106 protein-coding genes and 1 pseudogene (2 of these 107 running past the window's edge) are annotated in these 114,605 nt (G+C 69.0%); 56 read left to right on the top strand and 51 right to left on the bottom strand.

What is annotated here, in order from left to right; all coding sequences use genetic code 11:
* Window positions 1-105, bottom strand: partial view of a cob(I)yrinic acid a,c-diamide adenosyltransferase gene (locus BI335_RS14870; RefSeq protein ID WP_094428529.1) — the 5' portion only. The gene continues 501 nt to the left of window position 1, outside the view; 105 of the gene's 606 nt are visible here — the first part of the coding sequence; the start codon lies at window positions 103-105; its stop codon lies beyond the left edge, outside the window.
* A gap of 59 nt (window positions 106-164) precedes the next feature.
* On the opposite strand from BI335_RS14870, the gene BI335_RS14865 reads away from it, so the two are divergent.
* Together BI335_RS14865 and BI335_RS14860 are read left to right on the top strand one after the other, a co-directional pair.
* Window positions 165-869, top strand: a complete 705-nt coding sequence (locus BI335_RS14865) for a peptidylprolyl isomerase (protein ID WP_229119613.1) — start codon at window positions 165-167, stop codon at window positions 867-869.
* A 58-nt stretch (window positions 870-927) separates the two neighbouring features.
* Window positions 928-1,158 carry a type II toxin-antitoxin system Phd/YefM family antitoxin gene (locus BI335_RS14860; protein WP_208109123.1) on the top strand — a complete coding sequence of 77 codons (231 nt, stop codon included), beginning with the start codon at window positions 928-930 and terminating at the stop codon, window positions 1,156-1,158.
* Window positions 1,159-1,251: 93 nt separating this feature from the next.
* On the opposite strand, the gene BI335_RS14855 is transcribed toward BI335_RS14860, so the two are convergent.
* From BI335_RS14855 to BI335_RS14830, 6 genes are all read right to left on the bottom strand, one after another.
* Window positions 1,252-1,911 carry a response regulator transcription factor gene (locus BI335_RS14855; protein WP_094431838.1) on the bottom strand — a complete coding sequence of 220 codons (660 nt, stop codon included), beginning with the start codon at window positions 1,909-1,911 and terminating at the stop codon, window positions 1,252-1,254.
* On the bottom strand, window positions 1,908-3,074 hold the full coding sequence (locus tag BI335_RS14850; protein WP_229119611.1) for a sensor histidine kinase: 1,167 nt from the start codon (window positions 3,072-3,074) through the stop codon (window positions 1,908-1,910). Before BI335_RS14850 ends, BI335_RS14855 begins: the two co-directional genes overlap by 4 nt.
* Window positions 3,075-3,133: 59 nt before the next feature.
* Window positions 3,134-3,952 (bottom strand): alpha/beta fold hydrolase, encoded by an 819-nt coding sequence (locus BI335_RS14845; RefSeq protein WP_094431835.1) that lies wholly within the window; start codon window positions 3,950-3,952, stop codon window positions 3,134-3,136.
* A gap of 30 nt (window positions 3,953-3,982) precedes the next feature.
* A complete protein-coding gene (locus BI335_RS14840; protein WP_094431833.1) occupies window positions 3,983-4,261 on the bottom strand; it encodes a hypothetical protein in 279 nt (92 codons plus the stop codon).
* A gap of 12 nt (window positions 4,262-4,273) precedes the next feature.
* Entirely contained in the window at window positions 4,274-5,500 is a 1,227-nt protein-coding gene (locus BI335_RS14835; RefSeq protein ID WP_229119610.1) for a 3-hydroxyacyl-CoA dehydrogenase, read from the bottom strand.
* A 100-nt stretch (window positions 5,501-5,600) separates the two neighbouring features.
* Entirely contained in the window at window positions 5,601-7,889 is a 2,289-nt protein-coding gene (locus BI335_RS14830) for an ATP-binding protein (protein WP_094431831.1), read from the bottom strand.
* A 247-nt stretch (window positions 7,890-8,136) separates the two neighbouring features.
* Here BI335_RS14830 and BI335_RS14825 point away from each other — a divergent pair, with 247 nt between their 5' ends.
* From BI335_RS14825 to nucS, 8 genes are all read left to right on the top strand, one after another.
* Window positions 8,137-8,571: a hypothetical protein gene (locus BI335_RS14825; protein WP_094364609.1), complete on the top strand. Its 435-nt coding sequence runs from the start codon at window positions 8,137-8,139 to the stop codon at window positions 8,569-8,571.
* Between the two features lie 34 nt (window positions 8,572-8,605).
* Window positions 8,606-9,631 (top strand): ferritin family protein, encoded by a 1,026-nt coding sequence (locus BI335_RS14820; RefSeq protein WP_094431828.1) that lies wholly within the window; start codon window positions 8,606-8,608, stop codon window positions 9,629-9,631.
* Between the two features lies 1 nt (window position 9,632).
* Window positions 9,633-9,956: an MmoB/DmpM family protein gene (locus BI335_RS14815; protein ID WP_094431826.1), complete on the top strand. Its 324-nt coding sequence runs from the start codon at window positions 9,633-9,635 to the stop codon at window positions 9,954-9,956.
* 2 nt (window positions 9,957-9,958) lie between these two features.
* Window positions 9,959-11,566, top strand: a complete 1,608-nt coding sequence (locus tag BI335_RS14810) for a YHS domain-containing protein (RefSeq protein WP_229119609.1) — start codon at window positions 9,959-9,961, stop codon at window positions 11,564-11,566.
* Between the two features lies 1 nt (window position 11,567).
* Entirely contained in the window at window positions 11,568-11,897 is a 330-nt protein-coding gene (locus BI335_RS14805) for a phenol hydroxylase subunit P4 (protein WP_094431824.1), read from the top strand.
* A 4-nt stretch (window positions 11,898-11,901) separates the two neighbouring features.
* Entirely contained in the window at window positions 11,902-12,984 is a 1,083-nt protein-coding gene (locus tag BI335_RS14800) for an NADH:ubiquinone reductase (Na(+)-transporting) subunit F (RefSeq protein ID WP_094431821.1), read from the top strand.
* A gap of 18 nt (window positions 12,985-13,002) precedes the next feature.
* The gene (locus tag BI335_RS14795) at window positions 13,003-13,635 is read left to right on the top strand and encodes an LON peptidase substrate-binding domain-containing protein (RefSeq protein WP_094431819.1); all 633 of its coding nucleotides are present in this window, start codon (window positions 13,003-13,005) and stop codon (window positions 13,633-13,635) included.
* A gap of 75 nt (window positions 13,636-13,710) precedes the next feature.
* Window positions 13,711-14,421 carry an endonuclease NucS gene (nucS, locus tag BI335_RS14790; RefSeq protein ID WP_094431817.1) on the top strand — a complete coding sequence of 237 codons (711 nt, stop codon included), beginning with the start codon at window positions 13,711-13,713 and terminating at the stop codon, window positions 14,419-14,421.
* 6 nt (window positions 14,422-14,427) lie between these two features.
* Here nucS and BI335_RS14785 read toward each other — a convergent pair whose 3' ends face one another.
* The 3 genes from BI335_RS14785 to mce all read right to left on the bottom strand — a co-directional run bounded on the left by BI335_RS14785 (window position 14,428) and on the right by mce (window position 17,520).
* Window positions 14,428-15,651, bottom strand: coding sequence for an AI-2E family transporter (locus BI335_RS14785; RefSeq protein ID WP_094431814.1), 1,224 nt, complete (start codon window positions 15,649-15,651; stop codon window positions 14,428-14,430).
* Window positions 15,648-16,976, bottom strand: a complete 1,329-nt coding sequence (locus BI335_RS14780) for a coiled-coil domain-containing protein (RefSeq protein ID WP_094431812.1) — start codon at window positions 16,974-16,976, stop codon at window positions 15,648-15,650. Before BI335_RS14780 ends, BI335_RS14785 begins: the two co-directional genes overlap by 4 nt.
* A 100-nt stretch (window positions 16,977-17,076) precedes the next feature.
* Window positions 17,077-17,520, bottom strand: coding sequence for a methylmalonyl-CoA epimerase (gene mce / locus BI335_RS14775; protein WP_094431810.1), 444 nt, complete (start codon window positions 17,518-17,520; stop codon window positions 17,077-17,079).
* A gap of 103 nt (window positions 17,521-17,623) precedes the next feature.
* On the opposite strand from mce, the gene BI335_RS14770 reads away from it, so the two are divergent.
* The 6 genes from BI335_RS14770 (at window position 17,624) to BI335_RS21565 (ending at window position 22,300) form a co-directional block, all read left to right on the top strand.
* Entirely contained in the window at window positions 17,624-18,835 is a 1,212-nt protein-coding gene (locus BI335_RS14770; RefSeq protein ID WP_172421918.1) for an acetyl-CoA C-acetyltransferase, read from the top strand.
* Window positions 18,832-19,806 carry a methylmalonyl Co-A mutase-associated GTPase MeaB gene (meaB, locus tag BI335_RS14765; protein ID WP_094355351.1) on the top strand — a complete coding sequence of 325 codons (975 nt, stop codon included), beginning with the start codon at window positions 18,832-18,834 and terminating at the stop codon, window positions 19,804-19,806. The genes BI335_RS14770 and meaB overlap by 4 nt, the downstream gene beginning before the upstream one ends.
* A 119-nt stretch (window positions 19,807-19,925) precedes the next feature.
* Window positions 19,926-20,081, top strand: a complete 156-nt coding sequence (locus BI335_RS21570; RefSeq protein WP_166646683.1) for a hypothetical protein — start codon at window positions 19,926-19,928, stop codon at window positions 20,079-20,081.
* A 7-nt stretch (window positions 20,082-20,088) separates the two neighbouring features.
* Window positions 20,089-20,625: a PH domain-containing protein gene (locus BI335_RS14760; protein ID WP_094400962.1), complete on the top strand. Its 537-nt coding sequence runs from the start codon at window positions 20,089-20,091 to the stop codon at window positions 20,623-20,625.
* Complete coding sequence (locus BI335_RS14755) at window positions 20,622-21,119, top strand: MarR family winged helix-turn-helix transcriptional regulator (RefSeq protein ID WP_229117768.1); 498 nt, start codon at window positions 20,622-20,624, stop codon at window positions 21,117-21,119. Before BI335_RS14760 ends, BI335_RS14755 begins: the two co-directional genes overlap by 4 nt.
* Window positions 21,120-21,136: 17 nt before the next feature.
* Entirely contained in the window at window positions 21,137-22,300 is a 1,164-nt protein-coding gene (locus tag BI335_RS21565) for a DUF6716 putative glycosyltransferase (protein ID WP_094431808.1), read from the top strand.
* On the opposite strand, the gene BI335_RS14745 is transcribed toward BI335_RS21565, so the two are convergent.
* The 5 genes from BI335_RS14745 to BI335_RS14725 form a co-directional block, all read right to left on the bottom strand.
* Window positions 22,289-23,521: an acylneuraminate cytidylyltransferase gene (locus BI335_RS14745; protein ID WP_094431806.1), complete on the bottom strand. Its 1,233-nt coding sequence runs from the start codon at window positions 23,519-23,521 to the stop codon at window positions 22,289-22,291. The two genes, BI335_RS21565 and BI335_RS14745, sit on opposite strands and share 12 nt — an antisense overlap.
* A gap of 294 nt (window positions 23,522-23,815) precedes the next feature.
* Window positions 23,816-25,444, bottom strand: a complete 1,629-nt coding sequence (locus BI335_RS14740; RefSeq protein WP_094431804.1) for a DUF222 domain-containing protein — start codon at window positions 25,442-25,444, stop codon at window positions 23,816-23,818.
* A gap of 237 nt (window positions 25,445-25,681) precedes the next feature.
* Window positions 25,682-26,812, bottom strand: a complete 1,131-nt coding sequence (locus BI335_RS22110; protein WP_208109120.1) for a hypothetical protein — start codon at window positions 26,810-26,812, stop codon at window positions 25,682-25,684.
* Between the two features lie 228 nt (window positions 26,813-27,040).
* A complete protein-coding gene (locus BI335_RS14730; RefSeq protein ID WP_094431801.1) occupies window positions 27,041-28,759 on the bottom strand; it encodes an AMP-binding protein in 1,719 nt (572 codons plus the stop codon).
* Window positions 28,760-28,801: 42 nt separating this feature from the next.
* Window positions 28,802-30,031 carry a phosphodiester glycosidase family protein gene (locus BI335_RS14725; protein WP_208109119.1) on the bottom strand — a complete coding sequence of 410 codons (1,230 nt, stop codon included), beginning with the start codon at window positions 30,029-30,031 and terminating at the stop codon, window positions 28,802-28,804.
* Between the two features lie 219 nt (window positions 30,032-30,250).
* Here BI335_RS14725 and BI335_RS14720 point away from each other — a divergent pair, with 219 nt between their 5' ends.
* Window positions 30,251-31,954, top strand: coding sequence for an acyl-CoA mutase large subunit family protein (locus BI335_RS14720; protein WP_094405199.1), 1,704 nt, complete (start codon window positions 30,251-30,253; stop codon window positions 31,952-31,954).
* A gap of 129 nt (window positions 31,955-32,083) precedes the next feature.
* On the opposite strand, the gene BI335_RS14715 is transcribed toward BI335_RS14720, so the two are convergent.
* The 11 genes from BI335_RS14715 to pgm form a co-directional block, all read right to left on the bottom strand.
* The gene (locus BI335_RS14715) at window positions 32,084-33,172 is read right to left on the bottom strand and encodes a YihY/virulence factor BrkB family protein (protein ID WP_094431799.1); all 1,089 of its coding nucleotides are present in this window, start codon (window positions 33,170-33,172) and stop codon (window positions 32,084-32,086) included.
* Between the two features lie 17 nt (window positions 33,173-33,189).
* Window positions 33,190-34,002 (bottom strand): HTD2 family dehydratase, encoded by an 813-nt coding sequence (locus BI335_RS14710; protein ID WP_094431797.1) that lies wholly within the window; start codon window positions 34,000-34,002, stop codon window positions 33,190-33,192.
* A complete protein-coding gene (locus BI335_RS14705; RefSeq protein ID WP_094431795.1) occupies window positions 33,999-34,859 on the bottom strand; it encodes an HpcH/HpaI aldolase/citrate lyase family protein in 861 nt (286 codons plus the stop codon). Before BI335_RS14705 ends, BI335_RS14710 begins: the two co-directional genes overlap by 4 nt.
* A complete protein-coding gene (locus BI335_RS14700) occupies window positions 34,856-36,022 on the bottom strand; it encodes an acyl-CoA dehydrogenase family protein (RefSeq protein WP_094355342.1) in 1,167 nt (388 codons plus the stop codon). The genes BI335_RS14705 and BI335_RS14700 overlap by 4 nt, the downstream gene beginning before the upstream one ends.
* Window positions 36,019-37,236, bottom strand: coding sequence for an MmgE/PrpD family protein (locus BI335_RS14695; protein WP_094431793.1), 1,218 nt, complete (start codon window positions 37,234-37,236; stop codon window positions 36,019-36,021). Before BI335_RS14695 ends, BI335_RS14700 begins: the two co-directional genes overlap by 4 nt.
* Window positions 37,233-38,411 carry a CaiB/BaiF CoA transferase family protein gene (locus BI335_RS14690; protein WP_229117765.1) on the bottom strand — a complete coding sequence of 393 codons (1,179 nt, stop codon included), beginning with the start codon at window positions 38,409-38,411 and terminating at the stop codon, window positions 37,233-37,235. Before BI335_RS14690 ends, BI335_RS14695 begins: the two co-directional genes overlap by 4 nt.
* Window positions 38,412-39,704, bottom strand: coding sequence for a TRAP transporter large permease (locus BI335_RS14685; RefSeq protein WP_094431790.1), 1,293 nt, complete (start codon window positions 39,702-39,704; stop codon window positions 38,412-38,414).
* Window positions 39,701-40,282, bottom strand: a complete 582-nt coding sequence (locus BI335_RS14680) for a TRAP transporter small permease (RefSeq protein ID WP_094355338.1) — start codon at window positions 40,280-40,282, stop codon at window positions 39,701-39,703. The genes BI335_RS14685 and BI335_RS14680 overlap by 4 nt, the downstream gene beginning before the upstream one ends.
* A 16-nt stretch (window positions 40,283-40,298) precedes the next feature.
* Window positions 40,299-41,330 (bottom strand): DctP family TRAP transporter solute-binding subunit, encoded by a 1,032-nt coding sequence (locus BI335_RS14675; RefSeq protein WP_094431788.1) that lies wholly within the window; start codon window positions 41,328-41,330, stop codon window positions 40,299-40,301.
* Window positions 41,331-41,370: 40 nt separating this feature from the next.
* Window positions 41,371-42,114 carry a GntR family transcriptional regulator gene (locus tag BI335_RS14670; RefSeq protein WP_094400980.1) on the bottom strand — a complete coding sequence of 248 codons (744 nt, stop codon included), beginning with the start codon at window positions 42,112-42,114 and terminating at the stop codon, window positions 41,371-41,373.
* Window positions 42,115-42,354: 240 nt separating this feature from the next.
* A complete protein-coding gene (pgm, locus tag BI335_RS14665) occupies window positions 42,355-43,986 on the bottom strand; it encodes a phosphoglucomutase (alpha-D-glucose-1,6-bisphosphate-dependent) (protein ID WP_094431786.1) in 1,632 nt (543 codons plus the stop codon).
* 42 nt (window positions 43,987-44,028) lie between these two features.
* Between pgm and BI335_RS14660 the strand changes: the two genes are divergently transcribed.
* Complete coding sequence (locus tag BI335_RS14660) at window positions 44,029-44,976, top strand: tetratricopeptide repeat protein (RefSeq protein ID WP_133625683.1); 948 nt, start codon at window positions 44,029-44,031, stop codon at window positions 44,974-44,976.
* 135 nt (window positions 44,977-45,111) lie between these two features.
* Here the strand turns inward: BI335_RS14660 and BI335_RS14655 are convergent, their stop codons facing one another.
* The 6 genes from BI335_RS14655 to BI335_RS14630 all read right to left on the bottom strand — a co-directional run bounded on the left by BI335_RS14655 (window position 45,112) and on the right by BI335_RS14630 (window position 54,521).
* Window positions 45,112-46,158 (bottom strand): M14 family zinc carboxypeptidase, encoded by a 1,047-nt coding sequence (locus BI335_RS14655; RefSeq protein WP_094400986.1) that lies wholly within the window; start codon window positions 46,156-46,158, stop codon window positions 45,112-45,114.
* Window positions 46,159-46,472: 314 nt separating this feature from the next.
* Window positions 46,473-47,231: an NUDIX hydrolase gene (locus BI335_RS14650; protein ID WP_229119608.1), complete on the bottom strand. Its 759-nt coding sequence runs from the start codon at window positions 47,229-47,231 to the stop codon at window positions 46,473-46,475.
* Between the two features lie 56 nt (window positions 47,232-47,287).
* A complete protein-coding gene (gene glgB / locus BI335_RS14645; RefSeq protein ID WP_094431781.1) occupies window positions 47,288-49,222 on the bottom strand; it encodes a 1,4-alpha-glucan branching protein GlgB in 1,935 nt (644 codons plus the stop codon).
* Window positions 49,219-50,631 carry a maltokinase N-terminal cap-like domain-containing protein gene (locus BI335_RS14640; RefSeq protein ID WP_094431778.1) on the bottom strand — a complete coding sequence of 471 codons (1,413 nt, stop codon included), beginning with the start codon at window positions 50,629-50,631 and terminating at the stop codon, window positions 49,219-49,221. Before BI335_RS14640 ends, glgB begins: the two co-directional genes overlap by 4 nt.
* A complete protein-coding gene (treS, locus tag BI335_RS14635; protein ID WP_094431965.1) occupies window positions 50,612-52,372 on the bottom strand; it encodes a maltose alpha-D-glucosyltransferase in 1,761 nt (586 codons plus the stop codon). The genes BI335_RS14640 and treS overlap by 20 nt, the downstream gene beginning before the upstream one ends.
* A 67-nt stretch (window positions 52,373-52,439) precedes the next feature.
* On the bottom strand, window positions 52,440-54,521 hold the full coding sequence (locus BI335_RS14630; RefSeq protein ID WP_324252402.1) for an alpha-1,4-glucan--maltose-1-phosphate maltosyltransferase: 2,082 nt from the start codon (window positions 54,519-54,521) through the stop codon (window positions 52,440-52,442).
* Between the two features lie 62 nt (window positions 54,522-54,583).
* On the opposite strand from BI335_RS14630, the gene glgP reads away from it, so the two are divergent.
* Window positions 54,584-57,178, top strand: a complete 2,595-nt coding sequence (gene glgP / locus BI335_RS14625; protein WP_094357204.1) for an alpha-glucan family phosphorylase — start codon at window positions 54,584-54,586, stop codon at window positions 57,176-57,178.
* Between the two features lie 8 nt (window positions 57,179-57,186).
* Window positions 57,187-60,198 (top strand): arabinosyltransferase domain-containing protein, encoded by a 3,012-nt coding sequence (locus tag BI335_RS14620; RefSeq protein ID WP_133625682.1) that lies wholly within the window; start codon window positions 57,187-57,189, stop codon window positions 60,196-60,198.
* Window positions 60,199-60,304: 106 nt separating this feature from the next.
* Here BI335_RS14620 and BI335_RS21180 read toward each other — a convergent pair whose 3' ends face one another.
* Window positions 60,305-60,574, bottom strand: coding sequence for a hypothetical protein (locus BI335_RS21180; protein ID WP_133625681.1), 270 nt, complete (start codon window positions 60,572-60,574; stop codon window positions 60,305-60,307).
* A gap of 176 nt (window positions 60,575-60,750) precedes the next feature.
* Here BI335_RS21180 and BI335_RS14615 point away from each other — a divergent pair, with 176 nt between their 5' ends.
* On the top strand, window positions 60,751-61,332 hold the full coding sequence (locus BI335_RS14615; protein WP_133625680.1) for a hypothetical protein: 582 nt from the start codon (window positions 60,751-60,753) through the stop codon (window positions 61,330-61,332).
* Window positions 61,333-61,625: 293 nt separating this feature from the next.
* Window positions 61,626-62,231 carry a hypothetical protein gene (locus tag BI335_RS14610; protein ID WP_094431771.1) on the top strand — a complete coding sequence of 202 codons (606 nt, stop codon included), beginning with the start codon at window positions 61,626-61,628 and terminating at the stop codon, window positions 62,229-62,231.
* A 52-nt stretch (window positions 62,232-62,283) separates the two neighbouring features.
* Here the strand turns inward: BI335_RS14610 and BI335_RS22495 are convergent, their stop codons facing one another.
* Window positions 62,284-62,613, bottom strand: a complete 330-nt coding sequence (locus BI335_RS22495) for a hypothetical protein (protein ID WP_133625679.1) — start codon at window positions 62,611-62,613, stop codon at window positions 62,284-62,286.
* Between the two features lie 78 nt (window positions 62,614-62,691).
* Between BI335_RS22495 and BI335_RS22490 the strand changes: the two are divergent.
* From BI335_RS22490 to BI335_RS14590, 3 genes and pseudogenes are all read left to right on the top strand, one after another.
* A pseudogene (locus BI335_RS22490) lies at window positions 62,692-62,883 on the top strand (hypothetical protein); the annotation flags it as partial.
* A gap of 127 nt (window positions 62,884-63,010) precedes the next feature.
* Window positions 63,011-63,724, top strand: coding sequence for an HNH endonuclease signature motif containing protein (locus BI335_RS14595; protein WP_166646681.1), 714 nt, complete (start codon window positions 63,011-63,013; stop codon window positions 63,722-63,724).
* 13 nt (window positions 63,725-63,737) lie between these two features.
* Entirely contained in the window at window positions 63,738-64,145 is a 408-nt protein-coding gene (locus tag BI335_RS14590; protein WP_094357194.1) for a RidA family protein, read from the top strand.
* 93 nt (window positions 64,146-64,238) lie between these two features.
* Here BI335_RS14590 and BI335_RS14585 read toward each other — a convergent pair whose 3' ends face one another.
* The 3 genes from BI335_RS14585 to glgX all read right to left on the bottom strand — a co-directional run bounded on the left by BI335_RS14585 (window position 64,239) and on the right by glgX (window position 67,662).
* Window positions 64,239-64,517, bottom strand: coding sequence for an antibiotic biosynthesis monooxygenase family protein (locus tag BI335_RS14585; protein ID WP_094401004.1), 279 nt, complete (start codon window positions 64,515-64,517; stop codon window positions 64,239-64,241).
* Between the two features lie 64 nt (window positions 64,518-64,581).
* Window positions 64,582-65,493 carry a MerR family DNA-binding transcriptional regulator gene (locus BI335_RS14580; protein ID WP_094431764.1) on the bottom strand — a complete coding sequence of 304 codons (912 nt, stop codon included), beginning with the start codon at window positions 65,491-65,493 and terminating at the stop codon, window positions 64,582-64,584.
* Window positions 65,494-65,553: 60 nt separating this feature from the next.
* Window positions 65,554-67,662 carry a glycogen debranching protein GlgX gene (gene glgX / locus BI335_RS14575; RefSeq protein WP_208109118.1) on the bottom strand — a complete coding sequence of 703 codons (2,109 nt, stop codon included), beginning with the start codon at window positions 67,660-67,662 and terminating at the stop codon, window positions 65,554-65,556.
* 133 nt (window positions 67,663-67,795) lie between these two features.
* Between glgX and BI335_RS14570 the strand changes: the two genes are divergently transcribed.
* The 10 genes from BI335_RS14570 to ligA all read left to right on the top strand — a co-directional run bounded on the left by BI335_RS14570 (window position 67,796) and on the right by ligA (window position 78,325).
* Window positions 67,796-68,614: an enoyl-CoA hydratase/isomerase family protein gene (locus BI335_RS14570; RefSeq protein ID WP_094431760.1), complete on the top strand. Its 819-nt coding sequence runs from the start codon at window positions 67,796-67,798 to the stop codon at window positions 68,612-68,614.
* A 101-nt stretch (window positions 68,615-68,715) separates the two neighbouring features.
* Window positions 68,716-69,507 (top strand): electron transfer flavoprotein subunit beta/FixA family protein, encoded by a 792-nt coding sequence (locus BI335_RS14565; RefSeq protein ID WP_094401012.1) that lies wholly within the window; start codon window positions 68,716-68,718, stop codon window positions 69,505-69,507.
* 17 nt (window positions 69,508-69,524) lie between these two features.
* Window positions 69,525-70,469, top strand: coding sequence for an electron transfer flavoprotein subunit alpha/FixB family protein (locus tag BI335_RS14560; protein ID WP_094431758.1), 945 nt, complete (start codon window positions 69,525-69,527; stop codon window positions 70,467-70,469).
* A 26-nt stretch (window positions 70,470-70,495) separates the two neighbouring features.
* Window positions 70,496-71,119: an MSMEG_1061 family FMN-dependent PPOX-type flavoprotein gene (locus BI335_RS14555; RefSeq protein ID WP_094431755.1), complete on the top strand. Its 624-nt coding sequence runs from the start codon at window positions 70,496-70,498 to the stop codon at window positions 71,117-71,119.
* A 67-nt stretch (window positions 71,120-71,186) separates the two neighbouring features.
* Window positions 71,187-72,128, top strand: a complete 942-nt coding sequence (locus BI335_RS14550) for an alpha/beta hydrolase (protein ID WP_094431753.1) — start codon at window positions 71,187-71,189, stop codon at window positions 72,126-72,128.
* On the top strand, window positions 72,125-72,835 hold the full coding sequence (locus BI335_RS14545; RefSeq protein WP_094431751.1) for a helix-turn-helix transcriptional regulator: 711 nt from the start codon (window positions 72,125-72,127) through the stop codon (window positions 72,833-72,835). Before BI335_RS14550 ends, BI335_RS14545 begins: the two co-directional genes overlap by 4 nt.
* Window positions 72,819-73,970 (top strand): cysteine desulfurase family protein, encoded by a 1,152-nt coding sequence (locus BI335_RS14540; protein WP_094431749.1) that lies wholly within the window; start codon window positions 72,819-72,821, stop codon window positions 73,968-73,970. The genes BI335_RS14545 and BI335_RS14540 overlap by 17 nt, the downstream gene beginning before the upstream one ends.
* A 49-nt stretch (window positions 73,971-74,019) precedes the next feature.
* Window positions 74,020-75,111 (top strand): tRNA 2-thiouridine(34) synthase MnmA, encoded by a 1,092-nt coding sequence (gene mnmA, locus BI335_RS14535; RefSeq protein ID WP_094431747.1) that lies wholly within the window; start codon window positions 74,020-74,022, stop codon window positions 75,109-75,111.
* Window positions 75,108-76,127, top strand: a complete 1,020-nt coding sequence (locus tag BI335_RS14530) for a uroporphyrinogen decarboxylase/cobalamine-independent methonine synthase family protein (protein WP_229119607.1) — start codon at window positions 75,108-75,110, stop codon at window positions 76,125-76,127. Before mnmA ends, BI335_RS14530 begins: the two co-directional genes overlap by 4 nt.
* A 35-nt stretch (window positions 76,128-76,162) precedes the next feature.
* A complete protein-coding gene (gene ligA / locus BI335_RS14525; protein ID WP_411266761.1) occupies window positions 76,163-78,325 on the top strand; it encodes an NAD-dependent DNA ligase LigA in 2,163 nt (720 codons plus the stop codon).
* 299 nt (window positions 78,326-78,624) lie between these two features.
* Here the strand turns inward: ligA and BI335_RS14520 are convergent, their stop codons facing one another.
* The gene (locus tag BI335_RS14520; protein WP_094431745.1) at window positions 78,625-79,809 is read right to left on the bottom strand and encodes a flavin reductase family protein; all 1,185 of its coding nucleotides are present in this window, start codon (window positions 79,807-79,809) and stop codon (window positions 78,625-78,627) included.
* Between the two features lie 248 nt (window positions 79,810-80,057).
* Between BI335_RS14520 and dctP the strand changes: the two genes are divergently transcribed.
* The 5 genes from dctP to BI335_RS14495 are packed head-to-tail and all read left to right on the top strand — an operon-like array spanning window position 80,058 to window position 85,071.
* Window positions 80,058-81,128, top strand: a complete 1,071-nt coding sequence (gene dctP / locus BI335_RS14515; protein WP_229119606.1) for a TRAP transporter substrate-binding protein DctP — start codon at window positions 80,058-80,060, stop codon at window positions 81,126-81,128.
* Complete coding sequence (locus BI335_RS14510) at window positions 81,118-81,687, top strand: TRAP transporter small permease (protein WP_172421915.1); 570 nt, start codon at window positions 81,118-81,120, stop codon at window positions 81,685-81,687. The genes dctP and BI335_RS14510 overlap by 11 nt, the downstream gene beginning before the upstream one ends.
* Before the next feature lie 3 nt (window positions 81,688-81,690).
* The gene (locus tag BI335_RS14505) at window positions 81,691-83,001 is read left to right on the top strand and encodes a TRAP transporter large permease (RefSeq protein WP_094431740.1); all 1,311 of its coding nucleotides are present in this window, start codon (window positions 81,691-81,693) and stop codon (window positions 82,999-83,001) included.
* 43 nt (window positions 83,002-83,044) lie between these two features.
* Complete coding sequence (locus BI335_RS14500) at window positions 83,045-84,115, top strand: NAD/NADP-dependent octopine/nopaline dehydrogenase family protein (RefSeq protein ID WP_094431738.1); 1,071 nt, start codon at window positions 83,045-83,047, stop codon at window positions 84,113-84,115.
* Window positions 84,112-85,071 carry a 3-hydroxyacyl-CoA dehydrogenase NAD-binding domain-containing protein gene (locus BI335_RS14495; RefSeq protein ID WP_094431736.1) on the top strand — a complete coding sequence of 320 codons (960 nt, stop codon included), beginning with the start codon at window positions 84,112-84,114 and terminating at the stop codon, window positions 85,069-85,071. Before BI335_RS14500 ends, BI335_RS14495 begins: the two co-directional genes overlap by 4 nt.
* Before the next feature lie 28 nt (window positions 85,072-85,099).
* Here BI335_RS14495 and BI335_RS14490 read toward each other — a convergent pair whose 3' ends face one another.
* The gene (locus tag BI335_RS14490) at window positions 85,100-86,530 is read right to left on the bottom strand and encodes an MFS transporter (RefSeq protein WP_229119605.1); all 1,431 of its coding nucleotides are present in this window, start codon (window positions 86,528-86,530) and stop codon (window positions 85,100-85,102) included.
* Between the two features lie 145 nt (window positions 86,531-86,675).
* Here BI335_RS14490 and BI335_RS14485 point away from each other — a divergent pair, with 145 nt between their 5' ends.
* Genes BI335_RS14485 through BI335_RS14475 form a run of 3 tightly spaced genes read left to right on the top strand, consistent with a single transcriptional unit; the run spans window position 86,676 to window position 88,895 of the window.
* Window positions 86,676-87,953: an amidase gene (locus BI335_RS14485; protein WP_229119604.1), complete on the top strand. Its 1,278-nt coding sequence runs from the start codon at window positions 86,676-86,678 to the stop codon at window positions 87,951-87,953.
* Between the two features lie 11 nt (window positions 87,954-87,964).
* Window positions 87,965-88,252, top strand: coding sequence for a hypothetical protein (locus BI335_RS14480; protein ID WP_229119603.1), 288 nt, complete (start codon window positions 87,965-87,967; stop codon window positions 88,250-88,252).
* Window positions 88,236-88,895, top strand: a complete 660-nt coding sequence (locus BI335_RS14475; RefSeq protein WP_229119602.1) for a response regulator transcription factor — start codon at window positions 88,236-88,238, stop codon at window positions 88,893-88,895. The genes BI335_RS14480 and BI335_RS14475 overlap by 17 nt, the downstream gene beginning before the upstream one ends.
* 9 nt (window positions 88,896-88,904) lie before the next feature.
* Here the strand turns inward: BI335_RS14475 and BI335_RS14470 are convergent, their stop codons facing one another.
* The 7 genes from BI335_RS14470 to BI335_RS14440 form a co-directional block, all read right to left on the bottom strand.
* The gene (locus BI335_RS14470) at window positions 88,905-89,849 is read right to left on the bottom strand and encodes a PDR/VanB family oxidoreductase (RefSeq protein ID WP_229119627.1); all 945 of its coding nucleotides are present in this window, start codon (window positions 89,847-89,849) and stop codon (window positions 88,905-88,907) included.
* A 73-nt stretch (window positions 89,850-89,922) separates the two neighbouring features.
* Window positions 89,923-90,666: an SDR family NAD(P)-dependent oxidoreductase gene (locus tag BI335_RS14465; RefSeq protein WP_094431724.1), complete on the bottom strand. Its 744-nt coding sequence runs from the start codon at window positions 90,664-90,666 to the stop codon at window positions 89,923-89,925.
* Complete coding sequence (locus tag BI335_RS14460; protein WP_094431957.1) at window positions 90,663-91,166, bottom strand: aromatic-ring-hydroxylating dioxygenase subunit beta; 504 nt, start codon at window positions 91,164-91,166, stop codon at window positions 90,663-90,665. The genes BI335_RS14465 and BI335_RS14460 overlap by 4 nt, the downstream gene beginning before the upstream one ends.
* 5 nt (window positions 91,167-91,171) lie before the next feature.
* Window positions 91,172-92,461, bottom strand: coding sequence for an aromatic ring-hydroxylating oxygenase subunit alpha (locus BI335_RS14455; RefSeq protein ID WP_094431722.1), 1,290 nt, complete (start codon window positions 92,459-92,461; stop codon window positions 91,172-91,174).
* Entirely contained in the window at window positions 92,458-92,991 is a 534-nt protein-coding gene (locus BI335_RS14450) for a nuclear transport factor 2 family protein (protein ID WP_094431720.1), read from the bottom strand. Before BI335_RS14450 ends, BI335_RS14455 begins: the two co-directional genes overlap by 4 nt.
* A gap of 5 nt (window positions 92,992-92,996) precedes the next feature.
* Entirely contained in the window at window positions 92,997-93,362 is a 366-nt protein-coding gene (locus BI335_RS14445) for a hypothetical protein (protein ID WP_094431718.1), read from the bottom strand.
* Window positions 93,363-93,401: 39 nt separating this feature from the next.
* Window positions 93,402-94,604, bottom strand: coding sequence for an acyl-CoA dehydrogenase family protein (locus BI335_RS14440; protein ID WP_094431716.1), 1,203 nt, complete (start codon window positions 94,602-94,604; stop codon window positions 93,402-93,404).
* A 207-nt stretch (window positions 94,605-94,811) separates the two neighbouring features.
* Between BI335_RS14440 and BI335_RS14435 the strand changes: the two genes are divergently transcribed.
* The 5 genes from BI335_RS14435 to BI335_RS14415 all read left to right on the top strand — a co-directional run bounded on the left by BI335_RS14435 (window position 94,812) and on the right by BI335_RS14415 (window position 102,431).
* The gene (locus tag BI335_RS14435) at window positions 94,812-96,311 is read left to right on the top strand and encodes a PAS domain S-box protein (protein ID WP_094431714.1); all 1,500 of its coding nucleotides are present in this window, start codon (window positions 94,812-94,814) and stop codon (window positions 96,309-96,311) included.
* 265 nt (window positions 96,312-96,576) lie between these two features.
* Window positions 96,577-98,391, top strand: a complete 1,815-nt coding sequence (locus BI335_RS14430) for a glycoside hydrolase family 3 protein (protein ID WP_094431711.1) — start codon at window positions 96,577-96,579, stop codon at window positions 98,389-98,391.
* Between the two features lie 31 nt (window positions 98,392-98,422).
* Window positions 98,423-99,724, top strand: a complete 1,302-nt coding sequence (locus tag BI335_RS14425) for an exo-beta-N-acetylmuramidase NamZ family protein (protein ID WP_094357166.1) — start codon at window positions 98,423-98,425, stop codon at window positions 99,722-99,724.
* Between the two features lie 11 nt (window positions 99,725-99,735).
* Window positions 99,736-101,466 (top strand): serine hydrolase domain-containing protein, encoded by a 1,731-nt coding sequence (locus BI335_RS14420; RefSeq protein ID WP_094428622.1) that lies wholly within the window; start codon window positions 99,736-99,738, stop codon window positions 101,464-101,466.
* A gap of 83 nt (window positions 101,467-101,549) precedes the next feature.
* Window positions 101,550-102,431 carry a MurR/RpiR family transcriptional regulator gene (locus BI335_RS14415; RefSeq protein ID WP_094431709.1) on the top strand — a complete coding sequence of 294 codons (882 nt, stop codon included), beginning with the start codon at window positions 101,550-101,552 and terminating at the stop codon, window positions 102,429-102,431.
* On the opposite strand, the gene BI335_RS21555 is transcribed toward BI335_RS14415, so the two are convergent.
* Window positions 102,413-102,784, bottom strand: a complete 372-nt coding sequence (locus BI335_RS21555) for an alpha/beta fold hydrolase (RefSeq protein WP_166646680.1) — start codon at window positions 102,782-102,784, stop codon at window positions 102,413-102,415. The genes BI335_RS14415 and BI335_RS21555 overlap by 19 nt on opposite strands.
* Here BI335_RS21555 and BI335_RS14410 point away from each other — a divergent pair.
* A complete protein-coding gene (locus tag BI335_RS14410) occupies window positions 102,773-103,090 on the top strand; it encodes a MerR family transcriptional regulator (protein ID WP_229119601.1) in 318 nt (105 codons plus the stop codon). The two genes, BI335_RS21555 and BI335_RS14410, sit on opposite strands and share 12 nt — an antisense overlap.
* Window positions 103,091-103,129: 39 nt before the next feature.
* Entirely contained in the window at window positions 103,130-103,537 is a 408-nt protein-coding gene (locus BI335_RS22100) for a hypothetical protein (RefSeq protein ID WP_229119600.1), read from the top strand.
* A 301-nt stretch (window positions 103,538-103,838) separates the two neighbouring features.
* Here the strand turns inward: BI335_RS22100 and BI335_RS14400 are convergent, their stop codons facing one another.
* Complete coding sequence (locus BI335_RS14400; protein WP_229117754.1) at window positions 103,839-104,456, bottom strand: ACT domain-containing protein; 618 nt, start codon at window positions 104,454-104,456, stop codon at window positions 103,839-103,841.
* A gap of 243 nt (window positions 104,457-104,699) precedes the next feature.
* Between BI335_RS14400 and gatC the strand changes: the two genes are divergently transcribed.
* The 4 genes from gatC to BI335_RS14380 are packed head-to-tail and all read left to right on the top strand — an operon-like array spanning window position 104,700 to window position 108,934.
* Window positions 104,700-104,996 (top strand): Asp-tRNA(Asn)/Glu-tRNA(Gln) amidotransferase subunit GatC, encoded by a 297-nt coding sequence (gatC, locus tag BI335_RS14395; protein WP_094431952.1) that lies wholly within the window; start codon window positions 104,700-104,702, stop codon window positions 104,994-104,996.
* Entirely contained in the window at window positions 104,993-106,528 is a 1,536-nt protein-coding gene (gatA, locus tag BI335_RS14390; protein ID WP_094431704.1) for an Asp-tRNA(Asn)/Glu-tRNA(Gln) amidotransferase subunit GatA, read from the top strand. The genes gatC and gatA overlap by 4 nt, the downstream gene beginning before the upstream one ends.
* Window positions 106,525-108,033 carry an Asp-tRNA(Asn)/Glu-tRNA(Gln) amidotransferase subunit GatB gene (gene gatB / locus BI335_RS14385; protein ID WP_094431702.1) on the top strand — a complete coding sequence of 503 codons (1,509 nt, stop codon included), beginning with the start codon at window positions 106,525-106,527 and terminating at the stop codon, window positions 108,031-108,033. Before gatA ends, gatB begins: the two co-directional genes overlap by 4 nt.
* 1 nt (window position 108,034) lies before the next feature.
* Complete coding sequence (locus BI335_RS14380; RefSeq protein WP_094431700.1) at window positions 108,035-108,934, top strand: hypothetical protein; 900 nt, start codon at window positions 108,035-108,037, stop codon at window positions 108,932-108,934.
* On the opposite strand, the gene BI335_RS14375 is transcribed toward BI335_RS14380, so the two are convergent.
* The 3 genes from BI335_RS14375 to BI335_RS14365 all read right to left on the bottom strand — a co-directional run bounded on the left by BI335_RS14375 (window position 108,913) and on the right by BI335_RS14365 (window position 113,099).
* Entirely contained in the window at window positions 108,913-110,940 is a 2,028-nt protein-coding gene (locus BI335_RS14375) for a DUF6807 family protein (protein WP_094431698.1), read from the bottom strand. The genes BI335_RS14380 and BI335_RS14375 overlap by 22 nt on opposite strands.
* A 4-nt stretch (window positions 110,941-110,944) precedes the next feature.
* Window positions 110,945-112,303, bottom strand: a complete 1,359-nt coding sequence (locus tag BI335_RS14370; protein ID WP_094401561.1) for an MFS transporter — start codon at window positions 112,301-112,303, stop codon at window positions 110,945-110,947.
* Window positions 112,304-112,442: 139 nt separating this feature from the next.
* Window positions 112,443-113,099 carry a TIGR03085 family metal-binding protein gene (locus BI335_RS14365; RefSeq protein WP_094357152.1) on the bottom strand — a complete coding sequence of 219 codons (657 nt, stop codon included), beginning with the start codon at window positions 113,097-113,099 and terminating at the stop codon, window positions 112,443-112,445.
* 71 nt (window positions 113,100-113,170) lie between these two features.
* Here BI335_RS14365 and hisI point away from each other — a divergent pair, with 71 nt between their 5' ends.
* Complete coding sequence (hisI, locus tag BI335_RS14360) at window positions 113,171-113,539, top strand: phosphoribosyl-AMP cyclohydrolase (protein ID WP_094431696.1); 369 nt, start codon at window positions 113,171-113,173, stop codon at window positions 113,537-113,539.
* A protein-coding gene (locus BI335_RS14355; RefSeq protein WP_229119598.1) for an anthranilate synthase component I crosses the window boundary here: on the top strand, window positions 113,536-114,605 show its 5' portion. Its footprint extends 478 nt past the window's final position; only the first 1,070 of its 1,548 coding nucleotides appear in the window; it begins with the start codon at window positions 113,536-113,538; its stop codon lies off the right edge, out of view. The genes hisI and BI335_RS14355 overlap by 4 nt, the downstream gene beginning before the upstream one ends.

Here is a 114,605-nt window from a genome sequence, read left to right as displayed (position 1 = left end):
GTACGCCTGCACGCGCAGGTCGGTCTTGCGGGCCACCGACATGTCGGAGAGCCGCGTTTCGCCCCCATCGCCGGTACGGGTGTAGATCCGATTCAGCACCACCATGCTGCGACTCTAGCGCGGCGGACGCGCTGGCGGCGTACCCCGCTGGCTATGCTGCCCGGGTGAGTCTTCCCCTGCGTGTCCTGGCCGCCTCGGCCGTCGTTCTGCTGCCGCTCGGTCTGGTCGGCTGTGCGCCGTCGACGCCCGGTGGCTCGGGCGGTTCGTCGACCGGTGCCGGGGCGAGTGCTGCCGCCTCGGCGGGGCCGGGTGGCTGCGTCTACCAGCCGGCGGGGGAGCCGGCCAAGCCCGTCGATCCGCCGTCGACCACCGATGTGCAGACCACCGGTGAGGCGGTGTGGACGCTGACCACCAATCAGGGTCCGATCACGATCACCATGGACCGCTCGCGGACGCCCTGCACGGTGCACTCCTTCGAGTCGCTGGCCAAGCAGAAGTACTTCGACAACACCCAGTGCCACCGGCTGGTCGATTCCGGCATCTTCGTGCTGCAGTGCGGTGACCCGACCGGTACCGGCCGCGGCGGTCCCGGTTATCAGTTCCCCGACGAGGTCTCCAGCAGCGACCGCTACCCGGCCGGCACCGTCGCGATGGCGAACGCCGGTCCGGACACCAACGGTTCCCAGTTCTTCCTGGTGTACGCGGATTCCCAGCTGCCGCCCGACTACACCGTCTTCGGCCGGATGGATCAGGAGTCGCTCGGTGTGGTCGCCCGGATCGCCGCCGAGGGCCAGGACGGCTCCAGCCAGGACGGTTCCGGCAAGCCCAACAACGAGGCGCGGATCATCTCGGTCGCCGAGAAGAGCTAGCGCAGGCGGGGAGGTAACGTGGGTACGTACCTACATTGGGGGAGCGGTGATTACGACCATGACCGCCGGCGAGTTCAATCGAGACGTGAGCGCGGCCAAGCGGAAGGCCGCTGACGGTCCGGTGGTGATCACCGATCGCGGCGAGCCCGCATTCGTACTGCTCTCGATCGAGGAGTACCGCCGGCTGGGCGAGTGGGGCGCGAATCTGGTGGAACGGTTGAGCATGGATAACGACCTGGACGTCGAGTTCGATCCGGTCGACCTGCGGTTGCGGGTGCCTGAGGTGTGACGTACCTGCTGGGCGCCACTGTCCTCAGCGAATTCCGCAGCGATCGATCCCTGGGCGGCGACCACCGACGGTTGAGCCTCGGCGACATCCGTCTCAGCGCAGGATCCGCCGCTCGCGGGCGACCCGGACCGCCTGGGTGCGGTTGTCCACCCCGAGCTTGTCGAAGATGTGCACCAGGTGGGTCTTCACGGTCGCCTCGGAGATGAACAGTTCGCGGGCGACCTCACGGTTGCTCTGCCCGGTGGCGATCGCGGTGAGGATCTCCAGCTCACGGGCGGTCAGCGTGAGGTCCGGTGCCGTGGCTCGGGCGGCGAGCCGGCGTTCCAGTTCGGGTGCCAGGGCGCGTTCGCCACGGGCGGCGGCCCAGGCGGCTGCCACGATGTCGCTCGCCGCGGCGTCCTTGAGCAGATAGCCGGCCGCGCCGGCGTCGGCGGCCGCGGCCAGATCGGCATCGGAGTCGTAGGTGGTCAGCACCAGCACCGCCGGATGCGGCTCGTGGGCGGTGATCCGGCCGATCGCGGTCACCCCGTCCAGGACCGGCATCTGCAGATCCATCAGCACCACGTCGACGGCCGGCGGCGCGGGCCCGAAGAGCAGGTCGAGGGCCTGCTGGCCGTCACCGGCTTCACCGACGACGAGCACCTCCGCCAGACCGGGTACGCCGCTGCGCGCGGCCGGGTCGGTACAGACCGCCCGCAGCCCCCGGCGTACCACCGGATGGTCGTCGACCAGCAGCAACCGCAGCGTGCTCATCGGGTCGACCCCGCCTCGGTATCGGACGGCAGCGGTACCCGGATGCCGATCACGGTGCCGGCGCCGGGTGCGGACTCGACCTCGACCCGGCCACCGAGCTGCTCGATCCGCGCGCGTACCCCCGGCAGGCCGAAGCTGGCCGCCGATCCGGCCCGCTCCGGATCGAAGCCCGCACCGTCGTCGAAGATGTCGAGGGTGACGGCATCGCTCAGGAATCCCAATGTCAGCACACAATGCGCGGCCTCGGCGTGCTGGCGCACATTGGCCACGCTCGCCTGCGCGGCGCGCAGCAGGCCGGTCGCGATCGGCGCCGGCAGGCGGACCGGTTCACCGCTCACCCGCAGCTCGTACCGCGTGTCGGAGGCCGCCTGCTGCCGCTCCACCAGCCGCCGGACCGCGCTCACCAGGTCGCCCTCGGCCAGATCCGGTGGGGTGAGTTCACGGACGAAGCGGCGGGCCTCGCCGAGGTTCTCGGCGGCCACCTGCTCGATCTCGGTGAGCAGGTCGGCGGCGCGCCCCCGGCCGCCGGCGGTGTCGGTGGCGAGTTCGCTGCGGGCGCTGCGGCCCAGCAGCACCAGCGAGCTGAGGCCCTGGGCGAGGGTGTCGTGGATCTCGCGGGCCAGCCGTTCCTGCTCGCCGAGCCGGCCGGCCTCGCGCTGGCTGCGGGCGAGTTCGGCGCGGGTGGCGCGCAGTTCGGCGAGCGCGGCGGCGCGGGCCGCGGACTCGGCGTACAGGGCCTCGTAGGCGAGCGCGGCGACCACCGAGAACGCCGCCCCGACGATCGGCCCGAGCACCATCGCCACCTTCAGCCGGCCGGCGTGCGCGGCCTGGGCGGCGATCACCAGGATCGTCATCACCACGATCGCGATCACCGCATGCCAACGCCGCAACAGGTGCAGGTGCAGGAAGAACAGCGGGAACGCCAGCCAGGCGAACTCGGCGGCGAAGACCATCAGCAGCACCCAGCAGGAGGTGACCGCGGCGAGCCACCAGCGCGCCGCCCGCTGGCTGGTGAACCGGTTCGGCACCGAACCCCAGGCGTACGCCAGCGCGAACAGCACCGCGGTCGCACAGCCGAGCGCGACCCGCCAGCCGTCGCCGCCGATCGGGTCGCTCGGGTCCGGGCCGCGGAGCAGGCGTACCACCCCGATCACCAGCAGCACGGCGACCGCGCCGTGCAGGGCCTAGGCGAGCAGCCGCAGGGTGCCGCTGCGCTGCTCGGTCACGGTTCGGCCACGAATGGCCGCAGGCTCGAGGGGAAGATCTTCGGTTGGTCGGCGTGTACCCAGTGCGCGGCGCTCTTGACGGTGACCAGCCGGGTCCGCGGGAAGAGTGCATGCATCGCCTCGGTGAACTCCGGCCGGACGTAGTCGGAGTCGGCGCCGGCGATCCAGAGCACCGGCCCGGGCCAGGCGGGTTCGGTCGGTTCGACCCAGCCGCCGAGTTCGTCCATGGTGTCCCGGATCAGCTCGAGGTTGGTTTGCCAGCGCCAGGTCACCTGGCCACCGTCCTGCTCGCGGCGCAGGTTCTGCAGCAGGAAGGCGCGGACGCCGGGATCGTCGACGCCGTTGGCCCGCAGGTGCGCGTCGGCCTGTTCGCGGTTGCGCAGGCCGGCCAGGTCGAGCGAGCTCATCGCCTGCACGTAGCGGTGGAAGTCCCGCATCGAGCCGTAGCCGACGGGGGAGATGTCGACCACGCAGAGCCGGTCCACCAGCTCGGGGTGGCGCAGGGTCAGGTGCATCGCGATCTTGCCGCCCATCGAGTGCCCGATCAGGGCGACCTTGCCGCCCTCGCGGGTCGGCTCGGCCTCGATCGCGGCGGCGACCTGGTCGGCCATCGTCGGGTAGTCCATCGTCGCCGACCAGTCGGAGCGGCCGTGGTTGGGCATGTCCAGCAGCAGGCAGCGGTGGGCCGGGCCGCCGTCGCCGGCGGCGAGGGCGCGGGCGACCGACGTCCAGTTCTTGCCCTGCCCGAAGACTCCGTGATTGAACACCACCAGCGGCCCCGGGCCGTCGCCGATGCGGGTGGCGTGCAGCTCCATGATTCTCCTTGTCTGCTGGGAATGCTTGGGTCAGCGGCGCCGCTGCCAGCAGTGCTTGTGCCAGTGCCGGCGCTCGTCCATCGCCGAGGCGCTGCCGATCGAGGGCAACCGCGGCCACACCACCAGATGCGCGGTACCGGGTGGGATCGTGCCGCCACAGCCGGGACAGGTGTACGCCTTCAGCGCGCGCTCCGGCGGTACGCCGCGGACCAGCCACTGCCCGTCGGCGCGGGTCTCGGCCACCGGGTGGTTGCCGGACAGCGGCCGGTGTTCCCGGGTGTGCTTGGAGCGACGGCGACCGTTGGGCACTGTGGGCTCCGGTCAGGCCGCCGTCGCGCGGCGGAGTTCGTCGATCGCGGCGGCCGGATTCTCCACCTGGGCAAGCTGTTCCAGCAACAGGGCCGGGCGGTGGCCGGGCTCGGCGGTCTCGTCGAAGGTGCGCCGCTGCACGTCCAGGACGTGCTTCGGGCCGAGGGTGGCGAGCACCTCGAACGGCGGCGGCATCCGGCACCCCTCGACCATGCCGGTGTCGATGTCGTCGGCCGAGGCGTACCCGGTTTCGACCATCCGCAGGCAGTTGTTCAGGTATTCCGCGATCAGCCGGTCGGGCAGTTCACCGGCGCGGCTGCCCCGCGGCGGGGGCACCGGACCGGGATCCTCGGTGCCCTCTGGGGCGTACGAATAGAAGCCACGGTTGGCTTTGCGGCCGTTCCAGCCGGCGGTGACGAGCTGGCGGAGCAGGGACGGGGGAGCGGTGAGCCGGTCCTTGGTCTCGTCGTACATCCGCTCCAGCACGGCCAGGGTGACGTCGTTGCCGACCAGGTCGGTGAGGGTGAGCGGGCCCATCGGGTAGCCGGCCTGCTCGACCATCGTCTGGTCGAGTTCCTCCCGGGTGCAGAAGCCGTTCTCATAGAGCCGGATCGCCGAACCGAGGTAGGGCACCAGCAGTGCGTTCACGATGAAGCCGGCGCGGTCGCCGCAGACGATCGGGGACTTGCCCAGGCCGCGCAGCAGGTCGGCCATCCGGTTGAGGGTCGCTTCGCTGGTGTGCACGGTGCGGATCAGTTCGACCAGCGTCTGCACCGGGGCCGGATTGAAGAAATGTACGCCGAGCACGCGGCTCGGGTCGGCGACGGCCGCGGCGATCGCGGTGACCGAGAGCGAGGAGGTGTTGCTGGCCAGGATCGCGGTCTTCGGGGCGGCCGCGTCGACGGCCTGGAAGATCGTGGTCTTCAGCTCGAGGTTCTCGTTCACCGCCTCGATCACCAGGTCGGCGTCGGTGACGCCCGCCGCGGTGTCGGTGGTGAACTCGATCCGGTCGAGCAGCGCGGTCTGCTCCTCGGCGGTCAACTTCTCCTTGGCCACCGCGCGATCGGTGGACTTCTGCAGGATGGCTCGGCCGCGGTCCAGCGCCTCGTCGTTGTACTCGATACCACGCACGGCCAGCCCGGCCCGCGCGAACACCTCCGCGATCCCGGCGCCCATGGTGCCCAAGCCGATCATGGCGACGGTACGGATGGTGTTCTCGTTGTTCGGATCAGTAGTCACCCGCACGAGTCTATCCGTGCTCCGGGTGGTGGGGAGGTGGTTCGACCGGGGGTCAGACCATGATGGTGGTCACCCCGAGGACTGCTGTGCCGGGTGCCTCTCAGAGGGCGCGCTGGCTGAGCACCTGGGCGGCAACCTTGGCGCGGGAACGCACCCCGAACTTGTGCAGGATGTTCTCCACGTGTCCGTCGACGGTCCGGGTGGAGATCGTGAGCTGGTGGGCGATCTCCTTGTTGGACAGCCCATCTGCGACCAGGTCGGCGATCTGGGCCTCGCGCCGGGTGAGGCCGACCGGATTGGGCGCCGGCGTACCGCAGATCTTCGCGACCTCGTCGAGACCGGCGTTGACCGCACCGAGATGGTCCAGGCCGCTTGCCTCGCGCACGGCGCGCTGCCACGCTTCCGCCCCGAGCGCGGAGCGGGCCCGCTGCACGGCGGCGTTCCGATCCCCCTCGAGACCGGGACCGAACGAGGCGACGTGGGTGCCCAAGGTGCACCAGACCGCCTCGGCCAGGCCCTGCAGCCGTGCTGCCCGCTCGAAGTCGTGGGAGTCGACCGCGATGCACGAACCGAGGGTGAGGGTGTGCGCGATGCAGATCCCGTCGAGGTTCTCGGCCTGGATTTGTAGCGTCTCCAGGGTGGCCGTGCGCGCCGCGTCCAACTCACCCTGGTGCCACAGGGCGATCCCGCGAACCCAATAGACGTACGCCCGGAACCAGGACTCCCCGTTGCGGTCGCTGATCGCGATCAACCGCTCGGAGGTGCGCAGGGCCGCGGCGGGGGAGTCCCCATAGATCTCGGACAGCCCGAGCTGGAACAGCGCGGTCTCCAGCGCCGCTTCGTCCCCCAGCTCGGTGAAGATGGCGGCGGCCTGCCGGTAGTGCCGCACCGCCTCGGGGCCGTTGCCCCGGAACAGGTGCAGCAGCCCCGTCCAGTTGGCCACCTGACCGCGCAGGAACGCATCCGCCAGTCCCGCCGCCAGCGGCTCGGCCTCGCTCAGGTGCTCCTCGGCCAGTGCGTGGTCACCGCTGATCAGCGCCACCCAAGCGGCCACCCAAAGGGCCTCGGCGCGGTCGCGCCCGGTCACCTCGGGGGAGGCGAGCACCTGCTCCAGCCGGTGCCGTCCGGCCGGCAGAAACGCCCCGGACACCCAGTGGTAACGCAACAGGGCGCCGAGCTCGGCCGCTCGGTTCCCCTCGCCCGGGGTTGCCAGGGACCACTCCATCGCGGTGATCGCGTCGGCATGGTCGGCACGCATCAGGGCCAGACTGCGCTGCTGGTCGGGCCCCGCCCAGGTCCGCACCATGCCCCGAGCCCGCTCGAGCATCAGGTCGCGGTGACGCCGGTGCAGTTCTCCCGTCTCTGCGGCCTTGGCGGCCAACTCCGCACCGTAGTCACGAATGGTGACCAGCTGGCGATAGCGCATCCCCAACGGTGTCTGTTCGGCCAGCACGATCGACTTGGCGACCAGCGCATCGAGCAGGTCCAGCACCTCCTCGCGGCGGAGGGAACCGAAGCCGGCCACCGCCTCTGCGGCGTCCAAGTCACAGCCTGCGGTGAACACCGACATCCGGGCCCAGAGCAACTGCTCCGCCGGTGAGCACAGCTCGTAGCTCCAGTCGACCAGATTGCGCAGGGTCTGGTGTCGGGGGAGCAGCCCGCGGCCGTTGCGCCGCAGCAGGAGGAACCGGGCGTCGAGCCGGTCCAGGATCTGCTCCGCCGAGAGGCTGCGCAGCCGCACGGCCGCCAGCTCGATGGCCAGCGGCATCCCGTCCAGGCGCCGGCACAACTCGGCGATGGCGGCGCAGTTCTTTTCGGTGACCTCCAGCGGGCTGCCGGCCTGGACGGCCCGCTCCAGCAGCAGGGCGACTGCCTCGGCTCGGGTGACCGTGGCCGGGTCGCTGTCCCGCTCCGGCAGCTCCAGTGGCGGCACGGTGAGCACGTGCTCGCCCTCCAGCCCGAGCGGTTCGCGCGAGGTGGTCAGCACGTGTACGCCCGGGCAGCGGGTCAGCACGGTGAGCACCAGGTCCGCCGCGGATTCCAACAGGTGCTCACAATTGTCCAGCACGAGCAGCAGCTGCTTGCGGCCGAGGAAGTTGGTCAGCCGTTCGGTCGCATCCCGGTTGGTCAGGTCGGCGATCTCCAGGGCGGAGGCAACCCCCCACGGCACGTCGGTCGGATCAACCACCACCTCCAGGGCGGCCACGGCACAGCCGTCGGCGAACTGGTCGTCGAGGCGTCCGGCCAGCTCCAGCGCGAGCCGGGTCTTGCCGATGCCGCCGGGGCCGATCAGGGAGACGAGCCGGTTCTCGCAGATCAGCGACTCGGCCTGGGGCACGGTGCGGCCGCGCCCGATGAACCGGGTCATCGGAGCCGAGAGCTGCCCCATCGCCAACGGATCCACATCCTGTAGTGCTCGCGGCCCCCGGGCCGCACGGCCCCACCTCGGACCGCGTGCAGAGAATACGCGACCAGCCCCACCTGGGCGAGGGGTCGTTCCGTAGCGGGGCACGCGGATCCCACGCCGCTACCCGGGGGCACGGTCGAACAAAGACGGGTAGTTCTACGGGTACTCCTCCCCGCACCCGGTACCGTAACGTCAGTGTGAGCGAACGAACGACTCAAGGAGGAGTCCCGTGACGTTCTTCATGAATCGTCTGGCTCAGGTGCTGAGCGGCGAGGAATCGACCGAAGAGGTGCCGACTCCGACCCTGCGGCCGAGTCGGCCCGGCGCCGTGAACGAGGGTGTGGACAGACAGGTCGCACTGCGTTCGCTGGCCGAACAGCTGGTCTGCGAGGCCAATGCAGTGATCGATGACCCGGCAGCACATCTCACCCTGTATGACGAGGTGGGCGGCAATGAGTTGTCGTTCACCATCCGGTGCGGTGTGCACGCGGCGCGGGTCACCACCGTGATCGACTCGGCCGGCGCGCACGGGCAGATCGTCTCTGACAACCTGCCGAACGAGGAGCCCTACGAACTGATCGGCCCCGAAGCCCTGCCCGATCTCATCATTCGACTCTGCCTGGTGGCTGATCTGCGTAACCACCACAGAGCTCACCTGATCTGACAAATCGACCAACCCAAGGAAAGGAGGTCGGCGCATGCAGTACGAGCTGAAGACACAGGTCATCACGCCGCAGCGCCAGACATTCGACCACGTGGCCAAACGGTTCGGCGACAAGCCGGCCACCCGCTACCAGGAGGGCAGCTACTACCTCCAGCCGGTGGAGAACTTCCACTACCGGCCCACCTGGGCTCCGGACAAGGAGTTGTACGACGCGGACTTCAGCCGGTTCAAGCTGGTCGATCCTCACGACTACGCGGATCCACGGCAGTACTACTACACCCCGTATGTGACCAACCGTTCCCAGATGCACGAGGCGTTCGCGCGTTCGCTGGACTACGTGGGCGACCACGATCTGCTGGATCGCATGCCGCAGCCGTGGCGCGATCTGATCGCCCAGGTGGTGGTCCCGCTGCGGCACCTGGAGTCCGGCGCCCAGATGATCTTCTCGGGTGCCTGCCGGTTCTCCTACGGAACGACCATCGCCCAGTGCCTCGGCTACGAGGGGTTTGACCGGATTGGCAACGCGCAGTTGATCAGCCGGGTCGGCCTCGCGCTCGGCGACGGCACCGCCACGGTGCTCAAGTCGGCCAAGCAGGCATGGGTCGAGGACGACAGCCTGCAGGGGCTGCGGCGGATGGTGGAAATCCTGCTGGTCGAGCAGGACTGGGCGGTCGCCGTCATTGGCATGGACGTGCTCGACATGCTGCTGGACGCCCTGATCTACCGGCACCTGGACGAGGAGGCGATCATCGGCGGCGCCGGTGCCTACTCGCTGCTCGCCCAGCACATCGCCTCCTGGTACCCCGACCACCGCAAGTGGCTGGACGCGCTGTACAAGACGTGGCTGGCCGACCCCGAGCACGGCGACGCCAACCGGGCGGCGCTCAGCGAGGCGGTCTCTACCTGGCTGCCGCAGGCGGTGGACGCGGTCCGTGCTCTGGCCGAGCATGCGGACACCCTGGTAGACGTGGGCTGTGCGGGGGCCGTCACCGTCGCTGCAGAGAAGGCCGCCGAGCACTTCCGCGCCCTGGGCGTGGACGTCGACGGGCCGGGGGCCTGAGATGGCGGTGGATGCCTCCGAGCGCATTGTCAGCGTGGATCTGCAGGAGAACGAGGAGAACCGCGCGGTGATCGAGGCCATCGAGGCCGACAACGATCAGTGCATCGCACAACACATCCCGGGACTGGTCAAACTGCGGGCGCCGGGATACCTGGAGATCAACCGGGCCTCCGTGGAGGAGCGCCTCGGGCGGACCTGGGAGACACACGCATTTCAAATGGCCATCGTGAGCCTGGCCGGCAACATCAGCGAGTGGGATGAGGATCGGATCGTCATCTCCTGGGGCCGGCCGATCGAGGACGACGACGAGGATGAGGAGTACTGATCATGACCGACATGAAGGAAGCACCAGCTCGCAAGCCGGCCAAGAAGCTGTCGATGAAGCAGCGCTACTCGGCACTGACCCGGGACCTGGACTGGACCCCCAGCTACGTCTCCGAGGACGAGATGTTCCCGCACACCAAGTACGAGGGCATCAAGATCCACGACTGGTCCAAGTGGGACGACCCGTTCCGGCTCACCGTCGACGCCTACTACCGCTATCAGGCCGAAAAGGACAAGCGTCTCTACTCGGTGCTGGACGGGTTCGCCCAGGGACAGGGACATCTCACCCTGTCCGAGGCCAACTACCTGAACGCGATGAAGGTGTTCCTGAGCGGTGTGACCCCGCTGGAGTACGCGGCGAACCGCCACTTCTCCTACCTGGCCCGGCACTTCAACGGCCCGGGCCCCCGCTTCGCCGCACTGTGCCAGTCGATCGACGAGCTGCGGCACGCGCAGACCGAGATCCACACGCTGTCGAACTACAACAAGTACTACTCCGGGTTCCACAACTTCCCGCAGATGTTCGACCGGGTGTGGTACCTGTCGGTGCCGAAGTCGTACTTCGAGGACGCGCTGTCCGCGGGACCGTTCGAGTTCCTGATCGCGATCGGGTTCTCCTTCGAGTACCTGCTCACCAACCTGCTGTTCGTGCCGTTCATGTCGGGGGCCTCCTTCAACGGAGACCTGCCCACGATGACCTTCGGCTTCTCGGCCCAGTCCGACGAGTCTCGGCACATGACCCTCGGTCTGGAGGCGATCAAGTTCCTGTTGGAGCAGGACGAGGACAACGTGCCGATCGTCCAGGAGTGGGTGGATAAGTGGTTCTGGCGCGGCTACCGCGTGACCTCGCTCATCGCGCAGATGCTCGACTACATGCTTCCGCGTCCGGTGATGAGCTGGAAGGAGGCCTTCGAGCTCTACTTCGAACAGCAGATGCTGAACGGGCTGTTCCCCGATCTGGCGTACTATGGGATCCGCCCGCCGAAGCATGTGGAGCAGGCGATCTGGGAGAAGGACCACCTTTCCCACGCCACCCACAACGCGCTGTATCAGTTCTCGTTTGCGGCGAACTTCACCACTTCCACCCCAGACGCTGAACACTCCGCCTGGTTGGCGAAGTCCTATCCGGACAGCTACGACCAGCTGTACCGGCCGCGTTACGACAAGCAGGCCAAGATGGCCGCCGAGGGGAACCGGTTCTTCTACCCGGGTCTGCCTCAGCTCTGCCAGATCTGCCAGGTCCCCATGCTCTTCCCCGAGCACGGTGACCCCACCAAGATCTGCCAGCGCAGCAGCGAGTACAAGGGTGAGCACTACAACCTGTGTTCCGATGGCTGCCAGTGGATCTTCGAGCGCGAGCCGGAGAAGTACATCCAGGCCTGGATGCCGGTGCACCAGATCATGCTGGGCAACTGCGGTGGGCCGTCGGTGCCGGAGGTTCTCGACTGGTACGGCATGACCGAGGGCGACAACGGCGAGTACGTCGGCTCGGTGGACCACCAGAACTGGCAGAAGTGGCACACGCAGGTCGAGGACGTCGTCGGCGACTCCAAAAAGACCGAGGACGTGTCCGATCAGGAACCGTTCGCCACGTCCGTGAAGGAGGCCTGACATGGCGGTCAAATCATTGGGCACCTACGAGTTCGACTCCCGTTCCGCTCAGGCGTTGTACGGCGACGACATGCTCGTCCACGTCCTTCGTCGAGACAGCATGTTCTTCGCCTCCGCGGTCGCCCTGCGGGTGCCGCAAACCATGTCCTGGAAAGAGTTCGTGGACACCCAGGTCATTCCCTGGGCCAGTGCGGACCCGGACTTCAAGGCGGAGGGACCGTTCGTCTGGAAGCTGATCGAGGAGGACTTCGAGCCGGAGGATGACAAGTCCCTGGCCGAGCTCGGCATCCGGCACAAGAACACCGTCTCGCTCGACCTCGCGAAGGGATGAACCGATGACCGAGACCCACACCATCAGGGTGGAGCCGCTCGGTCGCGAGGTCCAGTGCCGAGAGGATCAGACGATCCTCGACGCCTGCCTGCGTGCAGGAGTGTGGCTGCCACACTCCTGCACGCACGGCACGTGTGCGACCTGCAAGGTGGACCTCCTCGACGGGGACGTCGATCACGGCGAGGCGTCCACCTTCGCCCTGATGGACTTCGAGCGACTGGAAGGGAAGACCCTCACCTGCTGCGCCAAGCCCGAGTCCGATGTCACCCTCGAGGCCGACATCGACGTGGACGAGGAGCTGGAAGTCTTTCCGGTGCAGGATTTCACCGGGACGATCGTCGAGCTCACCGACATCTCCGCCGACGTGAAACGGCTGAAGATCGAGCTCGACCGGGAGCTGGGCTTCAACGCAGGGCAGTACATGCGCGTCGAGGTGCCCGGGAGCGGCGGCATCGACCGCACCTGGTCGATGGCCAACTCGCCCACCGAGAACAAGATCGTGGAGTTCCAGGTGCGCCTGGTCCCCGGCGGACTTGGCACCGAGGGCTGGTTGTGGAAGAGCGCCGCGGAGGGCGACGAGGTCAAGCTGTCCGGCCCCTACGGACGGTTCGTGCTGCGCACCTGGGAGGAGGACAAGCCGATCGTGATGCTGGCCGGCGGTACCGGGTTGGCGCCGCTTGCCTCGATGATCCGGCACGCGCTGGAGAACGAGGCGTACGAGGGCGAGATCGTGTTGTACGCCGGCGCGGCGACCCGGGAGCATCTCTACGACGTGGAGGTGTTCCGCGAGCTGGCCGAGGAGTACGCCGATCAGTTCACCTTCCACGCCTGCGTTGCCAATGGGGACGGGGCCGACCGCGAGGAATCCGACGGCTACCGCGTAGGTTTCGTCAACCAGGTGATGGAGGCCGACTTCGAGAACCTCAAGGGTTACCAGGGTTACATGTGCGGCTCCCCGGGAATGGTGGAGGCCTGCCTGAAGTCGATGATGGGCAAGCGATTGTTCCCGCGCGACATCTTCCATGAGGACTTCTTCAACGAGGGGGACAAGGCGGCCGGGGTGGGGTCGCCGCTGATCAAACGGTGAGCCGCCTATCGTGGGGGCATGGAGTTTCCGCTGTTCCCGCTGGGCACCCTGCAGGTGCCGGGTGCGGTGCTGCGGTTGCAGATCTTCGAACCCCGCTATCTGGAGCTGCTCTCCGACCTGTCGGAGCTGCCGCCGGAGCGGCGGGAGTTCGGGTTGGTGCCGATCCGGCAGGGGCATGAGGTCGGCCCGGAGAACCTGCACGCGATCGCCGAGACCGGGTGCGCGGTACGGATCCTGAGCGCCCAGCCGGCGGGGGAGCGGATGCTGGTCACCGCCGCCGGAAGTTGGCGGTTCAGCATCGACCGGCTGCTCGACGATGCCGACAAGCCCTACCTGGTGGCCGAGGTGTCCCGGATCCGGGACCGGGACGTCACCCCCGGTGAGCTGGACGCGCCGGCGGCGAAGCTGCGCGAGGTGATGCAGGCGTACGCCGCCGCGCTCGGCGCCGATGACCTCGAGTTGCCGACCGCCCCCGACGAACTGGCCTGGCTGATCGCCCGCGACGGCCCGTTCCCGCTCAGTACCGGGGTGGCCCTGCTCGCCGATCCCGACCCGGTGCACCGGCTGCGGGTGCTGACCAAGGCGTTGCAGCACGAGACCGCACTGGTCACCCACACCCACAGCGTCCCCTTCCGGATGGACCGCAGCTGACCTCAGCCCACGTGGGCTGAGCGAGGGAAGAACGAGCGAGTCGAAGGGACCGCCCGATCCGGATAGGGTGTCCCGGTGCGTCTGCTGATTGCCCGTTGCCAGGTCGACTACGCCGGTCGGTTGACCGCCCATCTGCCGCCCGCGACCCGGCTGATCCTGGTCAAGGCGGACGGCTCGGTCTCGATCCATGCCGACGACCGGGCGTACAAGCCGCTGAACTGGATGAGCCCGCCGTGCACGCTGAAGGTCCGCGAGCCGGAGGCCGACGAGGCCGCGGTGACCGCCGACCTGGACGACCAGGTCAGCGAGGTCTGGGAGGTCACCGGCCGCGACGGTGACACCCTGCAGATCTCGCTGTTCGAGGTGCTGCACGATTTCAGCCACGAGCTGGGCGTGGACCCCGGGCTGCAGAAGGACGGCGTCGAGGCCCATCTGCAGGAGTTGCTGGCCGAGCAGCCGGCGACCTTCGGCGAGGGCTGGACCCTGGTCCGCCGCGAGTACCCGACCGCGATCGGCCCGGTTGATCTGATGTACCGCGACCCCGACGGGCAGCACATCGCGGTCGAGGTGAAGCGGCGCGGCGAGATCGACGGCGTCGAGCAGCTGACCCGCTATCTGGAGCTGCTGAACCGCGACCCGCTGCTCGGCGAGGTACGCGGGATCTTCGCCGCCCAGCAGATCAAACCGCAGGCCAAGGTGCTGGCCACCGATCGCGGCATTTCCTGTGTCACCGTGGATTACGACGCCCTGCGCGGCATGGACAATGCCGAGGACCGGTTGTTCTGAGCCCGATCAGCTGCGGTCGAGGCGGGGGATCAGCACCTCGCGGTAGAGCAGCAGCAGCGCGGCCGCGGTGGGGATGGCGATCAGCGCGCCGACGATGCCGAACAGCGCGCCGCCGGCCAGCGCCACGACGATGACCACCGGGCCGGGCACGTCGACCGAGCGGCGCATCACCCGGGGCTGGATGAAGTACGCCTCCAGCTGCTGGTAGAGCAGGTAGTAGGCCACGGTGACCAGGGCCTGGATCGGGCCGAGCACCGACAGCGCGACCAGGGCGACCAGCACCATCGAGATGTTGGTACCGATCAGCGGGATGAACGCGAACAGGGCGGTCATCACCGCCAGCGCCAGCGCGTACTTCCCGAGGCCGATGATGTTCATGAAGATGAACGAGCAGGTGCCCGAGCAGAGCACCACGATGAACATCCCGCTCAGGTAGCCACCGATCCGGCGGAACATCTCATCGGCCAGGTAGCGCACCCGGGGCCGCCGGGAGGCCGGCGCCAGCCGATAGATGGTGTCCTTGATCGAGGGCAGCGAGGCCAAGAAATACAGCGTCAGCACCAGGGTGACCACGATCGAGAAGACCGCGTTGGCGACCACCTTGCCGGCGCCCAGCAGACCGCCGAGCACGTTGTTGACCAGGTTCTCCCCGGACAGGAAGGTGGTGATCTTGTCGATGATCCCGAATCGCCGGTCGAGTTCGCTGATCTGATGGTTCTCCCGCAGCCCCTGCAGCAGGCTCGGCGCATTGGTCGCCAGGGTGGTGACCTGCTCGGTGAACACCGGCAGCACCGCGGAGCCGATCAGCACCAGCACCCCGAGGCTGAGCACGGCGACCACCAGCACTCCGACCCCGCGGCGCAAACCCTGCCGGTTCAGCAGTTCGACGAGCGGATTCAGCCCCAGCGCCAGATAGAGCGAGACCACGACCAGCACCAGCAGTGTCTGGACCTGGCCGAGCATCATCATCAGGGCGTACGCCACCACCGCGCCGAGGGTGCCGAAGAAGCCGATCGCGAAGGGCGACATCCGGGCCAGGCTGAAGCCGCGATCTGAGTCGTCGCCGGTCGGGACCGGAGGCGGCTCGGTGACCTCCTCGGCCGATCCCCGTGGTCCCTCGACGGTCGCCATCGCGCCCCGCTTCAGTCGGCGCAGCAGGCGGCCGGTGCGGCGTCCGTTCCGCTCCGGTTCGGATTCCGAGGGCTCGGGGTGGGCTGGGGTCTCGGTCATCGACGCGGTTGCCCGCCCTCACCCGTACGCCCCTGCGGACCCTGCTGGGGCTGCCGGTTCGTACCCGGCTGCTTCTGCCCCGTCCGCTGCTGGGTCGGCGGTGCGGACTGGGCCGATCGGGGGGCGGACTGGGCCGATCGGGGGGCGGACTGGGCCGACCGCGCGGACGGCGCGGACTGACCGGACGCACCGGACTGCCCCGACTGACCCGACTGACCCGACTGACCACCCGGACGCGGCGGGATCGGCTGCTGGGGTTGGGAATCCCGCGGCGTCTGCTGCTGGGGCCGGGCGTCGTCGAGGAACTGTTGCTGCTCGTTGGCGGTCTGGTCCGCCAGCGAGGACAGGCTGTTCAGCTGGGCCAGGATCGACTCCTTGCGCTGCAACAGCCGCTCGTTCTCGCGGTTCAGCTCATCGGCGCGCCAGGCGGCCTTCTGCTCGGTCTGCTGCATCAGCTCGGTGGCCTTCTGATGGGACGCGGCCAGATGCGCGTCACCCTCGCGGGCGGCCTGGATGCGGACCCGCTCCGCCTCGGCCAGTGACTCGGTGCGGACCCGGGTGGCGTGCTCGATCTCCGAGCTCAGCAACCGCTGCGCCTCCTCATGCGCCCGGGTGCTGTCGGCGAGCAGCTGCTGGGTGCGCTGGGTCGCCTCCTCGTGCTCGCTGGCCAACCGGGCGAGCAGCTGCTCACGCTCGGCGGCCGAGCTGGCGCGCACCTGTGCGGCCTCCGCCTCGGCGGTCTGGCGGATCGAGGCCGCCTCCCGGCGCGCCGCCTCGAGCATCGCACCGGACTTGCGCTGCGCCTCGCGGACCACGGCCTCGGCATGCTGCTGCGCGGAGACGACCAGCTGCTCGCCCTCGGCGCGGGCCATGCTGACCTGCTCGCCGACCTGACGCTCCAGGTTGGCGCGGAGCTGGCGCAGCTCGCCGATCGAGGTCATCCGGATGTCCTCGGCCTCGCGCTCGCTCAGCGCGCGGGCCTGCTGACCCTCCCGGCGCGCCTCCTCCTTGATCCGCGCGGCCTCGCCATGGGCCTTGTCGACCAGCTCCTTGGCCTGCACCTGGGCGATCCGCAGCATCTCGGTGGCATGCCCGCCGAGGTGGGTGTAGTCGGCGTCCTCCGGCCGCGGCGCGGGGCGATTGGTCAGCTCGCGGAGCTGTGTCTGCAACTGGGCGACCTGATCGCGGAGCTTGCTGCGCTGGCCCTCGAGATTGAGCACGTATTCATCGACGGCCTCGCGGTGATAACCGCGGCGGGCCGAGGGAAAGTGGCCGGCGGCGCTCGCGGTGTTGTCGAAAAGGCTCAGCCCCGATTCGTCACTCATGGTTCCTCCTCCGTACCCTGTCGGCCCCGGAAGCATTCACGCCCGCGGTGTGCGCCGGCGCTGGCTCGACGCGGAAACCCTACCCGGATCGGGCCGCGAATCAGGGTTGCCGTGCCGGTTCGACGAGTTCCAGCAACACCCCACCGGTGTCCTTGGGATGGACGAAGTTGATCCGCGACCCCGCGGTACCCCGCCGGGGTGCGTCATAGAGCAGCCGCAGCCCCCGTTCGCGGAGCACGGCGCCCACCCGGTCGACGTCCTCGACCCGGTACGCGAGCTGCTGGATTCCGGCACCCGAGCGGTCCAGGAACTTCGCGATCGCCGAGCTCTCGCTGATCGGCGCCAGCAGCTGCAGCTGGGCGCTCTCCGGCTGCTGCGCACCAGTGCCCAGCATCGCCTCCTCGACACCCTGCTCCTCGTTCCGCTCCCGGTGCAGCAACCGCCAGCCGAGGGTCTCGGTGTGGAAGCGGATCGCCTCATCCAGGTCGGGCACCGCCAGCCCGACGTGATCGATGCACACGAAGAGGTCGCTGATGTTCTGCATGGGCCCAACACTGGCACGTCGCGACCGGGTACGCAGCGCTAGGGTGGGCTGGCAACGATCGTTTCGCAGGCGCGGGCACTGCTGCCCGGGAGGAGGCAATCTGATGGGTTCGGTGATCGTCGGTGGTGCGCGTACGCCGATGGGCAAGTTGCTCGGTGAGCTGAAGTCGCTCAGCGGCGTCGACCTCGGTGCGGTGGCGATCTCCGGTGCCCTGGAGCGCGCCGGCGTGGCCCCCGATCAGGTGGAGTACGTGATCATGGGCCAGGTGCTGCAGGCCGGCGCCGGCCAGATGCCCGCGCGGCAGGCCGCGGTGAAGGCCGGCATCCCGATGTCCACCCCGGCGGTGAACATCAACAAGGTGTGCCTGTCGGGACTGAATGCGATCGCAATGGCCGACCAGCTGATCCGCGCCGGTGAAGCCGACATCGTGGTCGCCGGTGGCATGGAGTCGATGACCAATGCCCCGCATCTGCTGCCGAAGTCCCGGGAGGGCGTGAAATACGGCGATGCGACGCTGCAGGACTCGATGTCCCACGACGGGCTCTGGGACGCGCTCACCGACCAGTCGATGGGTGCGCTGACCGAAGAGGTCAACAAGGACAAGCAGCCGCACTTCACCCGGGCCGAGATGGATGCCTTCGGCGCCCGCTCGCACCAGCGGGCCGCGGCGGCGAAGGACAAGCTCGCCGAGGAGATCGTCGAGGTGCGCATCCCGCAGCGCCGCGGCGACGACATCGTGGTGACCGCCGACGAGGGCATCCGCGGCGACACCACCGCCGAGGGACTGGGCAAGCTCCGCCCGGCCTTCGCCAAGGACGGCGAGATCACCGCCGGCTCGTCCTCGCCGATCTCCGACGGTGCCTGCGCGGTCGTGGTGATGAGCAAGGAGAAGGCCGCCGAGCTGGGCGTCGAGGTGCTGGCCGAGATCGGCGCCCACGGCATGGTCGCCGGCCCCGACTCCTCGCTGCAACTGCAGCCCTCGCACGCCATCGTCGCCGCCGCCAAGAAGCAGGGTGTCGACCCGGTGAAGTTCGATCTCTACGAGGTCAACGAGGCGTTCGCCGCGGTCGGACTGGCCTGCGGCCGCGATCTGGGGATGAGCGACACCGAGATCGATGAGAAGGTCAACGTCAACGGCGGTGCGATCGCGCTCGGCCACCCGATCGGGATGTCCGGTGCGCGACTGGTCTACACCCTGGCCAAGGAACTGCAGCGCCGTGGCGGCGGCACCGGCGTGGCCGCGCTCTGCGGTGGCGGCGGCCAGGGCGATGCGCTGATCATCACCGTGCCCGGCGAGAAGTCGAACCCGGCGTGACCGATTCCCGGGTGGCCGAGCTGGTCGAGGCGGCCCGGGCCGGCCGGGTCCGGGCCATCGCCCGGTTGATCAGCCTGGTCGAGAACAACGCCCCGGAACTGCCGGAGGTGCTGCGGCTGCTCGCGCCGCACACCGGGCGTGCACATGTGATCGGCCTGACCGGATCGCCCGGGGTGGGCAAGTCGACCACCACCACGGCCCTCGTCGCGGCGTACCGCGACCAGGGGCTGAAGGTCGGCGTACTCGCCGTCGACCCGTCCTCACCCTTCTCCGGCGGCGCCGTGCTCGGCGACCGGGTGCGGATGCAGAAGCACTCCACCGATTCCGGGGTCTACATCCGCTCGATGGCCTCCCGTGGGCACCTCGGCGGCCTGTCCACCGCCGCCCCGCAGGCGCTGCGCGTCTTCGACCTGGCCGGCTTCGACGTGGTGCTGGTCGAGACCGTCGGCGTGGGGCAGTCCGAGGTCGAGATCGCCGGCACCGCGGACACCACGCTGGTCCTGCTGGCCCCCGGGATGGGGGATGGGATCCAGGCCGCGAAGGCCGGGATCCTGGAGATCGGTGACCTCTTCGTGGTCAACAAGGCCGACCGGGACGGTGCGCAGAACCTGGTCCGGGAGCTGCGCACGATGATCGCGATGGCCGAGCGGACACCCGAGGACTGGAAGCCGCCGATCGTGCGGACCGTGGCCAGCGCGGGGGAGGGCATCGACGAACTGGTCGAGAAGATCGCCGCCCACCGCGCGCACGGTGAGGAGACCGGGCGGCTCGCCGAACGTCGACTGGCCCGCTCCCGGGACGAGATCCAGCAGCTGGCGCTGGCCAGCGTCCGGGCCAGCTTCCTGGCCGGCGGCCGCCGCGGGCTGGACGAGCTGGCGGCCCAGGTGCGCGACGGCAGCCTCGACCCGTACGCCGCAGCGGACCGGTTGCTGGCCGAGGTCGGCGCCGACCAGGTGGAGATCACCAGCTGATGTCGATCGGTCCCGCCCGGCGTGCCCTGACCGGGGGATCGCCGCGATTGCGGTAGAAAGGGGCCCCAGTACTGCGGCACTTCCCTACTTCCCCATGCCGCGGCACAGACGGAGGGTGTATGTCAGGCGCAGTGAAAAAGATCCTGGTGTTCCTGGTCGTCGGTTTCTGCCTGTTCTACCTGGTGACCCGGCCCGAGGATGCGGCGAACGCGGTCCGGGGGTTCTTCGGCGCCTTCGACGCCCTGTTCCGGTTCTTCACCACACTGGCCCGGTGAGGCCGCGGTGTTCGGCGCGCTGACGCAGTTCTTCGACCCGCAGGTCGAGCGTCACCTGATCGCCGACGAGGGTGAGGTCATCGTCGACGAGGTCCGCCGGCATCCGATGGCGATCGCCTGGCCGGTGGTCGGGCTGTTCGGCTGCATGGTGCTGTTCATCGCGATGCCCTATCTCGGGCAGGCCTGGTTCATCCCCGGGGTGATCGGGATCGCGCTGCTGGCCCGCTGCCTGTGGCGGATCCATTCCGAGCACATGGACCGGTTCGTGATCACCAACATGCGGGTCTTCCGGGTGCATGGGGTGTTCTCCCAGCACACCGCCACCATGCCGATGCAGCGGATCCTCGACATCGCGGTGAACAAGCCCCTGCTGGGTCGGATCTTCGGCTACGGGCATTTCATCTTCGAGTCCGCGGCCCAGGACCAGGGCCTGCGTGACATCCGCTTCGTCGGTCGCCCCGACGAGCGGGATCTGACCATCCAGCGGGTGATCCAGCGCTCCGGTGCCCGCCGCAGCTTCACCAACCTCGGCGGGACCCAGTGAGTCGGGGGCCGTTGCCGTTCGACCCGATCGAGCGGGGTGCCGAGCAGTGGGAGCGCACCTATGGCGAGATGCCACGGATGCGGGCGGTCACCTCACTGATGCGGGTGCAGCAGCTGCTGCTGACCGAGCTGGATGAGCTGGTCCGTCCTTTCGGGCTGACCTTCGCGCGCTATGAGGTGCTGGTGCTGCTGTCCTTCTCCCGGCGCGGATCGCTGCCGCTGGGCAAGATCTCCGAACGGCTGCAGGTGCATGCCACCTCGGTGACGCCGGTGGTGAAGCGGCTGGCCGAGGCGGGGTTGATCGATCGCCGACCGCATCCCGAGGACGGCCGGGCGGTGCTCGCCTCGTTGACCGATCGCGGGCGTGCGGTGCTGGAGCAGGCCACCGCGGCGATCGTCGGGGCCCGGTTCGGGCTGGGTGCGCTGAGCGAGGAGCAGTGCGACCAGCTGTCCGCGATCCTGGCCGACGCCCGTTCGGCCGCCGGCGACTTCTGAGCGGGGCGGAGCGCCCGATGCGGATCCTCACCGTCAGTGACTCCGACTCCTTCCTGAAATGGGCCACGGCCACCTTCGAGGAGGTGCCCGCGGACTGGCGGGTGCGGCATCTGGTGCTGGACAACGTGATCGCGCCGTCGGCGGCCCAGGTGGCCGCGGTGCGTGGCGGGTTCCCGACCGAGCGGGGCGGGGTACGCCGGTTGGTCGAGCTGGCCGGTGGTTCCGGGCCGGCGGGGCGTCGGCCCGATGCGATCGTGCTGGCGTGCACGGGGCCGGCGCTGGAGGTCGTGATGTCGGTGCTGGCGCGCAGTGGTGCGCTGCGGGCGCGGCCGGGGCGACCGCGGCCGGTGCTGGTCGGCGGTCTGCCCGGGATCTCCTATCCGGCCAACGATCTGGCGATCCGGCACCGCCGCGATCTGGACCTGATGCTGCTGCACTCGCATCGTGAGGTGGCGGCCTACGCCGAGGTGGTGGGGCGCCTCGGCGGCCCCGAGCTGGCACTGGCGACGCTCCCGTTCCTGGCCGAGGTGCGCCGGGGGCTGGCATCGGCGGCCCCGGTGCGGGATCGGCGGGCGGTGGTGTTCGCGGCCCAGTCGCTGGTGCCGGCGGCACCCGCGGACCGGCAGCGCATCCTCACCGCGCTGGAGCGGTTGCCGACCGAGCTCGATCCGGTGGTCAAGGTGCGAGCGGTGGCGGGGGAGCGGCAGGCGCACAATGAGGCGTACCCCTATCAGCGGCTCTGGGCGGAACGCCCGGATCACCTGCGGAAGTTGGATTTCCGGGCCGGCCGGATGGCCGACGCGCTGGCCGGGGCGTACGGGTTCGCCACCGTCTCCTCGACCGCCGCGATCGAGGCGATCGCGGCCGGCGTGCCCAGTCTGGTGCTCGGTGACTTCGGGGTGAGTGCCGAGCTGATCAATCTGGTGTTCACCGATTCCGGCCTGATCGGCACCCTCGACGACCTGTCGGCCGGGCGGTTCCGCGATCCCGATCCGAGCTGGCTGCGGGACAACTACTTCCAGCCCGAGTCCGACAACACCTGGCGGGAACGGCTGGAAACCCTTGTCCAGCAGCGATCCGCGCTGCCGCCGGTGCGGTTTCGCGGGCTGGGCGGGTTGCTTCCGCAGGCACGTCGGTTCCTGCGCCTGCTGCCGGATCCGCGGAATCGCTCAGCTGGTTGAGATCTCCTGGAGCACCCGGGCGCCGTCGGGATGGGCGGCGAGCACCCGTTCGCAGAGCTCGCGGACCGCACCCTCGCCACCGTTGTGCTGCAGCACCACCCGGGCCCGGCTGCGCACCTGCGGATGCGCGTCGGCGACCGCGACCGGCCAGCCGACCAGGGACATCGGGCCGAGATCGTTCACGTCGTTGCCGGCATAGGCGATCCGCTGCAGCGGAATGCCGGCGCCCTCGGCCCACTCGCGGACCGCGCGGGACTTGTCGTCGACCGCCTGCAGCACCTCGACACCGAGCTTCGCGGCGCGGGCGGTGACCACCGGATTCCTTTCCCTGGAAAGGATGAGCAGCGGAATCCCGGCGCGGCGCAGCAGCGAGACACCCATCCCGTCGGAGCGGGAGACCCGGACCGATTCGTGCCCGTCCTGCCCGAGGTAGGCGGTGTCGGGGGTGTGCACGCCGTCGAAATCGGTGATCACCGCGGCCACGTCGATGGCGTCCACCGGGCCCTGGCCGTCGGCGGCCGGCACTCGATCCAGGACGCCGGCGAAGGCATCGGCGAGGGCCAGTTCCTCGGCGGTGTCGATCTCCAGCGAGGCCAGCTCGGAGACCTTGACGACCTCGGTACGCCCGAAGAAGCGGTGCTGGGCGGCCTGGAACCCGTCCACCCGCATCACATAGAACGCACCGGTCTCCCGGTAGTCGGGGCGGCGGTCCTGGCGGCGGGGTCGGAACGCGGCGTCGTGGTTCTGACCGACCATCGTGCCGGTGCCGGGTTCGACACCCGGATCGGCGTCCCGCCACAGGAACTCATAGGTCTCGACCCCGGAGAAGGCCGAATCGGCCCGGCCGCCGGCCACCAGCTCGACGCCGGTGTCCAGGTCCTGCCCCGAGATGAAGGGGCTGGTGCACTGCACGAAGACCAGTGTGGTCGGATCGACCCCCCGCTCGGTGATCACGGTCAGGCCGTGCAGCAGGGCCGATTCGCTGCTGGCGGTGCTGCCCGACAGATCCGCCGGCCGCTCGATGATCTCGGCACCGGCTTCGCGGGCCACCCGGGCGATCTCGGCATCGTCGGTGCTGACGAAGATCCGGTCGATCCGCCGCGCCGCTCGGCAGGCCCGGACGGCCCGCGCGACCAGCGGGATGCCGCCGATCGGCCGCAGGTTCTTGCCCGGGACGCCGACGGAGCCGCCGCGGGCAGGGATGATCGCCACCACACTCATAGGCCCCTAATCTAGGGCAGATGCCCGCCCGCGCCGGCTGAGCGAGCGCCAGCGAGTCGAAGGGATCTGGGCATGGGCAGTCATGGTGGTGGTGCCGTGGCGGTGGCTGGCCTGGTTGTGTTGGCCGCGTGATCGGGACGGCTGCACCGCCCCGGGCCCTGGTGTGCTGGGCCCGGTCCTACCAGAGCGGTCTGCGAAATCTGCGGCTCGATCGCAGAATCGGCCGATCTGGGTACCGGTTGGAGATCGAGCCGCAAATTTCGGTGGGCTGAGCGGGCGAGAGCGTGCGGAATCCTATTCCTGGTGGGGAATCAGGGCAGGTTGGGATTCCGGCGGAGCCGGCTTCTTTGGTCGCTTCGTCTGCTTCGCGGACTGCTCCGATGCGGCTCGGTGGTTTGCCTGGTCGCGGGCAGCCTGGCGTAGGTCGCGGAGGCGTTGGTTCTTGCGGGCGCGGCGGAGTCGCTCGCGTTCGCGGGCTTCGTCGGCTGCTTGTTCGGCTTCGGCCTGTTCCCTATCCAGCTGGGTTCGCCCGTTGCCGAGGGTGTCGCGGAGGAGTTGTTCGGTTCGGGAGAGTGAGGCGGCCGGGTCGTTGATCAGGTGATCGGGTGGTGGATGGTTCCAGGTGCCGTGGTGGCTGACCCATGCTTCCTGCCCTGCGGGTGTTTTCCAGTGGAACACCCCGGGTGAGGGTTGCTCGAGAATGAACCCGGCGTGGGTTCTGGCGCGGTGCGAGGTCCGGTTCAACGGTCCGAGGTTGTCCGAGCTGGTCGGACCCTCGGGTGCGGGGATCGTGTGATCGAGGTCGATGCCGCGGCCGAACGCGGAGCGATTCGAGCGGGGGAACATCACATACCGGTCGCGGAGTTTGACGCGCATGGCGAGCTCGTCGCTGGGTCGGTAGGTGTTCACCATCACCGGGGCGGCCAGATCGATCACCGGCCGCACTTTCACGGTCCCGGTGCAGCGCTCCAGCAGTTCCTTCAGGTGCTGGAGGGTGACCGGGCCGAGCTTTTCGCCTTCGCCGCCGCGGCGGTTGGCGAGGTCTTTCTGGTGGACGTGCAGGATCAGCTCCGCGCCGTGCCGGCACCGTTCGGAGGTGGGTGTGACGATCTCCCCGTGCTTGTTGACCACCTCACCCGTAGGCGTGACGGTCGCGCCGTCGAACAGCGAGGGCTGGAGCAGTTGCCGGGCCCGGTCGGGATGCGCGAGATGGCCGAGGGCTTCGGCGCGGAGTTCGTCCCTGGACCCGTCGGCACCGCCGGCTTTGAGGATGTCGGCGAGGCGATCCAGGGTGCCGTTCAGGTGGGCGGCGTCACCGGCGTCGAGGTTGGCGTAGAGGTCGGTGATGCCGGGAGTATGCCGGCTGGGGGTGAACTCGACGCGGCGTTGCTTCTTCGCGGCCTGGCGTTCGGCTTCTTTGTTGTCGTTGAGCATCAACGCGACCTGGGCCTCGGTCGTCGCGACCGCGCGCTTCGGAGTGAGGGGCACCAGCCGGAGTGACCACAGGGAGTCGAACTCGCGGGCCTGGGTGAAGGACAGCTGCAGCGCGGCGCGGGAGACATCGCGGGCGACCCAGACGGGGATGTCGCAGTCCAAGGTGGCCTGCCACAGGATCGGATGCCGATGCCGCAGGTTGAGTACGTCGGCGGTCCAGACCTGCGCCGTCTCGGGCGAGCAGCCCAGTGACATCGCCAATTCGAGGTGGAAGAACTCGGTGATGCCGGGGGTGCCGTCCGCGCCGGGGAAGACGAGCTGTTCGCCGTGCAGGACTCTCGCGGTGAGTTCGTCGGTGTGGGTGTTGAGGCCGGAGTAGGTGTCGCAGGCGGCGGCGATCGCAACGAGGCGGCGGGCTTCGGTCTGGGCGATCTGCTCGCTTTCGGCGCGGATCGCGGCGAACACTTCGGCTCGTGGGTTGGTGGTCATCTCTGGTCACCTCCTCTCATCTGCCACGTCTAACAATAGCACACATGTACGACTCTGCACCCAAAGGTTTTGATCTTTTCTGGGGCTTGGTTTCGACTCGTCGCTGCGCTCCTCGCTCAACCGGCGTACTCGGGTTCATCTCGACACGGTCGCTGGGCGACCTACTCGATGAACGTGGGGGTGTGCGGGGTTCATCTCGACACGGTCGCTGGGCGACCTACTCGATGAACGTGGGCCTCAGGCGTAGTCGGCGCTGGTGGTGCGCAGCACCCACAACGTGCCACCGCTCGGTGAGGTGGAGGCGGTGTCGGTGGTCCCCTTGGCCTTGGCGTTGTAACCGAGGGTGAGGTAGGTGCCGGCGGACAGTTCGACGCTCGAGGGATTCGCCTGGTCGTCGGCACCGGAGTCGTAGATCGGCACCACCGTGCCCTTGACCCAGTTCTGGGTGGGGTTGCTGATCATCATCCCGACGGTGGGTCGGCGGGCCTGTGCCTTGTCGCCATAGGTGAACAGGACCTTGCCGTCGCTGGTCTTGAGCAGATGGTGGGAGTTGGCGAGTACGCCGGTGAAGGACTGGTAGCGGTAGGTCGGGGTGGCCACATAGGCGTCCCACCAGGCGATGATGACCGGCGAGCCACCGCCGTCCTGCTCGGCCCGGACGCCGCAGACGATGGTGTTGCCGAACTGGACGAAGCTGGGTTCCTGGTAGGCACGGCCGACGGGGTTGTTGTTCTGGATGATCCGCTGGGGCGATTCGATCGTGATGAGCTTGTTCGTCGGTGCATCCCAGCGGGTCCGGACGAACCAGGCACCGCCGCTGGTACCGGTGGTGTAGAACGGCACCAGCACCTCGTTGGTGCGAGTGCCGCTGGCGGCCAGCGCGAGTGGGGAGCCGTGCGAATACTTCACGGTGATGCCGCTGGTGACGACCTCGACGGGATCGGTGAACCGGGTCCAGCCGGGCTTCCAGGCGGATTGATAGACCTTGCCGGCGGGGGTGAAGAAGGTCATCACCACGCTGCCGTCGTTCATCTTGCCGATCTTCGGATCGCGGGTGTCGATGCCGGACATCGTGCCGGGGTTGGCCAGCGCGGGCGTCGGTGTGGACCAGGTTCTGCCATCGGTGGAACCGAAGGAGAGCTGGATCGTGCCGATGCTGCCGGCGTGTGAGGTGGCGCGGTGCCAGACGGCCATCAATCGGCCGTCGTTCAGCTTCAGGATGTCGGGGAAGCGGGCCTCGTAGTCACCGGGTTCCTGGACGATCTTGGCGTAGAACGTCGCAGCCGCCTTCGCGGTCAGCGTGAAGCCACCGGCGGCGAGTGCGCCGAGCGAGGTGGCGGCCAGCAGGGTACGACGGGTGATCGGCATGGTTCTCCTCGGATCGCTGGTGACCCGTACCACCGTGCCACCCTGACCCCGGGTTCGTCCAGAGTTGTGGAACGGTGTTTCACGATGTGGCTCACCCATGTTCATCGAGTAGGTCGCGCAGCGACCGTGTCGAGATGAACCTCCGCTGCGGCTCATCTCGACACGCTCGGCATTGCTCCGCTTCGCTGCGCATGCCGAGCTACTCGATGAGCGTGGGATTCGCGTGAATCAGCCGCGCAGGGAGTCGTCGGTGTATTCGGGGCCGGCGGAGCCCTGTTCCTCGCGGGCCCGCAGTTCGACGCGGCGGATCTTGCCGGACACGGTCTTCGGCAGTTCGAAGAACTCCAGCTTCCGGATCCGCTGGAAGGGTGCCAATCGTTCCCGGGCGAAGGTGAGGATCGCCAGCGCGGTCTCCTCGCTCGGTTCGTGACCGGCGGCCAGCGCGACGTACGCCTTCGGCACCGCCAGGCGTACCGGATCGCTCGCCGGCACGACAGCCGCCTCGGCGACCGCCGGATGCTCGATCAGCACCGACTCCAGCTCGAACGGCGAGATCTTGTAATCGCTGGCCTTGAAGACATCGTCGGTACGCCCGATGTAGGTGATGTAACCCTCCGCGTCCCGACTGGCCACATCACCGGTGTGATAAAAGCCGCCGGCCATCGCCTCGTCATTGCGGCCGTCGTCACCCAGATAACCGGTCATCAGCGCCAGTGGGTGGTCGGCCAGATCCAGGCACAACTCGCCCTCACCGACCCCGTCGACACGCTCCCCGCTGACCGGATCCACAAGCACCGAAGGGATTCCGGGCAGCGGCCGGCCCATCGAACCGGGGCGTACCGGTTGCCCCGGAGCGTTCGCCAGCTGCGCGGTGGTCTCGGTCTGGCCGAACCCGTCGCGCACCGTCAGCCCCCAGTGCTGATCCACCTGGGCGATCACCTCGGGGTTCAGCGGCTCACCCGCGGCGAGTGCCTCGCGCAGCGAACCCGGCCGCTCGCCGAGATCGTTCTTGATCAGCATCCGCCACACCGTCGGCGGTGCGCAGAAGGAGGTGACCCCCTGCTCGGTCAGCACCCGCAACAGGGTCGCGGCGTCGAACCGGGCGTAGTTGAACACCACCGCGGTGGCCTGCGCGATCCACGGTGCGAAGAAGTTCGACCAGGCGTGCTTGGCCCAGCCCGGCGAGGAGACGTTCAGATGCACATCGCCCGGCTGCAGTCCGAGCCAGTACATCGTCGAGAAATGCCCGACCGGATAGGAAACCTGGGTGTGCTCGACCAGCTTCGGCCGGCTGGTGGTGCCAGAGGTGAAGTAGAGCAGCATCCGATCATCCGGGGCGGTCCCCGGATGCGGCACCGGTGCATCGTCCACCCGGTCCGCATCGGCGTACGCCTGCCAGCCCGCCGGTGCCGCACCGACACAGATCCGCACCAGATCATCGGCCAGTCCGTCGAACTTCGCCACCTCGTCGGGGGTGCAGACGACCGCGCGGACGTTGCCGCGCTGCACCCGGTCCGCCAGGTCGGCCGACCCGAGCGCGGTCGTCGTCGGCAGCACCACCGCGCCGAGCTTGAAGACCGCCAGCATGATCTCCCACAGCTCGGTCTGGTTGCCCAGCATCACCAACACCGCATCACCGCGGCCGATGCCCAGCTCGGACAGCCAGCGGGCGAGCTGGTGGGAGCGGCGGGACAGCTCGCCATAACTTGCCTGGTGCGCCGACAGGTCGTCCTCGACGATGGTCAGCGCCGCCCGCTCCGGATGCTCGGCGGCGACCACATCGAACCAGTCATGGGCCCAGTTGAAGCGGTCGCCGATCCGTGGCCAGGTGAACTCGGCCACCGCGCGCGGCTGATCGGTGCGCAGCCGCAGCAGCTGGTCGCGGGCGGCCCGGTAGGCCGTCGTGGGGTCGTTCGGCTGGCTGTCGTTGACGTCGCTGTCGCTCACATCGTCATGAAACCACAGGGCCACCCGGGCCCACGAGACCCGTCAGTTGCCGCGGCGGGGGAGCCAGACCAGGGCGTCACCGACCGGTCGCGGTGCGGTGCCACTCGGCTGATTCACGATCTGATCGGGGGCGACCATCGTCGAGGAACCGCCGCCGTCCAGGTTGAGCGCATCGGTCAACCCGAAGTCGCGGGCCACCTGCGCGGTCTCCGGAATCGTGGTGCCGACGCTGGTCGGCTGGCGACCGTCGATCACGATCAGGGTGATGACGCCGTTGGCGTCGGTACCGGCGACGGTGCGCGGATTCCTGGCATAGAAGGAATCCCCGGGGATCGGTGTGGTCAGGTCCTTGCCGTCGCGGAGCAGCTCCACGCGGCCGTTGACCGCATAGGTGTGCGGCTTCAGCTTGATCGGCTCACCCGCGGCGTCGCGCAGCTGGCTGGCGATGTCGATGCAGCCGGTGGCGAGTTGCTGCAGGGCGGCCACGTCCGCACCGGTCGCCTGGATCGAGGTCTCCCCGGCGGCCAGAGCGGTGCCGCGGACCGGAGCGCTGCGCACCACGCAGTTGTCCCGGTTCAGGACCAGCTCCAGACCCGCGCCCTCGGGCGTACGCGCCGCGAACTCGGGGGTGAAGCGCACCGTCTGGTCGACGGCCGGCGGATGGTTGATCGCCTCCAGTGGGGTGCGGGTGCCGCTCTCGCGGTCGGTCAGGGTGCCGGTCCAGGAGGTTCGGGTGATCCGCAACCGGTTCTGCTTGGCGTCGAAGATCAGATCCGACTCGCGGTCATAGGTCGTCGGCTCGCTGAGCAGTTCGCCGGCGCGCACCGACAGGCCCACCGGATCGCCCGGGTATTGCCGGTCGGCGGTGAAGGTGAAGAAGCTGCCGTTCACCGCGGCCAGTCCGCCGGCGTAGCGGTTCAGCACGTCCACGGTCTCGGTGCGGGCGATGTCCGGGCCGTCGGTGGCGACGAGCTGGCCCTTCGCACGCTGCGGATCGATCCGCAGCGCCCAGACCCGCCAGGGGCCTCGGGTGGTGGTCTCGTACTCCGCCGGCACCGCGGTCCCGCTGCCGCGCACCACCTGGGTCAGCGTGACCCCGGGGGCCAGGTCGGTGCTGGTGCGGGTCTCCGGCAGATCGGCGTCGCCGAGCCGCAGGCGGTCGGCGATCGGTGCGCTCGGGCCAGGTGCGGCCTGCGCGGCGGGTACGCCGAGGGTGAGGGCGAGCATCGAGGTGAGGGCGCCGGCGAGCAGGCGGGCGGGGCGTACGCGCATCAGATGACTCCTGGGGGTGGGTGCGAGCGGTGCCCAATCCATCAGCGGAAACCGGCATCCCGGCGTACTCCGGGTGTCCGGCAGGTGACGCCTTGGTGAGACTCGGCTCATCGGGGAACCCTCGCCGCACCGCGGATGGAAAATAGTAGGAGGCCCTAGTATTTTGGAGTGAGATGTCGCGCACAATGGTGCGTGAGGCATGTACCGACGGAGGTAGTGATGGCTGAGACGACCGGACACGACCGCTGGCTCGCCGCCTGGCAGCAGGCCGTCGACTCGGGCAAGGTGCGCGACGCCGACTTCAGCACGCTGTCGGGGCTCGAGGTGGAACCGGTCTACGGTCCCGCCGACGAGGCTGCGGACGAGCGGATGGAACGGATCGGCTGGCCGGGGGAGTACCCCTACACCCGCGGTCTGTACGCCACCGGCTACCGCGGCCGTCCCTGGACGATCCGGCAGTTCGCCGGCTTCGGCAACGCCCGGCAGACCAACGAGCGCTACAAGATGATCCTCGGCGCGGGCGGCGGCGGGCTCTCGGTCGCCTTCGACATGCCGACGTTGATGGGCCGCGACTCCGACGATCCCCGCTCGCTCGGTGAGGTCGGGCACTGCGGGGTGGCCATCGACTCGGCCGCCGACATGGAGATCCTGTTCGACGAGATCGACCTGGAACAGGTCACCACCTCGATGACCATCTCCGGTCCCGCGGTGCCGGTGTTCTGCATGTACCTGGTCGCCGCCGAGCGGCAGGGCCGCGACATCACCAGGCTGAACGGCACCCTGCAGACCGACATCTTCAAGGAGTACATCGCCCAGAAGGAGTGGCTGTTCGCCCCCGAACCGCATCTGCGGCTGATCGGCGACCTGATGGAATACACCTCCCGCGACATCCCGGCGTACAAGCCGCTGTCGGTCTCCGGCTACCACATCCGCGAGGCCGGGGCGACCGCCGCCCAGGAGCTGGCGTTCACCCTCGCCGACGGTTTCGGCTACGTCGAGCTGGGCCTGTCCCGTGGGCTGGACGTCAACGTGTTCGCGCCCGGGCTGAGCTTCTTCTTCGACGCGCACATCGACTTCTTCGAGGAGATCGCCAAGTTCCGCGCCGCCCGCCGGATCTGGGCGCGCTGGATGCGCGACCACTTCGGCGCCACCTCGCCCAAGGCGCAGTGGCTGCGCTTCCACACCCAGACCGCCGGCGTCTCGCTGACCGCGCAGCAGCCCTACAACAACGTGGTCCGCACCGCGCTGGAGGCGCTCAGCGCGGTCCTCGGCGGCACCAACTCGCTGCACACCAATGCCCTCGACGAGACCCTGGCGCTGCCCAGTGAGCGGGCCGCCGAGATCGCGCTGCGCACCCAGCAGGTGATCGCCGAGGAGACCGGGGTGCTGAACGTGGCCGACCCGCTCGGCGGTTCCTGGTACGTCGAGGCGCTCACCGACCGGATCGAGGCGGAGGCGGAGAAGATCTTCGCGCAGATCCTCAAGCTCGGCGAGCAGGCCCAGCCGGACGGCGAGCACGAGATCGGCCCGGTCACCTCCGGGCTGCTCCGCGGGATCGAGGAGGGCTGGTTCACCGGTGAGATCGCCGATTCGGCGTTCATCGCGCAGACCCTGCTGGAGAAGGGCGAGAAGCGGATCGTCGGCGTCAATGCGCACACCTCCTCGGTGACCGGGGAGCTGGAGATCCTGCGGGTCTCGCACGAGGTCGAGCGCGAGCAGGTACGCCTGCTCACCGAGCGGCGCGGTACCCGCGACCAGGCCCGGGTGGACGCCGCCCTGGAGCGGATGCTGGGCGCGGCCCGCGGCAGCGAGAACATGATCGAACCGATGCTCGAGGCGGTCCGCGCCGAAGCCACCCTCGGCGAGATTTGCAACACCCTGCGCGCCGAATGGGGCGAATACACCGAACCCGCGAATTTCTGAACGTTCATCGAGTAGCAGTCCATGCGGAGCTTGCGGAGCAATGGCTGCGTGTCGAGATGAACCGGTTCCGCTCGCTCGAGTCCTCTCGACACGGCCGCGGGCGGCCTACTCGAGGATCCTGGGTGCGGATCAAGCCTCGGTCTGAGTGACCTGTTCGGCCTTCTTCCGCTCGGCATCGGCCTGTTCGCGGATCTTGCGGGCGCGCGCGACCCGGCGTTCGCGGGCCTGCCGGTTCGCCGTCGAGGCGCGCGCATCGCGGGGCGGCAGCTGCAGCGTACGCTCGGCATGCAGGCCCGCCTGCAGCTCGCGGGAGCGCTCCAGTTCGGAGTCGAACTCGGCCCCGAAGACCAGGGCACAGTTGGACAGCCAGATCCACAGCAGGAAGACGATGATGCCGCCGAGGGTGCCGTACATCTTGTTGTAGTTGGAAAAATTCGACACATAGATGCCGAAGCCGGCCGAGACCAGCAGCCAGGAGCCGAGCGCGATCCCGGCACCGAGGCTGAGCCAGCGGAACTTCGGCTGGCGCACGTTCGGCGTCCAGTAGTAGAGCACCGCGATCAGTGCCACCGCGACCAGCAACAGCAGCGGCCACTTGACCAGATTGAACACCTGCCGGCCGAGCACGCCGAGACCGAGCAGCCAGGTGACCCGTTCGGCGATCGGGCCGGAGATCACCAGGCCGACCAGCAGCACCGCGACCAGCACCAGCACCACGATGGTGATCGCCAGCTGCTGCACCTTCAGCCAGAGGAACGGGCGGCCCTCGTCGACCTCGTAGACCCGGTTCATCATCCGGGCGAACGCGCCGACATAGGCCGACCCGGACCAGACCGCGCCGAGCAGACCCGCGATCAGCGTCCAACCGGAGAAATCGGACTGGACCAGGCTGAGCAGCAACCCCTCGATGATCCCGACGATGTCGGCCGGGGCGATCGCGGTCAGCACTTGCAGCAGCGCCGGTACCGTGCTGCGCGCCTGACCGAGCAGGCCGAGCAGTGACACCACCGCGAGCAGGGCCGGGAAGAGCGCCAGCACGCCGTAGTATGTGAGCCCGGCAGCCAGATCGGTGCACTCGTCGCGGAGGAACTCCGCACCGGCCCGGCGCACCGCGGACCGCCAGCCGATGCGACTCAGCTGGTACCAGCGGCGCGGCTTGCGCGGGTCGTCCGGATCCGGGGCGCTGGCCCGGACCGCTGCGGAACCTTCGACTGCCATGCCGCCATTTTTGCAGGTCAGCCGGGGTTGCTCCGGGAGGCGACCGCGGACACCAGTCCGGTGCCGTCACCGGCGCGTACGCCCGCAGCGAGCCCGTCGGTTCCGGCGGCCGCGACCAGCGGTCGGGGTACGCCGACCAGCGGTGCCAGCAGGCGGTGGGTGAAGGTGTGGCCGACCAGCTCGATGCCCTCGCGGCGCAGCAGTTCGGCCATCAGCAGGGTCTGCAGCGGGCCGTGCACGACCAGCCCCGGATAACCCTCGTGCGCGGCCCAGCCGAGGTCGTAGTGGATCCGGTGCGCGTTGAAGGTGAGGGCGGAGAAGCGGAACAGCAGCGCCTCATCCACGCCCAGCTCCAACCGCGGGCCGGGCCAGGATTCCTTGCTGGGTTCGGGATCCTCGGCCGGCAGCGCGGCGCCGCCGGGAGCGCGGTAGACGATGTCCTGCTCCTCGACGACACCGGGTCGGTCGGCCTGGCTGATCGTGCTCCGCACGGTGGCGAAGGTGAGCGGACCGGAGCGGCCCTGCTTCTCCCGCACGTCGACCACTTCGGTCACCTTGGTGGCGGGTACGCCGAGCCGCAGCGGTCGCAGCGTGGTGATCCGGCCGCCGGCGAACATCCGGCGCCGCCCGGGTCCGGGGGGTGCCGGGATGCCGGTGGTGGGGTGGCCGTCGGGGGAGAGGTCGGCGGTCCGGGGGCGCGGCAGCAGATGCAGCCAGTGCCACAACGGCGGCAACAGCTCGTCCGCAGGTGGGTCGATGTCGAGGAGCGCGGCCAGCGCCTCGGCGGGCTCGGGGGCCAGCACCTCGGTCCGGGTGAGTTGTTCGGTCATTGCCGGATTCCTTTCCCGGTGGGATCTGCGCGGGCCAGCAGCTGCCGGGCGCGGGTCAGCACCGGGGCGTCCACCATCACCCCGTCCACCCGTGCCGCCCCCGTGCCGTCGGCGGCGAGCACCCGGGTGGCCCAGTCCAGCTCGGCCGGCTCCGGACGCAGGGCGTCATGGGTCGGTTCGACCTGCCGGGGGTGGATCAGCAGCTTGCCGGTGAACCCCAGCTCGACGGCATGGTGGATGTCTTCGGTGAGGGCGGCGGGATCGTCCAGGGCCGAGGTGACGCCGTCGATCGGCGCCGGCTTGTCCGCCAGCCGGGAGGCCAGCACCAGGGTGCTGCGGGCGGTGAGCATGGCGGTCCGTGAGGGCGCGCAGCCCAGGTCGGCGGCGAGATCGAGATGGCCCAGGCAGAGACGGGTGACCGCCGGCTCGGCGGCGACCTCGACGGCCCGATGCAGGCCGAGCGCGGTCTCGATCAGCGCCAGCACGGGCCGGCCGGTCGCCTCCGCGATGGACCGGATCTGCTGTGGATCCTCGGCCTTGGGCAGCAGCACCGCCGTCAGCCGGTCGGCGGGAATCCCTGTCAGGGCGGCACGATCGGCGGCGTGCTGGGGCGTACCGGCGGCGTTGATGCGGACCACGATCGGCACGCCGGTGGCTTCGACTCCCTCGTTCCTCGGTCGCTCAACCAGCGCCGTGGTGACCGCGTCCCGGGCCTGGTCCTTGTGGTCGGGGGCGACCGCGTCCTCCAGATCGAGGATCACCGCATCGGCGCCGGCGGCGAGCGCCTTGTCGAAGCGATCCGGGCGGTCACCCGGTACGAACAGCAGCGAGCGTGCCGAGCCGAGAGCCACGCTCACGGGGCCACCGTGCCACGCTTCATCAGCTGGCCCACGATGACATTGCGCTGGATCTCGTTGGTGCCCTCGCCGACGATCATCAGCGGGGCGTCGCGGAAGTAGCGCTCCACATCGAACTCGGTGGAATAGCCATAGCCACCGTGGATCCGCAGCGCACTGGTCGCGTTGCGCAGGCCGACCTCGGAGGCGAAGAGTTTCGCCATCCCCGCCTCGAGATCGGCGCGCTCACCGGAGTCGTAGCGGCGGGCCGCATGCTGGGTGAGCTGCCGGGCGGCCTCCAGTTCGGTCGCCATGTCGGCCAGCAGGTTGCCGACCGCCTGGTGTTTCCAGATCGGTTTGCCGAAGGTCTCCCGTTCGGTGGCATAGCGCATCGAATCCTCCAGGGCGGCGCGGGCCACGCCCAACGCCCGGGAGGCGACCTGCAACCGGCCGACCTCCAGCCCGCGCATCATCTGCGCGAAACCGCGGCCCTCCTCACCACCGAGCAGGGCCGAGGCCGGGACCCGGGCACCGTCGAAGGACAGCTCGCAGGTCTCCACCCCCTTGTAACCCAGCTTGGACAGATCCCGGGAGACGGTGAACCCCGCCAGCCCACCGTCGTCGGGGTGGGTCTCGACCAGCAGGATCGAGATGCCGCGGTGCGGCGGGTCGGCCTCCCGGTCGGTCTTGCAGAGCAGCGCGATCAACCCGGAGCGGCGGGCGTTGGTGATCCACATCTTGGATCCGTTCACGACATAGTCGTCACCGTCGCGCCGGGCATGGGTGCGCATCGCCTGCAGATCCGAGCCCCCGCCGGGTTCGGTGAGCGCCATCGTGGCACGCAGTTCCCCGGTGGCCATCCGCGGCAGGTAGCGGTCCTTCTGCTCGTCGGTGCCGTAGGCCAGCAGCAGCTTGCTCACCACGGTGTGCCCGCCCATCGCTCCGGCGAGCGTCATCCAGCCGGTGGCGAGTTCTTCGGTGATCTGGCAGTACGCCGGGGTGGAGAGTGCGGTATCACCCCAGGGTTCGGGGATCGCCAGCCCGAAGATACCGAGCTGCTTCATCTGCTCGATCCATTCTTCGGGGTAGCTGTTGGCGTGTTCGACCTCGTTGACCTTCGGCCGGACATCGCGGGTGATCCAGTCGCGGATCACCGCGATGATCTCGCGCTCCTCCTCGGTCATGCGGTTTCTCCTTCGGTTCGTGGGCGGGGCAGGGTGCCGCGGAACAGCTCCGCGGATTCCTGCCAGGTGAGCTGTTCGGGCCGGATGTCCAGGCCACGCAGGCATTCTTCGACCTTGCGGCGCAGCTCCTGTTTGGTCGGCGGCCGGGTGGGTGAGCCCGGTGGCAGGTCGAGCTCGGCGGTGCGTTCACCCCGATCCTCGGTGACGGTGATGTGCACCCGACCGGTCAGCAGACCTTCACCGCCGTCGGTGAGTTCGGTCTCGACCAGTTGCAGCAGGCGCTGTGCCGCGGGCCGGTTCACCGCCTCGTCGCCGAACTCCCAGAAGCCGGGGAAGTCGTCCAGCAGGGCGGTGGCGGCGGCGTACTCGAGGGAGAACTTGCCCTCCAACCCGGTCTGCGGTCGGTGCGACTGCAGCGGCACTACCGAGGCGGCCGGGGTGCGCAGCCGGATGCCGGTCACCGACTCCGGGTCGAGACCCTCGCGCAGCCCGGCGATCGCGGTGATCGGCCGCTGCAGGGCATAGCAGGCGGGGTGGATCTTGATCGCCAGACCGTCCGGGACCGCCGGGGATCGCTGCGAGAGCACCGGATCCGCCGGATCGCCGCCGAGCAGGGTGAGCCACCGCTGCACCGCTGCCGGGTTGGCGCGGGCGCCGTCGCGGGCCAGTCGGGCGGCGCGGATCCCGGCGTCGGCGGCCAGCCCGATCTGGATCGACTTGGCATCGGTGCCGAAGGCGTCCTGGACCCCGCCGGCGGCGGGCACGGCCAGGGCGAGCGCCATCATGGTCGCCTCGGTGTCCAGGCCGAAGCAGGAGGCCGCCGCGGCGGCGGCACCCAGTGCACCGGCGGTGGTGGTGGCGTGCCAGCCCGCGGAGTAGTGCCGCCAGCCCAGTGCGGTCCCGATCCGGGCCATCACACCGGCCCCGGCCAGGAAGTCCCGCGGGCCACCGCCGAGGGCGAGCACCACCGGGATGCAGACGGTGGAGATGTGGGTGGTCGACGGCATGTGCAGATCGTCGAAGTCGAGCACGTGGCAGGCGACCGCCCACCGGCCCGCCTGATCGAGGGCGCCGACCTTTTCCAGCACCGGATGGGAATGCGCGGCCAGGCCGACGGCGACGGTGTCGACCAGTTGGCGGTCGGCCAGCGCGAGATCCTCGGTGCTCGGTTCGAACGTGGTGGCCCAGTCGGCGAGGGCACGTGCGGTCATCATCGGGCCTCCTCCTCGGTGGTGGTCGGTACGCCGAACTCGGCGAGCACGGCATCGGTGTGCTCGCCCACCCGCGGGATCGGACCGAGCACCGGTTCCTGGTCATCGAGCATCGCGGGCGGCCGCAGCGCACGCAGCGGTCCGGCGGGGGAGTCGTAGCTGCGCCAGCGATCCCGCGCTTCGAGCTGTGGGTGGGCGGAGAACTGTGCCATGTCCCGCAACCGGGCGTTCGCGATCTGGGCGGCCTCCAACCGGCGCTCCACCTCATCGATCGGCAGTTCGGTGAAGACGGCCTCCAGGTATGCCGTCAGCTCGGCCCGGTTGCGGACCCGGTCGCTGTTGCGGACGAACCGGGGATCGGTGGCCAGCTCGGGCTGACGCAGCACCTGTTCGCAGAACCGCGCCCACTCGCGTTCGTTCTGGATGCCGAGGAAGATCTGCTGCTGCTCGGCACAGTGGAACGGCCCATAGGGGGCGATGGCGGCGTGCGAGGCACCCGTTCGGGGCGGTTGCGAATCGCCGTATTCGGCGTAGTTGTAGGGAAATCCCATCCACTCGCCGAGGGCCTCCAGCATCGGCACCTCGATGGTCGCCCCGCCGCCACCCCGCTCCCGGCGCAGCAGCGCAGAGAGGATGCCGGAATAGGCGTACATCCCGGCGGCGATGTCGGCGACCGAGATGCCGACCTTGCTCGGTGTCTCCGGCGTACCGGTCAGCGAGACCAGACCGGCCTCACACTGCACCAGCAGGTCGTAGGCCTTCTTGGTGGCGTACGGGCCGGTGGACCCGTAACCGGAGATCGAGACATGGATCAGTTCCGGTCTGCGGTCACGCTGCTCCGCGGCACCGAAACCGAGTCGGTCGGCGGCACCCGGGGCGAGGTTCTGGATGAACACGTCGGCCCGGTCGACCAACGCCTGCAGCGTTTCCCGGCCCCGGTCGCTCTTCAGGTCAAGGGCGACCGACTCCTTGCTGCGGTTCAGCCAGACGAAGTGACTGGCCAGCCCGTGCACGGTCTCGTCATAACCGCGGGCGAAATCACCGACCTCGGGGCGCTCGATCTTGAGCACCCGGGCGCCCTGATCGGCGAGCTGGCGGGTGGCGAACGGAGCGGCGACGGCCTGCTCCACGGCGACGACGGTGATTCCTTCCAGGGCGCGCATTCCGAGCGCTGGCATCTATTGACCCCCGATGAGAGCGGTGGACAGGGCGGGTACGAAGGTGACGATCAGCAGGCCGGCGAGCAGCACCAGGGCCGAGGGCAGGGCTGCCTTGGCCACTTTGAGCACGCTCATCCGGGACAGCCCGGAGGCGACGAACAGGTTCAATCCGAGCGGCGGGGTGACCATGCCGATCTCCAGGTTCATCACCATGATGATGCCCAGATGGATCGGGTTGATGCCCATCTGGGTGGCGATCGGCAGCAGGATCGGGGCCAGGATCAAGATGGCCGAGGAGGTCTCCATGAAACAGCCGACGATCAGCAGGATCACGTTGATCAGCAGCAGGAACTGCCACGGGCGCAGGTTCATCTCCTCGATGGCCCCGGAGATCTGCAGCGGGATCCGTTCCTGGGTGAGCACGAAGGAGAACAGGATGCCGTTGGCGATGATGAACATGATCATCGCCGAGGTCTTCGCCGAGGCCAGGGTGATCTCACCGAGCCGCTTGAACGGCAGCTCGCGGTAGATGACCAGCGAGACCAGCAGCGAATAGAGCACCGCGACCGCGGCCGCCTCGGTGGGGGTGAAGAAGCCGTTGTAGATGCCGCCCAGCACGATGACCGGCAGCAGCAGCGCCAGGATCGCGCTCTGGAATGCCTTGAACCGGTCCTTGGCGGACTTCACCCCGAGGGTGCTGGAGTTGTCGCCGTAACCCTTGCGGCGGGAGATGACCAGCGCGACCGCGATCAGCATCAACCCGGCCAGGATGCCGGGGATGATGCCGGCGACGAACAGGTCACCGATGTTGGACTCGGTGGCGATGCCGAAGACGATCAGCGGGATCGACGGCGGGATGAGGATGCCCAGCGATCCGGAACTGGCGATCAGGCCGGTGGAGAACTGTTTGCTGTAGCCGTGCGCGACCATCGCGGGAATCATGATCGTGCCGACCGCGACGACGGTGGCCGGTGAGGAGCCGGAGACCGCGGCGAAGAACATGCAGGACAGCACCGCGGTGATCGCGAGCCCACCACGCAGATGACCGACCAGGGCGGCGCCGAAGTCGGTCAACCGTCTGGAGATCCCGCCCCGGGACATGATGTTGGCGGCCAGCACGAAGAACGGGATGGCCATCAACGGGAAACTGTTCAACGCGTTGAACAATCGCTCCGGGACCTGGGTCATCGGGGTGAGCGTGAAATAGAAGATGTAGAAGATCGAGGTGAGCCCCAGGGCCACCGAGATCGGCGCGGACGACAGCAGCAGCAGGAACAGCAGGACCAGCAGCAGGATGGTGGCGAGAGTCATCGGTCGCTCCGATCGCCGTCGAGATTGGGATTCCGGGCGGCCAGATCGCTCTGGTCGAACCCGGCCGCGGCCAGCTCGTCGGCGTACACGTCGCGACCGATCTCGTCGCGGGGCGTACGCCAGGTCCGCCAGGCCAGCTCCAGCGAACGCAGCGCCATCAGGGTGAAACCGATCGCCACCGACAGCTCCAGCACCCACAACGGCAGCTTCAGAGCCGGGGTGATGGTGCGCCGGGAGAACGGTTCGGCGATCAGCATCCAGGAGAGCACCGCCAGGCTGACCATGTAGCCGATGGTGACCAGCCGGCCGATCAGCGTGATCGCCTTGCGGGCGGTGCCTTTCAGCAGCACCGGCAGGATGTCGATGTTGACGTGTTCATCGGAGCGCAGGGTGGCGACCGCGCCGATGAAGGTGGAGTAGATGATCAGATAGATCGTCGCCTCCTCGGCCCAGAAGACGACCGCGCCGGTGAGGTTGCGGAGCACCACCGAGACGATCGCGATGACCGCCGCGGCGGCCAGGGTGGCCACCGCCAGGGTGTTCTCCACCGACGTGAGGATTCTGTTCAACTGCTTCATGATCGACTCACCTCCCTCAGCGCAGCTTCTTGCGGGCGAGCAGTTCGTCGACGATCTCCGGGCCGATCGCGTCGCGATACTGCAGATAGACCGAGGGCAGCACCGCGTCCCGCAGCGTCTGCCGCTGCTCTGGGGTGAGGGAGACGATCTCGGTGTTCCCGGTCGCCTCGATCTTCTTGCGGGATTCGAGTTCGAGCTGGGCGGAGCGTTCCCGGTTCACCCGGCTGGCCTCGGTGGCACTGGCCTCGACATCGCGCTGCAGATCGGGGGGAAGCTCGTCGAAGAAGGACTTGTTGATGATCAGCACGTAGCCGATGTAGCCGTGGTCGGAGGCGGTGATGTATTTCTGCACCGTGTGCATCTTCTGTGACTGGATGTTGGACCAGGTGTTCTCACCACCGTCGATGACACCCTGCTGCAACCCGTTGTAGACCTCGGCGAAGGCCAGTGGGGTGGGGATTCCACCCCACTTCTCGAACTGGGTGCGCAGCACGTCCGAGGGCTGGATGCGGTATTTCTTGCCGACCATGTCGGACGGGCTGACGGTGCGGTTGTTCGAGTGGATCTGCTTCATCCCGGAGTCCCACAGGCCGAGCACCTTCATGCCCTTGGCCTCCAGATCCTTGTTCGCATAGATCGCCCGGCCGACCTGGGTGTCGGGGGCGGCGACCTGCGGGATCTCGTCCGGGGTCTCGAACAGATAGGGCAGATCGAGCACCTGCAGGGCCGGGGCGACGGTGGTGAACTTGGCGCTGGCCGGTGCGAGCATCTGCACCGAGTTGGACTGGATGGCCTGCATCTCGTCCTTGTCGCCATAGAGCTCGGAGTTCGGATAGACCTGTACCCGGACCCGGCCGTTGGTCCGCTTCTCCACATCGGCGGCGAAGAAGTCGGCGGCCTGACCCTTGGGGGTGGCGGCCGTGGTCACGTGGGCGAACTTGATCGTGTAGGTGCCGCCCGCGTTCATCAGGGCGCCGCGGACGCAGCCGGTCGCGCTCAGACTGAGCACGGCGACCGCTGCTGCGGTGAGGGTTCTGCGGAACTTCATCGTTCCTCCTGTCGTGGTCTTTCCTTTGTCGATTGGCGTTTCAGGCTCGGCCGAGATGCAGCACGTGGGTGTAGTGCGAGGGCAGATAGTCGCTGACGGCGTACTCCATCGGCGTATCGGTGTGGTCGGTGTAGGTGCGTTCGATGTGCAGCACCGGGTCGCCGCTGTGGCAGTCGAGCAGGGCCCGGGCCTGCTCGGTGGCCAGGGCGGCGGTGATCCGCTGCTCGGCATCCCGGAGCGCGAATCCGTGCTCCTCCAGCAGGCCGATGATCGTGCGGTCGACGCGCGCGCCGGGGGTGCTCAGCGCCGGTACGCGTTCCAGCGCCGCACCCTGCTTCGGCGGCAGCCAGACCGTGGTGGCGCAGAAGCACTCGCCCTCGTGCCAACGGCGGAAGGTGACGGTGTAGAGCAGTCGCTCGGAGACCTTGAGCCGTTCGGCGGCCTGGGGGTCGTAGCCGCCGGCGAGCGGGGTGACCACCTCGAGCTGGCTGTCCGCGCTCAACCCGATCAGATCGGCGATCGAGCCGAAATGGCGCTGGTAGCGGCGTCCCGGGGGAGAGGCGAAGGTGCCGCGGCCGGCGCGCCGGGTGACGAGCCCCTCGTTGACCAGTTCCAGGAAGGCCCGGCGCACGGTCTGCCGGGACAGCCCGAACTGCTGGGCCAGCGCGGTCTCGGTCGGCAGCGGTTCGTCGGGTGGGAAGGCGTTGTCGAGGATCCGGTCGCGGAGCTCGCGGGCCAGGTGCTGGTACGCCGTCTCGCCGACGCGTCGCTCACCCCAGTCCATGCCCTCCCCGTCCCCTGCTCGATGAAATGTGCGGCCAATCTAGATTTGGCCGTACAAATCCGGCAAGGGTTGTCTCACGATGCGACCCCCACGCTCCTCGAGTAGGCAACCCCGGCGCAGCGGAGCGGAGCCGGGGTTGCCGTGTCGAGAGGAGCCTGGCCGGCTCAGATCATCTCGACACGCAGCCCATTGCTCCGCTTCGCTCCGCATGGGCTGCTACTCGATGAGCGTGGGGGTCCGTCAGCCCTTGAGCACCTGGTCGACGACGGCCTTCGCCTCGGACTGCACCTCGGCGAGGTGCTCGGGGCCCTTCAGCGACTCGGCATAGATCTTGTACTTGTCCTCGGTGCCGGAGGGGCGGGCCGCGAACCAGGCATCGGCGGTGGTCACCTTCAGCCCGCCGATCTTGGCCCCGTTGCCGGGCGCCTCGGTGAGGATGTTCTCGATCGGCTCGCCGGCCAGCTCGGTGGCGGTGACGTCGGCGGGGGAGAGCGCGGCCAGCCGGGCCTTCTCCTCACGATTCGCCTCGGCGTCGATCCGGGCGTACGCCGAGGACCCGTGCCGACGCTCGATGTCGGCGTACCGCTCGCTCGGTGAGGACCCGGTGACCGCCTTGATCTCGCTGGCCAGCAGGGCGAGCAGGATGCCGTCCTTGTCGGTGGTCCAGGTCTTCCCGGTCCGGGTCAGGAAGGAGGCGCCGGCGGATTCCTCACCGCCGAAGCCGATCTCGCCGCTCTGCAGCCCGGGCACGAACCACTTGAAGCCGACCGGGACCTCGACCAGTGTGCGGCCCAGTTCGGCGGCCACCTTGTCGATCAGGCTGGAGGAGACCAGCGTCTTGCCGACCCCCGCCTCGGCGGGCCACTGGTCGCGGTGACTGAACAGATATTCGATCGCAACGGCCAGATAGGCATTCGGGTTCATCAACCCGGCGTCGGGGGTGACGATGCCGTGCCGGTCGGAATCGGCGTCATTGCCGGTGGCGATGTCGTAGCGGTCCTTGTTGTGGATCAGGCTGGCCATCGCATCGGGGGAGGAGCAGTCCATCCGGATCTTGCCGTCGGTGTCCAGGGTCATGAACGCGAACTGCGGATCGACGACCGGGTTCACCACCTCCAGGTTCAGCCCCAGCCGCTCGGCGATCCGGCCCCAGTATTCGACCGAGGCGCCACCCATCGGATCGGCACCGATGTGTACGCCGGCGCTGCGGATCGCATCGATGTCGATCGCGTTGCGCAGGTCGTCGACGTAGGCGGTCAGGTAGTCGAAGGTCTCGACCTCGGATTTCGCACGGTCGAAGGGAATCCGCTTGATGCTCGAGGGATCGCGGAGCAGCTGGTTGGCCCGGTCGGCGATCCAGCTGGTGGCATCCGAATCGGCCGGACCACCGTGCGGCGGGTTGTATTTGAAGCCGCCGTCGCGGGGCGGGTTGTGCGAGGGGGTGACCACGATGCCGTCCGCCCGAGCCAGCGGCTCGGTGGCATTGTGCGCGATGATCGCCCGCGACACCGCCGGGGTCGGGGTGTACTGGTCGATCCGCTCGGCACGCACGGCGACCCCGTTGGCGACCAGCACCTCGATCGCGGTCTGCCAGGCCGGACCGGACAGTGCGTGGGTGTCCTTGCCGAGATAGAGCGGCCCGGTGATGCCCTGGCCGGCGCGGTATTCGACGATCGCCTGCGTGGTGGCGGCGATGTGCGCCTCGTTGAACTTGGTGTCCAGGCTCGAGCCGCGGTGCCCGGAGGTGCCGAAGACGACCTGCTGATCGGGGTTGTCCGGATCGGGCGTGCGGTCGTAATAGGCGCCCAGTACCGCGCCGACATCGATCAGGTCCTCGGGGAGTGCGGGCGTACCAGCGCGTTCGTGTGCCATGGGATGAGCCTAGGACTTCCGGTGGCTGCAAGAATAGGCACCATGACTGCTGCGAGTTTCAATCGTCCCGGTGCCATCGACCTGTCCGGGCTCAAGGCCCGGGCCTCCGCGGGCGCTCCGGGGGCTCCCGGCGCGCCGGGCGGCGGGGGCGCTGGGGCGTACGTCATGGAGGTCACCGACATCGCCGCCTTCGAGCAGTTGCTGCAGCGCTCGATGCAGTACCCGATCGTGGTGGAGTTCTACAGCCCGCGGGCGCAGGGTTCGGAGCAGCTGTCGGCGGACCTGAGCGCGCTCGCCGACGAGTACGCCGGGAAGTTCCTGCTGGTGCGGGTGGCGGCCGAGTCCGCGCCCGACATCGCCCAGGCGCTCGGCATCCAGGCGGTGCCGACGGTGGTTGCGGTGATCGGCGGCCAGCTGGCCCCGCTGTTCCAGGGTGTGCAGCCCAAGGAGAACATCAAGCAGGTGCTCGACCAGGTGTTGCAGGCCGCGGCCGCCAGCGGCGTGATGGGCAAGGCCGATCCGGTCGGGCCGGCTGCCGGTCAGGGCGACGGTGACGGTGAGGAAGATGGCGCCGGCGGCATCGATCCCCGCTTCGCCGCCGCCGACGAAGCGCTGGAGAAGGGCGACTTCGCCACCGCCCGGGACGAGTTCGACAAGGTGCTGGCGCAGAGCCCGGGTGATGCCGAGGCGCTCGCCGGGCGGGCGCAGGCCGGGCTGCTGGATCGCAGCAGCAAGCTGGACGGCTCCGAGATCGGCAAGGCCGACGCCGCGCCGACCGATGTCGACGCCCAGCTCGCCGCCGCCGACGCCGAGCTGGTCGGCAGCGACCCCGAGGCGGCCTTCGGTCGGTTGATCGAGACGGTGCGCAACACCAGCGGTGATGATCGGGAGAAGGTACGCCTCCGCCTGCTCGAGCTCTTCGAGACCCTGGGCAACAGCAACCCGGTGGTGCTCAAGTTCCGCCGCAAGCTCTCCACCGCCCTCTTCTGACCCCACGCTCATCGAGTAGCAGAACCCCGGCTCCGCCTGCGGAGCCAGGGTTCATCACGTTCATCGAGTAGTACCGCCGGCGCCGCGGAGCGACGCCGGCGGTGCGTGTCGAGATGAGTTGGTGCGTTGGGCAGTTCAGCCCTTCTTCGGCGGCAGGTTCTCCTGTACCGGCAGGGTGTCCCAAAAGCTGGTATCGGCGGTGTTGATCGAGCCGTCGCCGATCGCCTTGGCGGTGGACTCCATCGTGACGACGGTCTGCTTGATCAGGTAACCGTTCGACTTCTGCCCGAGCACGTACTGCTCGTATTCGTGATCGGCCATCCCGCGCATCTCGAACAGCAGCGTGGAGATCCCGTATTCGGCGGCGATCCCATTGCGGCTGATGGTGGTCGCGCTGCCGCCGTCGTATTTGCCGATGTGGCCCCAGCCGGTCGGCTCGATCGCGTTGTAGACAACCGATCCGAGCCGCTTGGAGCCATCGACCACGGCCGGGTCGACCTCGGGTGAGGTCGGATAGAGGATCGAGCCGGAGACCAGCTCGCCGTCGGTGGCCGAGCGGGTGGCCTGATGGTGCAGGTCGACGGCGTAGTCGATGCCGAGCTGCGCCTGGTACTTGGTGATCATCCGGTGCAGCGCCTGGGTCTCCGGCTGGGACTTGGCGACGTGGTCGCGATTCAGGTCGACCTTGTTCGCGTTGTAGCGGGTGAGATTCCGGTCACCGGCGGCGATGTAGTCATCGAGCGGGAAGTTCACATCGCCCATCGCGCCATCGGGGTTGACCATCGGCACCACGAGGATGTTCACCTTGTCCAGCAGGCGCTTGTTGGAGTTGCCGAGCGACTTGATGAAGTCCAGGGCGCCCTCGGTGTTCAGCGCCTCGTTGCCGTGCTGCTGGGTGAAATAGAGCACGGTCGGGTTGGCGGGGTTGGTGATGAACTTGGCGAGCATCAGGTCGCGGCCCTTGACGCTCTGCCCGATCACCTCCAGTTCCATCGCGGACTGCTTGGCGTCCTGCTTCTTCAGCTCGGCCACCATCGACTCGTGGGTGCTCAGGATGGAGGTGTTGACGGTGCCGGTGCAGCAGTTCGGTCCACCACCGACGGCGTTGGCAGGGGTCGTGGCGAGTGCGGCGCCGGAGCCGATCAGGGCGCAGACGGCAAGGGAGGCAGCGAATTTCTTCATTGAAACGGGATCCTTATCGGGGTCGCTGGGGAGTTGTCTGACCAGTCAACCAACACCGCCGGAGTGGGTCAATTGTCCGATCACTCCCGGGCAGGGGTCTGGAGGTTGCGTAATCGGACGTGCAGTACCTCGCCCAGCCTGCTGTCGGAACCCAGTGGGACTGGGTTTGATCATGGACCGGCGCGGGCACTGCACGTCCGAGTACGCAGCAGACGGGTTGCGGGGTCGGGTATCAGGTGGGGCGGCCTCTCGACACGCAGTCCCGGCTCCGCTTCGCTGCGCCGGGACTGCTACTCGAGGACCGGGAGGTCGGGTCAGCGGGTGCCGTTCTCAGTGAGGGCGACCTCACCGGGGGAGAGCGAGAGCGCGATCTGCAGGCGGCGGGCGGAGAGCTCGGAGACGTGGTCGGCGATCTGCTCCACGGGGACCCAGTGCACGGCGACGATTTCGCTGTCCTGCTTGACGATCGAGGCGATCTGCTCGGGAGTCAGCACGCCGCCGTCGAAGATGAACTCCAGGGCGTCGTCCCAACCGAGGTAGGGCGGCATCCAGTCCACCACCAGCAGCCGGAGCTGGTCCACGACCAGTGACAGCTCCTCGGCGACCTCGCGGATCGCGCCGACCCGCGGCGACTCCCGCGGCTCGACCACGCCGCCAGGCAATTCCCAGTCGGCCTTGAAATGGGTGTCGCACAACAGCACCCGGCCGGCCGAGTCACGGAAGATCACATGCCCGATCACCCGCTTGGTCGGCAGCACCGAGTTCATCACCCCGGAGAAGCCCGACGGGCCGGTGGTGATGTCATCGACCAGCCGGGCATAGAGCACCACATCGTCCAGCTCGCCGTTCGCCAACCGCAGGGCCTGGCGGCGTACCCCCTCGCGCCGGAAACCCGCCCGATGCATCGCCCGCCGCGCCATCGCATCGGTCGACGGCAGCGCCACCTCGACCCGACGCAACCCGCGCCCGATCAGCGCATCGTCGGCGGCCAGGCCGACACCGCGGGTCAGGGTGTCCGAATCGGTCGCGGCATTCCACTGCAGCACACCGATACCGTCGTCGACGACCTGCACATTGATCGTGAACTCACCCGGCTGCTGTGGCTCTTGACCCGCAGGCCCCTGATCGCTCACTGCAGCCCCGGGTCGCCGGGCAGCTCGGCGGTCTCGCGCGGATCCCAGAGCAGCCAGACCGCACCCAGCGGCGGCACGGTGATCTCCGCACTCGCTTCCAGTCCGTGCGCCGGCACCTCCCGCGCTTCGACCTGACCCAGGTTGCCCCACTGACCGGTGCCGTCGTAATCCGGCGAATCGGTGTTCAGCACCTCGCGCCAGACGCCGGCATGCGGCAGGCCCAGGGTGTAACCGGTCCGCGGGACAGGGGAGAAGTTCACCGCCACCGCCAGGCACTGGCCCTGGTCATCGGTGCGCAGATAGGAGAAGACATTGCCCTGGGCGTCGTTGGCGTCGATCCAGCGGAAGCCCTTGGGGTCGTTGTCCAGCTTCCACAGGGAGGGCAGTTCCTTGTAGGTCTTGTTGAGATCGCGGAACAGCTTCTGCAGCCCGTCATGGCCCCACAGATCCGAGACCCACCACTCCAGACCCTTGGACTCATCGAACTCCGAGCGCTGCCCGAACTCGTTGCCCATGAAGATCAGCTGCTTGCCCGGATGGGACCACATGAACGCGTAGTAGGCGCGCAGCGAGGCGAACTTCTGCCAGTCGTCCCCGGGCACCTTGTTGACCATCGAGCCCTTGCCGTGCACGACCTCGTCGTGGCTGATCGGCAGCACGAAGTTCTCCGAGAAGGAATAGACCATCGCGAAGGTCATCAGGTTGTGGTGGTATTGCCGGTGGACCGGCTCCTCCTCCAGATAGCGCAGGGTGTCGTTCATCCAACCCATGTTCCATTTGAAGCCGAAGCCCAGCCCGCCGTGGTGCACCGGCCGGGTCACCCCCGGCCAGGAGGTGGACTCCTCGGCGATCGTCATCACCCCGGGCACCCGCGCATAGAGGTGCGAGTTCACATAGCGCAGCAGGTCGACCGCTTCGAGATTTTCCCTGCCACCGTGGACATTCGGCACCCAGTTGTCGCCACGGGAGTAGTCGAGATAGAGCATCGAGGCGACCGCGTCGACACGCAACCCGTCGATGTGGAACTCGGTGATCCAGTAGAGCGCGTTGGAGACCAGGAACGACTTGACCTCGTTGCGGCCGAAGTTGAACACATAGGTGCCCCAGTCGGGCTGCTCGCCCTGTCGCGGATCGGCATGCTCATAGAGCGCGGTGCCGTCGAAGCGGCCGAGGGCCCATTCGTCCTTGGGGAAATGGCCCGGCACCCAGTCCATGATCACTCCGATACCGGCCTGGTGGAGAGTGTCCACCAGGTAGCGGAACTCATCGGGCGTGCCGAACTGCGACATCGGTGCGAAGTAGCCGGTCACCTGATAGCCCCAGCTGGGGGCGTACGGATGCTGGGCCAGCGGCAGGAACTCGACATGGGTGAATCCCTGCCAGGTCACGTATTCCACCAGCTCATGCGCCAGCTCGACATAGGTCTTGCCCGGTCGCCAACCGCCCAGATGCACCTCGTAGATGCTCATCGGCTCGGCGTGCGCCTGCGCTTTGGCGCGCCTCTCCAGCCACTCGTCGTCGCTCCATTCATAGGAGCTCTCGAAGACGATCGAGGCGGTCTCCGGTGCCGACTGGGCGAAGCGGGCCATCGGGTCGGCCTTGTCGATCCAGCGGCCGTCGGCGCCGTGCACCCGGAACTTGTAGACCGAACCGGCGTGCGCCTCGGGCACGAACAGCGCCCACACCCCGGTGCCGGGGACGCGCTGCATCGGATGCGAGTCACCGTCCCAGCCGTTGAAGTCACCGTAGACGCGGACCTCGTTCGCGTTCGGCGCCCAGACCGCGAAGCGCACCCCGCTCACGGGTACGCCGTCGGCACCGGGCTGCTCCACCAGATGCGCGCCGAGGCGGCGCCACACCTCGGTGTCGCCGCCGGAGTGGAATCCCTCCAGCTCGGTGCCGGTCAGGCCGCCAAGGGTCTCGGTGCTCATCGTGCTGCCTCCCTGTCGTGGTGGGGCGGATCGTCGGTCGACCGGTGCTCGGCGAGGGCGCCGAGCGCGGTCAGCGGGATCGGTAGCCAGTCTGGTCGATTCCGGGCCTCGTAGACCACCTCGTAGACCGCTTTGTCCGCCTGGTACGCCGCCACCACGGTGTGCTCGGCGTCGGTCAGTGCCCGCCCCGCGGTGTATCCGCGCAGGAAGGCGTTGCTGTTCTGCTGCACCCAACCCCGCGCGGTCGCCGGGTCGGTGCCGGCGCTGCGCTCCGCGAAGCCACCGGCGTAGTCCAGCGACCGTAGCAGCCCGGCCACATCCCGCCAGCCGGTATCGGGTTCGCGCCGCTCGTCGAGGGTCTTCAGTGGTTCGCCCTCGAAGTCGATGATCTTCCAGCCGCCGTCGGCGCCGACCAGGGTCTGGCCCAGATGGAAGTCCCCGTGCACCCGCTGGGTGTCCAGCTCGGTGTCGGCGAGGGTGCCGAAGATCGCTGCCAGGCCCGGTTGGTACGCCGCCAGCGCGGGCACCTCGCGGACCGCGGCCGCCAGTCGGCGGATCATCTGCTCCGCGGCGCCGGCACCGGTGCGGTTGCCGGTGCCGAAGGCGGTGGCGAGCGCCTCGTGCACCTGGCGCAGCGCCCGGCCCAGTTCCTCGGCCGGGCCGGTGAAGTCGTCGCCGGAGCCGGCGGCGGCGACCGCGACCTGCCAGCCGTCGCTGACCTCACGCAGCTGCTCGACCAGCATCGCCGCATCGGCCCGGCAGCTCGCCCCGCCGGTGTCGTGCCATTCGGCGGTCAGCCAGCCGTAGAGCCGGGCCACATCGGCCGCGGCCGGGCCGTCGGCGAGCGCGCGATGGATCTCGATGTCGAGGTTGTCGCCGAGCTCGAGGCGGCGGAACAGCTTCAGCATCGCCACCTCGCCATACATGATCGAGGTGTTGGACTGTTCGCCGCCGAAGATCCGCGGCGGCAGGCTCGCCGAGACCTCGCTGCCGTCGACGAACTCGGCGACCAGCCGGGCGTCGTCGTCGCTGCGTTCACCGGCGCCGAGGACGGCGGCCAGCAGCAGCTCCTGGGCCAACGGGTCGCGGGTCGCGTCGTGCAGCACGACCTCGCCGAGCTCGGGGTCGGCGCAGCGGCCGATCGCCGAATCGGCGTCACCGGTGGTGTCGGCGCCGTGGTAGCTGAGCGCCAGCAGGTAGTGGTGGGTCTCGGCGTCGCCGTCGCGGTTGGCGACCTCGGCGACCAGCAACCGGACCGCGCCGGCGCCCCCGGGCGGGGTCAACCAGGGCAGCGGGTGCAGGGCGACCAGTTCGGCGTCGCGGCCCTTGCCGGCATACCAGCGAGCTTGCTGGATGTGCTGCCAGAGCAGGGTTTCCGGCGATTCCAGGTCAGGACGGTTCGGGGTCATCGGCACCCTCCTGCTCGGTCGGCTCGGGCTCGGTCGGCTCGGGCTCGGTCAGATCGGGATCGTCGGCCATGATCCGCAGCCAGAGGAACCCGTGGCCGGCGATGTCGATCTGGTAGTCGTGCGCGGTCTCGATGTCGATCGGGTGGTGATCGTCGTCGCGGAGCAGGTCGAAGGGCACCAACCCGCGGAACCGGGACAGATCCAGGTGCACGGTCTGCGGATCGGGGGAGAGGTTGTTCACACACAGCACCGACATCCGCGTACCGTCCTCGCCGCGATGCGAACGCAGGAAGGAGAACACCTTCTCGTTCGCCCCGCCCAGGTCGGTGAAGTCACCCAGACCGAAGACCGGATGGTTGCGCCGGATCACCAGCATCGCGCGCAGCCAGATCAGCAGCGAACCGGGATCCATCATCTGCTGCTCGACGTTGACGCCCTCCTTGGCGTACCACGGGTCCTGGACCAGCGGCAGATGGAAGGAATCCTCCTCGGCCTCGGAGAAACCGGCGCCCGGCTCGGCGGACCATTGCATCGGCGTACGCACCCCGTCGCGGTCGTGCAACCAGATGTTGTCGCCCATCCCGATCTCGTCGCCGTAGTAGAGCACCGGCGACCCGGGCAGACCCAGCAGCAGCGCATGCAGCAGATGCACCTGCTTGAGATCGCCGTCGACCAGCGGCGCCAGCCGGCGGCGGATGCCGATATTGCACTTCATCCGCGGGTCCGGGGCGTACTCGGACCAGATGTAGTCGCGGTCCTCCTCCGAGACCATCTCCAGGGTGAGCTCGTCGTGGTTGCGCAGGAAGGTGCCCCACTGGCAGCCCGGCGGGATCTCGGGGGTGTCGGCGAGGATCTCGGAGATGCAGGCGCGGGACTGCTGCTTCAGCCCCATGTAGAGCCGCGGCATCACCGGGAAGTGGAACGCCATCTGGCATTCGTCGTCGTTGCCGAAATATTCGACGACATCATGCGGCCACTGGTTGGCCTCGCAGAGCAGGATCCGGCCGGGGAACTCGGTGTCCACCATCCGCCGCACCGCCTTGAGGATCCGATGGGTGCCGCCCAGGTTCTCGCAGTTGGTGCCGTCCTCCTCGATCAGATAGGGGACCGCGTCCAACCGGAAGCCGTCGATGCCCATCCGCAGCCAGAAGCGGATCGCCTCCAGCATCTCGACCAGCACCTTCGGGTTCTCGAAGTTGAGGTCGGGCTGGTGGGAATAGAAGCGGTGCCAGAAGTACTGCCCGCGGACCTCGTCATAGGTCCAGTTGGAGGCCTCGGTGTCGACGAAGATGATCCGGGCATCGGAGTACGCCTCGGGCACCTGGCCCTCGGCGGGGCCGCCGTCGGACCAGACGTAGTAGTCGCCGTAGGGCCCGTCGGGATCGCTGCGGGACTGCTGGAACCACGGATGCTGATCGGAGGTGTGGTTCATCACGAAGTCGATGATGATCCGGATGCCGCGCTCGTGGGCGCCCTCGACGAACTGCCGGAACTCATCGACGGTGCCGAGCAGCGGCAGCACCGAGGTGTAGTCGCTGACGTCGTAACCGCCGTCCAGCAGCGGGGAGGGGAAGAACGGCGGCAGCCACAGGCAGTCCACGCCGAGCCACTGCAGATAGTCGAGTTTCTCTGCCAGGCCGGCGAAATCGCCGATGCCGTCACCGTTGGAGTCGTGGAAGCTGCGGACCAGGACCTCGTAGAAGACCGCCTTCTTGAACCACTCGTGGTCCGTGGGATCCATGCCGGCGTCCGCGGGCAGCAGCGGCTCCTCCGTCGGATGGGTGTCGACCGTCTCAGTCACAGATGGATCACCGATTCTCGACGACCAGCACGTGGGCCGGGTCGGCCGGGGTCAGTCGGACGAAATTGCGTGCACCCCAACGGAAATCCTGGCCGGTGATGACGTCGTGGACCTCCAGCACCGAGTCCTGGGCGCGGCCCAGGGCGGCCATGTCCAGATAGACCTCGGACTCCTGGGTGGCGTGCGGATCGAGACTGCAGGCCACGATCACCGTCGAATCCCCATCGGTCTTGGAATAGGCGATGATCTGGCTGTTCGGGACGTGGTGGAAGGTGATGTCACGCAATTGCTGCAGCGCCGGCTGCTCGTTGCGGACCTTGTTGAGCATGGTGATCAACCCGTTGAGGTTGCCCTGCTCGCCACCCGACCAGTCCCGCGGTCGGAACTGGTACTTCTCCGAATCGAGGTATTCCTCGCCGCCGACGCGCAGCGGCTCGCCCTCGAACAGCTCGTAGCCCGAATACAGTCCCCAGTTCGGCGACAGGGTCGCCGCCAGCACCGCGCGGATCGCGAACCCGGCCGGCCCGGAGGTCTGCAGGAACTTCGGGTTGATGTCGGGGGTGTTCACCCAGAAGTTGGGCCGATAGAAGGAATCCATCTCGGTGGTCAGCTCACCGAGGTATTCCTCCAGCTCCCACTTCTCGTTGCGCCAGGTGAAGTAGGTGTAGGACTGCTGGTAGCCGACCTTGCCGAGCAGGTGCATCATCTCCGGCTTGGTGAACGCCTCGGCGAGGAAGAGCACGTCGGGATCGGTGCGCCGGACCTCGGCGAGCAGCCAGGCCCAGAACTCCACCGGCTTGGTGTGCGGGTTGTCGACGCGGAAGATACGCACCCCGTGGGACATCCACAGCTTCAGCAGCCGCAGCGACTCCTTGTAGATCCCGGAGCGGTCCCGGTCGAAGTTGATCGGGTAGATGTCCTGGTACTTCTTCGGCGGATTCTCCGCGTACGCGATGGTGCCGTCGATGCGCTCGGTGAACCATTCGGGATGCTCGGTGACCCATGGGTGGTCCGGGGAGGCCTGCAGGGCGAAGTCCATCGCCACCTCCAGGCCCAGCTCGTTGGCCCGGGCGACGAACCGGTCGAAGGCGTCCCAGTCACCGAGCTCGGGGTGCAGGGCGTCGTGGCCGCCGTCGGTGTTGCCGATCGCCCACGGCGAGCCGGGGTCGGCCGGGCCGGGGGTGAGGGTGTTGTTCGGGCCCTTGCGGAACTGCGAGCCGATCGGGTGGATCGGCGGCAGGTAGACGACGTCGAAGCCCATCTCGGCGGCCGCCTCGAGCCGTTCGTGGGAGGAGTCGAAGCCGCCGGAGATCCAGCGCTTGTTCTCCTGGTCGTAGCGGGCGCCCTGGGAGCGGGGGAAGAACTCGTACCAGGCGCTGAACAGCGCGCGGCGACGATCCACGAACAACGGGTAGTCCGGGGTGGGGGTGACCAGCCGGCGCGGACCGTATTTCGTCATCAGCGCGCGCACGTCCCGGTGGGTCAACTGCTCCAGCCGGTCGCCGACCGGCGAGTCCGGGTCGCAGAGCGGTTCGAGCTGCTCCAGCCGGCGGGTGGCCGCCTCGTCACCGGCCTGCCGCGCGGCGGCCGCCGCCTCGGCGTACAACTGCTTGCCCTCGGCGAGCACCAGCGCCACATCGAGCCCGACCGGCAGCTTGATCTCGGCATGGTGCAGCCAGGTCGCCCACGGGTCGTCCCAGCCCTCGATGCGGAAGGTCCAGTTCCCGGGCCGGTCGGGGCGGACGTACGCCTCCCAGCGGTCGAAGCCGACCGGTTCACCGGGGGCCATGTCGACGCGGTGCTCGACGCCATCGGGATCGGTCAGGATCACCGCGGCGTTCACCGAATCGTGCCCCTCGCGGAGCACGGTCGCGCGGATCGGGATCCGCTCGCCCTCGGTGGCCTTCGCCGAATAGGCGCCGCCTTCAATGACCGGGGAAACCTTGCTGACCGGGATCCGGCCGATGATGTGGCCGAGGTCGGCGACCACGGTCGTGTCCGCATGCGGCGCGGGGCTTGTCTCCTCGACGGCGCGCCGGGCCGGCTGGTTCGTCTCGGGCAGGGTGCTGTCGGGCCTGTTGGCAGTCACGTGACCAACGTAGCGGCCACGTCGAACGCTGTCAGGATGGGGACGGCCGGTAGGTTGACCCCGTGCGTGCAATTCGTCGTTTCGTCGTGCAGCCGGTCCTCCCCGAGCCGCTGCGTCCCCTGGAAGAACTCGCCACCAATCTGCGCTGGTCCTGGCACCAGGGCACCCGCGAACTGTTCCGTGCGGTCGACCCGAAGCTGTGGGACGCCGTCGGACACGACCCGATCCGGCTGCTCTCCCAGGTCGATCCGGCCCGGCTGCAGAAGCTGAGCGCCGACCCCAAGTTCGTCCGCAACCTGGACCGGGCCCGTGAGGACCTGGCCGAATACCGATCCGCCGAGCTGTGGTTCCAGCAGTACGCCGCGGGCCAGGACGGCGAGGACGCTGGCCGGGACGCCGCCGGGACGCCCGCGCCGCGGGCGGTGGCGTACTTCTCCGCCGAATTCGGCATCTCCGAGGTGCTGCCGATCTATTCCGGCGGCCTGGGCATCCTGGCCGGCGACCACCTCAAGGCGGCCTCCGACCTGGGCGTACCGATCATCGGTGTCGGACTGTTCTATCGACACGGCTACTTCCGGCAGTCGCTGGATGCCAGCGGCTGGCAGCAGGAGCGCTACCCGACCCTGGACGCCAGCGCGCTGCCCGTCTCGCCGCTGACCGAGAACGGTGAGCAGGTGACCATCGAGGTCGAGGTGCGCAACCGGACGCTGCGGGCCGCGCTCTGGGTGGTGCAGGTCGGCCGAGTGCCGCTGGTGCTGATGGACGCCGACATCGAGGGCAATGCCGATGACCAGCGGATGATCACCGACCGGCTCTACGGCGGGGGCACCGAGCACCGGCTCGCCCAGGAGGTGCTGCTCGGCATCGGCGGCGTCCGCGCGGTCCGCGCGTACTGCCGGATCACCGGCCATCCGGAACCCGACGTCCACCACGCCAACGAGGGCCACGCCGGATTCCTCGGCTTGGAACGGATCCGCGAATATCTGGGCCAGGGGATGGACTTCGACGCCGCGGTCGAACGGACCCGGGCGGGCAATGTGTTCACCACCCACACCCCGGTACCGGCCGGTATCGACCGGTTCCCCCGCGAGCTGATCGTCGACCAGTTCCAGCACTTCGACGGACTGCCGCTGGACCGGATCCTGGCGCTCGGCGCCGAGGACTACGAAGGCGGGGACCCGGGCCGGTTCAACATGGCGGTGATGGGCTTCCGGCTCGGCCAGCGCGCCAACGGGGTGTCCCAGCTGCACGGCGAGGTGTCCCGGGAGATGTTCCACGGCCTGTGGCCGGCCTACGACGTCTCCGAGGTGCCGATCGGCGCGATCACCAACGGGGTGCACCACCGCACCTGGATCCACCCCGAGCTGCTGGAGCTGCTGCAGAGCCCGACCGGGGACGCCGACACGGTATTGGACGGCTACGACTGGTCCGGCCTGGACGATGTCGATGACAACACCATCTGGTCGCTGAAACGGCAGATGCGCGGCGATCTGATCTCCGAGGCGCGACAGCGGCTGGCGGCGTCCTGCCGCAACCGCGGCATCTCCGCCGACTGGGTGGGCGGCGCGCTGGACCCGAAGGTGCTCACCATCGGCTTCGCCCGCCGCGGCGCCTCCTACAAGCGGCTGACGCTGATGCTCACCGACCGGGACCGGCTGAAGCGGCTGCTGCTGGATCCGCAGCGGCCGGTGCAGATCGTGATCGCCGGCAAATCGCATCCGGCCGACGACACCGGCAAGGCCCTGATCCAGACGATGGTGCAGTTCGCCGACGACGAGGAGATCCGGCACCGGATCGTGTTCCTGCCCGATTACGACATCTCGCTGGCCCGGCCGCTCTATCCGGGGTGTGATGTCTGGCTGAACAATCCGCTGCGGCCCTATGAGGCGTGCGGCACCTCGGGGATGAAGGCGGCGCTGAACGGGGCGGCGAATCTGTCGATCCGCGACGGCTGGTGGGACGAGTGGTACGACCCGCGCTGGGGCTGGGAGATCCCGTCCGCGGAGGGGATCAGCGACCCGGCCGCCCGGGACGCCGCCGAGGCGCGCTCGCTCTACGAGATCATCGAGAACGAGATCGTGCCGCGCTACTACGACGTGGACGCCAATGGCCTGCCGCAGCGCTGGATCCAGATGATCCGCGACACCATTTCCGGGCTCGGGCCGCGGGTGCTGGCCTCGCGGATGGTGCGCGACTACGTCACCGAGTTGTACGCCCCCGCGGCGCGCGCGCAGCGGGCGATGGACGCCGCCTGTGCCGGTGAACTCGCCGCCTGGAAACGCCGGATCCGGGCCGCCTGGCCCCAGGTGCGCGTCGAGCACGTGGAATCCAGCAACACCGGCACCGTCGAGGTCGGCCAGCAGATCGCCTTCTCCGCCCAGGTCAGGCTCGGCGAGCTGACACCCGAGGATGTCGAGGTGCAGCTGGTCTCCGGATCGTTGGACGCCGACGACGAACTGCACGACGTGACCACCGTCGTGATGAACGGGGCCGGCGCGGCGGCGGTGGATGCGGAGGGGTATCGCCGCTACCAGGTCACCCGGGAGGCCGGGCAGACCGGCCTGGTCGGATTCACCGTCCGCGTGGTGCCCCGGCACCAGCTGCTGGCCACCCCGGCCGAGCTGGGGGTGGCCGCCCTGCCGCTGGGTACCATGTGAGTGCTGCGGTGCAGCCGGTCGACGCCGGGCCCCGGCAGGGGGCTCGGCCAGACGCCCGGCAGATCGCTCGGCGGTGGTGGGCGGTGCTGGTGCTGGCACTGCTGGCCGGACTGTGCATGCTCGCCTTCCCGCTGGCACCGGTGTTGCAGCACACCGCGACCTATCAGTGGCGCAGCGCCGACGGCCCCGTCGCGTTGCCGCTGAACCCCTACCGACCCGAGCGAGTGACGCTGTCGTTGGACTGTGCGGTGATCGGACCCGATGCCGGGCCGGTGCTGACGACGGTGCGTGCGGTCGATCCGGATCTGCGGTCCGGGCGGCTCGATGTCGCGGTCCGCGGTGGGGAACTGGTGCTGACCAGCCGGGGGACCGAGGTGCGCGCTGGGGCGTACCCGTGTGGGCGGGTGGTCGTTTCGATGGACTCGGCGGGGACCCGGGTTTCGCGCGATGGCGTGGTGCTCGTCGATCGACGGGGGGATCTGCGGCCGGCCATCGACGGTTTCTCCGGGCCGGGGGACTGGCCGCCCGATGTCGTCGACGATCCGATCAGCCAGGGGGAACCGGGGTCGTTCACGCGGACCCCGGCACCGGTGGCTCCGGGTATCGAGGCCGAGGTCGTCGCGGACACCCAGTGGGACAGTTCGCCGACCGGGTTGAAGATCGCACTCGGTGTCGTTGCCGGCGTGTTTCTCCTTGCTGCACTGGTGTTCGCGGTGCTGGCCGACCGTCGGCCGCGGCAACCATCGGCGCCGCCGCGGCGTACCCGCGGTGGATTCTGGAAGCGGCACTGGGACGATCTGGTGCTGGTACCGGTGTTCGCGTTCGGGGTGATCGCCGGCGGCGCGACCGACGACGACGGGTTCATCGCGCAGATCCTGCGGACCCGGACGATGAGCGGCTATCTGGGCAACTATGTGCGCTGGAACAACGCCCCGGAGGCACCGTTCGGCTGGTTCTACGAGCTGTTGTCGCGGTGGGGCGCGGTGTCCTGGGAGTCGGTCTGGTTGCGGCTTCTGCCCTTGCTGGTGGCAATTCTCGGCTGGGTGGTGGTACGCCACGGTCTGCTGCCGCGGCTGGTATCGCGGCCGGGCACCTGGGTGCGGCTCACGCTGCTCGCCGGCTTCGCTGGCTTCTGGCTGGTGTTCTGCAACGCGCTGCGGCCCGAGCTGTGGTTCGCGGTTGGCTCGGGAATCGTTGTGTGGTGCGTGTTGGTGGCGCTGCACCGGCGGTGGGTCTGGCCGTTGCTGGTCGGTGCACTGGTGGCCGGACTCACCGTCGGCGTCGGGCCGACGGGGCTGCTCGCGCTGGCACCATTCGTGGTCGCCGTCCGGCCGCTGTGGCGATGGCTCCGGCACGACCGGTTGCGGTTGGCGGCGGTCTCGGTTGCCTGGTTGGCCTGCCTGGGTGCGGTGGTGCCGATCATGTTCGCCGATCAGAGCCTCACCTCGGTGCTGTCGTCGAACTCCGCCCGCGCGACCTATGGGCCGGTTTTTCCTGTCTGGATGGACCCGATCCGCTACTGGCGGTTGTACCAGTCGTATGCCGCGCGGCAGTGGACGGTCTATCTGGCCGCGGTGGCGCTGGTGCTGCTGGGTTGGCGATTGTGGCGGGTACGCCGGGGAGCGGTGGGGATGCTCTCCGGGGTGAACCGGCGGGTCGCCTGGCTGGTCGTCGGCACCGCGCTCGGGCTGGTGGTGGCGATGGCGCTGAGCCCGACGAAGCTGCCGCACCACTTCGGATCACTGCTGCTCCTCGGACCGCTCGCGATGGCCGCCTGCGTGCGGCTGGTGGAGCGCGATCGCGGGCGGGGATTCGCCGCGGTGCTGCTCGGTGGCTCGGTGGCGATGTTCGGGATTTCCCTGCACGGCAACAACACCTGGTGGAAGCTGTCCACCCTCGGGCTGCTCGCGGACAAGAACCCGCTGCGGGTCGGGCCGGTACCGGTGTGGCCGTTCGTGGTGCTCGCCGGTGTGCTGCTCGGGGTCTGCATCTGGCGGGGTCTTCCCGGGTGGCTGCGGGCCGGTCGGCCGCGGGCCGGTCGGCTGCGGGCCGGTTGGCGCGCGGGCCGCGCCGCTGGGGCGTACACCCTGGGGGTGGTGGTGCTGGTCGGATCGCAGTACGCGAACTTCGCCCAGGCAGCGATCCTGCGGGGACCGGACCGCTACACGATGGCGTCGGCGGTGCTGTCGGCGATGGCGGGGGAGCCGTGCAAGCTGGCGCGTTCGCTGGCCTACGAGCCCGATCCGTCGGCGGGGGTGCTGCGCACCAGCGGGGCGATGCCGTTCGACGGGACGGATGCGGGATTGCCTGTCTGGACAGCGAATCCGGCCGCCCCGGATCGGCTGGAGACCGGTTGGTACGACTGGTCCGATTCGGTCCACGGAGGGGGGCGATGGCCGCTGGTGATCGCCGCCTCGGGCCTCGATGCCGGGCACCGCGTCCGGGTGGAGTTCAACGACGGTTCGTCGAAGCAACTGTCGGCGACGCGCAAAACCCTGGGCACGAGCGCGCTGAGCGATATCCGGGTGGAGCCCGGGAACCGGGTGTCCAGCTTCCGGCTGGTCGCCGAGTCGGACGGGGCGCCGATGCCGGATCCGAAGACCGGGGAGGTCGAGCCGTTCGTGGTGTCCGCACCCCGGGTACCGGTGACTCGGCCGCTGCTCGAGCTGGTGCAGGAGAAGAAGGTCGCGATCGCCTGGAATCTCGCCTTCTTCGGGCCGTGCTTCGACACTCCGCGGGAGAGCCGGGGTCGGGTCGAGATCGCGGATTATCTGCTGTCTGACTCCCGGCAACCGGGCAACATCAGCTACAACTCCCGCAGTGGTGGCCCGTTCGCCGGCGTACTCGGCCTGACCGTGCCCTCCCGGGTACCGGTCTATGCCCTTGACGATTACAGCGAGTCCGACATGTCCGCGCTCGACCTGGTGCGCCTCGACCCGATGTATGGAACCGACGCCGGCGCACCGATTCTCGGCGGCCGCGTACGCAACGGTTGGGATCCCGTCCCCACCGTCCCCTGATCCCGTTCGTCGCTTAGCTCGCGCCATCACGTTCATCGAGCAGCTCGCGCAGCAAGCGCCGTCTCACGTTCATCGAGTAGCTCGCGCAGCGAGCGCCGTCTCACGTTCATCGAGTAGCTCGCGCAGCGAGCGCCGTCTCACGTTCATCGAGTAGCTCGCGCAGCGAGCGTGTCGAGATGAACCCGCCGAGCACCGGTTCGCGCCTCAGGAGCGGACGCACGCTCTCGTCCTGCTCAGCCCGCCGAAATCTGCGGCTCGATTCCCAATCGGTGCCCAGATCGGTCGATTCTGCGATCGAGCCGCAAATCTCGCAGGCCGCGCTGGCGGGGCGGGTCCAGCGCACCGGGGTCGGTGGCGGTGAAGTCGTCGCGATCACGCGGCCAACTCAACCCGTGAATTGCACACCCTCTCACCGCGGGTCGGGAGAGCTGTCCAGATCACCAGCCGTACACGCCGTGCAGCGAGCGGACTGGCGAGTGTGGATAAAGAGCTGGCCCCCGAACCGCGGGAGCGGCAGACTGTTCGGCATCCCACCACCCCGGGGAGGGTCCGATGGTTGCTCGACGCAGTGCCGCGTTGCTTTCGGTGCTGGCATTCGCCCTGGTCGGATGTAATACCAGTTCTGCGGGCGGACAACCGGGGGAGACGAGCACCGGTACGCCGGGTCCGGCGACGAGTGCGTCGGCGACACCCTCCGCCAGCCCGACGCCCAGCCAGGAGGAGCTCACCAAGCAGGCCCAGGCGGCCTACCAGATCGCCTTCGATGAGTTCGAGCGATTGTCCCGCGAAGGGGGAGCAGATCAACCGTCCGCGAAGATGCTCGAGGTCGAGGACCCGGGGTATCTGGATCTGGACATGGCCTTTCTGAGAGATCAGAAGGCAGTGGGTTACCGGGTCGAGGGGGCCCCGGCCACGACGAAGAGTCGTTCCGTGCCAAGCGCGGAGAAGAGCGGTTCGGATCGGCGACTGACCCTTCAGGTCTGTGAGGATCGACGAGGTTCCTCGGCCGTCTACCCGAACGGAGCCACAGAGCGCAATCGACTCTGGCAGGGTTTCGTCTACGGCAAACTGGTGAACGGCCGAGTCAAGCTGGTCGACATCGAAACTTCTGAGGTCCAGCAATGCGACTGGTGAAGCTGACTTGCTCGGCTGGGGCACTTGTCCTGGTGTTATCGGTCGCTACGGAGGCATCCGCCTTCAGTCCCCCGGGGAAAGGGGGCAACGCGGGCTCAGCGATCGCGCAGCAGACCAACAACGGGGCAAAGTTGACTGGGACCGAGCGGGATCGACCACAGGATCCGGACCCTCCCGCGGAGCAGGCGCCTACCGCTGGCGGCAGGTCGAGTCGTAGCGGCGGTGGCGGAGGAAGTTCCGGTCCCTCGTATCCCCAGTCTGTACTGGATGACCCTGGGTTGGTCAATGGATCAATGACTGCGGCCGAGGTGGTACAGGCGCAGTGCGCGATGCTGGCGGTCACCGGGAACACCGCGTCGATGTGTCAGCCCGCGGCGCCGAGTGGGCCCGGTCCGGCACCCGCCGCACCGCCACCGCCGGATCCGCGCGAGGTCGCCCGCCGAGCCGTGCTGCAGTTGGAGATCCCGGCGCCCACCGCGAACATCGGGCCGGACCCGAAGGTCAACGAATGGAAGATGGCGGTCGTCGGCTACCCGCTCTGGCTCTGGAGCACCGGGCCCGATCGGATCGACCGCACCGTCACGGAGCAGGGCATCACCCTGAACCTGTCCGCCCGCCGGGTCACCACGAAGTTCGACCTCGGTGACGGCACCGTCAAGTTCTGCGGGATGACGACGCCCTACCATCCGGGAGTGCAACCCGGTACCGAGTCACCGAGCTGCGGCCACCGCTATCAGGAACCCTCACTGCCCAAGGGAAAATACTCGGTCGCCGCGACCACCCGCTGGGAGATCAGTTGGTCCGCACTGGGCCAGTCCGGTGTACTCCCGCTGGAGCGCCAGGGACCGGTCACCCAGCTGCCGGTCGGGGAGCTGGTCTCGGTCCGTACCGGTGGCTGAACCGACACCCACACCCATCGAGTAGTTCGCGCAGCGAGCGTGTACCCCACGTTCATCGAGTAGCTCGCGCAGCGAGCGTGTCGAGATGAACCCCAGCAATCTCGTTGTGCACAGGCGATTCCGCGAATCTCTCCACCCAGCTTTTGTCAGTGCTCCCTGTTTGACTGGATCCATGAACAGCAACTGAGCCGATCAGCAGACCGGGGTCGGCATGGCCTCGGTCGAGGCGGTCGTGCCCTCGCTGACCCGACTGGCGCTGCTCACCGACAAGGAGGTTCTGGCCACCGTCGAAGAACTCGATCGGCTCGTATCCCTCGCCCATGCCGCCCGTGCGAGGGTGATCGCGGAGGTCGAGCGCCGCGAAGCTGCCGAGCGTGTCCACCTGTGTTCCACGGCCACGTTCCTCCGGAGTACGCACGGCCGCACCGGTCGATAGGCCCGCGCGCTGGTTCGCGAGGCGATGGAGCTGGACCGGTTCTCGACGGTCTTCGATGCATTCGCCAAGGGACGGGTGTCGGTCGATCAGGCGCAGGGAATCCTGGCAGGATTGAAGAAGCTTCCTGCAGACCTTCCGTCGGCCGCCAGTGACACGGCGCAGACGATGATGGTCCATTTCGCCGACCAGTTCGACCCCGACGATCTGCGGCGGATGTCCCGAGCGATCTGGGAGCGTCTCGATCCCGACGGCTTCGACTCCGCCGATGCGGCCCGTCTGGAAGCCGAGCAGCGGTCGGCCGAGCAGCACCGGTGCCTGTCGATCGTTCCCGACGGGTGGCTCGATGATTATCGCCGGATCGGTTCCGCTGGCCGACGGGGAACAGCTGCGGGTGCTCGTCGACGCTCATGCCCAATCGATATGGGCCCGCTGCGCCGAGCAGCCACCGGGCCGTCAGGTGCCGATGACCAGAGCCCAGGCCCGGGCAGATGCGCTGCTGCTGATCATCCGCCGGGCGACCGCAACCGCTGACGCGCCCAGCCACGGCGGCGATCGACCCAGGATCACCGTGCTCACGACGCTGGACGACCTGCGCGCGGGACTGGCGTCCGCGCAGGTTCCTTGCGGAGAACAGCTTTCGGCGACCGAGGTACGCCGACTCGCCTGTGACGCCGACATCCTCCCGATCACCCTGGACGGCAAGGGGATCCCGCTGGACGTGGGCCAGCTGCACCGGCTGGTCACCCCCGGCATCAGGGCGGCGCTGGGGGCGCGGGACCGGGGATGCGTCTTCCCTGGCTGCGACCGGCCGCCCGGTGACTGCGAAGCCCACCACGTGCGACCGTGGTGGGCGGACGGCCCGACATGCCTGGCCAACCTGGCCCTGCTCTGCCCGCATCATCACCGAACGGTCGAACCCGGCCGCGACAGACCCTGGGATCGGGACAATCCGTACCGTTGGGCGATCCGCATGGTCGAAGGGCTTCCGGTGATCATCCCGCCGGCATTGTTCGACCCGGTCCGTCGTCCGCGCCGCCACGCCCGCTTCCTGATGTGACAGCATTGATGCCATGGGTGATGCCGTCCGACTCGTCCGATCCGATGCGCTCAGCGATGTCGCCGAGTACGCCTACGCGGCGGCTGTCGAGCCGGGCGCGAGGCTGATCTTCCTCGCCGGCGCCTGCCCGCTGCAACCGGACGGTTCGACCGCGGCGGTCGGTGACTATGCCGGTCAGGCAGCCAGCTGCGTCGAGAACCTGGCCGAGGCCCTGCGCGCCGCCGGAGCGACGATCGCGGACGTGGTGAGTACGCGCGTGCTGGTCGCCTCCACCCGGCAGGCCGACCTGGTCGCGGCCTGGGAGGTCGTACGGGACGCGTTCGGCGACCACGATGTGCCCAGCACCCTGATGGGTGTCACGGTGCTGGGCTACGACGATCAGCTCGTCGAGATCGAGGCCGTCGCCGCCGTCGTGGATTGACACGCGCGTCGGTTGGGTCGTGGCCCTTCGACACGCGGCCATTGCTCCGTTCGCTGCGCATGGCCGCTACTCGGGCAGCGTGGGCTTCCGGGGTCAGAGGTCGACGACCTCGAACTGGAGGATGTCCATCGAGGTGCTCACCGAGGGTTCGGTACGCGGGGTGCGGGCGGAGCGCCAGTTCTCGAAATCCTGCTGGCTCGCCCAGCGGGTCACCACGAAGTACTGGCCGCGCCCGTCGGTGGGGCGCAACAGTTGGAATCCCTCGAATCCCGGCGCCCCGTCGACCGAGTGCTTGCGAGCGGCGAACCGCTGCTCCAACTCGGGCCCGGCGTTCTCCGGGACTTCAAGGGCATTGATGACAACAACGGACATGGACTGTTCCTTCCAGGACAGAACTTCCAGAAACTACTACGGAATGTAGTATAGGCCCGTGCTGTCAGGGGTGCACGTCGAGCACCATCTCCTGGGCGGTCGGCATGCCCTCCTCTCCAAGCACTCCGCGCTGCCGGATCGTGCGGCTCAGCGGTCGCTCCGCATGGGCCGATTCATGTTCCTGCAGGGCCAGCATCGGGCCCATCCCCGACAACACCGTCGCCGCCGGATCCGCACCCTCGCCGGGCCACTCGCTGCGGCAGCTCAGCTCCCGGCGGGCGGGCAGCACGCCGGCCACCACCTCCAGGGAGGTCGGCAGGAGTCCTGCGGTGCGTTCGCCGACCGCGGCCACCAGCGCGTCCCAGTCGCCCTCCCGCGGGTCGGTCGGCACCGGCCAGGCCAGAGTCAGCGCCACCGAGCCGGGATCGCCCCCCTCATCCATGGCGGTCCAGAACACCCCGTTCGCGTGGTTGCCGCGACCGGCCAGTTCCTCGAACAGGACGCCGAAACAGCGATTGGCGATCTCATTGTCGCCGAGTGCCTCGAGCACCGCATCGCCCGATTCGTCCTCGGTGAAGTCCTCGGTGATCCGTACTCCGGCCCAGGCCTGCGGACCTGCCGCGGTCACCGTCACCGGCCAGTCGGTCGCGTCGAAACCGTCGATCGCCTCGGCGACCAACAGCGCCTCATCCTCCGCCGATCGCCTCCGGCGCAGGGATTCCCGGTGCTCGGCGATCGAGAACGAGTCCAGATCGGCCAGCTCCGCCATCGGCACCGCGGCCTCCCGCAGTGCGCGCACCAGCATCCCGGTGCGCACCTGCTCCGGCGCGTACCGGCGGTAACCGTTGATCGGGTCCACCGAGGCCGGCAACAGAATCCCGCGCTCGGCGTACAGGCGAAGCGCTCGCTGGGTCAGACCGGTCTGCAGGGCGAACTCGCCGATCGTCAGGTGCTGGTTGTTCAGGTTGTCAGGCATCTGCCGTTCCTCTCATCGTGGGGCGTGAACACCACGGTGAGCCCTGACCGAGGGTGAGGGTCAAGCAGCCCGCTGGGGCAGTTCCGCGCGTAGCACGACGACCGATCGTCCGGGAATCGTCAGCTTCGCACCGGGCAGCAGAAGTTCTTCCTCGGCAGGGAATTCGCCATCAAAACCGGAGTGCACGGTGACCCGCCAGCCCACGCCCCACGGCTCACCCGGCAGGGTGACCTCGGTGGCCTGCGGATCGGCGTGGAACCAGAGCAGGAACGCCGAATCGGCGTCCGAGGTGTACATGCCCAGGGTCCGTCGACCACCGTCGTTCCACTCACCGTCACCCATCTGGCCGCCGCCCTGATGGAACCAGGCCAGGTCCAGCCGGCCGACGCCCTTGCCGTCGGCGTCGGTGACCTCCTCGCTGTGCCGGAACACCTCCGGCCGCAGGGCCGGATGCTCGGCGCGCAACTGGAGCAGTTTCTGGGTCATCCCGGTCAGATCCCGCCAGGCCTCCTGGGTGTCCCAGTGCACCCAGGAGATGGGGGAGTCCTGGCAGTAGGCATTGTTGTTGCCGCCCTGCGTACGCCCCATCTCATCACCGGCGGTGATCATCGGCACACCCATCGCCAGACAGAGGGTGGCCATCATGTTCTTGGTCTGCCGGTGACGCAGCGCGTTGATGCCCGGATCGTCGGTTTCGCCTTCGTGGCCACAGTTCCAGGACCGGTTGTCATCCGTGCCGTCCCGGTTCTCCTCACCATTGGCCTCGTTGTGCTTGCGGTCATAGGTGACCAGATCGCGCAGGGTGAAACCGTCGTGGGCGGTGACGAAGTTGATCGAGGCGGTCACCGACCGGCCGTCCCGGTCGTAGGTGTCCGGCGAACCGCAGAGCCGGCCGGCCAGCTCGGAGACCCCGGAGATCGCGCCGCGCCACCAGTCGCGGGTGAAGTTGCGGAAGTGGTCGTTCCACTCGCTCCAGCCCGGACCCCAGTTGCCGACCTGGTAGCCGTAGGGCCCCATGTCCCAGGGCTCGGCGATCAGCTTGATGCCCTCGAACGCCGGATCCTCGGCGATCCGCTGCTTGAACGCGTGATTCTGATCCACGTAATGGTTCTCGTCGCGGATCAGCTCGCTGGCCAGGTCGAAGCGGAAACCGTCGACACCCATCTCGGTGACCCAGTAACGCATCGAATCCAGCACCAGATCGAGCACCCCGGGCTGGGAGGTGTCGACCGAGTTGCCGCAACCGGTGACGTCGTAGTCGTTGCGCAGATCCTCGGTGAGCCGGTAGTAGCCGGCATGGTCGATGCCACGGAAGGACAGCGTCGGCCCCTCGTGGCCGCCCTCACCGGTGTGGTTGTAGACGACGTCGAGGATCACCTCGATGCCGGCCTCGTGCATCGCCGAGACCATCTCCTTGAACTCGGTCACCTGCTGGCCCAGCGTGCCGACCGAACAGTAGGCGGCGTGCGGGGCGAAGAAGCCGAGGGTGTTGTAACCCCAGTAGTTCGACAACCCGCGGCCGACGATGAACGGCTCGGAGACGAAGTGCTGGATCGGCAGCAACTCGATCGCGGTGACCCCGATCTCCTTCAGGTGCTGGATCACCGCCGGGTACGCCAACCCGGCGTACGTGCCGCGCAGATGTTCGGGAACCGCCGGATGGTTCTGGGTGTAGCCCTTGACGTGGGTCTCGTAGATCACCGACTCCGACAGCGGCACCCGTCGCTCCAACGGTGTCGGGCGCGGGCTGTCGGCGACGACCACGCTCAGCGGCACGGCTTCGGAGGAGTCGGTCGGGTCGAGCTCGTAGTCGTCACCGGCCGGGTGGTCCAGGATCGGGCCGTTGTAGTCCACGCCGGCGGTGATCGCCCGGGCGTAGGGATCGAGCAGCAGTCGCGCCGGGTTGAACCGGGCACCGGCCGCCGGATCCCAGTCGCCGTGCACCCGGAAGCCGTAACGCTGCTCCTCCTCCACCTCGGGCACGAAGAGCACCCAGACCCCGTCGTCGTTGCGGGTCATGTCGTGGTTGCGCTGGCCGCGGTCCTCATCCACCAGCGCGAGCTCCACGCGAGTCGCCCGCGGGGCCCAGAGCGCGAAATGGCAGCCGCCGTCGCGGACTCGCGCTCCGAGGATCGAGCTGTCCACCGGTGCGGGCAGGTCCATGGCCATCGTCTCGAGTCCTCCTGGGTGTGACACATCGGGAAGTGCGGCTCCCGGGGGGAGGCGCAACAGTCCATTGTGCCCCACGGTAGGCAACAGGGGGTCCGGGCGCGCTGCCGGGGGACTCCTCTAGGCTCGGGGCATGACGGAACAGCCAGCCACGCCGCAGCCGACCGACTTCGATTCGGGCAGCGAGTTCGTACGCCTGGAGGTCGCCGACGGCGTCGGCGTGCTGCGGGTGGATCGGCCCAAGATGAATCCGCTCGATCTGAGCATCCAGCTGGCCATCGGCCGGGTCGCCCGTGAGGTCGCCGGCCGCGCCGACCTCGCCGCGCTCGTCGTCACCGGCGGGGACAAGGTGTTCGCCGCCGGTGCCGACATCAAGGAGATGCAGGCCCTCGGCGCGACCGACATGATCGCCCAGATCGACGCCATGCACGACGCCTTCGAGCAGCTGGCCCGCGTACCGAAACCGACGATCGCCGCGATCAACGGGTACGCCCTGGGCGGCGGCCTGGAACTGGCGCTGGTCTGCGACGTCCGGTTCGCCGCCGAGGACGCCAAGGTCGGCCTGCCCGAGATCACCCTCGGCGTCGTCCCGGGGCTCGGCGGCACCCAGCGGCTCACCCGGCTGGTCGGCTCCGGCCGGGCCAAGGAGATGATCTTCACCGGCCGGATGGTCGAGGCCGCCGAGGCCGAGCGGATCGGGCTGGTGGAGCGGGTGCTGCCCGCCGACCAGGTGCAGTCCGCGGCCCTGGACTGGGCGCGGCAGTTCGTCGGCGGCCCCGCGGTCGCGCTGCGGGCCGCCAAGGCGCTGGTCGACCGCGGTGGCGAGGTCGACCTGGTCACCGGTCTGCAGCTGGAGAAGACCTGGTTCAGCGCGCTGTTCGGCACCGAGGACCGCCGGATCGGCATGGACGCCTTCGTGAACAAGGAGAAGGCCCGGTTCGAGGGCCGCTGAGCGCGCCGGGTTGCCGGTAAAGTTACCCGTGGGTAATATTCTAGGCTGAGCAGGGATTTCGCCGCTGAAGTCGTTCCGCCGAGGCGGAGAGAGTGGGAGAGATGAAGATCGTCACACTGGTCAAGCACGTGCCCGATGCAACCGGCGAGCGCAGCTTCGCCGAGGACGGCACCGTGGACCGGGCGGCCGCCGACGGCCTGTTGTCGGAGCTGGATGAGTACGCGATCGAACAGTCGCTGCAGGTCGCCGAGTCCGGTGGCGCGGGCGGTGAGGTCGAGATCGTCGCGCTGACCCTGGGCCCGGACGACGCCGCCGATGCGCTCAAGAAGGCCCTGCAGATGGGCGCCACCTCCGGCGTACACATCAATGACGAGGCCCTGCACGGCTCCGACGCGCTGGCCACCAGCGCCGTGCTCGCCGCCGCCATCGGCAAGCTGCAGCCCGACCTGGTGGTCACCGGGATGTCCTCCACCGACGGCTCGATGGGCGTCATCCCGGCGATGCTGGCCGAGCGTCTCGGCTGGCCCGCGGTGACCTTCGGCGTCGACCTGAAGGTGGACGGCACCAAGGTCTCGATCCGCCGCGACGGTGACGTCGCCTCCCAGACCATCGAGGCCGAACTGCCCGCCGTGGTCTCGGTCACCGACCAGTCCGGCGAGGCCCGCTACCCCTCGATGAAGGGGATCATGGCGGCCAAGAAGAAGCCCGTCGAACAGTGGGATCTGGCCGAGCTGGGTGTCGACCCGAGCACCGTCGGGCTGGCCGCGGCGTACACCAAGGTCACCGACACCACCCCGCGTCCGCCCAAGGAGGCCGGCAAGCAGGTCACCGACGAGGACGGCTCCGGTGCGCAGGCGCTGGTCGACTTCCTGGCCGCCGGCAAGTACATCTGAGACCCGAGGAGACACCCATGTCGAACGTTGTTGTGGTGGCCGAGGTCGCCGACGGACAGGTCACCAAGCCCACCCTGGAACTGCTCACCCTGGCCCGCCGGATCGGTACGCCGGTCGCGGTCGTCTTCGGCCCCGCCGGGGATGCCGCGGCCACGCTCGGCGAATACGGCGCCGAGACCGTCTACGAGGCCACCGACGAGAGCCTGTCGCAATACCTCGTCGCGCCCAAGACCGACGCCCTGCTGACCGCCGTCGCGCTGGCCGAACCGGTCGCGGTGCTGCTGTCCTCCGGCCTGGACAACAAGGAGGTCGCGGCCCGGCTCGCGGTCAAGCTGGAGACCGGGCTGATCACCGATGCGGTCGACATCGACGGCGACGGCAACACCGTGCAGTCGGTGTTCGCCGGCAACTGGACCGTCGGCGCCAGCACCAGCACCGGGCTGCCGATCATCACCGTCAAGCCCAACTCGGTCGCCCCCGAGCCGGCCGCCGCGGCCGGCACCGTGGAGCCGCTGGAGTTCGAACTGGACCCCGACTTCCGGCAGGCCAGCATCACCGCAGCCGAGCCGAAGAAGGCCTCCGGGCGGCCCGAGCTGACCGAGGCCGCGATCGTGGTCTCCGGCGGCCGCGGTACCGGCGGCGACTTCTCCGAGGTCGAGGCCCTGGCCGACGTGCTCGGTGCCGCCGTCGGCGCCTCCCGCGCCGCCGTCGACTCCGGCTGGTACCCGCACAGCTACCAGGTCGGCCAGACCGGCAAGACCGTCTCCCCGCAGCTCTACATCGCCAACGGCATCTCCGGCGCCATCCAGCACCGGGCCGGCATGCAGACCTCCAAGGCGATCGTGGCGGTCAACAAGGACGCCGAGGCGCCGATCTTCGAGCTCACCGATCTCGGCATCGTCGGCGACCTGCACACCGTGCTGCCGGCCGTCGTCGAGGGCGTGAAAGCCAAGCGCGGCTGAGGCCTCACCCGGTTAGGCTGGGGTCCGTGAGCGAACAGCGGATCACCAGCCCGGCCGAGCTGCGGGAGCACTATCCGACCCAGCCGGCGGGCAACTCGCTCGCCAAGGAGGTCGACCACGTCACCGAGTTGTACGCCCGGTGGCTCGGCTCCTCGCCGTTCTGCGTGGTCGCCACCGTCCGCGACGGCGGGGTGGACTGCTCCCCGCGCGGGGACGGGCCGGGCTTCGTCCGGGTCCGCGACCCGCACACCCTGGAGATCCCGGACCGGCGCGGCAACAACCGGCTGGACACCCTGCAGAACCTGATCGCCGACGACCGGATCGGGCTGATCTTCCTGGTACCCGGGGTGGAGGAGTGCGTCCGGGTCCGCGGCCGGGCGTACCTCTCGGTCGAACCCGAAGTGCTGGATTCCCATGCGGTGAAGGGAAAGCGGCCGGCCAGTGTGATCGTCGTGCAGGTCGAACGGGTCTACTTCCAGTGCGCCCGGGCGATGAAACGCTCCCGGCTCTGGGACGCCGAATCCCAGGTGCCCCGGGGCGTGCTGCCGAGCGCCGGCATGTTCACCGAGGAGGCCGGCGGCTTCACCGAGGCCGAACGGGAGGCGTACGACGACGCCCTGGAGGCCCGCCAGCTCGGCAGCCTCTACTGAGGCCCCGCGGAAGACGCCGCCGAAACGGTGACAGGACGGTGTCGCGAGCCGGGGTGACGATGGGGCCATGACACTCCCACCGCTCGAATCCGCCCTCGCCACCACCGGCCACGACAGCATCGCCGAAACCCTTGCCGGCAACGAGATGCTGGCCCCCGCCCTGGCCCAGGGCTATCCACTCGATCCCGCCGCGATGGCGCAGAAGCGGGCCGCCGGACTCATCGACAAACCCGACTTCCGGCGCGAGGAGATCAGCACCCGGCAGATCGGCGGCATCGACTGCCGCGTCATCGAGGTGGACCAGCCGATCGGGACCTATCTGCACCTGCACGGCGGCGGCTGGTCCTTCGGCTCGCACCTCAGCCAGGACGAACGGCTCTGGCAACTCGCCACCGAGACCGGGCTGCGGGTCATCAGCGTCGGTTACCGGCTGGCCCCCGAACATCCCGCACCCGCCGCCGAGGAGGACGCCCTCGCGGTCGCCCGCACCCTGCTCGACGACGCGCTGCCGCCGCGCCGGTTGGCGATCGGCGGCGAATCCGCCGGCGCCCACCTCAGCGCCGCCACGGCACTCGCGCTGCGCGACGCGGGTGTGACGGGGTTGGCCGGCCTGGTGCTCACCTACGGCCTGTTCGACCTGACCGGTACGCCGTCCTGGCGCCGCGCCGAGGCGGTCAAGCGCCGCGGCTGGGCGCCGGGGGAGGTGGCGGCCACCGACTGCTACTGCCAGGGCATGGACCAGACCACCCGGCGCGCCCGCTCACCGTTGTACGCCGACCTGACCGGCATGCCGCCGGCCCGGTTCCTGGTCGGTACCCGCGACGGCCTGCTCGACGACACCCTCTGGATGGCCGACCGCTGGCGGCAGGTCGCGCCCACCGAAGTCGAGGTCGTCGCCGGGGCCGACCACGCGTTCACCCTGCTCGAGGAACTCGCGGTGACCCGGCAGGCCCGGGCGGCCGAACACGCCTTCCTGCGCCGGGTCGTTGCGGCAGACTTGACCGGGTGAACCGCACCGAGCGTCTCTATGCGCTGGTCGAGTCGCTGCGCGCCACCGCCCCGGCCCGGCGTACCGTCGCCGCACTGGCTGCGGAGCTGGAGGTCTCGAACCGCACCGTGCAACGCGACCTGCAGGCGCTGCTGCAGGCCGGCGTACCGCTGCACTGGACCGAGGGCCGCGGCGGCGGCTGGTCGATCCTCGCCGAGGCGACGCTGCCGCCGGTCAACCTCACCGCGGCCGAATCCCTCGCACTGTCGATCGCCGTCGCCGCCAGTGCCGGCGCACCCTTCCACGAGCAGGCGCGCCGAGGGTTGGCCAAGGTCGGTGCGGTGACTCCGGCCGCCGCCCGGACCGCCGCCGACCGGGCCGCGGGCCTGGTGCACCGCGGCGGGGCGGCGCCGCGGACCGATCCCGCCGTCCGGCGGGCGGTGGAGCAGGGGATCGCCGACCGGTACGCGCTGGTGCTCGACTACGCCGCCGCCGACGGTGCGAGCAGCTCGCGGACGGTCGAACCGGTCGGGTTGCTGGTCGCCGGCGGGCACTGGTACCTGGTCGCGTGGTGCCGGCTGCGGCAGGCGATCCGCGGCTTCCGGCTCGACCGGATCGCCGCCGCCGCGGTGACCACGATCCGCGTCCCGGACCGGGAGCTCGCCGACGTGCTCGCCGCCGATACTGGGGTGCGTGCGAGACAATTCAGCGATGGGCACCCCGACTGAGCGCAGCTATCTGGACAACGCGGCCACCGCGCCGCTGCGGCCGGAGGCGTACACCGCCATCACCGAAACCCTGGCACTGACCGGCAACGCCTCCTCGCTGCACGGTTCGGGCCGGCGGCTGCGGGCGGTGCTGGAGGATTCCCGCGACCAGCTCGCCGCGGATCTGGGCTGCGAGCCGGTGGAGGTGGTGTTCACCTCCGGCGGTACCGAGGCGGACAATCTGGCCGTCCAGGGCGCCTGGCGGGCCCGGCCGCAGGGCAGCATCGGGCAGCGGAACCGGATGATCGGCAGCAGCATCGAGCACCCCGCCATCGCCGACACCCTCGCGGCGCTGACCGCCGAGGGCGCCGACGTGGCGGAATGCCCGGTCGGCCCGGATGGCAGCCTGGACCGGGCCGTGCTGGCCGATCTGCTCGTCGTGCCGACGCTGCTCACCACCGTGATGTGGGTGAACAACGAGATCGGCGTCGCCCAGGACATCCCGGCGATCGCCGAGCAGGCGCACGCGGCCGGCTCCTGGGCGCATAGCGACGGCGTGCAGGCGCTCGGGCACCTGCCGGTCGACTTCGCCGCCAGCGGCCTGGATCTGCTCACCGTGACCGCGCACAAGGTCGGCGGCCCGGTCGGCATCGGTGCGCTGCTGGTACGCCGGGAGCTGCCGCTGCGGGCGTACGCCTTCGGCGGCGGGCAGGAGCGGGATCTGCGCTCCGGCACCTCCGCCCCGGCGCTGGTCGCCGGTTTCGCCGCCGCCGTGCATGCCGCCGTCTCCGGCCGCGAGGCCGAGGAGGCCCGGTTGCAGCGGCTCCGGGACCGGTTGCTCGCCGGGCTGCCCGAGGGGGCCGAGCTGAACGGCGCCCGGGGATCGGCGGCGATCGCGAACATCTGGTTCCCCGGCGGCCGCTCCGACGATCTGCTGATGCTGCTCGACGGCGCCGGCATCGACACCTCCGCCGGATCGGCCTGCTCGGCCGGCGTGGCCCGGCCCAGCGAGGTGCTGCTCGCCCTCGGTCTGGACGAGGACCGGGCCACCGAATCGCTGCGGATCTCGCTCGGTTGGCAGACGGCGGAGGCCGACATCGACCGGTTGCTCGCGGTGCTGCCGGAGGTGAGTGCGCGGGCCCGGGCGGCGCGCTGATCCGGCGCGTACACTTGTCCGGGCTTCGAAACGCGTTGAGGAGGCGAGGATGAAGGTACTGGCCGCGATGTCCGGCGGGGTGGACTCCGCCGTCGCTGCCGCGCGCCTGGTCGACGCCGGCCATGACGTCACCGGGATGCATCTGGCGCTGTCGAAGAACCCGCAGTCGTTCCGCTCCGGCGCCCGTGGCTGCTGCTCCAAGGAGGACGCCCACGACGCCCGTCGCGCCGCCGATCGGCTCGGGATTCCCTTCTACGTCTGGGATCTCAGCGACCGGTTCAAAGAGGATGTGGTCGAGGACTTCGTTTCGGAGTACGCCGCCGGGCGCACCCCGAACCCGTGCCTGCGCTGCAACGAGAAGATCAAGTTCGCCGCCGTGCTGGAACGTGGGCTGGCGCTCGGCTTCGACGCCGTCGCGACCGGTCACTACGCCCGGCTGAGCACCGATGCCGAGGGCCGGGTGAGCATGCACCGCGCGGTCGACCCGAGCAAGGACCAGTCCTATGTCCTCGGCGTACTCGACCAGCACCAGCTGCGGCATTCGCTGTTCCCGTTGGGTGATTCGCTGAAGACCGAGGTGCGCGCCGAGGCCGCCGAGCGCGGCCTGCGGGTCGCCAGCAAGCCCGACTCGCACGACATCTGCTTCATCCCCGACGGCGACACCGCCGGCTTCCTGGACCGGCGGCTGGGCAGCGCACCGGGGGAGATCCTCGATACCGACGGCCGCCGGGTCGGTGAACACGACGGCGCCCACCACTTCACCGTCGGCCAGCGCCGCGGGCTGCGGCTCGGCACCCCGGCCGCCGACGGCCGCCCGCGGTACGTGCTGAGCCTCTCGGTGGTCGACAACACCGTCACCGTCGGACCCGAGGAATCGCTGTCCACACAGCAGATCCACGGCATCCGGACCATCTGGACCGGCGAACCGGTCGACGCCTGGCAGGGGTACGCCCAGGTCCGTGCCCACGGCGAGCCGCTGCCGGCCGAGTTCCGCGCCGACGGGGATGCGCTGGAGGTACGCCTGGCCGAACCGGCCCGCGGAATCGCGCCGGGCCAGGCCGTGGTCTGCTACGAGGGCGACCGGGTCGTCGCCAGCGCCACCATCGACGCCAGCGTGCCGGTCACCTCGGGCGCCTCGTGAGCGCCCCCGTCGTCACGGTGCTGGGCTCCTGGCCCGGTACCGACTTCGCCGCCGCGCAACGGCTGCTGCTCGGCGAACTGCCGGAGCTGTCCCATCTGGTCGAACTGCCCGACCGCGGCCCCGGATCGGGGATGATCGGGCGGACCGCGGCGCTGCTCGCCGGCATGTCGGTCGATCTGCAACCCAGCGGCTGGCGGCTCACCGACCACCCGGGGATCGACGAGCGACGGGCCCGCGCCGACTGGCGCCGCGACCTCGACCTGCTCGAGGAGGAGGCCCAGGAGTACCCGGGTGCGCTGGTGGTGGCGATCGCCGGGCCGTGGACGATGGCCGCCAGCATCGACAAACCGCGCGGGGACAAGGTGCTCGCCGACCACGGCGCCCGCCGGGACCTCGCCGAGGCACTCGCCGAAGGGGCGGCCGACACGCTCGCCGAACTCTCCCGGCGGCTGCCCGGCGTACCGATCCGGTTGCAGGTCGACGAACCGCTGCTGCCGCGAGTGCTGGCCGGCAAGGTCGCCACCGCCAGCGGTTTCGGCCGGCTGCGGACGGTGCAGCCGCCGGAGGCCAGCGAGGTGCTGCGCCGGGTCGAATCGACCGTGCGGGACCGGCTGGCCGGTGCGAAGGGGACGGGTTATCGCAGCGTGCTGCACTGCTGCGCCGCGGGGGTGGACGCCGGCCTGGTGCTGGGCGCCGGCTTCGACGACCTGTCGATCGATCGGCGGCACCTCGATGCCCGGCTGCGGGATCAGCTCGGGCCGCTGCTGGAGGCCGGGCACGGGCTCTGGCTCGGCGCGGCGGCCACCCACGAACCCGACCAGGTGCCGCGACCGGACGCGCTGGCCGATGCGGCCCTGGCGGCGGTCCGGCCGTTCGAACTGGGGGCGGCGCTGCTGGACCGGCTGGTGCTCACCCCGGCCTGCGGGCTGGCCGGTTGGTCGCCGGCGGCTGCGCTGCGGCTGGTGCGTACGCTGCGGCAGAGCGCCGGGCTGGTGGCCGAGCAGCTGGCTGGCTGAGGCCCGCTGACGGCCCGGCTCGCTATCTTGTTCGGGTGAGTGAACCGACCGAGTCGATCCCCGCCGAGCAGGCCACCGCACAGCAACCGCCCACCGCCGAAGCGCGGGAGCGGCACGCCGAGCTGTCCGAGCAACTGAACGAGGCACGCTGGCGCTATCACGTGCTCGACGCGCCGACGATCTCCGACGGCGAGTTCGACACGATGATGCGTGAGCTGAACGCGCTGGAGGAGTCCTGGCCGAGCCTGCGTACGCCGGACTCACCCAGCCAGCAGGTCGGCGGCCCGCCCTCGGCCACCTTCGCCGCGGTCACCCACCTGCGGCCGATGGAGAGCCTGGACAACGCGTTCAACCACGACGAGCTGCTGCGCTGGGGGGATCGGGTCACCAAGGACGCCGGCAAGGGGCTGGCCGACTCGGGTTTCCTGTGTGAGTTGAAGATCGACGGGCTCGCGGTCGACCTGGTCTACGAGAACGGCAAGCTGATCCGCGCCGCGACCCGCGGCGACGGCCGGGTCGGTGAGGACGTCACCGCCAACGTACGCACCATCCGCGCCATCCCGAACCAACTCACCGGTGACGACATCCCGGCCCTGCTGGAGGTGCGCGGCGAGGTCTTCCTCGGCATCGAGAAGTTCCGCGAACTCAACGAATCCCTGGTGGCACAGGGAAAGCCGCCGTTCGCGAACCCGCGCAACTCCGCCGCCGGATCGCTGCGGCAGAAGGATCCGCGGGTCACCGCCACCCGGCCGCTGGCGTTCATCGCCCACGGCATCGGCGCCTGGGAGGGGCCGGAGCTGGACCGGCTCAGCCATGCCTACGAACTGCTCCGGGGTTACGGATTGCCGACCACCGCGCACGCCCGGGTGGTACCGGATCTGGACGGGGTCTGGGCGTTCGTCCAGGAGGTCGCCGACCGCCGGCACGACTTCGAGCACGAGATCGACGGCGTGGTGGTCAAGGTGGACGCCCGCGAACTGCAGCAGCGGCTCGGCTCGACCAGCCGCGCACCGCGCTGGGCGATCGCGTACAAGTATCCGCCGGAAGAGGTGACCACCAAGCTGCTGGACATCCGGGTGAACGTCGGCCGGACCGGACGGGTCACCCCGTTCGGGGTGATGGAGCCGGTGCTGGTCGCCGGCTCGACCGTGTCGATGGCGACCCTGCACAACGCCCACGAGGTGCAGCGCAAGGGCGTGCTGATCGGGGACACGGTGGTGCTCCGCAAGGCCGGTGACGTGATCCCGGAGATCCTCGGCCCGGTCGTCGATCTGCGCGACGGCAGCGAACGCGAGTTCGAGATGCCGACCCACTGCCCGGCCTGCGGCAGTGAACTGGCACCGACCAAGGAGGGTGAGAAGGACACCCGCTGCCCGAACCAGCGGTCCTGCCCGGCACAGCTGCGGGAGCGGCTGTTCCACCTGGCCTCCCGGCAGGGGTTGGACATCGAGGTGCTGGGGGAGCAGGCCGCCGACGCGTTGCTCGCGGCGAAGCTGATCACCGACGAGGGCGACCTGTTCGATCTCACCGAGGAGGATCTGCGGCGTACCGACCTGTTCACCCGCAACCCGACCGCCGCCGAGAAGAAGGCCGGGATCACCGAACCGCAGCTCTCCGCGAACGGGCAGCGGCTGCTGCAGAACCTGGAGTCGGCGAAGACCCGTCCGTTCGCGAAATTCCTGGTGGCGTTGTCGATCCGGCACATCGGCAAGGGCGTCGCTCCCGATGTGGCCGCGGCGTTCCCGACCATCGAGGAACTGCGCGACGCCTCCTTCGAGGAACTGTCCGCGGTCGAGGGGATCGGTCCGACGATCGCCGCCTCGATCCGGGAATGGTTCAGCACCGACTGGCGCGAGGAGATCGTCCGCAAGTGGCAGGCCGCCGGCTGCGTGCTCGGCGACTACGACCGGGAACCGGTGGAGAAACTGCCGCAGACGCTGGCCGGGCTGAGCATCGTGGTCACCGGTTCGATCGAGGGCTTCACCCGCGACGGCGCCGCCGAGGCGATCGTCGCCCGCGGCGGGAAATCGGCCTCCTCGGTGTCGAAGAAGACCGACTTCGTGGTGGTGGGTGAATCCCCGGGATCCAAGTATGACAAGGCGGTCTCGCTGAAGCGCCCCATCCTGGATGCGGCAGGCTTCGGTGTGCTGCTCGAGCAGGGCGCCGACGCCGCCGCCGAGCTGGCGCGGACCGAGTGACCCCTTTCGAGTAGCTCGCGCAGCGTGTCTGCGACGTACCTCGAGTAGCTCGCGCAGCGAGCGTCACCTTCGCGCTCCTCGAGTAGCTCGCGCAGCGAGCGTGTCGAGAGGTGCGGGGTCCGCGACCCGGGAGCAGCGCGCCGGAATTTGCGGCTCGATTCCGGATTGGGGCTCGGAATGGCCGATTTAGTGATCGAGCCGCAAATTTCGCAGGCCGTTGTTCGGATCATCCCGACACGCGATGAGCGTGGGACTTGGCTTCGACTCGCTCGTACCTCGCTCGCTCAGCCGGCGCGGGATCAGCTGGTCAGGCGGGTGGCGATGCGGTCGGCGGTGGTGCGGGCGTCGGCGATCCACTCGCGTACCTGGGCTCCGGTGCTGCGGTACGGAAGTTTCGCCAATCGCAGGGTGAGGTTCGCGGGTTCGCCACTGTCGCCGAGGGGGAGCACCACGGAGCCGACGTGATACTCCTCGGTGTCGACCAGATCGCGCAGTGCGTAGTCCACCTGCGAACTGTGGATGCTGGCCCGCATGTCGCGCTCCTGGGCCGGTGTCAGTCGACCGGTGGCGTAGAGGTGCGCGGCGTGGTGCAGGTCGGCGTACGCCCCCTCGCCGCGCCCGGGTGGCAGGAAGGACATCAGATAACCGTTGCGCCGGCAGAACTCCAGCCGGTCGGTGAAGACCTGTCGCTGATCCTCGGGTGCATCGTTCGCCTTGGCGAGCCAGTACGCCCGATCCTCGGCGGAGGCGTGGCACATGTAGGTGTCGCCGATCGGCGGCACCATCGGGACCCGCTCCCCGAGCCCCTCCGCGGCCCTCACCCCCGGGCCGACCGCCGACGCGACGGCCGCCAACTCGTCCCGATTGACCGCGGTGAGCAACGACACCTCACAACCGATCGAGTGTGCCAGGCGTTGCAACTCGTCCCGGGCCACCGACGCGCTCTGCACCGCCGCGATGATGCCGTCATCCCTCCGGGCCACCAGCGACGGGATGACGAAACTGCCGTAACCGCGCTGGAAGAAGATCAGCGGCGCCACCGGATTGTGCACCGCCAGATCGGCGACCCGACACATCGCGATCCAGTGGTCACCGGCGTCGATCGTCGACTCCAGCCGGACATCCATCCAGGCAACGGATCCGGTCAGCACCGGGTCACCGGAAGGCGACGGGAACCAGTCCAGTCCCTCGAACTTCTGCACCCGCCGGGATGCCACCGCCCGGCAGATCTCCTCCTGATCGCCGGCGAGCACGTTGATGCACAACGAGGCGCATTCCTGCAGTCGGGCGAAGGTGCGTGAGGAACGCATCGGCAAGAACGCCACCAGCGGCGGTTCCAGGGACACCGCGGTGAAGGTGCCGACCACCATCGCCAACTGCTCACCGTCGGGCGCGACACCGGTCACCAGCACCACACCGGTCGGGTAGTGACCGAGCACGTCGCGGAGCAGCGTGGGATCGAGACCTGCGGTGGTTCCTGTCATCGCTGACTCCTGTGCGGTCGACTGGTCGGATGCGGTGGGGCCGGTTTCGGTCGGTCCACCGTAGATCGTCGTCGGTCGGCACAGCCACGCGAGAAACCTTTACTGGGTTGAAATGCGGGAAGGTAAAGGTTCCTCTACTGCCGATGAAAGGGCCTCCCTCCCTAGGCTGACCGGCACGCACCGGGGCCCGAGCAGCGCAGCGTCTCGAGCGCGATCCGAACCAGCCGACCGAACTGAGGAGAGGGCTGATGGGGAAGAAGTGGGCGGGAATCCTGGCGAGCGTGACAGCGGGCGCACTGGTGCTCAGTGGCTGCGGGGGAGCGGGAGCGGCCTCCTCCGGCGGCCGGAAGGAAGTGAAGCTGACCTTCGTCACGGCGTGGCCCGAGAAGGTGCAGAACAACGACGGTTTCTGGATCTTCCGGGACCGGTTGAAGCAGAAGGCCCCGTGGATCACGATCGACTACCGCGGCGGCCCGGAAGTGATCCCACCGAGCCAGATGGTCGAAGGCGTGTCCTCCGGAGCATTCGACGGGGCGCACATTCCCGGGGACTACTACTCCGGCCAGTTGCCGGCGGTCGACCTGCAGCGGTTCACCCCGTTCACCCCCACTCAGGAACGCGAGAACGGCGTGGCAAAGCTGTATGAGGACATCCACCGGCCTCTGGGCGTGCAGTATGTGGGACACACCCACTCCGGGATCCCGCAGGTGCTGCTGTTGAAGGATCAGATCGATAAACCCGACCTGAGCGGGAAGACCATCCGCACCTCGGCGGCCACCACCTGCATGGTGAAGTCGCTCGGCGGCACGCCGGTCGACATGCCCGGTGGCGAGGTTTACACCGCGCTCGAGCGCGGTGTCGTGCAGGGCACGGCGTGGGCCTCGGTCGGCCCGACCAGCTGGGGTTTCGAGAAGCAGACCAAGTTCTATCTCTCCCCGCGGTTCTACGACTCGATCGCCAACACCCTGATCAACCAGGACAAGTGGGACTCCCTCGATGAGGAGACCCAGCAGGCGATCAACGACACGATGGCCGAGGTCGAACCCGAGGTCTTCAAGTACTATCAGGAGGCCTCTGCCAAGGAGACCGCCCTGTGGAATCAGGCCGGGATGAAGCGGATCGAGTTCACCGGCGCCGATGCGGAGAAGATCCTTTCCATCGCGTACAAGGATTGCCTGAATCAGGTCGATTGGGCCCGGATCAACCAACGCTCGCCGGAAGCGGCCCAGCTGCGGCAGAAGTTCGAAGAGGGCTATGGCAGCGACCTGTCGAAGGTGGTGCCCGGCGGGGTCAAGATCAAGGGAACCGATGAGTCCTGATCCGGCCACCCCGCGCGAGCCGTCCCAGCAGGCAGCGGAGGCGGAACTGGATCGAACCCTCGCGGAGGCCGAGGAGCCGGCCCCGACACCGACCTGGTGGCCGCTGCGGATCCTCGAGGGCCTGGGTGGGCTGGTCGTTCTCGCCCTGGCCCTCGGCGTGACCGGGGCTGTGCTGCTGCGGTTCTTCGGCCGGTCGACCACCGGTGTGGTCGAGCTGGGTGCGCTGTCGATGCTGTTCCTGGTCCTGCTGGGTGCCCCCGCCCTGGCCGCCCGGGATCAGCATGTGCGGCTCGAGCTGTTGGACTTCTTCGTCGGACGTCGGGTGCTCCGGGTCCTCGACCACTTCGGATCACTGGTCCAGCTGGTGGTGACGGGACTGCTGATCGCCGCCGTCTGGCAGGTGCTGCAGACCGATCTGACCCGTGGCACCACGATCGGCGGTGAACTCCGGCTGGACCGCTGGTGGGTCTCTGGTTCGGCGCTGGTGGGGCTGATCGCCCTGGCTCTCGGCATCTGCTACCGCTGGGTCCTCAGCGTGCGTGGCGAGCGGAAGGGCTGAGTCGTGGAGTGGTACGCCTTTCTGGGCGGGTTCCTGCTCTGTCTGATCGCACTGCTGGCGTTGCGGGTACCGGTCGCCTTCGCGATGCTGGGAGTCGGCATCGCGGGTGCGGTGCTCAGCTATGGCACCGTCAATGCCGCGCTGCGCCAGGTCGGGCTCAGCGTGTTGAGCAGCGTGGACAGTTTCGTCTTCACCGCGATCCCGTTGTTCATCCTGATGGGGGAACTGCTCTTCCAGTCCGGGATCGCCCAACGGGCCCTGGCCGAGATTTCCCGGGCACTGGGGCGCCTGCCCGGCCGACTGGCCATGGTGTCGGTCGGTGGCGGTGCCCTGTTCGGCCTGCTGTCCGGATCGACGCTGGCGAACACCGCGCTGTTCGGGCGTACGCTGCTGCCGCAGATGCGGGCCCGGCACTACGACGAGAAGCTCGCGATGGGGTCGATTCTCGCCTCCGGTGGGCTGGCGATGATCCTGCCGCCGAGCGCGTTCGCGATCCTGTGGGGCGGCATCGCCGGGGTACCGATCGGGCCGCTGCTGATCGCCGGCATCATTCCCGGGCTGTTGATGGCGACCGGATATGCCGTAATCGTGGTGATCTGGAGTCGGCGTACCAATGCCGACCTCGAGCACCCGCCGCGGCGCAGCCTGCGCGCATGGGCCGGGGACGGGGTGCGCGACGCGCTGGCCCCGGGCCTGATCATCGTCGCGGTCCTGGGGATGATCTTCTTCGGCATCGCGACCCCCACCGAATCGGCCGCCATCGGCGCGGTGCTCGCCCTGCTGCTCGGCCTCGGGCTGCGCAAACTGAACCTGCGCAGGATCTTCGACGCCCTGGTGGGCACCGTGCAGACCACCGCGCTGATCTTCCTGATCGTGCTCGGCTCGAACCTCTACGGGCAGTTGATGAGCTTCAACGGAGCCACCCAGGGCCTGGTCCGGGCGGTCACCTCGAACATCACCAGTGGGGCGGTGCTGCTGCTGGTGATCATGCTCGTGGTGCTGGTGTTGGGTGCCTTCATCGATCAGGTGTCGATCATGATGGTGACCGCACCGCTGTTCATGCCGCTGGTGCAGAGCTTCGGCTGGGATCCGGTCTGGTTCAGCGTGCTGCTGATGATCAACCTGCAGATCGCCAACACCACGCCACCGTTCGGAATGAGTCTGTTCGTGATGAAGGGCGTCTCACCGCAGACACCGTTGACCACCCTCTACAAGGCGGCGTTGCCCTGGATCGGGTCGGATCTGGTGGTGATGCTGCTGATCGCCGCAGTGCCGTCGGTGGCGCTGCTGCTGCCTCGGCTGATGGGTTCCTGACCGCGTGCGGCCGGCGTCCGCGGCAACGACGACAGGAGAGTTCATGAAGATCGCCGTACTGGGTGGCGGACACGGTTCCTATGCCGCGGCCGCAGATCTCGCCGAACAGGGCCACCAGGTCCGGTTGTGGCGGCGGGATGCCGAGGCGCTGGCTCCGTTGCTGGCGGATCCGGTGATCACCCTGGTCGACCCGGCGGGGGAGCGTCCGGTACGACTGGCGGGGGCCTCGGTCGATCTCGGCGCGGTGGTCGCCGATGCCGAGCTGGTTCTGATCCCGCTGCCGGCGACCGCTCAGCCGGAGCTGGCCCGCGCCCTGGCGCCGCTGCTCCGCGATGGCCAGGTGGTGTATCTGCCTCCGGGGACCTTCGGCAGTTACCTGATGGCCGAGGAGATCCGCCGGGCCGGCAGCACCGCGGAGGTGACCTTTGCCGAGACCGGAACCCTGCCCTGGCTGGCCCGCAAGCACGGTCCGACCAGCGTGGCGATCACCGTTCGTGCCACCCGGTTGCCGACCGGGGTGTATCCGGCTCGACGTGCGGGGCGCGCACTGTCGGTGCTGAGTGAGGCGTTCGACAGCATTGAGGATGCCGGCGACGCACTGTCCGCCGCTCTGCTGAACGCCGGCCCGATCATCCATCCACCGCTGATCCTGATGAATGCGGCTCCATTGCAACACTTCGCCGAGTGGGACATCCATAACGAGGGGACCCAGCCGGCGGTCCGCGCGGTCACGAACCGGTTGGACACCGAGCGGATCGCGATCCGGGAGGCCCTCGGCAGTCCCGGGGAGCACTTCCCGCTCGCCGACCACTACGAGAACGGTCGCTGGATGTATGGCGACGCGCATCGCAAGCTGGTGGACTCCGGCGACTGGCGCGAACGGATCGATCTGGTCTCCCACCGGTACATGACCGAGGACACCCTGCTGGGGCTGGGATTCCTGACCTCGGTGGCCGAGTACGCCGGAGTCGACGTCCCGATCGCGGCCGGGTTGTTGCAGATGGCTCGGGCGATCACCGGTACCACCGAGGCGCCGCGCAGTCTGGCCGGGCTCGGTCTGGCCACCATGTCGCGCAGCGAGTTGGCAGCCCTGCTCGCCGAGGGGCGTCGATGAGTGCCCCGATCGTCTGCGTCGGCGCCGGCCGGATGGGCCGCGGCATCGCGCTGGCGTACGCCCTGGCGGGGGAATCCGTTGTGGTGCTGGATTTCAAACAACGCGACACCGCGGGCCACCACGAGCTCATGGCCGACAATGAGGCCGAGATCGCCGCTACCCTGGCCGACCTGGTCGCCCTGGACCACCTCGAAGAATCGGCCGCCGCAGCGAGTGCCCGCCGCATCCGGTTCGCCCCGTTGGCCGATGCCGAGGAGCTGCTCGCCGGCGCGGCGATCGTCTACGAGGGCGTACCCGAGACGCGGCCGGCCAAACTGGACGCGCTGACCCGGATCGGCGAACTGGTCGCCGATCGGGCGCTGATCGCTTCCACCACCTCGACGATGCTGGTCACCGATCTGGCGCCGCTGGTGCCGCGACCCGAGCGATTTCTGAACGCCCACTGGCTGAATCCGGCCTACTTGATCCCGCTGGTGGAGCTCAGTGTGCATCCGGGGACCGCCGAGTGGGCCCGCGACCGGTTGCGGGATTCCCTGACCGGGATCGGAAAGGTGCCGGTTGTGCTGGGCGCCAGCCCGGGATTCATCGTCCCGCGGCTGCAGGCCCTGGTGATGAACGAGGCCGCCCGGATGGCCGCCGAAGGTGTCGCCAGCCCCGCGGAGATCGATCGGGCCACCCGTTACGGACTCGGTTTCCGGTTCGCGGCGCTCGGGGTGCTCGAGTTCATCGACTTCGGCGGCAATGACATCCTCTACCACGCCAACCGCTATCTGGCCGAACAGGTGGACCGTGATCGGTACGCCCTGCCGCCGGTGATCGAGGAGCACATGCGCACCGGCCGCAATGGCCTGCGGGACGGGCGCGGTTTCTACGAATACGATCCCGGCCAGCGCGCCGCTTACCGCCGTGACGTGCTGGCCCGAACCCTGGCCATGCTCAAGAACTTTCCCGACTGACCCCGTTCGTCGACTCCGGCGGCCCGGTTCAGGCGAGGTGATCGCGCTGCAACCGGCGACCGGTGGCACCGGGACGCAGCAGGAGCGCGGCCAGCACCCCACCGACCAGCAGCACGACCCCGGTGATCGTGTACGCCTGGTTCACCCCGTTGGCCATCGCCTCGACCGTCGCCGCCGGCACCGGTTGCCCCTTGGGTGGGGCGACATAACCCGCGGCCGACATCAGCCAGCCAACCAGGGTGGGGGAGACGATCGCACCCACCGAGGCGACACCGCCCAGGGTGGCCATCAGGATCGGCCGCTGCTTCGGGCCGACCACATACCCCAGTGCAGATGCCGTCATCGGGTACGCCAAGGAGCATCCACCGGCGATCGAGAGGAGGGTGACGGTGAGCACTCCGGAGGTGTGCGGTACGGCCAGGAAGGAGGTCCCGGCGATCACCGCGGCCAGCCCGAACGGCACCGAAATGGCAGCCTGCACGCTGCGGCCGCGCTTCAACAGGCGTTGCCCGATCACGCCGAGCAGCAACAGGACGCCGGCGCCGATCAACCACGGGAAGGTGGTCACCAGACCGACCTGGGGCAGGCTCAGGCCGACCACCGCGCTGAGGTAATTGGGCAGCCAGGTCGTCAGGAAACCCTGCACCCAGAAGTTCGAGAACCCGCCGACAACCGCGGCGAGGAAGGTCAGGTTGGCCAGGGCCGCCCACACCTTCACCGGGCGATAGCGATCCACCGCGCCGGCCTCGTCGACGGGTGCGCTCTCCGCGGTTGGCTCGGCCGGTGGTGCCGGGTCCGTCGCGGGGGCGTCCTTGACGGGGGTGACGCGGCGCCCACTGCCGGCGTACGGTCCGTCCGCGCCGACCAGGAGCCACCCGGCCACCCAGACCAGACCGACGATGCCGAGAAAGCCGAAGGCCCAGCGCCAACCCCAGGCGATGATCACCCAGGCCAGGACCGGGGCGGCGATCACCGGTCCGAGTGTCGAACCGGCGGCGATCAGATTGCTCGGCAGGGCCCGCTTCCGCGGTTCGAACCAGCCGTGCGCGGAGGTCAGCGACATCGCCGTCGCCGGTCCCTCCGCGCCGCCCAGGATGATCCGGGTGACCAGCAGCACCACGGCGCCACCGCCGATCAGCATCGGGAACTGCAGCACCGCCCAGACCACACCCATGGTGAGCAGGATCCACTTCACCGAGAACCTGCTGGCCAAGAATCCGGTGACGATCGAGACCACCGCATAGAGAAAGAAGAAGGCGCTGCCGATGAAACCGAACTGCACCGGCGTGATCCCCAGATCGGGCATGGCATACGGCGCGACAAGGCCGAGCACCGCCTTGTCGGCGAAGGCCACGATCTGGAAGAGCACCAGCAGGATCGTCACCAGCCAGGCGCGGCGGCCGAGCCTGCGTCTGGGTGGTGCGGGTGCCAGCGCGGGGTCGTCGGTTGCTGTGGACACGGGATCTCCTTCGATGACCGCGTTGACCCTGCCGGCCAACTCATCGAAGCCTAGGAACCCCGCCCTTCACAGGACAGCAGAGATTTCTTTACTACCGCTCGGTGGCGATGTTGGGCACGATGGAGTCTCCAGGGAGGGATTATCGGTGCGAGCTGACGCGATCTTCGACCGCCCGCTGCCAGAGATCGTTGCGACGGTGCGGGCGGGTGCGGTGAGTGCCCGCGAACTCACCGAGGAATGTGGTCGGCGGATCGATGCGACCGATCCACAGGTGCGGGCGTGGGTGCGACGCGCCGGGGATCCTCGTGCCGATGCGGCAGCGCTCGATGCCGGTGAGGCGCCGCTGCCGCTGCGCGGGATTCCCCTTGGCGTGAAGGACATCATCGACGTCGAGGGGCTGCCGACCCGATGCGGGAGTCCGCTCACCTCCGAGCTGCCGAAGGAGTCCTCGGCGGCGTGCGTACGCCGGTTGCAGGAGTTGGGATGTGTGGTCCAGGGCAAGACCGTGACGACCGAGTTCGCCTATTTCGCACCGGGCCCGACGGAGAATCCGGCGGCCCCGGGGCGTACCCCGGGTGGATCCTCGAGCGGTTCCGCGGCCGCCGTCGCGGCGGGCATGGTGCCTCTTGCGCTCGGCAGCCAGACGGCCGGTTCGCTGACCCGGCCCGCCTCCTTCTGCGGGATCGCGGGGATCACCCTGGCCCATGGCAGCACCGACCTGAGCGGGGTGGCCGGGCTCAGCCCCGCACTCGATGCGCTCGGGTTGCTGGCCCGCTCGGTAGCGGAGGTGGAGTACGCCTGGCGGGCGTTCACCGGTACCGAACCGGTCGAACACGGTGGCCGGGTGTTGATCTGGCGGGGTTCTGGACTGGACACGCTCGACCCCGCGATGCGGCAGGCCGTCGACGCCGCCGCCGACGCGCTCGGCCGCGCCGGCACACCCGACGAACTCGACTGGGATGATCACGTGCGGACGCTGGCCGCCGATCACCCGGTGATCATGGCCTATGAGGCGGTCCGGGAACGTACCGATGCGCTGGCCCACCTGGACCGGGTGAGCACGCAGCTGATCGAGCTGCTGCGTACCGGGCAACGCACCAGCGACGACGACTACGCCGGAGCCCGATATCGACGCGATCGATCGCAACAGGATCTGTCCGATCGGTTCGGCCAAGGTGATGTGATCGTCGGCCCGGCGGCGCTCGGTCCGGCACCTGAGGGCCTGTCGGCTACCGGTTCGCCGATCCTCAGCCGACCCTGGCAGGCGCTGGGCCTGCCCGTGGTGACGGTGCCGGGGGTACGCAGCGCCGCCGGCCTGCCATTGGGAATCCAGGTCATCGGTCGGCCCGGCAGCGAGGGCGACCTGTTCCGAGTGGCCGGGTTGTTGGCGGCCGCGTTACGCGGACATCGGACGGCGGCATGACGGGAGGCACGATGAAACCACGCCCCACCGAGCATCATCGGATGTTCCTGACCTGCTATGCCGACACCCTGCGTTACGGCTGGCACCATGTCGACCTGTTCGTGCACGACCGGGACGGCCGGGAGGTCAACTGGGTCCACTGGGGTGTCGAGGCAGACGGTCCGGACGCCGCCGACCGGTCCATCGCGAAGGTGGAACCTGAGCTACAGCGCACTTCCGACTGGCGCCATGCGGTCAGCCCGGCCGGGGTGGACTACTGGACCGCGGAAGCGCGGTGGCGCGATGACGACATCGCCTGAACCAGACACCGTCCAGCCGGGTATGCCGGAACCGGTGGTCTATGTCGTCGACGACGATCCCGAGCTGCTCGAGTCGGTCTCCTGGCTGCTCGGCAGCATCGGTATCGAAGCGGTGTCGATCGATTCCGCGGATGTATTCCTGAGCAGGTATTCCGGTGACCATCCGGCGCTGCTGGTGCTCGATGTGCGGATGCCGAGGATGAGTGGCACCAGGCTCCAGGAGATCCTTAACGAGCAGCTCCCGCACGTCGCGATCATCTTCGTCTCCGCCCACGGTGACATCAAGATGTCGGTCCGCACCATGCAGCGCGGGGCGATCGACTTCCTGGAGAAACCCTACGAGCCCCAGCAGATGCTCGAGGTGGTGCAGGCCGGGATCGGCACGGCCCGGGAACGCTTCCTCGACCATGCGCAGCGACGCGACGTGCAGCAGAAGGTGGATTCGCTCACCCCACGGGAACGGGAGATCCTCTGCCTGGTGGTGGAGGGCCTGCCCAGCCAGAACATCGCCCGCCGACTCGGGATGAGCGTGAAGACCGTCGACGTGCACCGGGCCCGAATCAAACAGAAGACCGACGCCGACTCGATCAACACCCTGGTCCGCGACATCCTCCGCTACGGTGCCATCATCGAAGGCCCCTGAACGTGGCGCTCAGAAGTAGTCGAGGACCAGCTTCGGGGTCTTCGCCCGGGAGACGCAGATGGCCATCGTCTCACCGGTTTCCTTCTCCGACCTGGTCAACACGTTGTCCCGATGCTCCGGGGTGCCTTCCAGCACCGACATGATGCAGGTGCCGCAGATCCCCTCCTGGCAGGAGGTCTCCACATCGGCGCCGTGCTCACGGAGTACCTCGACGATGCTGCGATCCGGCGGTACCTGGTAGCTCTCGCCCTCGAACTCGACGGTGAAGGCGGCATTCTGGCTGGCATCCGGCTGTTCCTCGGCGGTGAAGCTCTCCTGATGCAGGTGCTCGGCCGGTACCACCTGCTCGGCGACCTCGCGTACCCGATCCATGAACACCCCCGGACCGCACACATAGACGTGAGTGCCATCGGGCAGCTCGGCCAGCGCCTGCTCGAGCACCTCCTGATGCTCCTCGGGTTGCAACCCCAGATGGGTGTGCAGCTGATCGGGACAGCGATCCTGCAGCAACGGCAGGAAGGCCGCCTCCTCGTGGCTGCGGGCGAAATAGTGCAGCTCGAAACTGTGCCCGTGCACGTGCAGCCAGCGCGCCATCGACAGCATCGGGGTGATCCCGATCCCGGCGGCCATCAGCACGTGGTGGCGGGCGGACAGCTCGACGTGCATCAGATTGCGGGGTTCGCTGATCTGCAGGCGATCACCGACCTGCAGATCATGCAGGGCCACCGACCCACCGCGCGACTTCTCCTCGCGCTTCACCGCCACCGTGTAGGAATCGGGGTCATCGGGGGTGCTGCACAGCGAGTACTGGCGGGTGATCGCGGTCGGCCCGACCACGTCCACATGCGCGCCGGCCTGATAGGTACCGAGCGGCTGACCGTCGCTGCGCACGAAACGGATCGACTTGACCGCGGGGGTCTCGTCGACCACTTCGGCCACCTGCACATCGATCATCTTCACTGCAACACCTCCGGTTTCGGTGATGGGTCTGGATTCGACCTCGCTGGCGCTCGCTCAGCCGGCGTCGTCAGCGCAGGTACAGCCCTCCGTTGACGTCCCAGCAGGCACCGGTCACGAACCCGGCAGCCTCGGATGCCAGCAGCGCCACCACGTCGGCGATGAAGGCCGGGTCGCCGAGCTGGCCGACCGGGATCCCGGCGACCACCGCCTGCAGTTTGTCGGCCGGTACCGTGCGATGCACCACCGGGAGGTCGTGCGGACCGGGGGAGATCGCATTGACCGTCACCCCGCGGGCGGCGAGCTCGCGGGCGAACACCTTCGTCAGGGTGAGGATCGCGCCCTTCGAGGCGGCGTAGTGCCCACCGGTCGCGGTGCCGCCGTTCTGTCCGGCCAGCGAGGCCAGGTTGACGATCCGGCCGTACCCGGCCTCGGCCATCGCCGCGCCGAAGACCTGACACCCCAGGAACACGCTGCCGGTGTTGAGGTTCAGCACCCGGGTGAAGTTCTCCGCAGACAGCGACATCAGATCGGCCGCCTGGGTGACCGCGGCGTTGTTCACCAGGATCGTCGGTACGTCCCAGCGCTCGCGTACGTCCGCCAGAGCCGCGGCGAAGTCCTCGGCCGAGGCCACATCGAGCCGGCGAGCCACCACCCGCTCCCCACTCTCGTCGAGCTGGCGGGCGACCCGCTCGGCGGCGTGGGCGTCCAGGTCGGTGACCAGCACCCGGTGGCCGTCGGCCGACAACCGGCGCGCGATGTGTTCCCCCATCCCGCCGGCACCGCCGGTGACGACCGCGATCCCCGTGCTCATAGCAGGAATCCCGACGCGTTCACCGCATCCTCACTGTTCAGCAACCGCACCACCTTGCCGGCGATCCGGTCACCCGACTCGGCGAGGGCGATGGTGTGGGTGAGGTCGGCACCGAGCAGCTCGTGCCGGTTCCGCTTGTAGGAGCAGACGATCTGGGCCGAGCGCAGCACCACCCACTCGTCGGTCACCTCGGTAGTGGCGAACCGGCTCACCGTGCGTACCGTGCGGGCCGCCGCGACCGCGGAGGGGGAGTAGCCCTGCACCATCCGGTCCACCCGCATCCGGCGCATCCGGTCGTCGTCGTAGACCATGTTCAACGAGGACGCGAAATCCTCGGTGTCGGGATCGATCGGGATCACATACGTCGCCTCGGGCGTGTAGAGCTCCTGCCATGCCTGGTAGTCCTTGGCGTCCAGCAGTTCGGCCTCGTGCCAGACGAGTTGGATCGCCCGCTGCACCCGCGGATCGGCGAGCTCGATCCCGGCGGGCCTGGTCGTCATCGTGCTCACGCGTCCTCCTCGGCGCTCATCATCCGCTTCCACATCTGGTACGCCTCCCGCATCCCCGACTCGTCCGTGACGTGCGAGGTGGGCCAGCCCTCCGCTGTCCGGGTCTCCCGCCCCAGGCCGCGGTTCACCAGGATCGGCATCGACGGGGCGGCCTGGGTGCCGAGCTGCACCCGATCCCAGCCCTCGGCGTCATCGGGAGAACCGAATCCGAACGGCCCCTGGAAATGCTCGTGGATCCGCAGCCGCTCCTGGTTGACCAGTTCGGGCCCGCCGTCCATGCCGAGCGCCATGTGCCAGATCTCGGTCTCGTCGACCGAGATCGGGATCAGCACCCGGAAGAACGCCGACGACATGGCCACATTGGGGAAGGTGTTCAGGTTGAATCCACAGCCGTGCATCGAGCGCATCATCCGCCGGATCTGCGGTTCCTCGTACCCCTCGGCGCGCAGCTGCTCGACCAGGTACTGGAACCGTGGCTGGATCGCCTCGGTGCCGTCGTCCTCGTCGAGGTCGACATGGGCGGTCGCCATGATGGCCACGCTGTGCCCGTTGCCGAGCGCGTGGGTGACTGCCTCCGGGTCGTTCATGAACGACATCATGTCCGCGGTCTCGGCGTCCACCGAGGCCATCCAGGACTTGTGCACCATCGGGAAGTGGTAGCCGTCGCTGGTGTTCTCCAACTGGATCTTCCAGTTGCCACGGAACCGGAACTTGTGCACCCCGGTCACCTTGGTCGGATATCCGTTGCTCTGCTTGAAGAACCGCTTCATCCACAGCTTCGCATCCCCGAGGAAGTCCTCCAGCGGTTCGGCGTCGGCGTTGAAGGTGGCCCAGATCATGCCGAGGTAGGACTCGGTGCGCAGGGTGTGCAGCGGGAAGTCCGCCTTCTCCACCACGCCCTCGTAGCCGTCGGGGTAGGGGATGCCGCGCAATCTGCCGTCCAGACCGTAGGACCAGTTGTGGTAGGGACAGGTGAAACCGTTCGCCTTCCCCCTCGGCACATCGCAGACCGTGGCGCCACGGTGACGGCAGCGGTTCAGCAGGGTGTTGAAGTTGCCCTTGCGGTCCCGGGTCACGATCACCGGCTCCCCACCGACCGAGGTGGTCTTGAAACTGCCGGGCTGGGGGATCTCACTCTCGTGGGCCACCCAGACCCAGGTGCTGTGAAAGATCTTGCGCATCTCCTCGGCGAAGATCTCCGGATCGGTGTAGAGGCGGCCGGCCACCCGGTCGCCGGAGACCAGGTCGGCGGCGCGCGACTGCTGCTCGGTGTCGGTGCTGGTCATCGGTTCTCCTTGTTCACTGGGGATTGTTCGTCGGCTGCGATCAGGGGCGCGGCATAGAGTCGCTCGGTGCTGAAGGCGGCGATCCGGGCGTACGCCTGGCCCGCGGTTCGCTCGATGACGAAGTCGGCGCGGATCCGCGCACAGAGCAGCTCACCGTTGCCGTCGGCATAACGGGAGAGCTGTTGCATCAGCCACTGACCGCAGCCGGTGTCGCCGTCGATGTGCAGCTGTTCGCTGCCCAGCACGTGCGCGTTCTGCCGGAAGTGTGGTTCCGGCGGCAGATAGCCAGCGACATGGGCGGCGACCCGATGCCGGCCGGTGACGGTGCCGAACTTGCCGGCGTACGCCTCCCCGACACCCCGCCAGGTGGCGCGGGCGGTGAACAGCTCCGCGAGCTGACTCACCTCGGTAAAGGGGCCGGGTACGTCGCAGAGGTCGAAGTATCGGGACAGGCAGCTGCGGATCGCCTCGCGCGCCTCGAGCACGCGCAGGCGCTGCTCGATGACGGCCAGCTGGGTCTGCCCGGTCATGACGCTCAGTCGCTGGCGACGTCGGGACGGATGGTCAGCCGGCGGCCGATCCGGGCCTCCACCTTCGCGTACTTCCACAGCGCGTCGTCGCCGAAGACCTCGGTGTTGCGGAACAGGTTGCAAGCGGCCTTCACCGTGTCGGCGTCGCGGACATCGGCCAGCACGTAACAGGTCCACGGCCAACCATCGGAGGGGCCGACCATGTGGGAGTCGTCATCCATGTTGCCCAGGACATCAACACCGTCCATGTCCTCCAGATCGACGAGCATCCCGGCGAACGCCTTCCAGACGATCCCGATGTCGGACTTCGGAAGGTCGAAGAAGTTCTGGTTGATGCCCATGCAGAACAGCACGCGCAGGGGTTCGGACATCGCGGATTCCTTTCGCTGATGTGATTCGCGGTCGGTTGCTCAAGGGAAGCTGGGAATGGTCACGTCGGCACCGAGCAGGACCGCGCCGGCCGCCTCGATGGTGTTGCTCTGCAACATGGCGTGCTGGGCCGGCACCATGGCGTCCTGCAGGTAGCGCTGCAACGGATGGGTGCGGTAGATCGCACCGGTACCGGCCAGGTTGAACGCCAGCAGGGTGACCTCGCGGCCGACATGGGCGATGTTGCTGGTGGCCAGCCGAAGCAGCGCCTTCTGCTCATCGTCGATCGACTCACTGGCCACGGCCAGTTCCCAGACTGCCTCGGTCTGCTCGTAGAAGAAGGCCCGGGCGGAGCGTAGCTTCGCCTCCGCATCGGCCAGCCCGCTCTGATAACTGGGCCGGGTACCCTTGGCATTGCCACCGGTGATGCTGGTCCGCGCCGAACCGACCTCGCGGCTGTAGTTCAAGGCGCCACGCGCGGCGCCGAGAGCCGTCACCGCCAGCACTTGGGCGGCGTACGCGATGGCGGGGTAGCGGTTCAGCGGCTCGTCCAGTTGCGAGTCGCTGCCGCGGACGAAGGTGTGCTCGCGGGGGATGAAAATGTTGTCCAGGTGCACCTCGTTGGACCCGGTGGCCCGCATCCCGGAGACGTTCCAGTTCTCCACGATTCGGGCCTGGTCCGGGCGGATCAGCGCGGTCAGGGGCCGTCCCTTGGATTCCGCGCCACCCTTGAGTCCGACTCCGAGGATGTCCGCGCCGGCGCATCCGGAGGCGAACTGCCAGACACCGGTGGCGCGGAAGCCACCCTCGACGGTTTCGGCCTCCTGCATCGGGAACAAGCCGCCCGCGAAGCAGATGTCCGGTCCGTCGGCATAGATCTGCTGCTGGGTCTCCAGTGGCAATGCGCCGAAGTAGGTGAGCTGGGAGCCGAAGCTGGCCACCCAGCCGGTCGCCGGGTCGATCTCGGAGATCCGTTCCACCAGCCGGCAGAACTCGGCGGGGGAGAGCGGCTCTCCGCCGAAACGTTCTGGGGTGGAGGCGCGATAGATGCCGGCTCGCTTGAGCAGGCGGATGAAGTCGCGGGGGACGTGACCCTGGTCGTTGAACTCGTCGCGACGTTCGGCCAGCACGCGCAACGCCTCCTCGAAGGCGGCATCCCGCTCCGCTCCGGCGGGGGCGGCCAAGGTGCGGTCGGTGCTGTCCCCGTCGCTGAGCCGGGTTGCCGAGGTGGTGTTGGCCGTCATGGGCAAGTTCCTCCGAATCCACTGTGCACGTGGGAGGTCTGGTCTCCTGGGTGTGCCTGAGTCAGCCTAGGAATCGCGCTGGTGTGGCCGGTATTGGAAGAATCACGAGTGGCGGTAAGGGAATCCCCTACCGGGCAACGGAACGGCTGACACCGGTTGGGTGCACCCGTCAGGATGGGGACACCCGATTCCGCGGAAGGAGTGCCGATGTTTCCCACCGGGATGGACTTCCGCGAGATGGCGCTGCACACCACGCACGGCATCCTGATCCATGAGGCCGCCTCCAAGAACATCCTGTGGGCGAACCCGGCGGCCTGCCGGATGTTCGGGTTCACGCTGGAGGAGTTGCGGCCGTTGAAGGCCCACCACATGTCCTCCCCGGAACGGCAGTATCGCCGGGAGGTCGGGGTCGCCTGGCTGCAGGACGCGGTCAACCATGGTGAGAGTCGCAAGCGCTGGAAGTATCGCAGCAAGGACGGGCGGAACTTCCTCACCGATGCGGTGGCGACGCTGGTGCGGTTCGCCGACGGTCCGGTGGTGATGGTGCAGTTCCGCGGGATCGCCGAGGAGGTGGCACGGGAAGCGGAGCTGATGCGCACCACCGACTACCTGAGCAGGATCATGGCGCACGCCTCGGCCGGCATCCTGCTGCTGGACGACGACGGCCGGGTGCTCGACTCGTCCCCGTTCGTCTCCGAACTGTTCGGGCGTACGCCGGATCAGTTGGTCGGCCGGCCGCTGGAGGCGCTGGCGCGGGTGAGTGCCGCGAACGGCGGCGGACAGCCCGCCCCCGGGGAGCCGGGCCGGCCGGCGGAATGGCAGCTGGAGGTTGCCGTCCATGGTGCGACACGGTGGTTGTCGGCGCAGGTGGAGTCGGTCGAGCACGACGGCATCGTCTCCCGGATGGTCGCGGTCCGCGACATCACTTCTCGGGTGGAGATGCAGCGCGAGAACGCACATCAGCAGGCACACCTGCAGTATCTGGCGCGCTACAACGCGATGGGGGACATGGCGATGACGATCGCCCATGAGCTCGGCCAACCGCTGGCGGCGGCGAGCAACTTCCTCTCCGGGGTGCTGTCGCGGCTCGGCACCGGCCGGTTGAGCGAGACCGATATCCGCTACGGGGTGCAGCGCGCCCTCCGCCAGCTCACCCGCACCGCCGACATCGTCGCCAGCGTGAAACGCTATGTGCAACGGATCGAGAGTCCCTCGGCACGGCACGATCTGAACGCGATCATGGCCGAGAGCCTCTATTTCGTCGGCCTGCGGGCGGCCGACCGCGGCATCGCCGTCGAGTCCGAATACGCCGAGGAGGAGCTGCCGATCACCGGTGAGCAGATCCTGATCGGGCAGGTGATCATCAACTACTGCTTCAACGCCATTGACGAGGCGGCGCTGACGGGGACCCGGGACAAGCGGATTCTGGTACGCAGTTTCGCCGATGGTGATTGGGTCGGTTGCTCGGTGCTGGACTGGGGCCGTGGCCTGGACCAGGTCTGCCAGGAACACGGGGCGGAGGAGGGGGAGGCGGAAGCGAGCGGCAACCGGCAGCTGGTCAACGCCTTCTCCAGCAAACAGGACGGTTCCGGGATCGGGTTGGTACTCTCCGAGCGGATCGTGGAACGCCACGCCGGCGAGGTACTGGTCAGCGACAACGACCCAAGCGGAACGGTGATCACCTTGCGCCTCCCGCGCGCCGACTGACGCTGCATGAGGTTGCTCCGGCTCACCTCGACACGCGAGCCATTGCTCCGCTTCGCTGCGCATGGCTCGCTATTCGATGAGCGTGGGACTTGGCTTCGACTCGCTCGTACCTCGCTCGCTCAGCCGGCGTGGGGATGAGTGAGTTCTCAGGGGCGGGGAAACTCCGGCGCAGGGGGTTGTCGGGCACTTGGGTGTGTATTAGTTTCAGAATCGCTAGCCCTGAATGTGAATTGTTCACGCATACCCCGACGCAATGGAGCGTTCCATGATCGACAACACGTTCACCCGTCGAACTCTGCTGGCCGGCCTGGGCGCCACCGCGCTCGCCGGCAGCCTCTGCGCACGGCAGGCGTACGCCGCTCCGCCGCCCGGGAACCCGAACGCCATCAATGGCTGGGTGAATTCGACCCTGGCCCGGATGACGCGGGAGCAGAAGATCGGCCAGCTCTTCGTGCAGGAGGTCTACGGCTCCGACTCCGAGACCCCCGACCAGCGCAATGTCGCCAACTTCGGTGAGGCGGTACCGGCCAGGATCGTGGAGAAGTACCAGCTGGGCGGGGTGATCTACTTCGCCTGGACCGACTCGTTCAAGAACCCCCAGCAGGTGGCCCGGCTCTCCAACGGGCTGCAGCAGGCCGCGCTGCGCTCCGGTGGCAAGGTCCAGATCCCGCTGCAGGTCGCCACCGACCAGGAACAGGGCGTCGTCACCCGCTTCGGGCCGCCGGCCACCCAGTTCCCCGGGTCGATGGCCCTCGGTGCCGGCCGGTCCACCGCAGATGCCCGGGTCGCCGCCGAGATCACCGGTGCCGAGCTCCGTGCGGTCGGCATCAACGTCGACTTCGCACCCTGCTCCGACGTCAACGTCAACCCGCTGAACCCGGTGATCGGCGTACGCTCCTTCGGCTCCAACCCGGCCATGGTGGCCGAGATGGTCGCCGCGCAGATCGACGGCTACCAGCTCGACGGCAAGGTTTCCTCTTCCACCAAACACTTTCCCGGCCACGGTGACACCGCCACCGATTCGCACACCGGGTTGCCGATCATCACCCACACCCGCGAACAGTGGGAGCAGATCGATGCCCCGCCGTTCCGGGCCGCCATCGCCCGCGGCGTGGACATGGTGATGACCGCGCACCTGGTGATGCCGGCCTTCGACGACTCCGGCGACCCGGCCACCTTGAGCAAGCCGGTGATCACCGGTCTGCTGCGCGGCGAACTCGGTTACGACGGGGTGGTGATCACCGATGCGCTGACCATGCAGGGCGTCCGGGAGAAGTACGGCGACGCCGAGGTCGCCGTGCGGGCCCTCGAGGCCGGTGTCGACCAGCTGCTGATGTGCCCGGCCATCCAGCCCGCGATCGCCGCGATCAACGAAGCGCTCGGCTCCGGCCGGCTCACCGAGGCCGATCTGGACGCCAAGGTACGCCGGATCCTGCGGATGAAGTTCCGCCGCGGAATGGTCGCCCAGCCGCTCGCCGACATCGCCGCGATCAACGGAATCGTCGGCACCGCAGCACATCAGGCCACCGCGGCCAAGGTCTCCGACCGCACCGTGACCCTGGTCAAGAACGATGCCAAGGCACTGCCGCTCAAACCGGCCGGCACCAGCATCCTGGTCACCGGCTACGGCGTCAGCACCACCCAGGTCACCGCCGACGAGCTCACCAAGCGCGGCGCCACGGCCCGGGCGATGCAGACCGGCACCTCACCCTCGGATGCCACCATCGCCTCGGTGGTCGCCGCCGCACAGAGCGTGGACACCGTCATCGTGCTCACCAACAAGGCCTGGGACACCGCGGTCACCGACAAGACCGCCGGGCAGCAGAAGCTGGTCAAGCAACTGCTCGCCACCGACAAGACGATCATCGTCGTCGCGGTCCGCGATCCCTACGACATCGCCTATTTCGACCAGGCACCGACCTATGTCGCCACCTACTCCTACAGCCCGGTGACGCCACCGTCGCTGGTCCGGGTGCTGACCGGTGAGGTCAACCCGCAGGGCAAGTTGCCGGTCGACATCCCGGTCGCCGGTGCCCCGCAGACCGTCCTCTATCCCTATGGCCACGGCCTCTCCTACTGAGCCGATTTCGTTTGAGACAAGGATTCCTCCCATGCCCCTGAATCGTCGACTCCTGCTCGCCGGCGCGGGCGCCGCCGCTGCGGCGTACCCGCTCTCCCAGGCCGCCAACGCCTTCGCCGACCCCAAGAAACCCAAACCGCCCAAGGGTCCGAAGAAGAACGGCGTCGTCACCGGCGCCCAGGTCCAGTCCGATGCCGGCTGGGCCGCGCTGAAGGGCCAGAAGGTCGGCGTCCTCACCAACCCGACCGGGGTGCTCCACGACCTCACCTCGATCGTCGACGACATGCACGCCCAGGGCGTCAACATCGTCGGCGTCTTCGGCCCCGAACACGGTTTCCGCGGGACCGCGCAGGCCGGTTCCTCCGAGGGCACCTCGATCGATCCGCGGACCGGGCTGACCGTCTATGACGCCTACGGTGCGAACCGGGCCAAGTTCGCCAGCATGATGCAGACCGCCGGCGTGGAGACGATGGTCTTCGACATCCAGGACGTCGGCGCCCGCTTCTACACCTACATCTGGAGCATGTACACCGCGATGTGCGCCGCGGTCGACACCGGTGCCCGCTTCGTGGTCCTCGATCGGCCGAATCCCGTTGGTGGCAAGGCGAACGGGCCGATGATGACCGACGGCTTCACCTCCGGCGTCGGTGCGGAGAAGATCATCCAGCAGCACGGCATGACCGTCGGCGAACTGGCCAAGATGTTCGACGAGCGCTACCTGCCCGCCGATACCGGTGGCAAGCGGTTGCGGGAGCTGCAGGTCATCCAGATGGAGCGCTGGACCCGCGACATGCTCTTCGCCGACACCGGCCTGCACTGGGTGCTGCCCAGCCCGAACATGCCGACCAGCGACACCGCACTGCTCTATCCCGGCACCTGCTGGTTCGAGGCCACCAACCTCTCCGAGGGCCGCGGCACCACCCGGCCGTTCGAGATCATCGGCGCCCCCTACGTCGACTACCGCTGGGCCGAACGGCTGAACTCGCGCAACCTGCCCGGGGTGCTGTTCCGGGAGATGTATTTCAACCCGACCTTCTCCAAGAACGCCAACCAGGTCTGCGGCGGCGTCCAGGTGCACATCACCGACGCCCACGAGGTCGACGCCATCCGCACCGCCACCGAGATGATCGTCGCCCTCAAATCGCTCTATCCGGGCTTCGGCTGGCGGACCGGGGACAACTACGCGGGTCGGTGGATGGATCTGCTGTCGGGTTCGGCACGGTTCCGCGAACAGGTCGATGCCGGCGCCGATGCGGCGACGATCATCGCAGCCTGGCAGGCGGAACTCGCGCAGTGGAACGCCGACCGCGCCCCGTTCCTGAGCTACCGGTGACGGGTGCGGCGATGATCTTCAAGCGCACCACCCGCGTCCGGAACGCGCTGCGCGTCGTGGCCGTGGGCGCCACCGTGCTGGCCCTCGGGGCGGCGTACACCCCCGCCGCCCAGGCCCGCGATTTCGACCGTCCCTACAGCGGATATGCCAGCCCCAACACGAAACTGCGGACCGCCACGCCCGCGCAGATGGGTCTCGACCCCGCGCCGATCGAGGCCGCCCGTGCCAAGATCCGGGCCTACCAGTCGGCCGCCCCGAAACCGCTCTATCCCGGCGCGGTCGGGGTGATGGGCCACGACGGGGCGATCGTCGCCACCGAGGCCAGCGGTTACGCGCGACTCTACGCCGATGCCACCACCAAGCTGCCCGAGAACGAACGGGTACCGATGCGCCAGGACACCATCTTCGACCTGGCCTCGGTGTCCAAGCTGTTCACCTCGCTGGTGGTGGTCCAGCTGATCGAGGAGGGCACCGTCGAGCTCGATGCCCCGGTGGCCCGCTACCTGCCTGAGTTCGGCGGCCAGGGCAAGGACACCCTGACTGTCCGCAACCTGCTCACCCACACCTCGGCGCTGCCCGCCTGGCTGCCGCTCTGGTCGGCGTACCCGGACAAGGAATCCCGGATCGCCGCGGTGATGAACGCCACCCCGACCAATCCGCCGGACACCGTCTACCGCTATTCCGATCTGAACCTGATCGCGCTCGGGGTGATGGTCGAACGGCTCACCGGACAGGGCCTGGACACCGCCGTCGCCGAACGGATCACCAGGCCGCTGGGCATGACCGACACCGGTTACAACCCGACCGACAAGCGGCGGACCGCGGCCACCGAGTATCAGACCGCGCCGCCGCGGGGCATGGTCTGGGGTGAGGTGCACGATGAGAACGCCTGGTCCCTCGGCGGCGTCGCCGGACATGCCGGGGTGTTCTCCACCGCCGGCGATCTGGCCATCCTCAGCCAGACGCTGCTGAACGGCGGCAGCTACAACAAGAACCGCATCCTCAAGCCCGAATCGGTCGATCTGCTCACCCGGAACTTCAACTCGAAGTTCCCCGGCAACGACCACGGGCTGGGCTTCGAACTCAACCAGCGGTGGTACGCCGAGGGCCTGTCCGCGCCGAAGGAGGCCGGGCACACCGGTTACACCGGCACCTCGATCGTCATCGATTTCGCCTCCCGCTCGTTCGCGGTGCTGCTCACCAACCGGGTGCACCCCTCCCGCGACTGGGGGTCGGTCAACCCGGCCCGCCGGGACTGGGCGCAGGGGCTGGCGCTGTCCATGCCGGTCCGCCCGGACAAGGGACCCGATGCCTGGTTCACCGGGGTGACCAACAAGACGACCGCCACTCTCGACCTGCCGCTGCAGGTCGGCGGCAGTGGCGCCAGTGTCCGGTTCGACGCGATGGTCGATGTCGAGGAGACCGATCCGCTGGTGCTGGAGCGATCCACCGACGGTGGTGCGACCTGGACCAAGGTGCCGTTCACGGTGCAGTTGTCCGACGGCGAATCGCTGGCCACCGACGGGTCCTGGGCGACCTCGGGGGTACGCCGCTGGGTGCGGATCGACGCATCGCTGCCGGCGGGCGCACAGACGCTGCGCTGGCGGCACACCACCGACGCGATCTATCTGGGCCGCGGCGTCTACGTCGACGACATCCAGGTCCGCGGCGGGGTCAAGGTCGACGGCGAGAAGGAACCGGGTCGCTTCATCGCCAGCAACTGGACCAGGACGAACCGCTGACCAGCGGGCCACAGACTCGGGGGCACGCCCGGGTCCGTGCCGATGACACCGGCCGGGCCCGGGCGGGCACTACGATCCAGCGCATGACAGAAGGTGCCCAGAATCAGGCCACCCCGGTCCTGGTGCGGTTGCGGGCATTGCGGCCCGGCCTGGCACCGGCCGAGGAGCGGGTCGCCGAGGTGGTGCTGGGCGACCCGCGGGTGGTGGCCGCGATGACGATCACCGAACTGGCGGACCGCGCCTCCACCTCGGAGACCTCGGTGCTGCGGTTCGCCCGCCGGCTGGGGCTGAAGGGTTATCCGGAGCTGCGATTGGCGCTCGCCGAGGCGTCCGCCGACAACGGCCGGCTCACCCATCCGGTGGGGGACATCACCGCCGACGACTCGATCGACGAGATCGTCGCCAAGGTGACCGGTGCCGGGGCGCGGGCGGTGGAGGAGACCGGGCAGCAACTCGATCGCGAGGTGCTCGCCGAGGTGGCCCGGCTGGTCGCCGGCGCCCGGCGGGTCGACCTCTACGGTGCGCACGCCAGCGGCATGGTCGCCGGTGACCTGCAGCAGAAGCTGCACCGGATCGGAGTCGTCGCCTATGCCTGGTCCGATCCGCACCAGGCGCTGGCCTCGGCCACCCTGCTCGGCGCGGGCGATGTGGCGATCGCGGTCAGCCACACCGGCACCACCACCGAGGCCATCGAGGTGCTCGAAGCGGCCGCCGGTCGGGGCGCGGCGACGGTGGCGATCACCAACTTCCCGGCGTCCCCGCTGGGGCGTACCGCGGGGTTGGTGCTGACCACCGCCGCCGATGAGACGCCGTTGCGTTCGGGGGCGATGGCGTCGCGGATCGCGGCACTGATGGTGGTGGACTGCCTCTTCCTGGCGGCCGCCCAGCACCGCTACGACCGCGCGGTGGAGGCCGTGGCGGCCACCCGGGAGGCGGTCCGCGGGCATCACCGCTCGGCGCGCTGAGGGGCCTGCTCGAGGCGGTCGAGCCAGTCGGCGAACAGCACGGTGGCGAGGGTCGGCCGGTCCAGGTGCACGTTGTGGCCGGCATCGTCGAACACCACATAGGTCATCCGCGGATAGGACTCCAGCAGCTCGAACTGGTCGGCGAAGCCGACGCTGTCGTCCCGGCGGCCGGTGAGCAGCAGCGACGGATGGTCGAAGGTGGTGAAGCGCTCCTCCGGCGGGGTGGTGAGGTCGTACGCCTGGTCGAGTCGGGCGGCGAATTCCCTGTCATGGTTGCGGATGGTGAGAACAGGCCCATGTTGATCGGTGAGTTCGCCGCGGAGCTGGGCACCAGCGCGCGGATGCTGCGGCACTACGAGGACACCGGGTTGCTGGCACCGGCCGGACGGGACGGCAACGGCTACCGGGTGTACGCGGCGGAGCAGCTGCCGCGGACCCGGCAGATCAAGGGGTTGATCGATGCCGGGGTGCCGACCGCGCTGGTCGCCCAACTGATCGACGCGCTCACCGACAGCGGCGGGATCTTTCACGAGCACGTCGATCCGGGCACGGTCGAGGCGGCCGAGTCCGAGTGGCAGCGGATGTGCCACTGCGTCGACTGCATGGTCGCGCGGCGGGACGCGCTGGGTGCGTACCTGGGTGCGCTGAAAGGGGAGTGAGGTCGGGGGTCATTGGCCCGCACCCTCTACGCTGGGTGCGTGCCCGAGGACCCGCAGACCGTGCCCGATGACCGGCCGATCGCCGAGCAGGATCGGCCCACCGTGCTGCGCGAACGCGAACCGGCCCCCGCGCCGGCCCGGGCCCATGCCGGGCCGCCGCAGGACACCCGGCAACCGCCGCTCCCGGCGCAACGGGCCGCCGGGCCGCTGGTCCCGCAGCCCCCGGGGCCGCCGCCGGCGAAGCAGCCCAGCAAGATCTTCTCCGACCTGAACCTGAACGGTACGGTCCCGGCACGGATCCGCCCGAACATCGGCGCCTGGGGCCCCACCGACCTGCCCACCACCAAGCCGAAGAAGCGCTGGCGCTGGATCATCCCGCTGCTCTTCGTGATCGCGATCATCGTCGTGACGATCGCCGGGTACATCTTCTGGACGATGTACCGCTGAACGGATGACAGTCGTGGAGCCGGTCGGGGATCGGGATGACACGGTGCTCTGCCGAGCGATCCTCAGCGCTCCCGGCACGACGGGCCGGTAGGTGTGGCCGCCCGTTGATTCGCGATACCCGGTTGGAGCGATACGGCTTTGATGCCCAGGAAGCATCAAGGATTTGTTTGATGCCTAGGAAGCATCAAGGATTTGTTTGATGCCTCAGAGGTATCAAGCGCATCCTTGATGCTTCCTGGGGATCAGAGCACCATCGGTTTGCCCGGGCCCGGTAGGCGGGATGCGACGGCGTGAGGGCCGGTCAGATCATCGCGGCCAGATGCCGCAACCGGGCGAGTTCGGCGGCGAGGAAGGCCGGACCGCCGTGCCGGCCGAGCACGACCGAGCGGGAACCACCCAGCGGCGCGGCGGCGTACGTGGTCTCGACCCAGCCGTCCACCCAGCCGCTGGGCAGTTCACCGCTGCCGGTCTGATCCAGCGGTTCCAGCTTGGCCAGCGCGGTGCAGTCCAGATCCGGCGCCATCGGGGTCGAATGCAGCACCGTGTGCGCCGCGCGGTCCACCAGCACCGCCCAATGGGAGTGGAACACCACCGGCGCGGTCTCGGTCAGGATCGCCGCCGCGTTGTCCGGGTCGGCCAGCATCCGCTCCAGCGCCTCGACATCGGACTGCAGTCCGGCGCCACCCGGGTAGCGCGAGCACCACAGCGCCTCGACCCCACCGACCTGCGTGCAGGCGCTGACCGCGTTGTCGGGCATCACGTTGTCCGGCAGCACCACCATGAAGTCGTCGACCACGCGACCGTCCTGACGGCCCACGATCTCGACGGCCTGGATGTCGCCGCCGATCGTGCCGAGGGCGCTCGCCACGGCACCCAGGGCACCGGGGCGGTCGGGTAGGGACAGGCGGATCAGGAACACGCCAACAGTCTTGCATCCGGATGTGACGGGGCCGTTTCGCGTCGCGTTGTGGGATGGGGTAGGCGCGGGTGTGGGGCGGGTCTGGTCATCTCGACACGCTGCCCCGGCTCCGCTTCGCTGCGCCGGGCCAGCTACTCGATGACCGTGGGGTCGATGACCGTGGCGAGCGCAGCGCTGACTACCGCGCGCGCGATAAGGTCGCGGGTGATGAACAACAGCCCAGGAGGACCACAGGTGGAGAGCGTGTCGTTGACCGCGGACGATGTCGCCCGGCTCGGCCGGTTGGCGCGGATCGAGCTCAGTGCCGAGGAACTCGGCGAACTCGCGCCGCAGCTGTCGGTGATCCTCGAATCGGTCGCCACGGTCAACGAGCTCGACACCAGCGTCGTGCCGCCGACCTCGCACCCCGAACCGCTCACCAACGTCTTCCGCCCCGACGAGAACACCCCCTCGCTGCCGGTCGAGGAGGCGCTCGCGATGGCGCCGGCCGCCGAGGACGACCGCTTCCGCGTCCCGCGGATCCTGGGGGAGTCGGCATGAGCGAGCAGACCACGATCAACACCGGCACCAAGGACCTGCTGCGCGCCGACGCGCACCAGCTCGTCCGGGCGATGGAGGCCGGGGAGACCACCTCCGAGGCCCTCACCACCGCCTGCCTGGACCAGATCTCCGCCGTCGATGGGGCCGTGCACGCCTTCCTGCACGTCGACACCGACCGTGCCCTGGCGACCGCCCGGGAGATCGACCGGCGCCGCGCCGCGGGGGAGAAGCTCGGCCCGCTTGCCGGCGTACCGCTCGCTCTCAAGGACGTGCTCACCCAGCAGGGCGTACCGACCACGGCCGGCTCGAAGATCCTCGAGGGCTACCTGCCGCCCTACAGCGCCACCGTCACCCAGCGACTGATCGACGCCGGCCTGGTGCTGCTCGGCAAGACCAACATGGACGAGTTCGCGATGGGTTCCTCCACCGAGAACTCCGGCTACGGCCCGACCCACAACCCGTGGGCGCTGGACCGGATCCCCGGCGGCTCCGGCGGCGGCTCCGCGGCCGCGCTGGCCGCCTTCGAGGCGCCGCTGGCCATCGGTACCGACACCGGTGGCTCGATCCGTCAGCCCGCCGCCTTCACCGGCACCGTCGGGGTCAAACCGACCTATGGCGGCACCTCCCGCTACGGGCTGATCGCGCTCGCCTCCAGCCTCGACCAACCCGGCCCCTGCACCCGCTCGGTGCTCGACGCCGCACTGCTGCACCAGGTGATCGGCGGCCACGATCCGCGCGATGCCACCTCGATCGACGCCCCCGTCCCGGACGTGGTGAGCGCCGCCCGCAGCGGCGACGTCTCCGGCCTGAAGGTCGGTGTGGTCCGCGAACTCGGTGGCGAGGGGTACGCGCCGGAGGTCGAGGCGAAGTTCAACGAAACCGTTGCCCTGTTGGAATCCCTCGGTGCCGAGGTGGTCGAGGTCTCCTGCCCGCACTTCGAGTACGCGCTGGCGGCCTACTATCTGATCCTGCCCGCCGAGGCCTCCTCCAACCTGGCCCGCTTCGATGCGATGCGCTACGGGCTGCGGGTCGGCGACGACGGCGTCCGCTCCGCCGAGGAGGTGATGGCCGCCACCCGCGAGGCCGGCTTCGGTGCCGAGGTGAAGCGCCGGATCATCATCGGCACCTATGCGCTGTCGGCCGGTTACTACGACGCCTACTACGGCTCGGCGCAGAAGGTGCGCACCCTGATCAGCCGCGACTTCGAGAACGCCTTCAGCCAGGCGGATGTGCTGGTCTCACCGACCACGCCGACCACCGCGTTCCGGCTCGGTGAACGGGTCGACGATCCGCTGGCGATGTACAAGAACGACCTCTGCACGATCCCGTCCAACCTGGCCGGCAACGCCTCCGCGTCCTTCCCGGTCGGACTGTCCGCCGAGGGCCTGCCGATCGGCTTCCACGTGATGGCGCCGCCGCGCGCCGATGACCGGCTCTATCGGGTCGGGGCGGCGCTGGAACGCAGCCTGCGCGAGCAGTGGGGCGGTCCGCTGCTGGACCGGATTCCCACCCTGGAAGGAAGTCTGGCATGAGCACCGACACCCTCGAGCCCGTCGTCGACTACGACGAGGCACTGCGCCGCTACGACCCGGTGATGGGTCTGGAGGTGCATGTCGAGCTGAACACCGCCTCCAAGATGTTCTGCGGATGCTCCACCGCCTTCGGTGCCGCACCGAACACCCAGACCTGCCCGGTCTGCCTGGGCCTGCCGGGTTCGATGCCGGTGGTGAACGGGTCGGCGGTGGAGTCGGCGATCCGGATCGGGCTGGCGCTGAACTGCGAGATCGCCGACTGGTGCCGGTTCGCGCGGAAGAACTACTTCTATCCGGACATGCCGAAGAACTACCAGATCAGCCAGTACGACGAGCCGATCGCCTTCGACGGACACCTGGACATCGAGCTGGACGACGGTACGCCGTTCCGGATCGAGATCGAACGCGCGCACATGGAGGAGGACACCGGCAAGTCCACCCACGTCGGCGGGGCCACCGGCCGGATCCACGGTGCGGACCATTCGCTGCTGGACTACAACCGCTGCGGCGTACCGCTGATCGAGATCGTCACCCGGCCGATCACCGGCGCCGGCGAGCGGGCCCCCGAGGTCGCCCGCGCCTACGTCGCCGCGCTGCGCGAGCTGATGAAGGCGCTCAAGGTCTCCGACGCCCGGATGGAGCAGGGCAACCTGCGCTGCGATGCGAACCTGTCCCTGCGGCCCACTCCCGCCGACGAGTTCGGCACCCGCAGCGAGACCAAGAACGTCAACTCGCTGCGCTCGGTCGAGAATGCCGTCCGCTACGAGATCACCCGGCAGGCGGCCCGGCTGGACGCCGGCCAGCGGGTGGTCCAGGAGACCCGGATGTGGCACGAGGGCGACCAGCTCACCACCGCCGGCCGCTCCAAGGAGACCGCGGAGGACTACCGCTACTTCCCCGAACCCGATCTGGTGCCGATCGCGCCGTCGCGGGAATGGGTGGAGCAGCTGCGCGCGACCCTGCCCGAGGCGCCGGGCGTACGCCTGAAGCGGCTGCAGTCCGAGTGGGGCTTCAGCGACGCCGAGATGACCGACATCACCAATGCCGATGCGCTCGAGGTGATGGAGCAGACCGTCGCCGCCGGTGCGCCCGCGCCCGCCGCCCGCAAGTGGTGGCTCGGGGAGCTCTCCCGGCGCGCCAACGAGGCCGGGGTCGGTCTCGCCGAACTGGCGATCACCCCCGCCCAGGTCGCGGCGGTGCAGCGGCTCGTCGACGCCGGCACCATCAACGACAAGCTGGCCCGCCAGGTCATCGACGGGGTGCTCGCCGGGGAGGGTGAACCGGACCAGGTCGTCGCCGACCGGGGTCTGGCCGTGGTCTCCGACGACGGTGCACTGAGCGCCGCCGTCGACGAGGCGATCGCCGCAAATCCTGATGTGGCAGAAAAGATCCGGGCCGGCAAGGTGCAGGCCGCCGGTGCGCTGATCGGTTCGGTGATGAAGGCGATGCGCGGCCAGGCCGACGCCGGCCGGGTACGCGAGCTGATCCTGGAGAAGCTGACCTGAGATGTCCTGGGACAACGGGCGCGAATGGGGTGACGACCGGGCGGAGGAGGAGCGGCCGGACGACACCGTGCTGCGCCCCGCCCGTCGCCCCGACCCCGCACCGGAACCGGACCCGGAAGCCGACCTGACCCAGATCCGACCCGGCCCGCCCCGGCGGGACGAGGTGGGGCAGTGGTCCGGTCAGCGCTACACCCGCAACCGGCTCACCGATGAGAGCCTGTGGGAGCGTACGCCGGCCGCCGGCCAGCAGCCGGCCGGTCCGCAACAGCCGGGCCAGCCGCGACCCAGCCAGCAGCGGCGCACCGAGGAGCGGCATGGCCACCACCGCGTACCCGGCCGCGACGAGCCGCCGCCCGGATCGCCGCCGCCGAAGGTGGCCGGCCGACCCACCCGCCGGGTGCAGCTGATCGCGCTGGTGACCCTGGCCGGGGTCGCGATCCTGGCCGCCTGGCTGCTGAACCCGCGGGGTACCGAGCCGGATGCCGGCCGGGTGGCGCCCCGCCGGGCGGTCGCCGCCTTCGCCAAACCCGTCGAGGAGGCCAAGCTGCCGGCCCGGGTCGACGGCCTGCGGCGCGACGCCGGCCGGGACGAGGCCAGGCTGCCGTTCGGCAACATCGACCGGGCGCACTACCAGCCCGTCGAGGGCCAGCCGGGTCCGGGCGCGGTCTATGCGCTCACCATGAACTCGCCGGTCGCCTCGCTCACCGACCTGGATGCCCACTCGGGGCTCGGCAACCGGAATCGCTTCGGTCCGGTGAGCTGCGGCCGGGTCGACATCCGGGTGGAGTGCGTGACGCTGCTCAAGGGCGGGCTGCTGGTGGTCGTCGGCGCCGACCCGCAGGCCGACATGGGCCAGATGGCCGCGGTGACCACCGAGATCTACAACGCGCTGCCGGGCTGAGGCACCGCGTCGGCGAGGCGGCCCATCGCGTCCGCGGGATCGAGCTCGCCGTCGGCGATCACCGCACGCACCGAGCGGATGAACCGGCGCCCCGGTTCGACGACCGCGGGCCGTTCCCAGGCGACGGCCGAACCGATCCCGGGATAGTCACCGGTGCGCACGAACCAGGGGTCCGCCGCGGTCTGCTCGTCACCGGGGGCGAGCACGATGGTCGCCGGTCCGGTGGCACCCGGCGTACCGAGGAAGGTGGCATGCCAGGCGAGCCAGGGGGCGCGGCTGCCGTTGACCGCCCGCTCACCCGCGCCGTCGGGCGTACGCACGGTGATCTCCCGGCAGGCGGGGAGCCGCCAGAACCAGCCGCCGTATCCGGCCCCGGCCCGGCCGGTGCTGCCCGGGCTGCCGAGCGGGATCGGCCGGTCGGCCTCCAGTTCGGTGTGCAGCCGCAGCTCCCAGCAGTCGCCGTCGATCGGCAGGCAGGCCATCGTGCGCCGCTCGCGCAGCACCGGTTCACCGTCGCGGTCCAACCAGCTGAGCAGCATCGTCAGCTCCTCGGGATTCTGCAGCAGGGCATCGAGGCGCTGCACACCATGATCGTCCAGCCACTGGTACCCGGCGCCGGGCCGGTAGCTGCCACCACCCCAGAAGTTCGTCCCGGCGGCATCCGGCACGGTGAATCCCAGCCCCAGATGCCAGTCGTGATCGGCGGGGCGCCGCGCGGTCAGCTCCACCCCGGCGCGGGTGCGCACCGGGTGCAGGAAGGGGCGCGGTGCGGAATCGGGCACGGAACCGGCACCGCTCTGCACGGTCAGCAAGGGTCCGCCGCGGCCCGATCCGGCCTCGGCCAGCACCGTGTCCCGGCCGGTGAACGCCCACGGGGCACCGGCCTCGGTGAAGGTGCCGTCCCGGTCGGCGGCCGCCCGGATCCAGTGCTGCACATCCCGCAGCACCGGATGCGCGGCCGCACCCTCCCCGACGACCTCGATGAACCGCTCCGGGACCCTGGTCGGCTCCGGCGCGGTCCGCAGCGCCTCCACGACCCGCATGAACGCCCCGGTGTCGGCGAGCGGAGCCAGCAGCGGTACGCCGGTGGCGCGGGCAGCGAGTAGGTTCTCCAGCAGATCGGTGCGCCCGGTGCCTCGCACCGCACCGTCCGGGCCGGTCACCTGGTCGAGGATGTAGCTGAGGGTGAGCGTGCCGTGCTCGCCGACCACCTCGACCAGCGGCGGTGGTTCCCCCTCACCGGGGCCGCTGAGCGTCAGCGCCGCGCTGACCGTCGGCGCCTCGGCTCCGGTGGCCGGTGCGATCCGCAGCGCGGTGGTGTCGTCGGTGTCGATCGCGGTGGTCCGGTACGCGTCCACCACGACCTCGGCGACATCCTCGGCGCGGCGCAGGCCGGCGATCCGCAGGGCGGTGGCGACCGCGTGGGCCAGGGGATTGGTGGCGACCCCGTCCATCACATCGACCCCGTCGAGGTGCCGCCGCCCCGCCCACGGGGTGCGCTCCCAGTAGGCGCGGTGCCGCACCCAGTGCCCCATCGCGCGGACGTGCCGCACCGCACCGATGCCGAACTCGTCCCGGTCGATCAGCTCCAGCGCGTGGGAGCCGAGCGCCTGGAAACCGACCTGCACCAGCCGCCCGGTCTGCCGCTGCAGCGCCAGCAGTGCCTCCAGATCGGCCAACCGGGCGAACGGCGGCTTCTCCAGCAGCAGGTCCGCACCCGCCCGCAGCGCCTCGGCCGCCACCGCCGCGTGCAGAGGGATCGGGACCGAGGCGATCACCACCTCGGGTACGCCGACCGCCTCGAGGGCGTCGGTGAGGCTGTCGAACAGCGGTACGCCCAGCCCGGGATCGCCGCCCAGCGAGCCGACCAGCGGATCGACGCAGGCCACCAGGCGTACCCGGCCCGCGGCGGCGAGTCGGTCGATGTTGGCCAGGTGGACGGCGCCGAAGCCGCGTACCCCGACCTGGATCACCGTCGGGCAAGGGGTTTCCCGGGCGGGGGTCATCGGCTCACCTCCGGTCGATGTCGGCCAGGGACAGTCCGCGGGTCTCGCGGGTGAACACGGTGGCGGCCGCGGCCACCACGCAGATCGCCAGGGCGGTTCCGCCGATCACCCACGGTACGTTCGCGGTCCCCGGCGGGGCGATCGCCACGAAGATGCTGGGGAAGAAGGCGGCGATCATCAACCCGAGATTCTGCGAGACGGCGAAACCGGTGACCCGCATCCGGGTGGGGAACTGCTCCTGGAAGAAGGTCGCGAAGGTGGCGTTCCACATCTGGAAGAAGACCGCGTGCAGGATCAGCACGAAGACGATGACCAGCACCAGGTTCCGCTGCTGGATGGCCCACAGGTAGGCGAAGGTGCTCAATCCGCCGAGGAGCCCGCCGGCGATCATGAACAGCCGCCGGCCGTAGCGGTCGGACAGCGACCCGAACAGCGGGATGGTCAGGGCCGCGACGACATTGGAGATCAGGGTGACCAGCAGGAACTGGCTGGTGCTGAACCCGATGCCGTAGCTGGGCTGGGTGCCGTAGGAGACGCCGAAGGTGAGGGCCACCATGCCGAGCGCATTGGTGAAGGTCATCAGCACGCAGCGGAACACCGCACCCGGATGGGAACGCAGCAGGTCCACCAACGGGAACGGCCGGCGCTCGGTGACGCCCTCGCGGGTCTCCGCGTCGGCGTACATCGGCGATTCGTGGACGTGTCGGCGGATCAGGAAACCGGCGAGCACCACGATCGCGCTGAGCAGGAACGGGATCCGCCAACCCCAGGCGCGGAACGCCTCGTCGCCGAGGATGGCGGCCAGCGGCAGCATGATCGCGGTGGCCAGGATGGAGCCGATCTGGGTGCCCTGCAGGCTGAAGCTGGCGAACCAGCCGCGTCGTTCGGTGGCCGCCTGTTCGATGATCATCGCGTTCGCGCCGCCGAGTTCGCCGGCCACCGCGAAGCCCTGGATCAATCGCAGCAGGACCAGCAGGATCGGTGCCCAGATGCCGATCTGGGCATAGGTGGGCAGCAGGCCGACGGCGAAGGTGGACAACCCCATCAGCAGCATCGCGAACACCAGCACGTCCTTGCGGCCGCGCCGATCGCCCCAGGCGCCGAGGACGACCGCGCCGATCGGGCGGGCGATGTAGCCGACGGCGTAGGTGCTCAGCGAGGCGATGATCGCCACCGCCGGGTCATCGGTGCCGAAGAAGACCGAGGGTACGCCGAGCGCGGCGGCCTGGGCGTAGAGCGAGAAGTCGTAGTACTCCAGTGCGCTGCCGATCCAGCCGCTGAGGGCGGCCCGGCGGGCACTGGTCGGCTTCGCCTGCGGGTCGGCGGTGGGTGCGGTGTCTGGGACAACGTCTTTGTTGGTCATGGATTCCTCGATCATCCTCGATCAGCCGGATAGCGCTTTCCGAAGACTGTCGCACATATGTTGAGTCGATTCAACAGGGTGGCCGAAGATTCTCTGCGGGAAAGGGGTTCGGATTGCGCGGCCGAGGGCTGCGCCGTGCTCAGACCGAGAGGTCGGCCTCGCCGAGCTTCGCGACCGCCGCCTGGTCGCCGACCACGGCGACATCGGACTCCGGGCCGCGGCCGTAGGCGTAGAGCATCAGTTCCGAGGGCCGGCCGACGATGGTGACGATCTCGTTGCCCGGCATCACCCGGACGGTCTCCGGCTCATCACCGGTGTCCACGGGGCGGGAGCGTTCCAGCACCACGCCGACCGAGGCGCGGCGGAACAGGGCGCGGCCGATCAGCTTCATCCGGCGCCACATCCAGTCCTCGACCTCATCGGGCAACCGGCGCGGGCCGTCCGGGTCGTCACCGGCGCGGCGGACGTCCTCGTGGTGCACGAAGTATTCGACGGTGTTGGCCTCCTCGTCGACGCCGGGGAAGGCGAAGACCGACAACCGGGCCGGGCCGCGGCGGATCCGGTCGACCAGCTCGGCATAGGGCCAGCGGGCCTTCGTCTCGGCCATCCGGCGCTCGGTGAGACCGGCCAGCGGTTTGGCCACGATGCCCGGGGCGCCGAGCGGATCGGTCTCCCGGATCCAGAGGTGGGCGGCCAGATCATGGGTGGTCCAGTCACCGGAAAGCGTCGGCGCGTCGGGGCCGACCCGGTCGAGTAGGTCGCACAACTCGGCGCGTTCGGTTTTGGCGAAGTTCACGCCCCGAGCGTAGACGACGCGGCCCGTTCCGGTGTGCGGATGGCTTCGATCGGACGTGGGAGAATGGCGCGGTGAGTTCCGCCGACACCGAATCCCCGCTCGCCCCTGACGTGGCGGCCCTGCTGCGGCGTACGCCCGATGGGCTGGTACCAGCGGTGGTGCAGGACGCGACCACCGGCCAGGTGCTGATGATGGCCTGGCTGGACGACGCGGCACTGCACGCCACCCTGACCACCGGGCGCGGCACCTACTATTCGCGCAGCCGGCAGCAGCAGTGGGTGAAGGGGGAGACCTCCGGCCACGTGCAGCGGGTCCGCGAGGTGCGGCTGGACTGCGACGGCGACACCCTGCTGATCAAGGTCGACCAGACCGGTCCCGCGTGCCACACCGGCCTGCAGAGCTGCTTCGACAGCCACCTGCTGCTGGGGGAGGGCGAGTGAGCATCGGCATCACCCCCGACCTGGCCGGTTTCCGGGAGCTGGCGCGGGAGCGGCGGGTGGTCACCGTCGCCGCCCGGGTGATCTCGGACGCCGACACCCCGGTCTCGGTCTACCACCGGCTGGCGGCCTCGCGGCCCGGCACCTTCCTGCTGGAATCGGTCGAGCGCGGGGTCAGCTCGCGCTGGTCCTTCGTCGGTGTCCGCTCCGCGGCGACCCTGTCCAGCGATGACGGCCGACTGGTCTGGCAGGGGACCGTGCCCGTCGGGCTGCCCGGTGCCGAGGGCGGTTCCGCGGCGTACGCCGATGACCCGCTGGCCGCGCTCGCCGAGTGCCTGCGGCTGCTCATCCACGACCATCCCCAACCGGATCTGCCGCCGTTCGTCTCCGGTTTCGTCGGCCACCTCGGCTACGACGTGGTCCGCCGGCTGGAGAAGCTGCCGAACGACACCGTCGACGACCTGCGGGTTCCCGAGATCGGGATGATGCTGGTCGCCGACCTGGCCGCCCTGGACCACCGCACCGGTGAGGTCTGGCTGCTGGCGAATGCGATCAACTGGGACGACAGCGACGAGCGGGTCGACCAGGCGTACGCCGATGCCTGCGAGCGGGTCCGCTCGATGGTCGCCGACCTCACCCGGCCCCGCGAACCGCTGGTGCGGACGGTCGCCGCCGACCACCAGCCCGCCGCGGTGGTGCGGCAGCGCACCGACGCCGACCACGAGCAGGCGGTGCGGGACGCGATCGCCGAGATCGAGGCCGGCGAATGCTTCCAGATCGTCGTCTCGCAGCGGTTCGAGGTCCCGGACGCGCCGGACGCCTTCGAGATCTATCGGCGGCTGCGGTTGGGCAACCCGAGCCCGTATCTGTACCTGCTGCGGATGGCCGGTTACGACATCGTCGGCAGTTCCCCGGAGGCGCTGGTCACCGTCCGCGGCGGCACCGCGACCACCTATCCGATCGCCGGTACCCGGCCGCGCGGCAGCACCCCGGCCGAGGATGTCGCGCTGGAGCAGGAACTGCTGGCCGATGAGAAGGAGCGGGCCGAGCACCTGATGCTGGTCGACCT

The sequence above is a fragment of the Enemella evansiae genome (assembly GCF_002250705.1).
GTDB classification, from domain to species: Bacteria; Actinomycetota; Actinomycetes; order Propionibacteriales; family Propionibacteriaceae; genus Enemella; species Enemella evansiae.
Note: the sequence above shows the minus strand (reverse complement) of the source record. Positions and strands in the feature narration are given on the sequence as shown.

Coding starts and splice junctions, on each gene's coding strand:
- BI335_RS14430 (WP_094431711.1), top strand. CDS start 96,577: ATGATCGACAACACGTTCACCCGTCGAACTCTGCTGGCCGGCCTGGGC.
- BI335_RS14560 (WP_094431758.1), top strand. CDS start 69,525: ATGTCGAACGTTGTTGTGGTGGCCGAGGTCGCCGACGGACAGGTCACC.
- BI335_RS14445 (WP_094431718.1), bottom strand. CDS start 93,362: ATGTCCGAACCCCTGCGCGTGCTGTTCTGCATGGGCATCAACCAGAAC.
- BI335_RS14680 (WP_094355338.1), bottom strand. CDS start 40,282: ATGAAGCAGTTGAACAGAATCCTCACGTCGGTGGAGAACACCCTGGCG.
- BI335_RS14540 (WP_094431749.1), top strand. CDS start 72,819: ATGGGCACCCCGACTGAGCGCAGCTATCTGGACAACGCGGCCACCGCG.
- BI335_RS14785 (WP_094431814.1), bottom strand. CDS start 15,651: ATGACCGAGACCCCAGCCCACCCCGAGCCCTCGGAATCCGAACCGGAG.
- BI335_RS14805 (WP_094431824.1), top strand. CDS start 11,568: ATGGCGGTCAAATCATTGGGCACCTACGAGTTCGACTCCCGTTCCGCT.
- BI335_RS14435 (WP_094431714.1), top strand. CDS start 94,812: ATGTTTCCCACCGGGATGGACTTCCGCGAGATGGCGCTGCACACCACG.
- gatB (WP_094431702.1), top strand. CDS start 106,525: ATGAGCACCGACACCCTCGAGCCCGTCGTCGACTACGACGAGGCACTG.
- BI335_RS14375 (WP_094431698.1), bottom strand. CDS start 110,940: ATGACCCCCGCCCGGGAAACCCCTTGCCCGACGGTGATCCAGGTCGGG.
- BI335_RS14700 (WP_094355342.1), bottom strand. CDS start 36,022: ATGACCGAGGAGGAGCGCGAGATCATCGCGGTGATCCGCGACTGGATC.
- BI335_RS14800 (WP_094431821.1), top strand. CDS start 11,902: ATGACCGAGACCCACACCATCAGGGTGGAGCCGCTCGGTCGCGAGGTC.
- BI335_RS14740 (WP_094431804.1), bottom strand. CDS start 25,444: ATGACCACCAACCCACGAGCCGAAGTGTTCGCCGCGATCCGCGCCGAA.
- BI335_RS14570 (WP_094431760.1), top strand. CDS start 67,796: ATGACGGAACAGCCAGCCACGCCGCAGCCGACCGACTTCGATTCGGGC.
- BI335_RS14585 (WP_094401004.1), bottom strand. CDS start 64,517: ATGTCCGTTGTTGTCATCAATGCCCTTGAAGTCCCGGAGAACGCCGGG.
- BI335_RS14810 (WP_229119609.1), top strand. CDS start 9,959: ATGACCGACATGAAGGAAGCACCAGCTCGCAAGCCGGCCAAGAAGCTG.
- BI335_RS14425 (WP_094357166.1), top strand. CDS start 98,423: ATGCCCCTGAATCGTCGACTCCTGCTCGCCGGCGCGGGCGCCGCCGCT.
- BI335_RS14470 (WP_229119627.1), bottom strand. CDS start 89,849: ATGATCGATGTGCAGGTGGCCGAAGTGGTCGACGAGACCCCCGCGGTC.
- BI335_RS14420 (WP_094428622.1), top strand. CDS start 99,736: ATGATCTTCAAGCGCACCACCCGCGTCCGGAACGCGCTGCGCGTCGTG.
- pgm (WP_094431786.1), bottom strand. CDS start 43,986: ATGGCACACGAACGCGCTGGTACGCCCGCACTCCCCGAGGACCTGATC.
- BI335_RS14795 (WP_094431819.1), top strand. CDS start 13,003: ATGGAGTTTCCGCTGTTCCCGCTGGGCACCCTGCAGGTGCCGGGTGCG.
- BI335_RS14715 (WP_094431799.1), bottom strand. CDS start 33,172: ATGGCAGTCGAAGGTTCCGCAGCGGTCCGGGCCAGCGCCCCGGATCCG.
- BI335_RS14685 (WP_094431790.1), bottom strand. CDS start 39,704: ATGACTCTCGCCACCATCCTGCTGCTGGTCCTGCTGTTCCTGCTGCTG.
- BI335_RS14550 (WP_094431753.1), top strand. CDS start 71,187: ATGACACTCCCACCGCTCGAATCCGCCCTCGCCACCACCGGCCACGAC.
- BI335_RS14415 (WP_094431709.1), top strand. CDS start 101,550: ATGACAGAAGGTGCCCAGAATCAGGCCACCCCGGTCCTGGTGCGGTTG.
- BI335_RS14480 (WP_229119603.1), top strand. CDS start 87,965: ATGAAACCACGCCCCACCGAGCATCATCGGATGTTCCTGACCTGCTAT.
- BI335_RS14830 (WP_094431831.1), bottom strand. CDS start 7,889: ATGGGGCAGCTCTCGGCTCCGATGACCCGGTTCATCGGGCGCGGCCGC.
- BI335_RS14510 (WP_172421915.1), top strand. CDS start 81,118: ATGAGTCCTGATCCGGCCACCCCGCGCGAGCCGTCCCAGCAGGCAGCG.
- BI335_RS14410 (WP_229119601.1), top strand. CDS start 102,773: ATGCTGCGGCACTACGAGGACACCGGGTTGCTGGCACCGGCCGGACGG.
- BI335_RS14615 (WP_133625680.1), top strand. CDS start 60,751: ATGGTTGCTCGACGCAGTGCCGCGTTGCTTTCGGTGCTGGCATTCGCC.
- BI335_RS14655 (WP_094400986.1), bottom strand. CDS start 46,158: ATGAAGAAATTCGCTGCCTCCCTTGCCGTCTGCGCCCTGATCGGCTCC.
- BI335_RS14460 (WP_094431957.1), bottom strand. CDS start 91,166: ATGACGACCAGGCCCGCCGGGATCGAGCTCGCCGATCCGCGGGTGCAG.
- dctP (WP_229119606.1), top strand. CDS start 80,058: ATGGGGAAGAAGTGGGCGGGAATCCTGGCGAGCGTGACAGCGGGCGCA.
- glgX (WP_208109118.1), bottom strand. CDS start 67,662: ATGGCCATGGACCTGCCCGCACCGGTGGACAGCTCGATCCTCGGAGCG.
- BI335_RS14450 (WP_094431720.1), bottom strand. CDS start 92,991: ATGACCGGGCAGACCCAGCTGGCCGTCATCGAGCAGCGCCTGCGCGTG.
- BI335_RS14475 (WP_229119602.1), top strand. CDS start 88,236: ATGACGACATCGCCTGAACCAGACACCGTCCAGCCGGGTATGCCGGAA.
- glgB (WP_094431781.1), bottom strand. CDS start 49,222: ATGAGCACCGAGACCCTTGGCGGCCTGACCGGCACCGAGCTGGAGGGA.
- BI335_RS14590 (WP_094357194.1), top strand. CDS start 63,738: ATGGGTGATGCCGTCCGACTCGTCCGATCCGATGCGCTCAGCGATGTC.
- BI335_RS14580 (WP_094431764.1), bottom strand. CDS start 65,493: ATGCCTGACAACCTGAACAACCAGCACCTGACGATCGGCGAGTTCGCC.
- BI335_RS14495 (WP_094431736.1), top strand. CDS start 84,112: ATGAGTGCCCCGATCGTCTGCGTCGGCGCCGGCCGGATGGGCCGCGGC.
- BI335_RS14815 (WP_094431826.1), top strand. CDS start 9,633: ATGGCGGTGGATGCCTCCGAGCGCATTGTCAGCGTGGATCTGCAGGAG.
- BI335_RS14670 (WP_094400980.1), bottom strand. CDS start 42,114: ATGGACTGGGGTGAGCGACGCGTCGGCGAGACGGCGTACCAGCACCTG.
- mnmA (WP_094431747.1), top strand. CDS start 74,020: ATGAAGGTACTGGCCGCGATGTCCGGCGGGGTGGACTCCGCCGTCGCT.
- BI335_RS14690 (WP_229117765.1), bottom strand. CDS start 38,411: ATGCCAGCGCTCGGAATGCGCGCCCTGGAAGGAATCACCGTCGTCGCC.
- BI335_RS14640 (WP_094431778.1), bottom strand. CDS start 50,631: ATGACCCCGAACCGTCCTGACCTGGAATCGCCGGAAACCCTGCTCTGG.
- BI335_RS22110 (WP_208109120.1), bottom strand. CDS start 26,812: ATGCCGATCACCCGTCGTACCCTGCTGGCCGCCACCTCGCTCGGCGCA.
- BI335_RS14500 (WP_094431738.1), top strand. CDS start 83,045: ATGAAGATCGCCGTACTGGGTGGCGGACACGGTTCCTATGCCGCGGCC.
- BI335_RS14845 (WP_094431835.1), bottom strand. CDS start 3,952: ATGGAGCTGCACGCCACCCGCATCGGCGACGGCCCGGGGCCGCTGGTG.
- BI335_RS14520 (WP_094431745.1), bottom strand. CDS start 79,809: ATGACAGGAACCACCGCAGGTCTCGATCCCACGCTGCTCCGCGACGTG.
- BI335_RS14695 (WP_094431793.1), bottom strand. CDS start 37,236: ATGATGACCGCACGTGCCCTCGCCGACTGGGCCACCACGTTCGAACCG.
- BI335_RS14855 (WP_094431838.1), bottom strand. CDS start 1,911: ATGAGCACGCTGCGGTTGCTGCTGGTCGACGACCATCCGGTGGTACGC.
- BI335_RS14745 (WP_094431806.1), bottom strand. CDS start 23,521: ATGAGTGTGGTGGCGATCATCCCTGCCCGCGGCGGCTCCGTCGGCGTC.
- BI335_RS14455 (WP_094431722.1), bottom strand. CDS start 92,461: ATGACCAGCACCGACACCGAGCAGCAGTCGCGCGCCGCCGACCTGGTC.
- BI335_RS14610 (WP_094431771.1), top strand. CDS start 61,626: ATGACTGCGGCCGAGGTGGTACAGGCGCAGTGCGCGATGCTGGCGGTC.
- BI335_RS14565 (WP_094401012.1), top strand. CDS start 68,716: ATGAAGATCGTCACACTGGTCAAGCACGTGCCCGATGCAACCGGCGAG.
- gatA (WP_094431704.1), top strand. CDS start 104,993: ATGAGCGAGCAGACCACGATCAACACCGGCACCAAGGACCTGCTGCGC.
- BI335_RS14440 (WP_094431716.1), bottom strand. CDS start 94,604: ATGACGGCCAACACCACCTCGGCAACCCGGCTCAGCGACGGGGACAGC.
- BI335_RS14860 (WP_208109123.1), top strand. CDS start 928: ATGACCGCCGGCGAGTTCAATCGAGACGTGAGCGCGGCCAAGCGGAAG.
- BI335_RS14380 (WP_094431700.1), top strand. CDS start 108,035: ATGTCCTGGGACAACGGGCGCGAATGGGGTGACGACCGGGCGGAGGAG.
- treS (WP_094431965.1), bottom strand. CDS start 52,372: ATGGATCCCACGGACCACGAGTGGTTCAAGAAGGCGGTCTTCTACGAG.
- BI335_RS14820 (WP_094431828.1), top strand. CDS start 8,606: ATGCAGTACGAGCTGAAGACACAGGTCATCACGCCGCAGCGCCAGACA.
- BI335_RS21570 (WP_166646683.1), top strand. CDS start 19,926: ATGTCAGGCGCAGTGAAAAAGATCCTGGTGTTCCTGGTCGTCGGTTTC.
- BI335_RS14720 (WP_094405199.1), top strand. CDS start 30,251: ATGGCTGAGACGACCGGACACGACCGCTGGCTCGCCGCCTGGCAGCAG.
- BI335_RS21565 (WP_094431808.1), top strand. CDS start 21,137: ATGCGGATCCTCACCGTCAGTGACTCCGACTCCTTCCTGAAATGGGCC.
- BI335_RS14780 (WP_094431812.1), bottom strand. CDS start 16,976: ATGAGTGACGAATCGGGGCTGAGCCTTTTCGACAACACCGCGAGCGCC.
- BI335_RS14770 (WP_172421918.1), top strand. CDS start 17,624: ATGGGTTCGGTGATCGTCGGTGGTGCGCGTACGCCGATGGGCAAGTTG.
- mce (WP_094431810.1), bottom strand. CDS start 17,520: ATGCAGAACATCAGCGACCTCTTCGTGTGCATCGATCACGTCGGGCTG.
- BI335_RS14660 (WP_133625683.1), top strand. CDS start 44,029: ATGACTGCTGCGAGTTTCAATCGTCCCGGTGCCATCGACCTGTCCGGG.
- BI335_RS14675 (WP_094431788.1), bottom strand. CDS start 41,330: ATGAAGTTCCGCAGAACCCTCACCGCAGCAGCGGTCGCCGTGCTCAGT.
- BI335_RS14710 (WP_094431797.1), bottom strand. CDS start 34,002: ATGACCGAACAACTCACCCGGACCGAGGTGCTGGCCCCCGAGCCCGCC.
- BI335_RS14465 (WP_094431724.1), bottom strand. CDS start 90,666: ATGAGCACGGGGATCGCGGTCGTCACCGGCGGTGCCGGCGGGATGGGG.
- BI335_RS14595 (WP_166646681.1), top strand. CDS start 63,011: ATGATTATCGCCGGATCGGTTCCGCTGGCCGACGGGGAACAGCTGCGG.
- BI335_RS14725 (WP_208109119.1), bottom strand. CDS start 30,031: ATGCGCGTACGCCCCGCCCGCCTGCTCGCCGGCGCCCTCACCTCGATG.
- BI335_RS14370 (WP_094401561.1), bottom strand. CDS start 112,303: ATGACCAACAAAGACGTTGTCCCAGACACCGCACCCACCGCCGACCCG.